This window comes from Mesorhizobium sp. P2_B11, assembly GCF_056404855.1.
In genome coordinates this window covers 1-104,897 of sequence record NZ_JBFUDF010000012.1, presented here as the reverse complement: position 1 = coordinate 104,897, position 104,897 = coordinate 1, and the positions used below count along the sequence as shown (strand labels likewise).

General features: G+C 63.9%; 92 protein-coding genes, 1 tRNA gene and 1 pseudogene. 54 read left to right on the top strand and 40 right to left on the bottom strand.

Features of this window, described 5'->3' with window-relative positions; all coding sequences use genetic code 11:
* Window positions 1–65 precede the first annotated feature (65 nt).
* The 6 genes from AC1DYJ_RS29735 to AC1DYJ_RS29710 all read left to right on the top strand — a co-directional run bounded on the left by AC1DYJ_RS29735 (window position 66) and on the right by AC1DYJ_RS29710 (window position 6,479).
* Complete coding sequence (locus AC1DYJ_RS29735) at window positions 66–1,511, top strand: hypothetical protein (protein ID WP_477282993.1); 1,446 nt, start codon at window positions 66–68, stop codon at window positions 1,509–1,511.
* A gap of 153 nt (window positions 1,512–1,664) precedes the next feature.
* Entirely contained in the window at window positions 1,665–2,969 is a 1,305-nt protein-coding gene (locus AC1DYJ_RS29730; protein ID WP_477282995.1) for an ABC transporter substrate-binding protein, read from the top strand.
* A 213-nt stretch (window positions 2,970–3,182) separates the two neighbouring features.
* Window positions 3,183–4,064: a branched-chain amino acid ABC transporter permease gene (locus AC1DYJ_RS29725; protein ID WP_477282997.1), complete on the top strand. Its 882-nt coding sequence runs from the start codon at window positions 3,183–3,185 to the stop codon at window positions 4,062–4,064.
* Window positions 4,061–5,023 carry a branched-chain amino acid ABC transporter permease gene (locus AC1DYJ_RS29720; RefSeq protein WP_477282999.1) on the top strand — a complete coding sequence of 321 codons (963 nt, stop codon included), beginning with the start codon at window positions 4,061–4,063 and terminating at the stop codon, window positions 5,021–5,023. Before AC1DYJ_RS29725 ends, AC1DYJ_RS29720 begins: the two co-directional genes overlap by 4 nt.
* Window positions 5,020–5,745, top strand: coding sequence for an ABC transporter ATP-binding protein (locus AC1DYJ_RS29715; protein ID WP_477283001.1), 726 nt, complete (start codon window positions 5,020–5,022; stop codon window positions 5,743–5,745). The genes AC1DYJ_RS29720 and AC1DYJ_RS29715 overlap by 4 nt, the downstream gene beginning before the upstream one ends.
* A gap of 26 nt (window positions 5,746–5,771) precedes the next feature.
* Window positions 5,772–6,479: an ABC transporter ATP-binding protein gene (locus tag AC1DYJ_RS29710; RefSeq protein WP_477283325.1), complete on the top strand. Its 708-nt coding sequence runs from the start codon at window positions 5,772–5,774 to the stop codon at window positions 6,477–6,479.
* 369 nt (window positions 6,480–6,848) lie between these two features.
* On the opposite strand, the gene AC1DYJ_RS29705 is transcribed toward AC1DYJ_RS29710, so the two are convergent.
* Window positions 6,849–8,240 carry a sodium:proton antiporter gene (locus AC1DYJ_RS29705; RefSeq protein ID WP_477283327.1) on the bottom strand — a complete coding sequence of 464 codons (1,392 nt, stop codon included), beginning with the start codon at window positions 8,238–8,240 and terminating at the stop codon, window positions 6,849–6,851.
* A gap of 292 nt (window positions 8,241–8,532) precedes the next feature.
* Between AC1DYJ_RS29705 and AC1DYJ_RS29700 the strand changes: the two genes are divergently transcribed.
* Entirely contained in the window at window positions 8,533–9,216 is a 684-nt protein-coding gene (locus tag AC1DYJ_RS29700) for a hypothetical protein (RefSeq protein ID WP_477283003.1), read from the top strand.
* 29 nt (window positions 9,217–9,245) lie between these two features.
* Here the strand turns inward: AC1DYJ_RS29700 and pncA are convergent, their stop codons facing one another.
* On the bottom strand, window positions 9,246–9,860 hold the full coding sequence (gene pncA, locus AC1DYJ_RS29695) for a bifunctional nicotinamidase/pyrazinamidase (RefSeq protein ID WP_477283005.1): 615 nt from the start codon (window positions 9,858–9,860) through the stop codon (window positions 9,246–9,248).
* 271 nt (window positions 9,861–10,131) lie between these two features.
* Here pncA and AC1DYJ_RS29690 point away from each other — a divergent pair, with 271 nt between their 5' ends.
* Genes AC1DYJ_RS29690 through AC1DYJ_RS29665 form a run of 6 tightly spaced genes read left to right on the top strand, consistent with a single transcriptional unit; the run spans window position 10,132 to window position 17,274 of the window.
* Window positions 10,132–10,995: an FAD binding domain-containing protein gene (locus AC1DYJ_RS29690; protein ID WP_477283007.1), complete on the top strand. Its 864-nt coding sequence runs from the start codon at window positions 10,132–10,134 to the stop codon at window positions 10,993–10,995.
* Window positions 10,992–13,817, top strand: coding sequence for a molybdopterin-dependent oxidoreductase (locus AC1DYJ_RS29685; RefSeq protein WP_477283009.1), 2,826 nt, complete (start codon window positions 10,992–10,994; stop codon window positions 13,815–13,817). The genes AC1DYJ_RS29690 and AC1DYJ_RS29685 overlap by 4 nt, the downstream gene beginning before the upstream one ends.
* Window positions 13,814–15,355, top strand: coding sequence for a 6-hydroxynicotinate reductase (locus tag AC1DYJ_RS29680; RefSeq protein ID WP_477283011.1), 1,542 nt, complete (start codon window positions 13,814–13,816; stop codon window positions 15,353–15,355). The genes AC1DYJ_RS29685 and AC1DYJ_RS29680 overlap by 4 nt, the downstream gene beginning before the upstream one ends.
* Window positions 15,355–16,239: a UPF0280 family protein gene (locus AC1DYJ_RS29675; RefSeq protein WP_477283013.1), complete on the top strand. Its 885-nt coding sequence runs from the start codon at window positions 15,355–15,357 to the stop codon at window positions 16,237–16,239. The genes AC1DYJ_RS29680 and AC1DYJ_RS29675 overlap by 1 nt, the downstream gene beginning before the upstream one ends.
* Entirely contained in the window at window positions 16,232–16,816 is a 585-nt protein-coding gene (locus AC1DYJ_RS29670; protein ID WP_477283015.1) for an amino acid synthesis family protein, read from the top strand. The genes AC1DYJ_RS29675 and AC1DYJ_RS29670 overlap by 8 nt, the downstream gene beginning before the upstream one ends.
* Window positions 16,813–17,274, top strand: coding sequence for a MarR family winged helix-turn-helix transcriptional regulator (locus tag AC1DYJ_RS29665; RefSeq protein ID WP_181056613.1), 462 nt, complete (start codon window positions 16,813–16,815; stop codon window positions 17,272–17,274). Before AC1DYJ_RS29670 ends, AC1DYJ_RS29665 begins: the two co-directional genes overlap by 4 nt.
* Here AC1DYJ_RS29665 and AC1DYJ_RS29660 read toward each other — a convergent pair.
* Both AC1DYJ_RS29660 and AC1DYJ_RS29655 read right to left on the bottom strand, forming a co-directional pair.
* Window positions 17,271–18,386 carry an aminomethyl transferase family protein gene (locus AC1DYJ_RS29660; RefSeq protein WP_477283017.1) on the bottom strand — a complete coding sequence of 372 codons (1,116 nt, stop codon included), beginning with the start codon at window positions 18,384–18,386 and terminating at the stop codon, window positions 17,271–17,273. The two genes, AC1DYJ_RS29665 and AC1DYJ_RS29660, sit on opposite strands and share 4 nt — an antisense overlap.
* A 71-nt stretch (window positions 18,387–18,457) precedes the next feature.
* On the bottom strand, window positions 18,458–19,228 hold the full coding sequence (locus tag AC1DYJ_RS29655; protein WP_477283019.1) for an ABC transporter substrate-binding protein: 771 nt from the start codon (window positions 19,226–19,228) through the stop codon (window positions 18,458–18,460).
* A 177-nt stretch (window positions 19,229–19,405) separates the two neighbouring features.
* Here AC1DYJ_RS29655 and AC1DYJ_RS29650 point away from each other — a divergent pair, with 177 nt between their 5' ends.
* Window positions 19,406–20,299 (top strand): SGNH/GDSL hydrolase family protein, encoded by an 894-nt coding sequence (locus AC1DYJ_RS29650; RefSeq protein WP_477283021.1) that lies wholly within the window; start codon window positions 19,406–19,408, stop codon window positions 20,297–20,299.
* Between the two features lie 39 nt (window positions 20,300–20,338).
* Here the strand turns inward: AC1DYJ_RS29650 and AC1DYJ_RS29645 are convergent, their stop codons facing one another.
* Window positions 20,339–22,024: a hydantoinase B/oxoprolinase family protein gene (locus AC1DYJ_RS29645; RefSeq protein ID WP_477283023.1), complete on the bottom strand. Its 1,686-nt coding sequence runs from the start codon at window positions 22,022–22,024 to the stop codon at window positions 20,339–20,341.
* 1 nt (window position 22,025) lies between these two features.
* On the bottom strand, window positions 22,026–24,110 hold the full coding sequence (locus tag AC1DYJ_RS29640; RefSeq protein ID WP_477283025.1) for a hydantoinase/oxoprolinase family protein: 2,085 nt from the start codon (window positions 24,108–24,110) through the stop codon (window positions 22,026–22,028).
* 222 nt (window positions 24,111–24,332) lie between these two features.
* Here AC1DYJ_RS29640 and AC1DYJ_RS29635 point away from each other — a divergent pair, with 222 nt between their 5' ends.
* The 5 genes from AC1DYJ_RS29635 (at window position 24,333) to AC1DYJ_RS29615 (ending at window position 30,998) form a co-directional block, all read left to right on the top strand.
* The gene (locus AC1DYJ_RS29635) at window positions 24,333–25,160 is read left to right on the top strand and encodes a ferredoxin--NADP reductase (protein ID WP_454587447.1); all 828 of its coding nucleotides are present in this window, start codon (window positions 24,333–24,335) and stop codon (window positions 25,158–25,160) included.
* 221 nt (window positions 25,161–25,381) lie between these two features.
* Window positions 25,382–26,431 (top strand): deoxyribose-phosphate aldolase, encoded by a 1,050-nt coding sequence (gene deoC / locus AC1DYJ_RS29630; protein WP_477283027.1) that lies wholly within the window; start codon window positions 25,382–25,384, stop codon window positions 26,429–26,431.
* A 167-nt stretch (window positions 26,432–26,598) separates the two neighbouring features.
* Window positions 26,599–28,971, top strand: a complete 2,373-nt coding sequence (locus AC1DYJ_RS29625) for an aldehyde dehydrogenase family protein (RefSeq protein ID WP_477283029.1) — start codon at window positions 26,599–26,601, stop codon at window positions 28,969–28,971.
* 300 nt (window positions 28,972–29,271) lie between these two features.
* The gene (locus tag AC1DYJ_RS29620; RefSeq protein ID WP_477283031.1) at window positions 29,272–30,003 is read left to right on the top strand and encodes an SDR family oxidoreductase; all 732 of its coding nucleotides are present in this window, start codon (window positions 29,272–29,274) and stop codon (window positions 30,001–30,003) included.
* A gap of 149 nt (window positions 30,004–30,152) precedes the next feature.
* On the top strand, window positions 30,153–30,998 hold the full coding sequence (locus tag AC1DYJ_RS29615; RefSeq protein ID WP_477283032.1) for a fumarylacetoacetate hydrolase family protein: 846 nt from the start codon (window positions 30,153–30,155) through the stop codon (window positions 30,996–30,998).
* A 32-nt stretch (window positions 30,999–31,030) separates the two neighbouring features.
* On the opposite strand, the gene AC1DYJ_RS29610 is transcribed toward AC1DYJ_RS29615, so the two are convergent.
* Both AC1DYJ_RS29610 and AC1DYJ_RS29605 read right to left on the bottom strand, forming a co-directional pair.
* The gene (locus AC1DYJ_RS29610; RefSeq protein ID WP_477283034.1) at window positions 31,031–32,191 is read right to left on the bottom strand and encodes a DUF5666 domain-containing protein; all 1,161 of its coding nucleotides are present in this window, start codon (window positions 32,189–32,191) and stop codon (window positions 31,031–31,033) included.
* Window positions 32,188–33,057, bottom strand: a complete 870-nt coding sequence (locus tag AC1DYJ_RS29605) for a DUF6502 family protein (RefSeq protein WP_477283036.1) — start codon at window positions 33,055–33,057, stop codon at window positions 32,188–32,190. The genes AC1DYJ_RS29610 and AC1DYJ_RS29605 overlap by 4 nt, the downstream gene beginning before the upstream one ends.
* A gap of 322 nt (window positions 33,058–33,379) precedes the next feature.
* Between AC1DYJ_RS29605 and AC1DYJ_RS29600 the strand changes: the two genes are divergently transcribed.
* A complete protein-coding gene (locus AC1DYJ_RS29600; protein ID WP_477283329.1) occupies window positions 33,380–33,787 on the top strand; it encodes a Ros/MucR family transcriptional regulator in 408 nt (135 codons plus the stop codon).
* Between the two features lie 30 nt (window positions 33,788–33,817).
* On the opposite strand, the gene AC1DYJ_RS29595 is transcribed toward AC1DYJ_RS29600, so the two are convergent.
* Window positions 33,818–34,837 (bottom strand): LLM class flavin-dependent oxidoreductase, encoded by a 1,020-nt coding sequence (locus tag AC1DYJ_RS29595; RefSeq protein ID WP_477283038.1) that lies wholly within the window; start codon window positions 34,835–34,837, stop codon window positions 33,818–33,820.
* Between the two features lie 329 nt (window positions 34,838–35,166).
* On the opposite strand from AC1DYJ_RS29595, the gene msuE reads away from it, so the two are divergent.
* From msuE to AC1DYJ_RS29570, 5 genes are read left to right on the top strand one after another with little or no spacing between them, the layout of a single operon-like run.
* Entirely contained in the window at window positions 35,167–35,724 is a 558-nt protein-coding gene (gene msuE / locus AC1DYJ_RS29590) for an FMN reductase (RefSeq protein WP_477283040.1), read from the top strand.
* A 59-nt stretch (window positions 35,725–35,783) separates the two neighbouring features.
* Window positions 35,784–37,160, top strand: a complete 1,377-nt coding sequence (locus tag AC1DYJ_RS29585) for an LLM class flavin-dependent oxidoreductase (protein ID WP_477283042.1) — start codon at window positions 35,784–35,786, stop codon at window positions 37,158–37,160.
* Between the two features lie 25 nt (window positions 37,161–37,185).
* Complete coding sequence (locus AC1DYJ_RS29580) at window positions 37,186–38,034, top strand: ABC transporter permease (RefSeq protein WP_477283044.1); 849 nt, start codon at window positions 37,186–37,188, stop codon at window positions 38,032–38,034.
* Between the two features lie 51 nt (window positions 38,035–38,085).
* Window positions 38,086–39,084 carry an ABC transporter substrate-binding protein gene (locus tag AC1DYJ_RS29575; protein ID WP_477283046.1) on the top strand — a complete coding sequence of 333 codons (999 nt, stop codon included), beginning with the start codon at window positions 38,086–38,088 and terminating at the stop codon, window positions 39,082–39,084.
* 24 nt (window positions 39,085–39,108) lie between these two features.
* Window positions 39,109–39,873, top strand: coding sequence for an ABC transporter ATP-binding protein (locus AC1DYJ_RS29570; protein ID WP_477283048.1), 765 nt, complete (start codon window positions 39,109–39,111; stop codon window positions 39,871–39,873).
* A gap of 44 nt (window positions 39,874–39,917) precedes the next feature.
* Here the strand turns inward: AC1DYJ_RS29570 and AC1DYJ_RS29565 are convergent, their stop codons facing one another.
* From AC1DYJ_RS29565 to AC1DYJ_RS29555, 3 genes are all read right to left on the bottom strand, one after another.
* Window positions 39,918–40,304, bottom strand: coding sequence for a hypothetical protein (locus AC1DYJ_RS29565; RefSeq protein WP_477283050.1), 387 nt, complete (start codon window positions 40,302–40,304; stop codon window positions 39,918–39,920).
* A 102-nt stretch (window positions 40,305–40,406) separates the two neighbouring features.
* Window positions 40,407–40,482 (bottom strand) — tRNA-Ala (locus AC1DYJ_RS29560).
* A 174-nt stretch (window positions 40,483–40,656) separates the two neighbouring features.
* Window positions 40,657–41,049 carry a TIGR02300 family protein gene (locus AC1DYJ_RS29555; protein WP_477283052.1) on the bottom strand — a complete coding sequence of 131 codons (393 nt, stop codon included), beginning with the start codon at window positions 41,047–41,049 and terminating at the stop codon, window positions 40,657–40,659.
* Window positions 41,050–41,256: 207 nt separating this feature from the next.
* Here AC1DYJ_RS29555 and aroA point away from each other — a divergent pair, with 207 nt between their 5' ends.
* The 6 genes and pseudogenes from aroA to AC1DYJ_RS29525 all read left to right on the top strand — a co-directional run bounded on the left by aroA (window position 41,257) and on the right by AC1DYJ_RS29525 (window position 46,835).
* Window positions 41,257–42,615, top strand: a complete 1,359-nt coding sequence (gene aroA / locus AC1DYJ_RS29550; RefSeq protein ID WP_477283054.1) for a 3-phosphoshikimate 1-carboxyvinyltransferase — start codon at window positions 41,257–41,259, stop codon at window positions 42,613–42,615.
* Window positions 42,612–42,890: pseudogene (locus AC1DYJ_RS29545) on the top strand (DUF6881 domain-containing protein); the annotation flags it as partial. The gene aroA and the pseudogene AC1DYJ_RS29545, both read left to right, overlap by 4 nt.
* Window positions 42,891–42,920: 30 nt before the next feature.
* Window positions 42,921–43,571 carry a (d)CMP kinase gene (gene cmk / locus AC1DYJ_RS29540; protein WP_477283331.1) on the top strand — a complete coding sequence of 217 codons (651 nt, stop codon included), beginning with the start codon at window positions 42,921–42,923 and terminating at the stop codon, window positions 43,569–43,571.
* A gap of 204 nt (window positions 43,572–43,775) precedes the next feature.
* Window positions 43,776–45,473: a 30S ribosomal protein S1 gene (gene rpsA, locus AC1DYJ_RS29535; RefSeq protein WP_015314259.1), complete on the top strand. Its 1,698-nt coding sequence runs from the start codon at window positions 43,776–43,778 to the stop codon at window positions 45,471–45,473.
* Window positions 45,474–45,631: 158 nt separating this feature from the next.
* Window positions 45,632–46,453, top strand: a complete 822-nt coding sequence (locus AC1DYJ_RS29530) for an MOSC domain-containing protein (protein ID WP_477283056.1) — start codon at window positions 45,632–45,634, stop codon at window positions 46,451–46,453.
* Between the two features lie 79 nt (window positions 46,454–46,532).
* Window positions 46,533–46,835: a hypothetical protein gene (locus AC1DYJ_RS29525; RefSeq protein WP_477283058.1), complete on the top strand. Its 303-nt coding sequence runs from the start codon at window positions 46,533–46,535 to the stop codon at window positions 46,833–46,835.
* A gap of 21 nt (window positions 46,836–46,856) precedes the next feature.
* On the opposite strand, the gene AC1DYJ_RS29520 is transcribed toward AC1DYJ_RS29525, so the two are convergent.
* From AC1DYJ_RS29520 to AC1DYJ_RS29505, 4 genes are all read right to left on the bottom strand, one after another.
* Entirely contained in the window at window positions 46,857–47,564 is a 708-nt protein-coding gene (locus AC1DYJ_RS29520) for an SDR family NAD(P)-dependent oxidoreductase (protein WP_477283060.1), read from the bottom strand.
* A 183-nt stretch (window positions 47,565–47,747) separates the two neighbouring features.
* A complete protein-coding gene (locus tag AC1DYJ_RS29515; RefSeq protein WP_477283062.1) occupies window positions 47,748–49,328 on the bottom strand; it encodes a 5-guanidino-2-oxopentanoate decarboxylase in 1,581 nt (526 codons plus the stop codon).
* Window positions 49,325–49,993, bottom strand: a complete 669-nt coding sequence (locus AC1DYJ_RS29510) for a TetR family transcriptional regulator C-terminal domain-containing protein (protein WP_477283064.1) — start codon at window positions 49,991–49,993, stop codon at window positions 49,325–49,327. The genes AC1DYJ_RS29515 and AC1DYJ_RS29510 overlap by 4 nt, the downstream gene beginning before the upstream one ends.
* Window positions 49,963–50,835: a dimethylarginine dimethylaminohydrolase family protein gene (locus AC1DYJ_RS29505; protein WP_477283066.1), complete on the bottom strand. Its 873-nt coding sequence runs from the start codon at window positions 50,833–50,835 to the stop codon at window positions 49,963–49,965. Before AC1DYJ_RS29505 ends, AC1DYJ_RS29510 begins: the two co-directional genes overlap by 31 nt.
* Window positions 50,836–51,061: 226 nt before the next feature.
* Between AC1DYJ_RS29505 and AC1DYJ_RS29500 the strand changes: the two genes are divergently transcribed.
* From AC1DYJ_RS29500 to AC1DYJ_RS29470, 7 genes are all read left to right on the top strand, one after another.
* Window positions 51,062–51,877 carry an ABC transporter ATP-binding protein gene (locus AC1DYJ_RS29500; RefSeq protein WP_477283068.1) on the top strand — a complete coding sequence of 272 codons (816 nt, stop codon included), beginning with the start codon at window positions 51,062–51,064 and terminating at the stop codon, window positions 51,875–51,877.
* Window positions 51,878–51,931: 54 nt separating this feature from the next.
* Complete coding sequence (locus AC1DYJ_RS29495) at window positions 51,932–52,726, top strand: transporter substrate-binding domain-containing protein (RefSeq protein ID WP_477283069.1); 795 nt, start codon at window positions 51,932–51,934, stop codon at window positions 52,724–52,726.
* A 142-nt stretch (window positions 52,727–52,868) separates the two neighbouring features.
* Window positions 52,869–53,582, top strand: coding sequence for an ABC transporter permease (locus AC1DYJ_RS29490; protein ID WP_477283333.1), 714 nt, complete (start codon window positions 52,869–52,871; stop codon window positions 53,580–53,582).
* Window positions 53,582–54,391, top strand: a complete 810-nt coding sequence (locus AC1DYJ_RS29485; protein WP_477283071.1) for an ABC transporter permease — start codon at window positions 53,582–53,584, stop codon at window positions 54,389–54,391. Before AC1DYJ_RS29490 ends, AC1DYJ_RS29485 begins: the two co-directional genes overlap by 1 nt.
* A gap of 148 nt (window positions 54,392–54,539) precedes the next feature.
* Window positions 54,540–55,541, top strand: a complete 1,002-nt coding sequence (locus AC1DYJ_RS29480; RefSeq protein ID WP_477283335.1) for an Ldh family oxidoreductase — start codon at window positions 54,540–54,542, stop codon at window positions 55,539–55,541.
* A 327-nt stretch (window positions 55,542–55,868) separates the two neighbouring features.
* Window positions 55,869–56,321 (top strand): DoxX family protein, encoded by a 453-nt coding sequence (locus AC1DYJ_RS29475; RefSeq protein ID WP_477283073.1) that lies wholly within the window; start codon window positions 55,869–55,871, stop codon window positions 56,319–56,321.
* 104 nt (window positions 56,322–56,425) lie between these two features.
* The gene (locus tag AC1DYJ_RS29470; protein WP_477283075.1) at window positions 56,426–57,406 is read left to right on the top strand and encodes a complex I NDUFA9 subunit family protein; all 981 of its coding nucleotides are present in this window, start codon (window positions 56,426–56,428) and stop codon (window positions 57,404–57,406) included.
* Window positions 57,407–57,415: 9 nt separating this feature from the next.
* Here the strand turns inward: AC1DYJ_RS29470 and AC1DYJ_RS29465 are convergent, their stop codons facing one another.
* Window positions 57,416–58,786 (bottom strand): cytochrome P450, encoded by a 1,371-nt coding sequence (locus AC1DYJ_RS29465; protein WP_477283077.1) that lies wholly within the window; start codon window positions 58,784–58,786, stop codon window positions 57,416–57,418.
* Between the two features lie 215 nt (window positions 58,787–59,001).
* Between AC1DYJ_RS29465 and AC1DYJ_RS29460 the strand changes: the two genes are divergently transcribed.
* The 3 genes from AC1DYJ_RS29460 to gyrB all read left to right on the top strand — a co-directional run bounded on the left by AC1DYJ_RS29460 (window position 59,002) and on the right by gyrB (window position 64,908).
* Window positions 59,002–59,571, top strand: coding sequence for an NADPH-dependent FMN reductase (locus AC1DYJ_RS29460; protein WP_477283079.1), 570 nt, complete (start codon window positions 59,002–59,004; stop codon window positions 59,569–59,571).
* An 89-nt stretch (window positions 59,572–59,660) separates the two neighbouring features.
* Complete coding sequence (locus AC1DYJ_RS29455) at window positions 59,661–62,291, top strand: caspase family protein (protein ID WP_477283081.1); 2,631 nt, start codon at window positions 59,661–59,663, stop codon at window positions 62,289–62,291.
* A 145-nt stretch (window positions 62,292–62,436) separates the two neighbouring features.
* Window positions 62,437–64,908 (top strand): DNA topoisomerase (ATP-hydrolyzing) subunit B, encoded by a 2,472-nt coding sequence (gene gyrB / locus AC1DYJ_RS29450; protein WP_477283083.1) that lies wholly within the window; start codon window positions 62,437–62,439, stop codon window positions 64,906–64,908.
* Window positions 64,909–64,936: 28 nt separating this feature from the next.
* Here gyrB and AC1DYJ_RS29445 read toward each other — a convergent pair whose 3' ends face one another.
* Window positions 64,937–66,367, bottom strand: coding sequence for a hypothetical protein (locus AC1DYJ_RS29445; protein WP_477283085.1), 1,431 nt, complete (start codon window positions 66,365–66,367; stop codon window positions 64,937–64,939).
* A gap of 347 nt (window positions 66,368–66,714) precedes the next feature.
* On the opposite strand from AC1DYJ_RS29445, the gene AC1DYJ_RS29440 reads away from it, so the two are divergent.
* Window positions 66,715–67,626 (top strand): hypothetical protein, encoded by a 912-nt coding sequence (locus AC1DYJ_RS29440; protein WP_477426335.1) that lies wholly within the window; start codon window positions 66,715–66,717, stop codon window positions 67,624–67,626.
* Window positions 67,627–67,727: 101 nt separating this feature from the next.
* Here AC1DYJ_RS29440 and AC1DYJ_RS29435 read toward each other — a convergent pair whose 3' ends face one another.
* The 11 genes from AC1DYJ_RS29435 to AC1DYJ_RS29385 all read right to left on the bottom strand — a co-directional run bounded on the left by AC1DYJ_RS29435 (window position 67,728) and on the right by AC1DYJ_RS29385 (window position 80,195).
* Window positions 67,728–69,125, bottom strand: coding sequence for an NAD(P)(+) transhydrogenase (Re/Si-specific) subunit beta (locus AC1DYJ_RS29435; RefSeq protein ID WP_477283089.1), 1,398 nt, complete (start codon window positions 69,123–69,125; stop codon window positions 67,728–67,730).
* 1 nt (window position 69,126) lies between these two features.
* On the bottom strand, window positions 69,127–69,672 hold the full coding sequence (locus AC1DYJ_RS29430; protein WP_477283091.1) for a hypothetical protein: 546 nt from the start codon (window positions 69,670–69,672) through the stop codon (window positions 69,127–69,129).
* Window positions 69,673–69,683: 11 nt separating this feature from the next.
* Window positions 69,684–70,115, bottom strand: coding sequence for a proton-translocating transhydrogenase family protein (locus AC1DYJ_RS29425; RefSeq protein WP_210284778.1), 432 nt, complete (start codon window positions 70,113–70,115; stop codon window positions 69,684–69,686).
* Window positions 70,115–71,380 (bottom strand): Re/Si-specific NAD(P)(+) transhydrogenase subunit alpha, encoded by a 1,266-nt coding sequence (locus AC1DYJ_RS29420; protein WP_477283093.1) that lies wholly within the window; start codon window positions 71,378–71,380, stop codon window positions 70,115–70,117. The genes AC1DYJ_RS29425 and AC1DYJ_RS29420 overlap by 1 nt, the downstream gene beginning before the upstream one ends.
* A gap of 82 nt (window positions 71,381–71,462) precedes the next feature.
* Window positions 71,463–71,687 (bottom strand): aa3-type cytochrome c oxidase subunit IV, encoded by a 225-nt coding sequence (locus tag AC1DYJ_RS29415; RefSeq protein ID WP_477283095.1) that lies wholly within the window; start codon window positions 71,685–71,687, stop codon window positions 71,463–71,465.
* Window positions 71,688–71,829: 142 nt separating this feature from the next.
* Window positions 71,830–71,979, bottom strand: coding sequence for a DUF3096 domain-containing protein (locus AC1DYJ_RS29410; RefSeq protein WP_080680904.1), 150 nt, complete (start codon window positions 71,977–71,979; stop codon window positions 71,830–71,832).
* Between the two features lie 102 nt (window positions 71,980–72,081).
* A complete protein-coding gene (locus tag AC1DYJ_RS29405) occupies window positions 72,082–72,849 on the bottom strand; it encodes an N-acyl amino acid synthase FeeM domain-containing protein (RefSeq protein ID WP_477283097.1) in 768 nt (255 codons plus the stop codon).
* 171 nt (window positions 72,850–73,020) lie between these two features.
* The gene (locus tag AC1DYJ_RS29400) at window positions 73,021–75,333 is read right to left on the bottom strand and encodes a putative bifunctional diguanylate cyclase/phosphodiesterase (protein ID WP_477283337.1); all 2,313 of its coding nucleotides are present in this window, start codon (window positions 75,331–75,333) and stop codon (window positions 73,021–73,023) included.
* A 136-nt stretch (window positions 75,334–75,469) separates the two neighbouring features.
* Window positions 75,470–78,940 (bottom strand): indolepyruvate ferredoxin oxidoreductase family protein, encoded by a 3,471-nt coding sequence (locus AC1DYJ_RS29395; RefSeq protein WP_477283099.1) that lies wholly within the window; start codon window positions 78,938–78,940, stop codon window positions 75,470–75,472.
* Window positions 78,941–79,063: 123 nt separating this feature from the next.
* The gene (locus tag AC1DYJ_RS29390; protein WP_477283101.1) at window positions 79,064–79,591 is read right to left on the bottom strand and encodes a hypothetical protein; all 528 of its coding nucleotides are present in this window, start codon (window positions 79,589–79,591) and stop codon (window positions 79,064–79,066) included.
* The gene (locus AC1DYJ_RS29385; protein WP_477283103.1) at window positions 79,584–80,195 is read right to left on the bottom strand and encodes a CGNR zinc finger domain-containing protein; all 612 of its coding nucleotides are present in this window, start codon (window positions 80,193–80,195) and stop codon (window positions 79,584–79,586) included. The genes AC1DYJ_RS29390 and AC1DYJ_RS29385 overlap by 8 nt, the downstream gene beginning before the upstream one ends.
* Window positions 80,196–80,346: 151 nt before the next feature.
* Here AC1DYJ_RS29385 and AC1DYJ_RS29380 point away from each other — a divergent pair, with 151 nt between their 5' ends.
* The 4 genes from AC1DYJ_RS29380 (at window position 80,347) to AC1DYJ_RS29365 (ending at window position 84,880) form a co-directional block, all read left to right on the top strand.
* Window positions 80,347–81,252, top strand: a complete 906-nt coding sequence (locus AC1DYJ_RS29380) for a branched-chain amino acid ABC transporter permease (protein ID WP_477283105.1) — start codon at window positions 80,347–80,349, stop codon at window positions 81,250–81,252.
* A gap of 198 nt (window positions 81,253–81,450) precedes the next feature.
* Entirely contained in the window at window positions 81,451–82,056 is a 606-nt protein-coding gene (locus AC1DYJ_RS29375) for a TRAP transporter small permease subunit (protein WP_477283107.1), read from the top strand.
* Window positions 82,053–83,831, top strand: coding sequence for a TRAP transporter large permease (locus AC1DYJ_RS29370; protein WP_477283109.1), 1,779 nt, complete (start codon window positions 82,053–82,055; stop codon window positions 83,829–83,831). The genes AC1DYJ_RS29375 and AC1DYJ_RS29370 overlap by 4 nt, the downstream gene beginning before the upstream one ends.
* Window positions 83,832–83,851: 20 nt before the next feature.
* Window positions 83,852–84,880 carry a zinc-dependent alcohol dehydrogenase family protein gene (locus AC1DYJ_RS29365; protein ID WP_477283111.1) on the top strand — a complete coding sequence of 343 codons (1,029 nt, stop codon included), beginning with the start codon at window positions 83,852–83,854 and terminating at the stop codon, window positions 84,878–84,880.
* An 80-nt stretch (window positions 84,881–84,960) separates the two neighbouring features.
* On the opposite strand, the gene AC1DYJ_RS29360 is transcribed toward AC1DYJ_RS29365, so the two are convergent.
* On the bottom strand, window positions 84,961–86,070 hold the full coding sequence (locus tag AC1DYJ_RS29360) for a TRAP transporter substrate-binding protein (protein WP_477283113.1): 1,110 nt from the start codon (window positions 86,068–86,070) through the stop codon (window positions 84,961–84,963).
* 295 nt (window positions 86,071–86,365) lie between these two features.
* Here AC1DYJ_RS29360 and AC1DYJ_RS29355 point away from each other — a divergent pair, with 295 nt between their 5' ends.
* On the top strand, window positions 86,366–87,139 hold the full coding sequence (locus AC1DYJ_RS29355; RefSeq protein ID WP_477283115.1) for a gamma-glutamyl-gamma-aminobutyrate hydrolase family protein: 774 nt from the start codon (window positions 86,366–86,368) through the stop codon (window positions 87,137–87,139).
* Window positions 87,140–87,148: 9 nt separating this feature from the next.
* On the opposite strand, the gene AC1DYJ_RS29350 is transcribed toward AC1DYJ_RS29355, so the two are convergent.
* From AC1DYJ_RS29350 to AC1DYJ_RS29330, 5 genes are all read right to left on the bottom strand, one after another.
* Window positions 87,149–87,556: a hypothetical protein gene (locus AC1DYJ_RS29350; protein ID WP_477283117.1), complete on the bottom strand. Its 408-nt coding sequence runs from the start codon at window positions 87,554–87,556 to the stop codon at window positions 87,149–87,151.
* A 91-nt stretch (window positions 87,557–87,647) separates the two neighbouring features.
* Window positions 87,648–88,631, bottom strand: a complete 984-nt coding sequence (locus tag AC1DYJ_RS29345) for a 2-hydroxyacid dehydrogenase (protein ID WP_477283119.1) — start codon at window positions 88,629–88,631, stop codon at window positions 87,648–87,650.
* Complete coding sequence (locus AC1DYJ_RS29340; protein ID WP_477283339.1) at window positions 88,628–89,650, bottom strand: LacI family DNA-binding transcriptional regulator; 1,023 nt, start codon at window positions 89,648–89,650, stop codon at window positions 88,628–88,630. Before AC1DYJ_RS29340 ends, AC1DYJ_RS29345 begins: the two co-directional genes overlap by 4 nt.
* 66 nt (window positions 89,651–89,716) lie before the next feature.
* The gene (locus AC1DYJ_RS29335; RefSeq protein WP_477283341.1) at window positions 89,717–90,601 is read right to left on the bottom strand and encodes a DMT family transporter; all 885 of its coding nucleotides are present in this window, start codon (window positions 90,599–90,601) and stop codon (window positions 89,717–89,719) included.
* Window positions 90,602–90,787: 186 nt separating this feature from the next.
* Window positions 90,788–91,195, bottom strand: a complete 408-nt coding sequence (locus tag AC1DYJ_RS29330) for a DUF2000 family protein (protein WP_477283121.1) — start codon at window positions 91,193–91,195, stop codon at window positions 90,788–90,790.
* 46 nt (window positions 91,196–91,241) lie between these two features.
* Here AC1DYJ_RS29330 and AC1DYJ_RS29325 point away from each other — a divergent pair, with 46 nt between their 5' ends.
* On the top strand, window positions 91,242–92,105 hold the full coding sequence (locus tag AC1DYJ_RS29325) for an AraC family transcriptional regulator (protein WP_477283123.1): 864 nt from the start codon (window positions 91,242–91,244) through the stop codon (window positions 92,103–92,105).
* Between the two features lie 15 nt (window positions 92,106–92,120).
* On the opposite strand, the gene AC1DYJ_RS29320 is transcribed toward AC1DYJ_RS29325, so the two are convergent.
* Entirely contained in the window at window positions 92,121–92,591 is a 471-nt protein-coding gene (locus tag AC1DYJ_RS29320; protein ID WP_023671361.1) for a MarR family winged helix-turn-helix transcriptional regulator, read from the bottom strand.
* A 434-nt stretch (window positions 92,592–93,025) separates the two neighbouring features.
* Between AC1DYJ_RS29320 and AC1DYJ_RS29315 the strand changes: the two genes are divergently transcribed.
* Both AC1DYJ_RS29315 and AC1DYJ_RS29310 read left to right on the top strand, forming a co-directional pair.
* Window positions 93,026–94,090: a CobW family GTP-binding protein gene (locus AC1DYJ_RS29315; protein ID WP_477283125.1), complete on the top strand. Its 1,065-nt coding sequence runs from the start codon at window positions 93,026–93,028 to the stop codon at window positions 94,088–94,090.
* 250 nt (window positions 94,091–94,340) lie between these two features.
* Window positions 94,341–95,315 (top strand): WD40 repeat domain-containing protein, encoded by a 975-nt coding sequence (locus AC1DYJ_RS29310; RefSeq protein ID WP_477283127.1) that lies wholly within the window; start codon window positions 94,341–94,343, stop codon window positions 95,313–95,315.
* 2 nt (window positions 95,316–95,317) lie between these two features.
* On the opposite strand, the gene AC1DYJ_RS29305 is transcribed toward AC1DYJ_RS29310, so the two are convergent.
* A complete protein-coding gene (locus tag AC1DYJ_RS29305) occupies window positions 95,318–95,770 on the bottom strand; it encodes a hypothetical protein (protein WP_477283129.1) in 453 nt (150 codons plus the stop codon).
* Between the two features lie 156 nt (window positions 95,771–95,926).
* On the opposite strand from AC1DYJ_RS29305, the gene AC1DYJ_RS29300 reads away from it, so the two are divergent.
* The 4 genes from AC1DYJ_RS29300 (at window position 95,927) to AC1DYJ_RS29285 (ending at window position 101,519) form a co-directional block, all read left to right on the top strand.
* Window positions 95,927–97,309 carry an aspartate aminotransferase family protein gene (locus tag AC1DYJ_RS29300; RefSeq protein WP_477283131.1) on the top strand — a complete coding sequence of 461 codons (1,383 nt, stop codon included), beginning with the start codon at window positions 95,927–95,929 and terminating at the stop codon, window positions 97,307–97,309.
* A gap of 35 nt (window positions 97,310–97,344) precedes the next feature.
* Window positions 97,345–98,730 carry a glutamine synthetase family protein gene (locus AC1DYJ_RS29295; protein ID WP_477283133.1) on the top strand — a complete coding sequence of 462 codons (1,386 nt, stop codon included), beginning with the start codon at window positions 97,345–97,347 and terminating at the stop codon, window positions 98,728–98,730.
* Window positions 98,731–98,817: 87 nt separating this feature from the next.
* Window positions 98,818–100,053 carry a putative DNA modification/repair radical SAM protein gene (locus tag AC1DYJ_RS29290; RefSeq protein ID WP_477283135.1) on the top strand — a complete coding sequence of 412 codons (1,236 nt, stop codon included), beginning with the start codon at window positions 98,818–98,820 and terminating at the stop codon, window positions 100,051–100,053.
* A 2-nt stretch (window positions 100,054–100,055) separates the two neighbouring features.
* Window positions 100,056–101,519, top strand: coding sequence for a UdgX family uracil-DNA binding protein (locus AC1DYJ_RS29285; protein ID WP_477283137.1), 1,464 nt, complete (start codon window positions 100,056–100,058; stop codon window positions 101,517–101,519).
* A 218-nt stretch (window positions 101,520–101,737) separates the two neighbouring features.
* Here AC1DYJ_RS29285 and AC1DYJ_RS29280 read toward each other — a convergent pair whose 3' ends face one another.
* The 3 genes from AC1DYJ_RS29280 to AC1DYJ_RS29270 all read right to left on the bottom strand — a co-directional run bounded on the left by AC1DYJ_RS29280 (window position 101,738) and on the right by AC1DYJ_RS29270 (window position 104,695).
* The gene (locus tag AC1DYJ_RS29280; RefSeq protein WP_477283139.1) at window positions 101,738–103,012 is read right to left on the bottom strand and encodes a glycerate kinase type-2 family protein; all 1,275 of its coding nucleotides are present in this window, start codon (window positions 103,010–103,012) and stop codon (window positions 101,738–101,740) included.
* Complete coding sequence (locus AC1DYJ_RS29275) at window positions 103,009–103,512, bottom strand: heme-degrading domain-containing protein (RefSeq protein ID WP_477283141.1); 504 nt, start codon at window positions 103,510–103,512, stop codon at window positions 103,009–103,011. Before AC1DYJ_RS29275 ends, AC1DYJ_RS29280 begins: the two co-directional genes overlap by 4 nt.
* Window positions 103,513–103,756: 244 nt before the next feature.
* Window positions 103,757–104,695 (bottom strand): IS110 family RNA-guided transposase, encoded by a 939-nt coding sequence (locus AC1DYJ_RS29270; protein WP_477283143.1) that lies wholly within the window; start codon window positions 104,693–104,695, stop codon window positions 103,757–103,759.
* Window positions 104,696–104,897: the final 202 nt, after the last annotated feature.

The window sequence follows — 104,897 nt, the reverse complement described above, 5'->3', positions numbered from 1 at the left end:
ACGGGGGAGAGGAAGGGTGCCAAGCTTCCGAGGACAACAGCGTGATCTCCCCCCAAGTGGGGGAGATGTCCGGCAGGACAGAGGGGGGCGCCGTAGAGCACTTTCGCCTTTCGCGGGCCCTTCTGCTCGCTATCCTATGCGTCGCGCCACCCACACCCGCCTTCGCCCACGCCTCCGACCGTGGCCACGTCCTCCTCCTGCCCACCGGCTACTATATCGCCGGCGGCGCACTCGCCGTCGCCGTCAGCTTCCTGGTCCTCGCCCTGCTGCCTCCTGCCGCCCTCGACCGTTTCTGGCGCCGCCGCCTCCCGCTTTTCACATTCGCCGACACCCCCCGCACAATCATCAGCCTGATCTCCTTTGCCGGCTTTGCACTTCTCGTCGCCGCCGGCCTGTTCGGCAGCCGCGACCCGCTCTCCAACCCGATGCCCCTGGTGATCTGGACGCTGCTCTGGGTTGGGTTGGCCCTGCTGCAGGGCCTGCTCGGCGACCTCTGGTCGTGGCTGAACCCGTGGTACGGGCCGTGGCGCATCGCCTCCCGCCTGATCGGCCGTTCCAACGTCGAAACGCCGGCATCGCGCCTTCCCGCCTGGCTCGGCTGCTGGCCGGCCGTCATCCTGTTCTTCGCCTTCGCCTGGTTCGAACTGATCGACCCGGCGCCCGACGACCCGGCCCGGCTGGCCTATGCCGCTGGCCTCTATTGGCTGTTCACCTTCATCGCCATGCTTGCCTTCGGCTATCCCAACTGGAGCCAACGCGGCGAATTCCTGACGATCTTTTTCGCCATGGTGGCGCGCTTCGCCCCGATCGAACGCGACGGCAACGGCCGGATCAATCTCTGCTGGCCCGGCGCAAAGCTGCTCGGCGCAACGCCCTTGCCGCCCAGCGGCATCGCTTTCCTGCTGCTCAGCCTCTCGTCTGTCTCTTTCGACGGCCTGTCGAAAACCTTCTTCTGGCTCGGCCTGTTCGGCATCAATCCGCTGGAACATCCCGGCCGCACCGCGCTGATCGGCATCGGCAGCTTCGGCCTGGTGCTGACCTTCGTGTTGCTGGCGGCGGCATTCATGCTGGCCGTCATCCTCGGTCAGCGTCTTGTCGGCAGTGGGCATGCGCTCAGCGAGGCGGCAGGCTTGCTGGTCTGGTCGATCGTGCCGATCGCGCTCGCCTATCATGTCGCGCATTATCTGACCGCGCTGCTGGTCGACGGCCAGTATGCGCTGGCCGCTCTGTCAGACCCGTTCTCGCTGGGCTGGAACCTGTTCGGCACCGCCGACATGCAGATCGAAGCCGGCATCGTCGCCGGCGCCGACTCGGCCTGGTGGCTGTGGAACTTGCAGGCCGGGGTGATCATCGCTGGCCACATGCTGGCCGTACTCGTCGCCCATGGTCTGGCTTGGCGATTGCACCCGGTCCCATCGCGCGCCGCGCTCAGCCAGCTGCCGCTCACCGTGCTGATGATCGCCTACACGATCTTCGGGCTTTGGCTACTGGCCACACCGACGGCGGGATGACAGAAGGCTGCGAGCATGCCTTCGGGGAAAGCCCGCTTGCCACGTCGAAGCTTTGGTGATTTAGTTTGTACACATGCGATTTTCCGCCTCTCCTGAGAAGGAGTGGCCTTGCCTCGTTACAGACAGTCAAAACTCAAAAACAGGGGAACTGCCGTGACTGACAAGAATGGGTTTTTCGACCTCTCCAAATCCACGCTCTCCCGCCGCACGGCGCTGAAAGGTCTTGCCGCCGGCGCCGGCCTGGCACTCGCGCCCGGCTTTGTCCGCTACAGCCAGGCGCAAAGCTCGGCGCCGATCAAAATCGGCTTCCAGTCGCACCGCACCGGCATCGGCGCCGCCTATGGCCGCTGGTACGAAAAGACCAGCGCTGCCGCGGTCAAGGCGATCAACGATGCCGGCGGCATCAATGGCCGCCCGGTCGAACTGGTCATTGAGGATGACGGCACCGACCCGGCCCGCGGCGCCGAAGTGGTCGCCAAGTTCGCCACCCAGCACAAGACCGACATCGTCTTCGGCACTTTGTTCTCGCATGTCGTGACCGGCTCGGCGCCCGCCGCCGGCGAAAACAAGATTCCCTATTTCGTCGTCAGCGAAGGCCACCATGTCGCGTCGACCAAGCTCAACCGCTACGTCTTCCAGCCCGGCATCACCGATGTGAAAAGCCAGATCCAGTCGATGGCACCGTGGATCGCCGCCAATGCCGGCAAGAAGGTGACGCAGATATTCCCCGATTTCGCCTTCGGCTACGACCATCGCGACTACCTGCCGCCGGCGCTGAAGGCGCAAGGCGCCGAGGTCATCGCCCAGATCGCCATTCCGCCGACGGAATCCTCCTTCACCAAGTATTTCCCGCAGATTCCGGCCGAAACCGAGGTCATCTACCACGTCATGGTCGGCCCGGCTGTGCTCACCTTCGTCAAGGAGCTCGGCGAGTTCTACGGCTCGAACCGGCCGCAGCTGTTCGGCTTCATGGATTCGCTCGAAGCCACCGACATCAACAGCCCCGGCCTCGAGTTCCTGGACGGCAGCCATTTCTGGGAAGGCTCGCCACGCTATGCCCAGGCCAATGACTCGGCCGCGCAAAAAGCCTACCGCGCCGCCGTCGGCATCGACGACAATGGCGCTGCCGTCGGCGACCCCAAGGACGTCTCCACGGCCTCGCACATGTTCGGTTGCTGGGAAACGCTCTATGTCGTCAAGAAGGCGATGGAAGACGCTGGCTACAAGGGCCCGGAAGACCGCGCCAAGCTGGTCGAGGCGACCGAAGCGCTGACCGAATTCGCCGAAGGGCCGGAGCATCCGCAGGGGCCAAAGACCTTCAACGGCAAGATCCACCAGTGTTTTGGTATCCAGAACATCTCCAAGGTTGAAGGCGGCAAGTTGAATGTCGTCCACAAGACCAAGATCGAGGACGGGCTCTACGAGGCCGAAGGGGATTACACGACGCAGGCGCTCTAAGCTGCTCCAGCGAGCGTGAGCGCCAAGCCACCCCCCTCTGTCCTGCCGGACATCTCCCCCTCAAGGGGGGAGATCAGCAGTTCGTGCGACGGCGACTTCCTATCGAAGTTTGCGATTGGCGAAAGCCGAAGTGACATCCAATCTCCCCCCTTGAGGGGGAGATGCCCGGCAGGGCAGAGGGGGGTGCACTTGGCGCCAGCGAGTGTCTAACCCATGCACTTCGGACCCCACCTTCTCCTCGCCGCCCTCGAAGGCCTCGTCACTTCAGCCGTGCTGGCGCTGACCGCGCTTGGGCTGTCGCTGGTGTTTGGCGTCATGCGTGTCGTCAATGTCGCGCATGGCGAGTTCTTCATGCTCGGCGCGGTGCTGGCCTGGGCTATCTCGACAGCCATCCCCGGCCATCCCACGCTCGGCTTTCTCGCGGCATTGGTGATTGCGCCGCTGATCGTCGGCGCCATTGCGCTCGTCGCCGAGCGGCTGGTGCTGCGCCGGCTCAATTACAATCCGGAAGCCACCATCGTCGCCACCATCGGCATGCTCTACATCATCCAGCAACTGGCGCTCTCCTTCTATGGTCCGGAAGCACGCCCGGTGGAGCCGCCCTTCAGCTACCGCATCCTTTTGCCCTGGTTCGGCTATTCCGGCTACAAGCTGTCGGTCGTCGCCGCCTCGGCCCTGCTGCTCGTCGCCACCTGGCTGGTGCTGACACGCACCAGGATCGGTCTCATCATGCGCGCCACCCAGTATGACAGCGAGACCGCGCAGGCTTTCGGCATTCCGGTCGACCGCGTCTATGCCGGCGTCTTCGCCCTCGGCGCCATGCTGGCGGCCATTGCGGCGGTGCTGATCGTGCCGATCAGTCAGGCGCACTATCTGATGGGACAGGACCCGCTGCTGCTCTCCTTCATCGTAGTCATCATCGGCGGTCTCGGCTCGCTGCGCGGCACCGTCGTCGCCGCTGTTCTGATCGGCCTCTCCGACGGCATCATCTCGGTGTTCTTCTCGCCGACGCTAGCCAAGATCATAGCCACACTGCTGGTGGCCATGGTGCTGGTGTTCCGGCCGCAGGGCCTGTTCGGGCAGGCGTCGCGATGAGCGAAGCTTCGCCGGCAAAGGCCTATGCACTGCATCTCGGCGTCATCGCGCTGCTGTTTGCGCTGAGCTTCGTCCTGCCCGACTATCATCACGGCCTGCTCGCCCGCATCATGGTGCTGGCGGTGTTCGCCATGGGTTACAACATGTTGTTCGGCTATGTCGGCCTGCTCAGCCTTGGCCATGCCATGTTCTTCGCCGCCGGCCTTTATGGCGCCGGCCTGTCGGTCATCCATCTCGGCTGGAATGTACCGCTGGCTTTCCTCGCCGGCATCGCCTGTGGCGCGCTGCTGGCGCTGGTGATCGGCCTGCTCGCACTGCGCACCACCGGCGTTGCTTTCATGATCGTCACCATGATGTTCGCGCAGGTGTTCTACCTCGTCATCCTCTATTTCGCCGCCTGGACCGGCGGCGACCAGGGCCTGGTCGTGCCGCAGCCGGCGCGCGTCCTGACCTTCGGCGCTGCTACACTCGACCTCACCAACCCGACCGTCCGCTACATGAGCGCGCTGGCGCTGTTTTCGGTCGTGCTGCTCATCACGCTTGCCATCGTCCGCTCCCGCTACGGCCGCGTGCTGGTTGCCGTGCGCGAGAACGAGGAGCGGACCAAAATGCTCGGCTACGACACCTTTTCCAACAAGCTCATCGCCGTCGTCGTCTCCGGCACCATCTGCGCGGCATCGGGCGCGGCCTATGCGCTGCTGTTCGGCTATGTCGGCTCGAGCTTTGCTTCGGTGCAGTATTCCATCCTGCCGCTGCTCTGGGTGCTGCTCGGCGGCGCCGCTACGACGCTCGGCGCGCTGATCGGCACGGTGTTCATGTACTATGTCATCGACGTCGCCAGCGGCTACACCTCCGCCTATCTGTTGATCGTCGGCATCGCGCTCATCCTCCTGGTGCTGTTTTTCCCCAAAGGCATTTTGGGCACCATCCGCCAGCGCTGGCTCGGGTGGCTGCCATGATGCCGCTGCTGACCACGAAAAGCCTGTCGCGCAATTTCGGCGGCCTGCGCGCCGTCGACGGTGTCGACTTCCAGCTGATGCCGGGCGAGATACGCGCCGTCATCGGCCCCAACGGCGCCGGCAAAACCACCTTCGTCAGCCTGATCAGCGGCCGCATCCAGCCATCCTCCGGCATGATCGTCTTCGACGGCGCCGACATCACCAGCCAGCCGGCCTATCTCAGGGTGCGCCGGGGCATCGCCTACACTTTTCAGATCACCAGCGTCTTCGCCAATCTCTCGGCTTACGACAATGTGGCGCTGCCGGTGCAGCGCACGCTGACCGACGGCCGCTCGAAGGGTGCGGTGCGCACCGGCGTCATGGCCGCACTCGAGCGCACCGGCCTTGCCGACCGCGCCCATATGCCGGCCGGACAGTTGTCCTATGGCCACCAGCGCTTGCTCGAAGTGGCGATGGGCCTGGCGCTGAAGCCGCGCCTCTTGATCCTCGACGAGCCGACGCAAGGGCTGGCCGACAGCGAGATCGACAATTTCATCGAGCTGGTGCGCGAGATCGCCAAAAGCGCCACGGTGCTTATCATCGAGCACAATATGCCCGTCGTCATGCAGCTGGCCGACCGCATCACCGTCTTCAACGCCGGCAAAATCCTCGCCGAAGGTACGCCCGAACAGGTCCGCGCCAACACCCAGGTGCAGGAAGCCTATTTGGGGACGGCGCCATGACCGAAGCCCCCAAGACCGAATCCCCAATGACCCAGGCGCTGACCATTTCCGGCCTCGACTGCCTTTATGGCGAGGTCCAGGTACTCTACGGGCTCGACCTTGTGCTCAACAGGGGCGAGGTGCTGTGCCTGTTTGGCCGCAACGGCGCCGGCAAGACGACGACGCTGAAGGCGATCATGGGGCTTGTTCCGGCCAGCGCCGGTTCGATCCGGCTCGCCGGCAAGGAACTCACCGGCCTGCCGGCGCATGAGGTGCCGAAGGCCGGCGTCGCCTATGTGCCGCAAGGCAGGCGGCTGTTCGCCGAGATGACGGTGGCGGAAAATATCGAGATCGGCCTGATGACGCGCGGCAAGGGCAAGGCCGTGCGGGAAAATGTCCTCGACCTCTTCCCTCTGCTGCGCCAACGGCTGCGGCAACGCTCCGGCACTTTGTCCGGCGGCGAGCAGCAGATGCTGGCCATGGCCCGTGCGCTCTGCCTGGAGCCGCAGGTGCTGCTGCTCGACGAACCGACCGAAGGCCTCATGCCGTCGATGATCGCCAAGATCCGCGAGACGGTGGTGAAGCTGCGCGAGCTTGGTGTCTCGACCATCCTGGTCGAGCAGCGCGTCGATGCCGTGCTCTCGGTCGCCGACCGCGTCTCATTCATCGAAAACGGCCGCAACCGAGAGACCGTCGATGTGGAAGCGCTACGTGCCGATCCGTCAGCTGTCAGGCGCTATGTGGGGGTGGGATAAGGATTACCCTCCCCCTTGTTTCTACGACATGCACACATATCCAAGTGGCTGATCTTTTGACCATAGCGTGCATGACTGCTTGGCAACGCATTACCTATGCTGCGCCGGTCGACCCCCACTCCGTCTCGGCTTCGCCGAGCCACCTCTCCCCCGATCGACGGGGTAGAGGAAAGGTGCCAAGTTTTTTGCCGTCGACGCTCGTCCAGTAACGCTCCCTTCCTTTCCCTCCGGAGGGGGGAAAGGTGGCGCTGCGAAGCAGCGACGGATTGGGGGAACCACGTGGCAATAAGGCCTCGGGCCGATCAGTCCCGCCAGTCACAGAAGATCTGTGCATAGCGTAGCTTGTGGGAGGTAAAGCTCCGCGCCGCCTCAGCCAAAGAACAAAAAGCCGGCAATCAAAAACGTCGGCACCAGCACCAGCCCTGACCACGCCATATAGCCGAAGAAGCCCGGCATCTTCACGCCGCGATGCCGGGCGATGGCGTAGACCATGAAGTTGGGCGCGTTGCCGATATAGGTGTTGGCGCCCATGAACACCGCGCCCGCCGAGATCGCCGCCAGCGTCGTGGCCGCCTCGGTCATCAGATGCTTTGCATCGCCACCGGCGAGTTCAAAGAAAACCAGATAGGTCGGCGCATTGTCGAGGAAGGACGACAGCGCGCCGGTCAGCCAGAAATAGGCGAGATCGTTGGGCTGGCCGGTGGGCGAGGTCACCAGCGCGACCAGCGGCGCCAGCGCGCCATCATGGCCGGCCCTCAATATGGCGATGACCGGCACGATGCAGACGAAGATGCCGGCAAACAGTTTTGCCACCTCCGCGATCGGCCCCCAGGTGAAGCCGTTGGCCTCGCGGTGGCTCTTGTGGGAGACGACAAGCGACAGAAAGGCCAGCCCCAGTATGATGGCGTCGCGCACCAGGTTCTGCAGCTCGAGGCTGACGCCGAGGATGGGGAAACTCACGCCCGGCTTCCACGCCGCCGACAGCAAGATAGCGCCGATGACGCCGGCCAGCAGCGGCAGATTGGCCAGGCCGCGAATCCGCACCTTCGTGTCCGGCGTCGGATCCTTGATCTTCGGTGCGCCGCCTTCACGGCGGTGGAGCATGATGTCGATGGCCAGGAAGACAAGCAGCACCATGCCGCCGGTGAACAGCGTCTCGCGCCAGAGATTTGCTGTCGTCCAGAAGAAGTCGACGCCGCGCAGGAAGCCGACGAACAATGGCGGGTCGCCGAGCGGCGTCAGCGAGCCGCCAATGTTGGAGACGAGAAAAATGAAAAAGATGACGACATGGGCGTTGAACGGCCGGTTGTCATTGGCGCGCAGCATCGGCCGTATCAGGATCATCGACGCGCCAGTGGTGCCGATGACCGAGGCCAGCATCGCGCCGACCAGCAGCAGCGCGGCATTGACCAGCGGCGTGCCGTGGATGTTGCCGGCAAGCAGAATGCCGCCCGAAATGGTGTAGAGCGCGAACAAAAGGATGATGAACGACATGTATTCGGTGAGCAGCGTGTGCAGCACCGCCTCGCTCGCCAAGGACATGCCGAAGGCGATCGCCAGGGGCACCACCACAAGTGCTGCCCAGGCGGCTGAGATCTTGCCGTAGTGATGTTCCCAGACATGGTGGAACAGCAGCGGCCCGGTGGCGATCGACAGCAGCAGCCCGGCAAACGGCAGCCCCCACCACAGCGACATTGTGGCACCCGGCAGGCCGTGCTCTTCGGCCGCCGAAGCGCCCACCGCTGTTGCCAGGACAAACATGCCGGCGAGGAGGGCGGTTGTGCCTGTCGGTGGTCGCATGGAACCTCTGCCGGTCTGATTGCGGTTTTGCAAGGATCAATGGCCGCTCCTGCCGCGCGGCGCAACCCCGGTTGCTCGGCCTGTGCGAGAAGCGGATCGGGGCCGAACAAAACTTCGTCGCGATACCAGCCCATGTAGCGGCAAAGACACGGCGAGCGACTTTGTTTCGGCGCGTCTTCTCCACTCAAGTAAATCGCATTGCATGATTTTGCCTGCCGTGCTTCATTACTTCAGGCAAGTCTGGGGGTGTCACATGATCAGGAGAGTTGCCGCTGTCCTTGCGACAGTAGTGTTGGCGGGCTGCGCCACGCCGGATCCGATAGCGCCGTCGCCATCCCCGACCGCGGCCGTACAAAAGCTCGGCTACGAAGCCGTAGCCTTGCCGTCCACGGCCTACGGCCCAGGCTCGCTGGTGACGTCGGTCAAGGGCTCCGGCTTTGCCTCACCCTTGAAGTTGAAATATCTCTGCCGGCCCGATTTCACCAATGCGCCGCCCCCGATCATCGACACGGCGGCCTCGTCCGACGCATCACGCGAGTTCAACGGCACCTTCAAGCTCGACGCCACGGCGCTGGCCGATCTCGGCATCAGTGCCGGTGTGAGCAATGTCGAGTCCGTGACCATGAAATTCAGCAATGTGAAGATCGAGCAGCTGGCCTTGGACGATCTCGCCAACATCCGGTCGCAGCTCGGACCTGTCTGCGCGGGCATTGTGGAGAGCTTCAAGGAGAAATCGATCGCCTATCAGACCCAGGCGGCGATCAGGGCCGACGTGGTCTATACCGCCAATTTCAAGCGAGGCGCTTCCGCGGACGTGAAGAGCCTGGTGATCGAATCGCTGAAGGCATCGTTCGGCGGCTCCGTGCAGAGCAACTCGAACTCATCCATTCAGGGCAACGGGCTGTATTACGGGCTGTTGCTGACCAAGATCGAATAGTCCGGCAAGCCCAAAGCCTATCTGTGCGATCAGTCCGCGGTCGGGTCTTCAAGCCTCACCCCGGCGTCGCGCATCCGCTTCAGCATCGCTTCGACCGAGCCGCTGAGATCGATGCCGCGGCAGGCGTCGAGGCGCACGGTCGTCTTGAAGCCTTGCTTGACCGCGTCAAGGGCGGAGAAGGCGACGCAGAAATCGGTCGCCAGGCCAACCAGGGTGATGGTGTCGATGCCACGTTGCTTTAGGTAGCCACCAAGGCCGGTCGGCGTCTTGTGGTCGTTCTCGAAGAAGGCGGAGTAGCTGTCGATATCCGGGCGAAATCCCTTGCGGATCACCAGTTCGGCCTTGGTCCAGGCGAGCCCTGAATGAAAGTCCGAGCCAAGGCTGCCCTGGATGCAATGGTCGGGCCACAGGGTCTGCGGCCCATAAGGCATCTCGATGGCGCTGAAAGGCTGCGCCCCCGGATGGCTCGAGGCAAAGCTCGAATGCCCGGCCGGGTGCCAGTCCTGCGTCAGCACGACATGCCCGGCGTGCCGGATCAGATCGTTGACCAGCGGCACGATCTCATCGCCGCCGGCAACCGCCAGCGCGCCGCCGGGGCAGAAGTCGTTTTGCAGGTCGATGACAACAAGCGCTTCGTCGGCCATGGCGCCTCTCCTCTTCTTCGTCTCGAGCGGGGATCGAGTGAAAAACGCCGCGGATGCGACCGGATGCAGAAACTTGACCAGATGGCGGCCTGCGTCAACCTCTTGAGGCGTAACAAATGCGTGGCAGCCGCGTTCTCGCAAACTCCGCCTTTGACAATTTCCACCAGCTTGATATCATTTGCATACGAATGAATTTGGCCAGATTGAACACTGGCGGGGGTTTCGGGAAGACCCCACTTTTTGGGAAGGCCCATCTCTTGGAAGGCAAAGCGTGATCCGTTACGCGAAACCCACCACGCTGGACGAGGCGCTCGCTTTGCTCGGCGAGGGCGCCTGGCGCGTGCTTGCCGGCGGCACCGATTTCTATCCGGCCCAAGGCGCCAAGCCGTTTCGCGACAATGTTCTCGACATCAATGGCCTGGCTAGCCTGCGCGGCATCGCCGAGACCGAAACCCATTGGGCGGTCGGCGCCCGCACCACCTGGACCGATCTGGTCCGCCATCCCTTGCCGGCGGCCTTCGACGCCTTGAAGCAGGCCGCGCGCGAGGTCGGCTCCCTGCAGATCCAGAATGTCGCCTCGATCGCCGGCAATCTCTGCAACGCCTCGCCGGCGGCCGACGGCGTGCCGGGCCTGCTGGTGCTGGACGCCGAGGTCGAGCTGCGCTCAGCGGTCGCGACGCGCTACCTGCCCTTGCAGGATTTCATTCTCGGCAACCGCCGCACCGCTTTGCTGCCCGGCGAAATGGTCACCGCCATCCGCATTCCGAAGCGCGCTTCTGCCGGCACCTCGGCTTTCGTCAAGCTCGGGGCGCGGCGTTATCTCGTCATTTCCATCGCCATGGTGGCGGCGCGCCTCGTTGTCGAGAACGGCACTGTCGCGGAAGCGGCCGTTTCCGTCGGCTCTTGTTCGGCTGTCGCCAGGCGGCTCGCCGCTGTGGAGGCCATGCTGCGCGGCAAGCCTGCCGGCCCCGCACTTGCCGACGCGGTCCTTTCCGCGCCGATGGCCGAGTTGTCGCCGATCGCCGATGTGCGCGGCAGTGCTGAATACCGGCTCGATGCGGCGCGCGAGCTTGTCGCCCGCGCCGTGCTGGGAGCTTGCGGACTGACGAACGACAACAGCATGGTGGCGGCATGAGCCAGGTTCGGTCTGAAGTGATTGAAGCTCTGCCTGACAGCGTCCCGGGCTTTGGTCTTGAGCGCGCTGATATCTCTTTCGCCGTCAATGGCGCGGCCGTCTCGGTCAACGTGCCGCCGCTGCGCCGGCTGTCGCAGGTTCTGCGCGACGAATTGCAGCTGACCGGCACCAAGGTCGGCTGCGATGCCGGCGATTGCGGCGCCTGCACGGTTCTGGTCGACGGCGACACCGTCTGCGCCTGCCTGATGCCGGCGGCCTCCGCAGCCGGGACGTCGGTAACGACCGTCGAGGGCCTCGCCAATGGCCGCCTGTCGGCGCTGCAGGCATCTTTCTTGGCGCATGGCGCGGCGCAATGCGGCATCTGCACACCGGCGCTGCTGGTCGCAGGCACGGCGCTGCTGGAGACAAAACCCAACCCGACCGAGGTCGAAGTGCAGGATGCGCTGGGCGGCATTCTTTGCCGCTGCACCGGCTACAGGAAGATCATCGCGGCGGTGATGGATGCCTCCTTGCAGGTGTCCAGCCTCGATCTCCGTTTGCCCCAGTCGGGCAATGCCGTAGGTGCCTCTCCAGTCCGGCTGGATGGTGTGCCAAAAGTCACCGGCGCTGAAAAATTCGGCGGCGATTCTTTCCCAGCCGATGCGCTGGCCGTGCTGGTGGTCCGTTCGCCGCACTATCACGCCGGCTTCGCCTTCGGTGATCTCGACAGCTGGGCAAAGACGCATCCCGGCATCGTCGGTGTCTTCACCGCCGCCGACATTCCGGGAAAGAACTGTTTCGGCGTCATCGGCCCGTTTGCCGACCAGCCGGCGCTGGCCGAGGGCTTTGCCCGTCTGCGCGGCGAGGCTGTGGCGCTGGTCGCCGGCGAGCGCGAGGCGATGCTCGATCTCGATTTGTCGGATTTTCCGGTCCGCTGGACCGAACTGCCGCATTTTCTGCAGCCCGGCGACGCGCAGGCCGAAGGTGCCGCGCTGATCCATCCGAACCGTCCGGCCAACCTTTTGACCAAGGGCTTTGTCGAGCGCGGCGACCCCGAGGCGGCTCTTGCCGGCGCTGCCGTCACCGCGACCGGAGCCATCGACACCTCCTATGTCGAGCACGCCTATATCGAGCCGGAAGCCGGCCACGCCTATATGGATGGCGATACGCTGGTCGTCGTCGCCTGCACGCAGGCGCCTTACATGGACCGCGACGATACGGCCAAAGTGCTTGGTTTGCCCGTCGACAAGGTGCGCATCGTGCCGACCGCGACCGGCGGCGGTTTCGGCTCGAAACTCGACGTTTCGCTGCAGCCCCTGATCGGCCTCGTGGCGTTGAAGACCGGCCGGCCGGCGGCGCTCGCCTACACGCGCAACGAATCCATGATGTCGACCACCAAGCGCCATCCCTCCGAGATGAAGGCGACCATCGGCACCGACGCCGAGGGCCACGTCACCGGCATGGTTTTCGAAGGCGATTTCAACACTGGTGCCTATGCCAGCTGGGGCCCGACCGTCGCCAACCGCGTGCCGGTGCACGCCTCCGGCCCCTATGCGACGCCGAACTACCGCGCCGAAGGCCGCGCCATCCACACGCATGGTCCGATCTCCGGCGCCTTCCGTGGCTTCGGCGTGCCGCAGGCGACGATCATGCAGGAGACGCTCTATGATGAGCTCGCCGGCAAGCTCGAGATGGATCGGCTCGATTTCCGGCTGAAGAACTGCCTTCGGAACGGATCCGAAACGGTTACCGGGCAGAGGCTGGAGTCGGGCGTCGGTATTTTCGAGTGCCTCGACTCCTTGCGGTCGCATTGGGAGCGCGCGACGGCCGACGCAGATACATTCAATTCCTCCAACACGAGCAAAAAGCGCGGCGTCGGTATCGGGTCCTGCTGGTATGGCTGCGGCAACACTTCGCTGCCCAACCCATCGACCATCAGGGTCGGTATCTCACCCCTGGGCGAGGTCATCCTGCATCAAGGCGCCGTCGATATCGGCCAGGGCTCCAACACCGTCATCACCCAGATCTGCGCCGACGCCCTCGGCCTGCCGCTGGAACGATTTCGGCTGAAGAGCGCCGATACGGCGATCAGCCCGGACGCCGGCAAAACATCGGCCTCACGCCAGACTTTTGTCACCGGCAAGGCGGCGGAAAAGTCCGGGCGCGCCCTGCGCGAAAAGATCCTGCGCTTTGCCAATGTCTCGGAGAACGCCGCCCTGCAGCTCGAAGGGTCAACGATCGTCATCCGCGAAGGCGAAGCAAAACGCCGCATTGATCTTGCCGCCCTCGATGTCGATGCCGACGGTTTCGTCTTCCGTGCTGAGGAAACCTACGATCCGCCGACGCTGCCGCTCGATGCCAAGGGCCAGGGCAAGCCTTACGCCCTCTATGGCTATGGCGCGCAGATCGCCGAGCTCGAAGTCGACCTCAAGCTCGGCACGGTGAAGCTGATAAAGATCACCGCAGCCCACGATGTCGGCAAGGCGATCAATCCGCTGCTGGTCGAAGGCCAGATCGAAGGCGGCATCGCGCAAGGCATCGGCATGGCGCTGATGGAGGAATACATCCCCGGCCGCACCGAGAATCTGCACGACTATCTCATCCCGACCATCGGCGATGTGCCGGAGATCGAGCACATATTGATCGAGGTTCCCGACCCGGAGGGACCGTTCGGCGCCAAGGGCCTCGGCGAGCACGTCCTGATCCCGACCGCTCCGGCGATCCTCAACGCCATCCGCCACGCCACCGGCGTTCTCATCACCAAGGTCCCGGCGACGCCGACGCGCATCCGCGCTGGTATTCGCGAAAAAGATGGGATCCGCGAAAAGGAGGCACGCGCATGAGCGAGCTTGCCGAACGCTTTGAAACCCATGATCCCGGCGAGAAGCTGGTGGCGGAGAAGATCCGCTGCGATGCCTGCCCGGTCATGTGCTACATCGCCGACGGGCGCACCGGCGCCTGCGACCGCTATGGCAATTCAGGCGGCCGCATCGTGCGCATGGACCCGCTGACCATTCTCGATCACGCGGCCGAAACCGGCGGCGCTGTCGTGCCGTTTACGGCCGAAGGCGAGCAATGGGACGGCGAACTGGTCAACACCGGCCGCCGCTTCGTCACGGCCATAGGTGCCGGCACCACCTATCCCGACTACAAGCCGGCGCCGTTCATCGTCAGCCAGGAGGTCGAAGGCGTCGATCTGGTGACGGTGGTCACCGAAGGCATCTTCTCCTACTGTGGCGTCAAGGTGAAGATCGACACCGACCGCCATCTCGGCCCCGAAACAGCCATCGTGCGCTCGCAAGGCGAGGCGATCGGCCATGTTACGACAGGCGAATATGGCTCGCAGATGCTGTCGCTGGGCGGCGTGCATCATCTGACCGGCGGCTCCAAGGCGGAGGGACGCGCCACCTGCGACGCGATGCTCAATCTTTGCAACCGCAAGCCCGTCGAACTAACCATCGACGGCGGCGCCACCATCATCGTCGAAGCCGGCAAACCACCTGTCATCGACGGCAAGCAGGAAAACCGTATGCGCGTCGGCTGCGGCTCGGCCACCATCGGCATGTTCGCCACGCAATGGCGCGGCCTGGTCGACGAGGTCGTCGTGGTCGACGATCACATCACCGGCGTCGTCTCCGAACATCAGGCCGGCAAGGTGCTGGACTGGCAGGAGACCGGCATCAAGATCATCGGCCGCCGTTCGACCCCGGGCCGCTATTTCAAGGTCTCCGAACCCGGCCTCGGCTGGGGCGGTACCTCGATCTCCGACCCGCTGTCGATCCTCGGCGAATGGAACGCCAAGAAAGGCGCGCGCCCCGGCCTGTCGCTGCTGATGGTGTCGACCACGGGCGAGCAGTTCGCCTATTACGAACTCGACGACGAATTGAAGCCTGTGGAAAAACCGTTCCCGGACCGGCTGCAGAAATCGGTCGGCCTGATCGAGGACAATTGCGAGCCGGCGCTTTGCACCGTGCTGTTCATCGGCGGCGCCGGCGGTTCGCTGCGCGCCGGCGTCACCGAAAATCCGGTCAACCTCACTCGCTCGGTGCAAGGCCTGAAGACCTATGTGACGGTCGGTGGTGCACCGGTCTATGTCTGGCCCGGCGGCGGCATCACCCTGATGGTCGATGTCACCCGCGTGCCGGAAGGCGCCTTCGGCTATGTGCCGACCCCGGCGCTGGTGGCGCCGATCGAATTCACCTTGCGCCGCGACGACTATGTCAGGCTGGGCGGCTACGAGGCCGAGATCCGCAGCGTCGAGGATATTGTCGCCAAGGGTGGCGAATACCTCAATCCACGCCGCGGAACCGGCGCGAAGGCCCAAAATCCCTGGCCGCCGCTGGCGCAGTTGCGGCGCGCCGGCTCGAACGGGGCCGGGTGATGCAAGGCCCGCAAGTCAACTGGCTGCAGGATGGCAAGCGCCTGCATCTCAACCATGGACCGATCGACCTGATCGTCGAGGCCTTTGGCGAGGCGGATGAGTGTCGCGCCGCCTACGACCAGGCCGTCGCGCGCTTCCAGACGATCCTGGTCGAACTGGTCGAGGAACTGCCCGAACTGCGGCTCCCGGCATTTTTCCTGGCGCCGCGCAGCTTCGCCGGTCCGACAGCGCGGCGCATGGAAGCCGCCGTCATGCCTTTGGCGGAATGTTTCATCACGCCGATGGCCGCCGTTGCCGGGTCGGTAGCCGACGAAATGCTCACCGCATTGCTGGCCGGCCGCAAGCTCGATCGCGCCTATGTCAACAATGGCGGCGACAGCGCGCTCCATATCGGCAACGGCCAGTCGATGAACCTGGCGATCGCCGGCACCGGCAACGGTATGGCCGACCGCATCACCATTCGCTCGGCAGACAATGTAGGCGGCGTCGCCACCAGTGGCTGGCGCGGCCGCTCGTTTTCGCTGGGCATTGCCGACGCCGTCACCGTGCTGGCGCGCACCGGCGCCGAGGCCGATGCGGCTGCGACGCTCATTGCCAACGCCGTCGACCTGCCCGGCAACCCTGCCATCAAGCGCGTTCCCGCACAGGATCTTGCACCCGACAGCGATCTCGGCGCGCGGCTGGTGACGCAAGCCGTCGGCACGCTTGCCCGTGGCGACGTGGAGCGGGCGCTGGACAATGGCCTTGCCGTCGCAGAAGATTTTCGCCGGCGCGGCCTGATCGCCGCATCGGCGCTGTTTCTTGGCGGCGAAGCCCGCATCAGTGGTTCCATGGCGCTTGCCGCGCCCAACAAAAGTCCTGGGAAGGAAGTTGCCCATGCCTGAGTTTCCGATCCGCAAGATCGCGGTCCTGACCGAAGAGATCTTTCACGATGGCGGGCCGGCCCCGGCCGCGCCGCGCCGCCGCGCCGCGGCTGTGGCGCTGGTGAAAAACCCGTTCGCCGGCCGCTATGTGGAGGACCTGCAGAGCGCCATGGACGATCTGAAGCCGCTCGGACTGCTGCTCACCGACAAGCTCATTGCCGCATTGGGCGGTGACATCAAGCAGATCGACGCCTACGGCAAGGGCACCATCGTCGGCTCGTCGGGTGAGCTTGAGCATGGCGCGCTGTGGCATGTGCCCGGCGGTTACGCCATGCGCGAGCGGCTCGGCGACGCCAAGGCGATCGTGCCGTCGGCCACCAAGGTCGGCGCTTTCGGCTCGCGGCTCGACGTGCCTCTCGGCCACACCAACGCTGCCTATGTGCGCAGCCATTTCGACGCCATGGAGGTCGGCCTCAGCGACGGGCCGCGTCCCGACGAGATTCTGTTCTGCCTCGCCATGAGCTGCGGTCCACGCGTGCACGATCGCATGGGCGGCCTCGCGGTTGGCGACATCAAGGCCTGGGACGGCTTGCGATGAGTGGCGGGGACAATCTTCTGAAACTGGTCGAGGCCGAAGAGCCTGACGACAATGACTACCGCCTGCAGGAGCAGGTCGGCTTCATCCTGCGCAAGGCGCATCAGCGCCATGTCTCGATCTTCGCCTCGCAGATAGGCGACCTGACGCCGCCGCAATTTGCGGCACTCGCCAAGCTGCACGATGTCGGCGAGACCTCGCAGAACCAGTTGGGCACGCTGATCGCCATGGATGCGGCGACGGTGAAGGGCGTCATCGACCGGCTGAAGGCACGCGGCCTGGTCGATCTCACCAAGCACGAGGTCGACAAAAGGCGGTTGCTGGTCAATCTGACACCGGAGGGACGCGAGGCGATCGAACGGCTGATCCCGTTGGCCCGCGCCATCACACAGGAAACGCTGGCGCCACTGACGGCCAAAGAGGCCGCCACGTTTATGCGATTGCTCGCGAAACTCGCCTAGGCGCGCAGTCGAGCGCCTTCGGGATCGAAGAACGGCATCGGCGCCACAACCGCGCGGGTCGGCTTGCCGTCGATGTCGATGCTGAGCTCCGTGCCGATAGCGGTGAACGGCAGCCGCAAATGCGCCGTCGCCAGCACCTTGTCCAGCGTGTAGCCGTGGTCGCTGTAGGTAACGACACCGGCGTCCTCGCCATCGGCCAAAACCCTGGCGTCTGTCGCGGCCGGTCTGTCGCCGTCGAGGATCAATCCGGTCCAGCGTTCGTCGAGCCCCTTGTCGCGGATCTTGAGCAGCGCGTCGCGGCCGATGAAATCGCCTTTGTCGAACTTGATCCAGCGATCGAGCCCGACATGGAACGGCGTGCGGCTCTCATCCATGTCGATGCCATGCGCCGGATAGGCTTTCTCCAGCCCGAGCGTGAACATCGCCAGCACGCCATAGGGTTTTAAGCCGAAATCGGGCCCGGTTCGCATCAGCGTGTCCCAGACAGAGGCCGCTTCGTCGGCCGGCACGAACAATTCGAATCCGAGCTCGCCGGTCACGCCCGTGCGTGAGATCAGCACCTTGGTCTCGCCGACCTGGCCCGCGGTGAACGCCCAGCGCTTCAGTCCGTCGAGATCGGCATCCGACACCAACGCCTTCAGCAACTCGCGCGAGCGCGGCCCCTGTATGGTCGGGAAGGCGACGGCCGCGGTGATGTCCGTGACATAGGCCTTACGACCCTGCGCATGCTGCTGCAGCCAGGGCAGCATCTTCAGCCGGTTGACCGAGCCGGTCACCAGCATGAAATGCTCCGGCCCCAGCCGGAACACGGTGAGATCGTCCATGATGCCGCCATCCTCGCGGCAGACGGTGGAATAGCGCACCTGGCCCGGCTTCATCGCGGCGGCATCGTTGACGATGACATGGTTGACCAGCGCCTCGGCTTCCGGCCCCTTGATGTCCATCTTGCCCATGGTGCTGAGGTCCTGCACGCCGACATTTTTGCGCGTGTTCAGGTGCTCGTCGGCGATGCCGGAATAATATTTGGCCGAGACGAAGTTGCCGCCGACCCGGCCCATCGTGGCGCCGAGCCCAACGATGCTGTTGTAGAAGGGGGAGCGCCGCTCAACCAAGAAAGTTCTCCATCATCAAAGAAAAACGGCAGCGCCGGATGGCGCTGCCGAGGGTCAGGCCTGGGAGGCGATTAGCTGCCGTAGACGTCGAAGGAAAAATACTTGTCGTTGATTTCCTTGTACTTGCCGTTGGCGCGCAGTGCGTCGATCGCCGCATTGAACTTGTCGGCCAGCTCCTTGTTGCCCTTCTGCAGCGCAATGCCGACGCCGGGGCCGTGAATGGCTGGATCGGCGGTCAGCGTGCCGAGCAGTTTGCAGCAGGCGCCGTCGGGCTTCTTCAGCCACTCGGTCAGGATGATCGAGCCGTCCATCATCGCATCGAGGCGGCCATTGGCCATGTCGGTGCGGGCGTCGTCGCCGGTCGGATAGGCCTTCACGGTCGAGCCCGAATATTTCTTCTCGGCGAAGTTCTGGTGGATGGTGGCGCTCTGCACGCCCAGCACCTTGCCCTTCAGATCGTCGGGCGACGTTCCGGCGATGGTCGAATCCTTCGGCACCGCGATTGCCGGCGGCGTCTGGTAATATTTGTGGGTGAACTCGACCTTCTCGGCCCGTTCCGGCGTGATGGTGATGTTGATGATGGCGTCGAACTTGCCAGCCTGCAGCGCCGGTATCGACCCATCGAAATCCTGCACGGAGAATTCACACTCGGCCTTCATCTCGGCGCACAGCGCCTTGCCGAGGTCGATGTCGAAACCGCCCAGCGTGCCGTCCGAATTGGCATAGTTGAAGGGCGGATAGGCGCCCTCGGTGCCGATCCTGAGTTTCTCGGCAGAGGCAGCACCTGTGGCAAGCAGCAGAGCGGTCGAAGCGGCAAGCACGAAATGGCTGAAAAGACGCATGTTCTGGTTCCCCGTTGACTAGAGAAGTCTACGGTCTTTGGGGTTCATGGCGGAGACGGAAACGACATGCTCTGCGGCGATCACGGCGCGGCAAATCTCAACGTGAGCTAAATTACAGATCGATCAGATGCATTGGCGGATGTTAAGCTCGTCGCAGACGGTTTCGGGAGGACCTCGATGGACGGCCAGCAGGAATTCGTGCAGGAAGCCGCGCAACGGCGCATCGACGAAGACATCGCCAAGCGCATCAAGGTCCACCAGGCCAACATCGAGCGGCTCGAAACCGCAATAGAAAGCGCCGGCAATCTCGAGGCGGCCGTCGCCAACCGTCCGCTGGTGATGCTGGCGCAGGGCGATTCCTGGTTCGACTATCCGCTGACCGGCAACGGATTTCCCTTCGTCGACACCGACGTGATCGCGCAGCTGCGCCGCATCGGCTCGATGCCACCGACCATTCTCAACCTCGCCCACCACGGCGATGCGGCGACCGACGAGATGTCGCTGCCCAAGCAGCAACGGATGATTTCAGCCTTGCGCAACAAGGCGAACTGGCTGAACGGCAAGCCCGACGCCATCCTGTTCTCGGCCGGCGGCAATGACATTGCCGGCGACCAGTTCTGCATCTTTCTCGACTTCAACGACGGCCACGCCGCCGGGCTGAACAAGGACCGCTTCACCAAGGCGCTCGGCATGGTCGAGGCCTGCTATCTCGATCTGTTCGCGCTGCGCAACCGCGTCGCACCCGGCGTGCCGATCTTCGGCCATTGCTATGACTTTCCGATCCCGAACGGGGCGCATCCGTCCTGCGTCGGTCCATGGCTGAAGCCGTCACTCGATTTCTGCAACTGGTCGGTGGCCAAAGGCACGGTCATCGTTCATGACGCGCTGGCGGCGTTCCGCGATACCGTCAAACGTCTCGCCGACGATCCCAACAACAATTTCCATCTGGTCGACACGCAAGGCACGCTGAAGCCGGCGGACTGGGCCAACGAGTTGCATCCCGATCCCGCAGGCTTCAAGAAGATCGCGCAGAAATTCGCCGACGCGCTGAAGGCGAAGCTGCAGACTTGATGATTGGATGGGTTCTCGACGACGCCACCGCCGTCGAGCTCATTTGGCCCCGAACAGGTCCTTGGCTTGCTCTGCCGTATAATAGCCAAGCCGGACATCCTCGGCGACCAGTTTTGGATCGCGCTCTCCCGGATCGCCATAGCCACCGCCGCCCGGCGTGCCGACGCGCACGCGGTCACCGGCCTTGAGCGCGATGTCCTGTTCCTTGGACAAATGCGGCGGCACATGTTCTTCGCCGCCGCGGAACACCGTCACCGTGTTGGGGGCGCCGTCCTTGCCGCCGAGCGCGCCTTGCGGGCCGAAGCGGCCGTGATCCATGACGAAGGACGCGCGCGCCTCGCCGCGCAGGATCTCGACCTCATAGGCCAGGCCAAAACCGCCGCGCTGCTTGCCGGCGCCGCCCGAGCCTTCGCGCAAGGCATAGTGGCGGTAGAGCACGGGAAACGCCTGCTCCATGATCTCGACCGGCGGCGATTTCGATATGCCGATGGTCGAGCAGCCATTGGTCAGCCCGTCATGGCCGGAATTGCCGCCATAGCCGCCGCCGGATATCTGGTACATCACGTAGTCGCGGCCGCGTGCCGGGTCGTTGCCGCCAAGCGCGAAATTGCCGCTGGAGCCGGCCGGCGCCGCGGTCACCTTCTCCGGCAATGCCTGCACCATTGCGGCGAACACCGCTTCGGCGATGCGCTGCGACACTTCGGCCGCACAGCCTGAAACCGGACGCGGATACTTTGCGTCGAGGAAGGTGCCTTCCGGCCGCTTGACGATCAATGGCTCGAAAGCCCCGGCGCTGATCGGCACGTCGGGGAAAATATGGCGCATGGCGAGGTAGACCGAGGACAGTGTCGTCGCCAGCACGCTGTTCATCGGCCCGGCGCAGGGCTTTGATGAGCCGGCGAAATCGAAGGTCAGCGTGTCGCCCTTTTTCTCCACGGCAAGCGCGATGGTCAGCGGCTCGTTGACCACCCCGTCGGAATCGACAAAGGCGGTGGAGCTGTAGGTGCCGTCGGGAATGGCGGAGATGTTGGCGCGCATCTGCTCGGCAGCGCGGCGGCGCAGTTCGGCGATCGCCTCGACAACGGTTTCGTCGCCGTAACGATCCAGGATTCCATTGAGCCGGTCCTGGCCGATCAACAGTGCGGCGGCCTGCGCTCGGATATCGCCGATACGTTGGTCGGCGACACGGATGTTGGAGCAGATGATGGCGTAGATTTCAGTATCGAGCACACCCTTCTTGAACAGCTTGACCGGCGGCAGCCTGAGCCCTTCCTGTTCGACGGCGGTGGCGGACGCGGAGAAACCACCTGGCACCGAGCCGCCAATATCGGGCCAGTGCCCGGTATTCGATAGCCAGCAAAATATCTTGCCGTTGCGATAGACCGGCATGGCGAAGCGCACATCCATCAGATGCGTGCCGCCGAGATAGGGATCGTTGACGATGTAGATGTCGCCCGGTTCCGGCGCCAGGCAGCGGCCGTCGGCGATCATCTCGATCACCGTCTTGGTCGAATATTGCATGACGCCGACGAACACCGGCAGGCCTTGTGATCCTTGCGCGATCAGCGAGCCATCGACCGCCGAATAGATGCCGTCGGAGCGGTCATTGGCCTCGGCAATGACAGGCGAAAACGCAGCGCGCGAAAAAGTCAGGTCCATCTCGTCGCAAACCTGCTGCAGAGCCGCCTGCAGCACCGAAAGCGTGATGGCGTCGAGCTTTTGCATCTCAGGCCTCGTCGATGTCGATGATGATGTTGCCGTCGGCGTCCGACCTTGCGCGGTCGCCGGGTTCAAGCACGGTTGTCGCGTCCATCTGTTCGAGGATCGCCGGCCCTTCGATGACGGCATCGAGTGGCAGTTTTTCACGTGCATAGACGGGCGTGTCGTGCCACTTTCCGGCATACCAGACCGGCCTGATCTCACGCAGCGCCTCGTCAAGCGTCTTGGCGCGTCCAGCCGGGTCAATCAGCCGCGACAGGTCGATCGCCGGCCGCACGCCGGTGACCGAGGTGTTGAGATTGACGAGGTTGGCGCGGATCTCCGGCAGTTCGACCTTGAAGCGGGCGAAATAGGCCTTTTCGAACAGTGCCTGCAACTCTTGCCGTGTCACCGATGACGACGGCAGCGCCACGTTGATGATGTGGGTCTGGCCGACGAACTGCATGTCGGCGGAATGGGTGACGCGGATCGTCTCCGGCTTCACGGCTTCCTTGCCGATCAGCTCTTCACCTTCGTTTCGGTGCCGTTCCAATACCGCATGGAGCTGGGATTCATCGAGCACAGCCACCGGCTGGTTGATGGTGTTGACGAAGTCGTGGCGCAGATCGGCGACGACGCAGCCGAGCGCGTTGGTGATGCCGGGCCGCGCCGGCACCAGCACGCGGGGCAGGCCGAGTTCGCGCGCCAGAGCGGATGCGTGCAGCGGTCCGGCGCCGCCAAAGGCAAACAGCGCAAAATCGCGCGGATCATGGCCACGCGACACCGAAACCATGCGGATGGCGCCGGCCATTTTCATGTTGCCGAGCCGCAGGATTGCGCCCGCCGCCTCGACACCGGAGAGCCCGGTGACCTTGCCGATTTTTTCTTCGAAGATGCCGGTGACGCGCTCGACGGTAACCGGATTTTCGACCGCCAGCAGTTTCTTCGGCGCCAGCCGTCCAAGCACCAGATTGGCGTCGGTGATGGTCGGCTCCAGCCCGCCGCGGCCATAGCAGATCGGGCCGGGATTGGCGCCGGCACTTTCCGGGCCGATCTGGATCAGCCCGGCCGCATCGACGCGGGCGATCGAGCCGCCGCCGGCGCCGACGGTGTGCACCGCCACCATCGGCACATGGATCGGCATGGCATATTCGATCTCGATCTCGTTGGAGACAGCGGGCTCGGCGTTGCGGATCAGCGCCACGTCGGTCGAGGTGCCGCCCATGTCGTAGGTGACGAGGTTTTCGAAGCCGGCGCGTTTCCCGGTATAGGCGGCCGCGATGACGCCTGAGGCCGGGCCCGACATGACGGTCTTGGCCGATTCGCGGGTGACGAAGCGGGCCGAGATCATGCCGCCATTGCCGTTCATGATCAGGAAGTCGCGGGCATAGCCTTTGGCCGCCAATTCTTTGCGCAGCCGCTCGACATAGCGCTCGAGGATCGGCTGCACCGAAGCGTTGACTGCGGCGGTCACGCCGCGCTCGAATTCGCGCGCTTCCGACAGCAGCGCATGGCCCGTGGTGATGTAGCCGTTCGGCCAGATCTCGGCGGCGATTTCGGCCGCGCGCCGCTCATGCGCAGGGTTGGCATAGGAATGCAGAAAATGGATGACCAGGGATTCGCAGCCGAGGTCGACCAACGCCTTCACCGCCGCGCGCATCTCTTCCTCGTCCAGCGGCGTGCGCACCGCTCCCGACGCCTCGACGCGTTCCGACACTTCGAGCCTGAGATCGCGCGGGATGATCGGCACGAAGCTGCCGGTCATGCCGTAGGGCTGAGGCCGGGTGCGGCGGCCAAGCTCGATCACATCGCGAAATCCGCGTGTGGTGATCATGCCGGTTTTCGCCAGCCGGCGCTCCAGCACCGCATTGGTGGTGGTGGTCGTGCCGTGCACGATCAGGTCGATGCCGTCTATGGCAAAGCCGGTGGCGCCGAGCGCTGAAACCACACCGAAAGCCTGGTTGTCGACCGTGGTCGGCGTCTTGGCGATATGCACCTTTCCGCCATCTTTTCCGTCGATCAAAATGAGGTCGGTAAACGTTCCGCCAACATCGATGCCGGCAACGACGTTACCCCCGGAATCCGGCTGTTGCACCGAAAAATTCTCTTTCATTGTCGAAACCCGAAATGGCAGGACTACGAATGCGCCGCAGTTTGGAAAGCTGTTTTAGCGTGGTATCTTGACACAAATATCGTTTGTATACTAATAAATTTGGGACACAAGAGCTTACCGCTTTCGAGTGTGTGAACAGCACGCCGGGACCTGAATGGTCCGGGCGCGCAGGAAATGGTTTGGCGCCCGCATATGTGAGTGGGCAAGACTGAGTTGGATTTGATGAACACCACATCCGCATTCAACACCGCCGGCGCCCGTCCGCTGCAGTTCCCTATACCGGCCAATGTCTATGCCGAAACCGTCGTATCGGTGAAGCACTACACCGACCGCCTGTTCTCGTTCCGCATCACCCGTCCGCAGTCGCTGCGCTTCCGCTCCGGCGAGTTCGTCATGATCGGTCTGCCCAATGCCGAAAAGCCGGTCTACCGCGCCTATTCGGTGGCGAGCCCGGCCTGGGACGAAGAGCTGGAATTCTTCTCGATCAAGGTGCCGGATGGCCCGTTGACCTCGGAACTGCAGAAGATCCAGGTCGGCGACACCGTCATCATGCGCCAGAAGTCGACCGGCACGCTGGTCGTCGACGCGCTGACGCCCGCAAAACGCCTGTTCATGATCTCGACCGGCACCGGCATTGCGCCCTTCGCCAGCCTGCTGCGCGACCCCGACACCTATGAGAAGTTCGACCAGCTCATCCTCACCCACACCTGCCGCGACAATGCCGAACTGGTCTACGGCCAGGAGCTGGTGTCGGCGCTTGAAAGCGATCCGCTGATCGGCGAACTGACCACCGGCCGCGTCACCCTCTACAATTCGACGACCCGCGAAGAATCCGGCCGCATGGGCCGCATCACCGCGCTGATCGGCTCCGGCAAGTTCTACAGCGATCTCGGCATCGAGAAGCTCAATCCGGAAACCGACCGCATCATGATCTGCGGCTCGATGCACATGCTGAAGGACGTCAAGGAGCTGGCCGAAAGCCTCGGCTTCCACGAGGGCTCGCTCAGCCATCCCTCGACTTTCGTCGTCGAGCGCGCTTTCGTCGGCTGAGAACGGCCGGCGCTTCGGCGCCGCCCTCTCTCGTATCGGCGTTTTGACCATACGGTCAAAATTCAGCTGCTTTCGCCGCCTTTTTCCGCTATGACGGTTTGAAGGACTCGTGAAGCGATGCTTCACGGGCTATCTTCGGTGCGTGTTGCCCCAAACCACAATTGGGTTCGGAGGAACGACACGCATCACGACGCAAAAATCGTCGAGCGAAAGGGCAGGAGATGAGCAGCACAATCCGCGAAGCCGATCTCGGCGCGTCCAAGGTTACGCCACTGCCGGCGCGCGCGGCCGCCAACACGCCCGTGCCGCAAAGCCACAGCATTGCCCGCAACACCGGCATGCGGCTCGACCTCGGCTTTATGGAATCGGTGCGTTCCGTCAACCGCTCGGCGCTGGAGCGCCGCGTCGCCAGCCTGACCAAAAGGCGCTCGATCAAGGCCGACAACCAGGCCGCCTGGCTGCTGCGCGCCGTGGCCTGCATGGACCTGACGACGCTGAATTCCAACGACACCGAAGAGCGCGTGCGCCGGCTCTGCGCCAAGGCGATCAACCCGTTCCGCCGCGACATCGTCGAAGGCCTCGGCATTGAAGGCGAAAAAATCCGCCCGGCCGCGGTCTGCGTCTATCATCCTTTCGTCGCCACCGCCGTGGACGCCGTGCGCGGCACCGGCATCCATGTTGCCGCCGTCTCCACCGCCTTCCCGCACGGCCTCGCACCGCTGTCGACGCGCCTGCAGGAGATCGAGGCTTCGGTGCGCGACGGCGCCGACGAGATCGACGTCGTCATCCCGCGCGGCCTGGTCTTCGGCGCCAAATGGCAGGAGCTTTACAACGAGATCGTCTCGATGCGCGAAGCCTGTGGCGATGCGCATTTGAAGGTCATTCTGGGCACCGGCGACCTCGCCACGCTGCGCAATGTCATGCTGGCCTCGATGGTGGCGATGATGGCGGGCGCCGATTTCATCAAGACTTCGACCGGCAAGGAAAGCGTCAACGCAACGCTGCCCGTTGGCCTCGCCATGGTCCGCGCCATCAGGGCCTATTTCGAGGAGACCGGCTTTCTCATCGGCTTCAAGCCGGCCGGCGGCATTTCCACCGCCAAGGCTTCGCTCGACTGGCTGGTGCTGATGAAGGAAGAGCTCGGACGGCCATGGCTGGAACCGGATCTGTTCCGCTTCGGCGCCTCGAGCCTCTTGACCGACATAGAGCGTCAGCTCGAGCATCACCTGACCGGGCATTATTCGGCCAATTATCGCCACGCGATGGCGTGAGCTCCCACCCTCCCCCTTGTGGGGAGGGTCGCCGCTTTAGCGGCGGGGTGGGGGTCAAACAACAAATCAGCCTGTGCAATGAACCAAGCTTTTCGCCAATTACCCCCACCCCGATCGGCTTTGCCGATCGACCCTCCCCACAAGGGGGAGGGTAAAGGAGGCACCACATGAACATCCTCGAACGCTATCAGGCCATGGAATACGGCCCGGCGCCGGAAGCCCGCACCGAGGCCGATGCCTGGCTCGCGGCGCGCGATTTCGGCAAGGCGCTGTTCATCGACGGTGCCTGGAAGGCCGCGGCCAGCGGCAAGACTTTTGACACAAGCGAGCCGTCCTCCGCCAAGCTGCTGGCCAAGATCTCGGATGCCGGCGCCGCCGATATTGACGCTGCGGTCGCGGCAGCCACCAAGGCGCTGCCGAAATGGTCGGCGTCCTCAGGCTACCACCGCGCAAAAGTGCTCTACGCCATCGGCCGGGCCATGCAGCGTCATCAGCGCCTGTTTGCGGTGCTGGAATCGATCGACAACGGCAAGCCGATCCGCGAAAGCCGCGACATCGATGTGCCGCTGGCCATCCGCCATTTCATCCACCACGCCGGCTGGGCGCAGGCGCTGGACAAGGATTTCCCCGGCCACAAGGGCGTCGGCGTCGTCGGCCAGATCATCCCGTGGAATTTTCCGCTCTTGATGCTGGCCTGGAAGATCGCGCCGGCCCTTGCCGCCGGCTGCACCGTAGTGCTGAAGCCGGCCGAGTTCACGCCGCTCACCGCCATTCTGTTCGCCGAGATCTGCGAACGCGCCGGCGTTCCCAAGGGCGTCGTCAACATCGTCCAGGGCGGACCGGAAGCGGGCGTCGCCATCGTCAACCATCCCGGCATCCAGAAGATCGCCTTCACCGGCTCTTCGGAAGTCGGCAAGATCATCAGGAAAGCCACGGCGGGATCAGGCAAGAAGCTGTCGTTGGAGCTTGGCGGCAAGTCGGCCTTCATCGTCTTCGAGGACGCCGATCTCGACAGCGCCGTCGAAGGGCTAGTCGACGGCATCTGGTTCAACCAGGGCCAGGTCTGCTGCGCCGGGTCGCGGCTTCTGGTGCAGGAAGGCATTGCCGAGGCCCTGATCGCCAAGGTCAAGGTCCGGATGAGCCGGCTGCGCGTCGGCAGCCCGCTCGACAAGAACACCGATATCGGCCCGTTGGTCGACGCCACTCAACTCGACCGCGTCAAAGGCCTGGTCGCCGAGGGCGCCAAACAAGGCGCCGTTTGCTGGCAGCCCGATGCAGCGCTGCCGTCTTCCGGCTACTACCACCTGCCGACGCTCGCCACGGGTGTTTCGCCGGCTAACATATTGGCGCAGGAAGAGGTGTTCGGTCCGGTGCTCGCCACCATGACCTTCCGCAACACCGAGGAAGCGATCGAACTGGCCAACAATACCCGCTATGGGCTCGCCGCCTCGGTGTGGAGCGAAAACATCAACCTCGCGCTGCATGTGGCACCGCAGCTGAAGGCCGGCGTCGTCTGGGTCAACGGCACCAACATGTTCGACGCCGCTTGCGGCTTCGGCGGCTACCGCGAAAGCGGTTTTGGCCGCGAAGGCGGCCGCGAAGGCATGTTCGAATATCTCACAGCAAAACTGCCGCTTGGTCCGGTGATCAAGCCGGCGACGTCTTCGGCACAGCCGGTCGAGCAGGCGGATGGCGGCGCCATAGACCGTACGGCAAAGCTGTTCATCGGCGGCAAGCAGGTCCGGCCCGATGGCAATTACTCACTGGCCGTCGCCACTGCCAAGGGCAAGCTCGCCGGTGAAGTCGGCCTCGGCAGCCGCAAGGATATCCGTGACGCCGTCGCGGCCGCCCGCGCCTGCAAGGCCTGGCCGGAGGCGACCGCCTACAACCGTTCCCAGGTGCTCTACTACCTGGCCGAAAATCTGTCCGGTCGCACCAGTGAGTTCGCCGCCCGTCTCACCGAACTCACCGGTGCCAACGCCAAGGCCGCCCGGGAAGAGGTGGAACAGTCGATCGAGCGGCTGTTCCTCTATGCCGGCCTCGCCGACAAGTTCGAGGGCAGGGTGCATCAGCCGCCGGCGCGCGCTGTTACGCTGGCGCTGCACGAGCCCGTCGGCGTCGTCGGCATCGTCGCACCGGATAGCGCGCCGCTGCTCGGGTTTATCTCGCTGGTGGCGCCGGCGCTCGCCATGGGCAACACCGTGGTCGCCGTGCCGTCGGAAAAATACCCGCTGCTCGCCACCGATCTCTACCAGGTGATCGAATATTCCGACATTCCCCCAGGCGCCATCAACATCGTCACCGGCCGCGCGGCCGAACTTGCCGGCGTGCTGGCCAAGCATGACGATGTCGACGGGCTCTGGCTGTTTGCCGATGCCGAGACCTGCGCCAAGGCGGAGGCCGATTCGATCGGCAACCTCAAGCGCGTCTGGACCGGCAATGGCCGCAGCCTCGACTGGACGTCCGACGAAACCGCCGGCGACGCCTTGCTGCGTCGTGCCGTCGAGGTCAAGAACGTCTGGGTGCCTTACGGCGACTGAACGTCGCTAAGGCGCGTTGCGTTTGGATGAACTAACGCAGCGCGACCAGTTGCCCGGTTGTCATACAAGCTGTTGCATCGGAACTCGCGATGTGTATTACATCTGACGTCGCGAAGGTGATCGCGTTCGGGCTTGACGCCCGGGCGCATGTTCTTTAACCAGAAAAAACATATATTATTCGTGAACTGATGGATCGCGCAGGCCGCATAGTCGCGCCTGTCTGGCACAGGACGCCTTGGTCGGCTGTCAGTAAATCGGGCTGAACCCTGGGAAAGCGGCACGAGGGCCGAGGAGAAAAGCATGGCGGATCTGGCAGGCAAGGTCGTTGTCGTCACGGCGGCGGCGCAAGGCATCGGCAAGGCGAGCGCGCTGGCCTTCGCCAAGGCAGGCGCCGTCGTCCATGCCACCGACATCAACGAGGCGCTGCTGGTCGAACTTGCAAAGTCATCCGGCATCAAGACCCGCAAGCTCGATGTGCTCAATGATGATGCCGTGGCATCGGGCTTTGCCGAAATCGGCCGTGTCGACGTGCTGTTCAACTGCGCCGGCTTCGTCCATTCCGGCTCGATCCTCGAGATGAAGGATGCCGACCTCGATTTCGCCTTCAACCTCAACGTCCGCGCCATGATCCGCACCATCCGGGCTGTGCTGCCCGGCATGCTGGAGCGCGGCGACGGCTCGATCATCAACATGTCTTCGGTCGCCGGCGCCGGCAAGGGCGTGCCCAACCGCTTCGCCTATGGCGTCACCAAGGCGGCCGTGATCGGTCTCACCAAGGCGATCGCCGCCGACTATGTCGCCAAGGGCATTCGCTGCAACGCCATCTGCCCCGGCACCGTCGAAAGCCCATCGTTGCAGGACCGCATGCACGCGCAGGGCGATTACGAAGCCGCCCGCGCCGCCTTCATTGCCCGCCAGCCAATGGGCCGTCTCGGCACTCCTGAGGAAATCGGCGACCTGGCCGTCTATCTCGCCGGCGCCACCTACACGTCGGGGCAGGCCTACAATATCGACGGTGGCTGGTCGATCTGAGCAATTCTCGATCCGAAGGTACGGGATAGAGCAGTCCTAAAGTCCGGCTTGCCCTGGGTCGGATCCGATAGCCAGAGTCCGCCCCGATCCCTCGTCGCTCTGGCTGAGTGAGTTTGAAAACGGCCTTGGGCCGCAATTTGGAGAGCAAGATGAAACTGCTGCGCTATGGCGAGGTTGGGAGCGAGCGCCCCGGCCTGCTCGATGCGGATGGAACGATCCGCGATCTTTCAGGTCATGTCTCCGACATTGCCGGCAAGGCGCTCGATCCGGCGTCGCTCCAGGCATTGTCGAAGCTCGATCCGAAGTCGCTGCCGGCGGTGTCCGGCAGCCCGCGTCTCGGCGCCTGCGTTGCCGGCACCGGCAAATTCATCTGCATCGGCCTCAACTATTCCGACCATGCCGCCGAAACCGGCGCCACCGTGCCGCCTGAGCCGATCATCTTCATGAAGGCGAGCTCCGCCATTGTCGGTCCCGACGACGACGTGCTGATCCCGCGCGGCTCGGAAAAGACCGACTGGGAGGTCGAACTCGCCGTGGTCATCGGCAAGACGGCGAAATACGTTAGCGAGGCCGACGCGCTGAACTATGTCGCCGGCTATGCCGTCGCCCATGACGTGTCCGAGCGCGCCTTCCAGGCCGAGCGCCAGGGTCAGTGGACCAAGGGCAAGAGCTGCGACACGTTCGGCCCGACCGGCCCGTGGCTGGTCACCAAGGACGAGGTGCCGGACCCGCAGAACCTGAAGATGTGGCTGACCGTCAACGGCAAGACCATGCAGAACGGCTCGACCAAGACCATGGTCTACGGCGTCGCCTACCTCGTCTCCTACCTCAGCCAGTTCATGTCGCTGCATCCCGGCGACATCATCTCCACCGGCACGCCCCCGGGCGTTGGCCTCGGCATGAAGCCGCCGGTGTTCCTGAAGGCCGGCGATGTGGTGGAGCTCGGCATCGAAGGGCTCGGCCAGCAGAAGCAGACCTTCAAGGCGGATATCTAGCCGCCTTTTTCCTCGACTTGCTTGCCCGACGGCTACGGCTTGACCGAGCCGGCGGGCGAGGAGTGGAGGCCACCCATTCCACCGGGCGCTCCAGGGCCACCTGGCGACCCGGCGGGTGTGCCGACATCACCCATTCCGCCTGGCGCGCCAATGCCGTTCGGAGATCCGGCGGGTGTACCAAGACCACCCGTTTGGTTGGGCGCACCGACGCCATCCTGTGGCCCGGTGGGGATATCGCCGCTGGCGCGTTGAGCGGGTACGCCGGGTTGGTCCGGCGACTGGCTGCTTCCGGCCTGCGGAGACGCCGAGACAACATGCCCCTCGCGATCGAAGCGGACGTCGAGGAACGCCCGGACAATGCCTGCCGGTTTGGGTCCGTCAGTCCGGTCGTCCAGAGCAACGCCCAGGCCCGATTTGAGCCGTCGCCCCTGACGCTGCAGGAAGGTCTCGTAAAGGACGCCGCCGACGCGGCTATCGGGGATCGGCGTTTCCGCCGCCAGATGCAGCACCTTGTATCCGTCCGGTGCCTTGGCCAGGGCCACTTCGACGCGCCGGTTTGCAAATTTCGACGACTGCGGTCCGATCTTGAGCCGTCCGACCAGCAGCGCGCCTGACTTTGCGATCGCCAGCCCGCGCACCAGATACTGCGTTTCATCAGGCCTGGCCTCTATCAGGCTGGCGACGATCTTCCCGTCGGGCCGGCGGATGCCGAAGACGGCGACGACATCGCCGGGCCTGATCCTGGACCGCCTGGGGAGGTGAGCAATGTCGACCTGTTGTCCCAGGATCGACAAGGAGCCGGCAGTCACGCGGTCAACAGGCCCGACCACCTCGCTGGTGACGTGGATCGCGCCGGTGACCGTGCGACCGCCCACCACCATCACCGCGACCCGCACGACATGCCCTATCTTCAGGCTGCTTGCGGTGAAGCGGGTGCCGTCGATCCATACCGGCACGTCAGGGGAATAGCCGACGCGCACGCCGTTGACGAAAATACTGCCGAAACGCTGGATGGTGCCAACGATGCCGGTGCCGCCAATACCCTGATCGCTATCGGTCCCCGCCGTCCAGCCGGTGCCGCCGATGCCCTGGTCCTTCGAAGCTTCCCCCGCGCCGGCAGCCATGCCGCGCAACAGCGCCGGCAAGGCGGCTCCGAGCATCAGGAGGCCGCGCCTTGTCAGGCTCCGGCTCATGCGGCGTCTCCGTCGTCATCCTTGCGCTGCGGCGCGTCTTCGGCAACCAGCGATGTCCCATCCGCGGTGAGGATATAGACGCCGCAATTCCACCGGCTGTTGCCGCCGGCATCGGTCTGGACAGCCTGGTTCGCGTGCTTGTTCAGGTGCAGCAGCATGTCGATCGCGAGTTTGCGGCTGTAGGCCTCCAGCGATCTGGCCAGGTCTTCGGACAACCCGTCATAGTGGACGGCTCGCTCGAGGAACGGCGGATTGTCGGCCAGCACGTTTTCGACAGAAGCAGTGGCGTGGTCGCCGAGATTGCGGGCAAAGTAATAGAGCCGGACCTCGCCGTCCTCGCGCGGCACCATTGCCCTTTCCAGCAGCACGATACGGTCCTTCCCGTCGATCTCGACGAGCTTGCGGTCGAGCCAGTCGTCGAGGACGGCCCTTGGCCGCAAATCGCGCGTCACCGACTCCACCAGGCTGGTAAAGGAAGCCTCCCCGGCCTCGCTCGCTCGCGGCAAAGGCAACGGCACGCCTTTGGCATCGACAAAGGACGGATCGGCAAGCCAGCGCGCGACGATGGCGCTGGTCCTCGATACGGACTCGGGCACCACTCGAACCGGCGCGCCCGCTCCTCTTAGCCGGCTGACTTCTTTTCTGTGAACGCCTGTCAGCAGACTGACCCTGCTGTCCGTCTGCTGCTTGTCGGGCAGTTCGAATTCATGCTCGGCGACATTGACGTAGAGCTGGCGCAGCAGATCGACGAAGGTCGGAAACGTCACCCCGCACCGGATCGCCAGCCGCACCAAGGGGCGAAGCAGCCGGTTCAACGCACCTTGGACCCCGGCGCCATCCAGATTTTGCCCCCCTGATCTGTCCATCGCCCACGTCCTTCACTAGCTGATCACGAAATTGACCGTCCCTCCCTCAAAAGACGCTCGCTGAACCTATCGTGTGGGAAATCTCTCCACAAGGGCACCCAAGTCGAGTTGACACGTGTGAATTTTTCCCACATGCTCGATTTCATCGTGGAATCATGGCTAGGGGCGCTCTGCAACCACGGCACAGGAGAGGTTTTTGAAGAAGACTTATGTAAAGCCTGTTCTAGGCAGGCTTGGCGGCAAACCACAAAGAACCTCGGCCGATTCCACTCCTGAAAAAATCCCCCATACCAACCTTGCTGTTGCCGGAGAGACTGTTGCCATGGTGCAAACGAATGAACTCGACCCGATTGTGTCCGTTACCGCCGGCGTTGTGTCGGCCTATATTGCCAACAACTCTCTCCCCGCAGCCGACCTGCCTGGTTTCATTGGCCAGGTTTTCAGCTCGCTCAAGCATCTCGCGGATGGATCGCCCGCCCCCCGGGCCAGCGAACTCAAGGCCGCTGTTCCGGTCAAGAAATCTATCACGCCCGATTTCATCTTCTGCCTCGAGGACGGCAAGCCGTTCAAATCGTTGAAGCGACATCTCAGCGTGCACTATGGCCTGACGCCGGATCAATATCGAACGAAGTGGAGCCTGCCTCCCGAGTACCCGATGACCGCGCCGAACTATTCCTCAAAGCGCTCGACGCTGGCCAAGTCCATGGGTCTCGGCCAGAAGCCGAGATAGATCGCGGGGTGGCCGGATGGCGCCTGCTCGTCAGCGCCAGCCGAGAGCTGGCGCGACGTGCTTCAGGATCGCCTCGATGACGTGGGCATTATACTCCACGCCGAGCTGGTTGGGGACGGTCAGAAGCAGCGTGTCGGCCTCGGCGATCGCTTCGTCCTCTTTCAGCTGCTTGACCAGCACATCCGGCTCGGCCGCGTAGGTGCGACCGAAAACGGCGCGCTTCTCCGGTTCGATGTATCCAAAGTGGTCCTCGCTGTCGTTGCCGCCGAAATAGGCGCGGTCGCGGTCATCGACCAGCGCGAAGATGGAGCGGCTGACCGACACGCGCGGCTCGCGCGCATGCCCGGCTTCCTTCCACGCCGCGCGGAAGGCGCGGATCTGTTCGGCCTGCTGGATGTGGAGCGGCTGGCCGCTCTCGTCGAACTTCAGCGTCGAGCTTTGCAAATTCATGCCGAGCTTGGCCGCCCATACGGCAGTGGCGTTGGTGGCGGCGCCCCACCAGATCCGATCGCGCAGGCCGGCCGAGAACGGTTCGAGGCGCAGCATTCCGGGCGGATTGGGAAACATCGGCCGCGGATTGGGCTGCGCAAAGCCTTCGCCGCGCAGTACGTTCAGGAAAACCTCGGCATGGTTGCGCGCCATGTCGGCGTCGCTCTGGCCTTCCTGCGGCACGTAGCCGAAGTAGCGCCAGCCGTCGATCACCTGCTCCGGCGAGCCGCGGCTGATGCCGAGCTGCAGCCGGCCGCCGGCGATCAGGTCGGCAGCACCGGCATCCTCGGCCATATAAAGCGGATTCTCATAGCGCATGTCGATGACGGCGGTGCCGATCTCGATGCGGCTGGTGCGGGCGCCGACCGCGGCCAGAAGCGGATAGGGCGAAGCAAGCTGGCGGGCAAAATGATGCACGCGGAAATAGGCGCCGTCAGCACCAAGCTCCTCGGCCGCCGCCGCCAGGTCGATCGACTGCAAAAGCGCATCGGCAGCCGAGCGCGTCTGCGATTGCGACGAGGGCGACCAATGGCCGAAGGAAAGAAAGCCGATCTTTTTCATGCGTGCGTCCTGTTCATTGCAAGCCCGTACTTCGTCGCCCGTGCGATTGGGTTCAATCGAATCTGACGCAACGCAGTGTCAATGGCGCCGACCCTTGACGGTTTCGCGACGATACCCATCAGCATGCAAGGCACCAGGATTGTCTATTTGTCGGAGCCAGCGGAGATCAACCGGCATCTGTCGCGTCGCTTTGGGCCAAATGAACCAAGGAAAGGCGATGTGCCGCAAACTCCATTCGCTTCGCGGGCTGGTTTTGAAATCTTCTCGCTCATTTAATTCTACAAAATCGGTAGCCTTAATGCACATACCACGTGCAAGGAGCCGTAAAAATGTCGAGAAAGCTGGTGGTGGGGTTGTCTGGCAACCTGACCCGTCCGTCCAAGACCAAGGCTTTCGTAAGCCACATCGCCGGTGAAGTGGCGAGCCGTGCCGGTGCCGCCTTGAGTGTTTTCGACATCGAGGATCTCGGCCCGTCCTTTCCGCTCGCAAAGAGACTTGACGACCTCGATGCGGCGGCCCGCAGCATCGTCGAGCAGCTGCTGGGCGCCGATGTGCTGGTGGTCGGCTCGCCGACCTTCAAGGGCAGCTATACCGGGCTGTTCAAGCATTTCTTCGACCTGCTCGACCCGTCGTCGCTGCGCGGCAAGCCGGTCATCCTTGCGGCGACCGGCGGCGGCGAGCGCCATTCGCTTGTTGTTGAACACCAGTTGCGGCCGCTGTTCGGCTTCTTCGAAGCGCAGACCTTGCCGACCGCGATCTACGCCTCGGACAAGGATTTCGCCAATGGCGTGCTGGTGTCCGAAGCCGTCCAGGCGCGGGCGAGGCAGGCGGTGGCCGAGGCATGCCGCGTGGCCGGCGTGCCCTACAGCGTCGTCCGTGCCGCCTGACACCCACCGATCAGGGACGCACAACATTCCTTCCCGCATCGACCAGAAGGACGCCTGCAATGACCCGAGCCAGCAAATCCCAGAGCAAGCCGCGGCAGATCAAGCTGGGCGCCTTCCTGCCCGGCGGCGGGCAGCATATTGCCGCCTGGCGCCATCCCGATGCGCCGGCCGACGGCGCCACCAACTTCGAGTTCCACAAGCAGCTGGCGCTGACCGCCGAGCGCGGCCTGTTCGACGCCTATTTCCTGGCTGACAATCTGACCGTCGGCCTCGGCGCCCGCGAAGGCGGCAATGCCAAGATCGCCGGCTTCGAGCCGGTGACGCTGTTTGCGGCGCTGGCGCCATTGACCACGCATCTCGGCTTCATCGCCACGGCCTCCACCACCTATGAGGAGCCCTATACGCTGGCGCGCAAATTCGCGTCGCTCGACCTGTTGTCGAACGGCCGCGCCGGCTGGAACGTGGTGACTTCGGCCGGCGACGAGACAGCGCGCAATTTCAACCGCGACGTCCAGCCCAACCATGCCGAGCGCCATGCCAGGGCGCATGAGCATGTCGAGACGGTCAAGGCGCTGTGGGACAGCTGGGAGGATGACGCCTTCATCCGCGACAAGCAGTCGGGCCGCTTCTACGACAAGGACAAGCTGCACGACATCGACCACAGGGGCGAGCATTTCAGCGTCAAGGGTCCGCTCAACGTGCCGCGTCCGGTGCAGGGACATCCGGTTGTCGTACAAGCCGGCCAATCCGAAGACGGGCGCGGACTTGCCGCGCACTCGGCCGAAGTCATTTTCACCGCCCATCAGAAGCTCGAGACAGCGCAAGAATTCTACCGCGACATCAAGGCGCGCGTGGCGGAAGTAGGCCGCGATCCCGACCAGGTGCTGATCATGCCGGGCGTCGCGCCCTTCGTCGGTCGCACCGAGGACGAAGCTCGCGCCAAATATCAGCAGCTCAACGACCTGATCCTGCCCGAGGACGGTGTCGCGCTGCTCAACAGCCTTGCCGGACAGACCCTCGACATCCGTGGCTATCCGCTCGACGGCCCGCTGCCGCCGAGCAAGGAAACCGAAGGCATGAAGAGCCGTCAGGCGCTGATCCGGCAGATCGCCGACGAGCACAACTTCACCATCCGCCAGCTCTATCAATGGGTGGCAACGGCGCGCGGCCACTACACCATCGTCGGCAGCGTCACGCAGGTCGCCGACCAGCTGGAGGAATGGTTCACCAGCGAAGCGGCGGACGGCTTCAACATCCTGCCGCCCTGGCTGCCCGGCGCGCTCGACGATTTCGTCGACCTAGTCATTCCCGAACTGCAACGGCGCGGCCTGTTCCGCACCGCCTATGAAGGCCGCACACTGCGCGAGAATCTCGGTCTCAGACGCCCGGAAAATCCATGGACCGCCGCCCGCTCGACCGTGCTTGCCGCCGAATGATCCTCGAAGCTGAAGGGATGACGCGATGACATTGCAGCACATCGATCGGCCGATCACGATCCGCGCCAGTCGCAGCGAAAGCGGGCTCGGCGACGACTTTCTGCGCCTCGGCGGCAGGGCGACCGTCCGCTTCCTGAAGCGCTACGGTGTGCTTGTCGCTTTCCTGGCGCTCTGGCAGGTGGCGAGCAGCGTCGGATGGGTCAACGCGGCAGTGCTGCCGCCGATCGACATGATCATCGCCGCGCTCTGGAAAGGGCTTGCCGGCGGCAGCCTGCTCGGCGACATCGCCATCAGCCTGCAGCGCGCCGGCATTGCCTTTGCGGCCGCCGTTGCAGTCGCCATCCCGCTCGGCCTGTTCATGGGCCAGGTGCGCCCGGTCGAAACCGCGCTCGATCCGATCCTGCAGGTGTTCCGGCAGACCTCGGCGCTGGCGCTCTACCCGGTGTTCATCCTGCTGCTCGGGCTTGGCGAAACCTCGAAGATCTTCGTCATCTTCTGGGCGACGCTGTTTCCGCTGCTGCTCAACACCACCAGCGGCGTCAAGGAAGTCGATCCCAAACTGCTTGAAATGGCGCGCGTCTACGGCGCGAGCCGGCTTACCGTGTTTCGCCGGGTCGTGCTGCCGGGCGCCGTGCCGTCGATCTTTGTCGGCCTGCGGCTGAGCGCCACCACCGCGCTGCTGCTGCTGATCGCCTCGGAGATGATCGGCGCCAACAAGGGCATCGGCTTCCAGGTGATGAACGCGCAGTACAATTTCCAGATCCCGCTGATGTTTGCGGCAATCGTCATCCTCGCCGGGCTCGGCCTGATCGCCAACCAGGCGCTGGTTACGCTGCAGCGGCGGCTCTGCCGCTGGAGCAATCCTGTCAACTGAGCAGCCCCCACCTCAACCCCGGCCTCCTTCAAAATCAGGAAAGATCTGATCATGAAAATCACCCGCCGTTCCCTGCTTGCCGGCGCACCGCTTGCCGCCGGCCTCATCGCCGCCGGCCTGCCACGCTTGGCCTTTGCTGAAACCGCACCGGTGAAATTCCGCTATCTCGCCAGCCGTGGCAGCATCTCGCCACATGAGCTCGCCGCCGAGCTCGGCTACTACAAGGGGCTCGGTGTAGAGCTGGAGAATGTCGGCTATGCCTCGGGTGGACCGGAATCGCTGTTTGCGCTGTCCTCCGGCAGCGTCGACCTCGGCTCGGCCGCCACCGCGGCGGTGATCAACTCGATCTCGGGCGGCAACGACTTCGTCGCGGCGTATCCGAGCAACGGCATCAACAAGGACGTCAAAAGCGTCTTCTATGTGCTGGAAGACAGCCCGATCAAATCGATCGCCGACATCGCCGGCAAGACCATCTCGGTCAACACGCTCGGCGCCCATCTCGACTATACAGTGCGCGAAGCCCTGCACAGCGTCGGCCTGCCGCCGACTGCCGCCAACCTCATTGTCGTGCCCGGGCCGCAGCTTGAGCAGACCTTGCGTTCGCGCCAGGTCGACATAGCCGGGCTCGGCTACTGGCAGGCAACGTTTGCCGGCGCGCTGGTCGCCAATGGCGGCGTGCGCGGCGTGTTCGACGATACCCAGGTGCTCGGCGAACTCGCCGGCGGTTTCGTCGTGCTCAGGCGCGACTTCATTGCCGCCAATCCGGATGCAGCGCGCAACTTCGTCGAACAGTCGGCGCGCGCTTCGGACTGGTCGCGCCAGAACCCGGACGAAGCCCGCAAGGTGCTGGCCAATCTCCTCAACAAGCGCGGCGAAAACGGCGATCTCGCCAAATACTGGACCGGCTTCGGACTTCGCGAAGGTGCGCAGGCGACCGACCGCGACATCGATTTCTGGGTCGCCGTGCTGGAGCGCGACGGCCGTCTGGCCAAGGGCAAGCTGAAGGCCGCCGACATTCTGTACCGGCCCGGCGAAACCAAGACGAACTGAGCTCCAAAATAGCTGAGAGATGAGATGACCGGTTCCAACCGTGGCGGAGAGGTCTCGATCCGCGACCTCTCCAAATCCTTCAGCCTCGGCGGGCGCAGGCTTGCCGTGCTGCGGACGCTCAACCTCGACATCCGTTCGGGGGAATGCCTGGTCATCGTCGGCGCCAGCGGCTCCGGCAAGACCACGTTGCTGCGTATTCTTGCCGGACTGGAGGCCGCCGACAGCGGCGGCGTCGCGATCGACGGCCAGCCGGTCCACGGCGTCGGCGCCGAGCGCGCCGTGATTTTCCAGGAACCGCGCCTGCTGCCTTGGCTAAGCGTGCTCGGCAATGTCGCCTTCGGCCCCGAAGTCCGCGGCGTGCCCAAGAAGCAAGCCGAGGAACGCGCCCGCTTCTACGTTGCGCTGGTCGGCCTTGCCGAATTCGCCGATGCCTTTCCGAACCAGCTTTCCGGCGGTATGGCGCAGCGCGTCGGCATCGCCCGGGCGCTGACCGTCCAGCCCGAGATTCTTCTGCTCGACGAGCCGCTGGGGGCGCTGGACGCCATGACCAAGATCGGCATGCAGGAGGAACTGGCGCGCATCTGGAGCGAGGAGAACGTCACCATGGTGATGGTTACCCACGATCTGGAAGAGGCGATCTATCTGGCCGACCGCGTGCTGATCCTGCCCAAGGAGAAAGGCGGCGCGGCGCGATTGATCGACATCGACCTGCCACGCCCGCGCGAGCGCAGCGAAACCCGCTTCGTGCGCTATCGCGAAGAATTGCTGCGCGAATTCGGCCTGCACTGATCGGGGCGGGCGCCAGCCGCGGCTGACCGCCAGAGCCCTCTCGGCTATTGCTTGGTGAACGTGCCCGTATAGGTGCGGTCGGCAAGCCCATAGGTGACGGCCAGCGTTCCGTCCGCCTGCATGACCGCGCTGACGTCCCCGCCATTGGGTAGGCGCCGCAGTTTCAACGTGTTGCCGAAAATCTTGCCTTCGCCGTCGGCCACGCCCGGTTTGTTGTCGGCGACATCGCCCCAGGCGTAGGTGGCGGTGACATTGCCGCCGCGCGAAATCGTCAGCACGGCGAGCTTGCCGTCATACATCCCGTCCAACTGTCCGCCCCATATGCCGGAAAATGCGACATATTTGGCCGGGATGCCCTCGCCGGGGGGCATGACCCTGACAGACGGATCGAGGACCGCCGCACCGTCCGCAGAGATCGCGGCAGGCGCCATGGGCTGAGGTGCGGGCGCTGGCGGCGGGGATGATGGTTCAGGCGCCGACTGGCAGGCGACAAGCATGAAGGCCGCGAAACCGAGCGTCGGAAAGAGACTGTTTGGTGGAGCCAATCGGAATCGAACCGACGACCTCTTGAATGCCATTCAAGCGCTCTCCCAACTGAGCTATGGCCCCACTCCGGCAGTCAGCCGGCGCCGTTGCCGGCGTAGAGGTCCGGCGCGGTTTTCAACACCGCGCCGTTTAGTGCAGGCGGCTTCTAACCCCGCCTTCCCTGAAGATCAAGCCTACCAGGGCCGCTTTTTCGTCACAGCCCGCGAAGGCTGCTAAATGCATGCGTCCGAAGCGTTCTTAGACCTCGTCGTCGTCGTCGCCGACGCCGATCATGTCAGCGACATCGTCATCTTCTTCTTCTTCGTCGGCAAGGAACGTATCGTCCTCGTCGTCGCCGAGGTCGACATCGTCCTCGTCGTCGCCCAGATCGGGAAGGTCGTCGCCGGCCTTGACGTCTTCGTCGGCCTCTTCAAGCGAGACGACTTCAACGCCTTCTTCTTCCTCGGCGTCTACTTCCTTCTCGGCCACTTCCTCTTCCTCTTCGATGGCGGCAACCTTGCCTTCCTCGAAGTAGGAACGCGGATATGTCTTGCCCGTATAGGGCGAGACGATCGGGTCCTTGTTCAGGTCGTAGAATTTTCGACCCGTCTCAGGGTCGACACGCTTTGTGCCAAGTTCATTTTTTGCCACGGCAAGCCTCGTCAATAAAAGAGTGGTCCCCATAACCACAGTTTACCGCGCTGTCAAAGCGAAAAGCCGGCGTCACAAAACCAAGGACTTAAAGGCCTCGCGCCAAGTGACGGCCATGGGGATGACCATTTCCCCCCGCCGTGATACGAGACCGCCGCAACAAATGAAAAGCGCCGGTGCGCCGGCATTCTGCCCCAAGGAAATTCCATGTCTCACGCCGCCGCTGCCAGGCCGGCCACCGCCCGCAAATCCTCCGCCCTTTCCGGCACCGCCCGCGTGCCGGGAGACAAGTCGATCTCGCACCGTTCCATGATGTTCGGCGGCCTCGCCTCCGGCGAAACCCGCGTCACCGGCCTGCTCGAAGGCGAGGACGTGATGCGCACGGCTGCGGCCATGAAGGCGATGGGCGCGCATATCGAAAAGCGCGGCGCCGAATGGGTGATCCGCGGCACCGGCAATGGCGCGCTGCTGCAGCCGCAAGGCCCGCTCGACTTCGGCAATGCCGGCACCGGTTCGCGCCTCACCATGGGTCTTGTCGGCACCTACGACATGGAAACGACCTTCATCGGCGACGCCTCGCTGTCGGGACGGCCGATGGGCCGCGTGCTCGAACCCTTGCGCCAGATGGGCGTGCAGGTGCTGAAGGCAACGCCCGGCGACCGCATGCCGATCACGCTGCATGGACCGAAGCACGCAGCCCCGATCACCTACCGCGTGCCGATGGCCTCGGCGCAGGTGAAGTCGGCCGTGCTGCTGGCTGGCTTGAACACACCGGGCATCACCACCGTGATCGAACCGGTGATGACGCGCGACCATACCGAAAAGATGCTCAAAGGCTTCGGCGCCAATCTGTCGGTCGAAACCGACGAGCGCGGCGTGCGCCACATCTTCATCGAAGGCCAGGGCAAGTTGACCGGACAGATCATCGCCGTGCCCGGCGACCCATCTTCGGCCGGCTTCCCACTGGTGGCGGCACTGATCGTGCCGGGTTCGGACATTGTCATCGAGAACGTGCTGATGAACCCGACCCGCACCGGTCTGCTTCTGACGCTGCAGGAAATGGGCGGCAAGATCGACATCCTGAACCCGCGCAATGCCGGCGGCGAAGATGTCGCCGATCTGCGCGTGCGCTACTCCGAACTCAAAGGCGTCACCGTGCCGCCCGAGCGGGCGCCGTCGATGATCGACGAATATCCGGTTCTGGCCGTTGCCGCGAGCTTCGCTGAAGGCGAGACGCTGATGCAGGGGCTGGAGGAGCTGCGGGTGAAGGAATCCGACCGGCTGGCGGCGGTCGCCACCGGCCTGAAGATCAACGGCGTCGACTGCACCGAGGGTGAAGCTTCGCTCGCGGTGCGCGGCAAGCCCGGCGGCAAGGGCCTGGGTGGCCATCCCAACGGCCAGGATACGACGGTGCAGACTCATCTCGACCACCGCATCGCCATGAGCTTTCTCGTCATGGGGCTGGCGACGGAAAAGCCGGTGACCATCGATGATGCCGCGATGATCGCGACCAGCTTTCCGGAGTTCATGGATTTGATGACGGGGCTTGGCGCGGAGATCGGGTGAGATACGTTTACGTCCACTGGAAACATGACATAACAGAGGAGCCGTCCCACCTCTGGTATGAAGTCGCCGACGACAATTTTCAGAACCGAACAATAGAATTCTATGCCGATGGCTCCGTGGGCTTCGCCATTCGCGGCCCTGCCCTTGACGGGTCGGAGGATATAGAAGTCGGAGGGACCGAAAATTCAACGGAAGGCTTTCCTGACCTCGCAGAGATCAATTCGGACAGCCAGTTCGAAGCCTCGGAAGTCACGGCGGTTGACTTCGAGCGCCAATGGCGTGAGGCACTTGCATCGAGGTTTCGAATGACACACGTCTTCACCATCGCCATCGACGGACCAGCCGGCGCCGGTAAAGGCACGCTCGCCCGCCGGCTCGCCGACCACTACCGCCTCAACCTGCTCGACACCGGCCTCACCTATCGCGCCGTTGCCCATGCGCTGATCCGGCACGCGCTGCCGCTCGACAATGTGTCTGCGGCCGAAACCGCCGCCCGTCAGGTCGATCTGGCAAAACTCGACCGCGCGGTGCTGTCGGCGCATGCGGTCGGCGAGGCGGCCTCGAAGGTAGCGGTTTACCCGACCGTGCGGCGCATCCTGGTGGAAAAGCAGCGTGACTTCGCCAAGACGCCGCCGGGCGCGGTGCTCGACGGGCGCGACATCGGCACCGTCGTGTGCCCGGACGCCGACATAAAACTCTATGTGACGGCGAGTGCGCAGGTGCGCGCGCAGCGCCGGCTGGCGGAGATCGAAAGCATTGGCGGCTCCGCCAATTTCACCGAAATCCTCGCCGATATCGTGCGCCGCGACGAGCGCGACATGGGCCGCGCCGACTCGCCGTTGAAGCCGGCCGCCGACGCGCACTTGCTTGATACCTCCGAAATGGCTATAGAGGCCGCGTTTCTGGCGGCCAAAGCGATCATCGACGACGCCCTGGCCAAGAGAGATAAAGCCTGATTGAAGGTTTTCCTCGAGTTTCCGTTGCCGGAAGCGAAGAAAATACCCATATCGGGCACGAACCAGCCTGCCAGCATTCTTCATGCGCCGGAATTGCCGCTTAGGCGGCCCAGGGCTTTTGTAGCCCGGAACGCCGGCAGGCCAACGCAACGCTAACCCACGGCGCCCGTCCCGCTTCAGATGCGGGGCACTCCAGGAGAAAATATGTCAGCTGCAAATCCCACTCGCGACGATTTCGCGAGCCTGCTCGAAGAATCATTTACCACCGGTCACTCCGGCGAAGGTCAGGTCGTCAAGGGCACGATCCTGGCGATCGAAAAAGACATGGCCATCATCGATGTCGGCCTCAAGGTCGAAGGCCGCGTGCCGCTGAAGGAATTCGGCGTCAAGGGCAAGGACTCGACGCTCAAGGTCGGCGATACGGTCGAGGTCATGGTCGAGCGCATCGAGAACGCGTTGGGCGAAGCCGTCCTGTCGCGCGACAAGGCCCGCCGCGAAGAGAGCTGGGTCAAGCTCGAAGAGAAGTTCACCAAGGGTGAGCGCGTCGAAGGCGTTATCTTCAACCAGGTCAAGGGCGGCTTCACTGTCGACCTCGACGGCGCCGTGGCCTTCCTGCCGCGCAGCCAGGTCGATATCCGCCCGATCCGCGACGTCTCCCCGCTGATGCACAACCCGCAGCCCTTCGAGATACTCAAGATGGATCGCCGCCGCGGCAACATCGTTGTGTCGCGCCGCACCGTGCTCGAGGAAAGCCGTGCCGAACAGCGTTCGGAAATCGTGCAGAACCTCGAAGAAGGCCAGGTTGTCGAAGGCGTCGTCAAGAACATCACCGATTACGGTGCGTTCGTCGACCTCGGCGGCATCGATGGCCTGCTGCATGTCACCGACATGGCCTGGCGCCGCGTCAACCATCCGACCGAAATCCTCAACATCGGTCAGACGGTCAAGGTGCAGATCATCCGCATCAATCAGGAAACCCACCGTATCTCGCTCGGCATGAAGCAGCTCGAGTCGGATCCGTGGTCGGAGATCGGCACCAAGTTCCCGATCGGCAAGAAGATCAAGGGTACCGTCACCAACATCACCGACTACGGCGCGTTCGTCGAGCTGGAGCCGGGCATCGAAGGCCTCATCCACGTTTCGGAAATGTCGTGGACCAAGAAGAACGTGCACCCCGGCAAGATCCTGTCGACGACGCAGGAAGTCGACGTTGTGGTGCTCGAGGTCGATCCGGCCAAGCGCCGCATCTCGCTCGGCCTCAAGCAGACGCTTGAGAATCCGTGGCAGGCTTTTGCCTCGAGCCATCCGGTCGGCAGCCAGGTCGAGGGCGAGGTCAAGAACAAGACCGAGTTCGGCCTGTTCATCGGCCTCGAAGGCGACGTGGACGGCATGGTCCACCTGTCCGATCTCGACTGGACCCGTCCGGGCGAGCAGGTCATCGAAGAGTACAATCGCGGCGACATGGTCAAGGCGCAGGTGCTCGACGTCGACATCGACAAGGAGCGCATCTCGCTCGGCATCAAGCAACTGGCCAAGGATACGGTCGGCGAAGCCGCGACTTCCGGCGAACTGCGCAAGAACGCGGTCGTCACCTGCGAAGTCATCGGCGTCAAGGATGGCGGTCTGGAAGTGCGGCTGGTCGACAGCGGCATCGAGACCTTCATCAAGCGCTCCGACCTCAGCCGTGACCGCGACGAGCAGCGCCCCGAGCGCTTCACCGTCGGCCAGAAGGTTGACGCTCGCGTCATCGCCTTCGACAAGAAGACCCGCAAGCTGCAGGTCTCGATCAAGGCGCTGGAAATTGCCGAAGAGAAGGAAGCAGTCGCACAGTACGGCTCGACCGACTCCGGCGCTTCGCTGGGCGACATCCTGGGTGCCGCGCTGAAGAAGCAGGGCAACTAAGCCGCTTCGCGCACCGCGCGGACTGAACTATAGAACCCGCGGGCCGCAAGGTTCGCGGGTTTTTTCATGCCCGGGTGGCACAAGACAAAGACTGTGTGCCCTCTTCAATTCCATATTTGCGCCTGTAGGCTCCGGCGCATGTCAGAGAAGCAATTCGCATGAAGGTCGTCGAACTAAATCGCTATCCGGTCAAGAGCTTGCGCGGCCATGCCGTGCCGAGCGCCGACATCGAGACCATGGGCATGGAAGGCGACCGTCGCTGGATGGTCGTCGACGAGGACGGACAGTTCCTCACCATTCGCCAGATACCGGCCATGACGACGATCGACGTCGAGCATCGCGGCACCGGCATCCTGCTGAAACATGACAGGCACGGTTCGCACGCCGTCGAGGTTCCGGGCCCGGATGCCGCGCTGCGTCAGGTCAAGATTTGGAAGGATGTGGTTGCAGCAAGATCGGGCGATCCGGCCGCTGGCGCTTATCTCTCGGCTATTCTTGGCAGGCCCGTCGATCTCGTCTATTTCGACGATCCGCAAAACCGGCCGGTCGACCCTGAATTCGGCCAGCTCGGCGACTATGTCAGCTTCGCCGACGGTTTTCCGCTGCTGATCGCCACGACGGGCTCGCTGGCGCATCTGAACAACCATCTAGGTAGACCCATCGAGATGGCGCGGTTTCGCCCGAACATCGTCCTCGACGCTGAAGGCGCATGGCCCGAAGACAGCTGGAAGACGATCCGCATCGGCGCTGTCGAATTGCGCATCGCAAAACCCTGCTCGCGCTGTGTCATCACCACCCGCGATCCCTTGAGCGGCGAGCAGCCGGATCCGCGCGAACCGCTGCAGACGCTTGGTAAACTCCATCGCTCGGCCAAGGGTGGCATCATCTTCGGCCAGAACGCGATTCCGAACAACGCCGGCACAATCGCCATCGGCGACGCGGTCGAGGTCATCGAGGCGGGCGTCTCGAACCTGACATAGTCGCGGGTTCTTCTAACGCTGTAGAAGCTTTCGCGGCCGCCATGCTTGAACGGCCGGAAGCCAAACGATCGGAGGCCTTATGACCCGCATCGGTTTTGTCGCAGCATTCCTGCTGGCCTGCACAGTGGCGGCGTCGGCGGCGTTGCCGCCCTACTGGCAGCGCAAGGCCGAGATCGACGCCATCACCGACAGCAGCGATGTCGCGCGCAGGCTGGAAAACCATGGCCCCATCGACACAATCGCGCATGTCGGAGACGACCACTACCAGGTTGGCGCCGGCGGCTGCACGCTCGAAGTGTTTGTCGTCGACGACACCAGCGGCGAACAGATGCCGGGACCGCGCAAGTTCAAGCTGCAAATGGGCAAGCTCGTCTGCAAATGAGCCGCCCGCGGCGGCGCCTCCTCAGGCGCGGCCGTAAAGCGGCACCAGCGTTCCGCTCATTGCCAGATTGGCCGGCGATGCCAGATAGGCGATTGCCTCGGCGGCGGCTTCGAGGCTGACCCATTTGCTGGCATCGGCATCCGGCATGTCGGCGCGGTTGGCCGGCGTATCGAGCGTCGAGGGCGCGACCGCGTTGACCAGAATGCCCTTGTGCTTCAGCTCTTCTGCCATTGCCACCGTCATCGCCGCGACAGCGGCTTTGCTGGCGGTATAGGCGACCATGCCGGCGCCGCGGCGCGGGTCGAGCCCGGCGCGTGCCGTGACGTTGACGATGCGACCCGCCGTTGTTGAGGCGAGCATCGAGCGCACGGCGGCGCGGCAGCACAGGAAGGCAGTGCGGGCATTGGTGTCCATCATTTCGGCAAAGGATGCCGATTCGATCTTCTCCACCGGCGCCATGGCAAAGCCGCCGGCCAGATGGATGGAGGCCCACAATTCGGGGACGCCGGCATAGAAGGCATCGACCTTGGCCGGATCGGCGAGATCGACATTATGCGCCAGCTTGACGCGCTCATGCGCCGAAAAGGGAAAATGCGAAGGGGCCGAGGCGTGCGCATTGGGCACATGGCACACGGCGCCGTCGGCCAGCAATTTGCCGACAACCGCCGCCCCCAGCGCGCCAGTGCCGCCGGTGACCACGATATGCCTGCCCTGAAGTGTTTCCGTCATCCTGGACCGCTCCTGTAATTTTTTATGATTATGTTGTTCTTTCGCCGCGCCCGACGCAGAGCGTCGCGCCTTTTTAGCGATCACTCAACCGCCATCTCGACATGGCAGTGTTGCGTCTTTGCATCGCTCGAAGCCGCCGGCCCCGCTTTGCCGGCGCATGGATGTACGGCGGATGGCAACGCGTCAGTCGATGGTGATTTCGATGACATGGGGCAGGCCGGTTGCGCGTGCGCGTTTGAGCGCATCGGCAAGGCCCGCGGTCCCGGCAAGCCGTTCGGCGGCAATGCCGTAAGCTTCGGCCAGCTTGCAGAAATCCGGCGGCGCCGGCGACACGCCGACCGGCTCGACGCCGACATCGAGCATCGAGGTCTCGATCTCGCGATAGCCCCGGTTGTTCCAGACGACGAAGATCACCGGCGCCGGCGCATCGAGTGCTGCACCCAGTTCCGGCAAGGTGAACTGGAAGCCGCCATCGCCGGTGAGACAGACCACCGGCACGCCGGGCATGGCGAGGGCTGCGCCGATCGCCGCCGGCGGCCCGTAGCCGAGCGCGCCGAAGCCGGTGGCGGCGTTGAACCAGCCGCCAGGCCGGTCATGGTCGTAGTAGAGATTGGCGGCGTAGATCGGCTGTGTGGAATCGCCGACGATGATGGCGCCCGGCAAGGCGTCGCGAATGGTTTCCACCGCATGCACCTGCGCGGCATAGGCCGGGCTCAACTCGGCAAAAGCCGTCTGTCGCGCAGCGGCGGCGCGGCTCTCGCCATCCTTCGCAGCGACATGTTCTGGGCCTATCGCGGGAAGCAAGGCTTCGATCGCCTCCGCGCAATCGGCCTGGATGCCGACGCTCACCGGGCGGCGGGCAAGCTGGTCGGCGCCGATGTCGATACGGATCAGATTGGTGGGCAGCACGAAGCCGCCATCGCTGTAGCCATCATAGTCGGTAGGCCCGAATTCGGTGCCGGCGGCAATGACCAGATCGGCCTCGGCCATCAGCGCACGCACCGCTTTCAGGCTGGGGCTGGCGGGTACGCAAAGTGGATGCGCATGCAGCAGGCCGCGCGCATTGGCGGTCTGGACGACTGGCGCGCCGAGCCGTTCGGCCAGAAGCCGCAATGGCTCACCGGCGCGCTTGGCGCCGCCGCCGGCCAGGATCAGCGGCCGGCGCGCGGCTGCGATCAATTTGGCGGCTTCGGCAATGGCCGCGCCATCGGGTGCCGGTGGCGCCGCATTGGTGAGCAAAGCAGCGATGCCGTCGGCCGGTTTGACCATGACATCGGTCGGGATTTCGATATGCACCGGGCCTGGCCGCGAGGACGAGAACAGCGCAAAGGCTTGCGCCAAAGCGCCGGGCAATTCGCTGGCCTCGGTGACGCGCTGCGAAAACAGCGCCACCTTTTCCATCATGCCGCGCTGGTCCGGCAGTTCATGCAGGAAGCCCAGCCCCTTGCCCAGCGTCGGCATCGCGTTGACGCCGGAAATCACCAGCATCGGCACGGAATCGGCGCGCGCCTGACCCATGGCGGTGATGGTGTTGGTCAGCCCCGGCCCGGTGATGACGAAGGCGACGCCCGGCCTGCCGCTGGCGCGCGCATAGCCGTCGGCCATGAAGCCGGCGCCCTGTTCGTGGCGAGGCGTGACATGGCGGATCTTCGAGCGCGCCAGCCCGCGGTAAAGCTCGACCGTGTGCACGCCGGGAATGCCGAAGACGGTGTCGACACCGTGTGCCTCGAGCAGGGTGATCAGGGCTTCGCCGATCGTTGTCATTTGTCTTCTCCCCTTTCCGGCGCGAGGCCGAGTTCGGCTTCTATGGTCTTGACGCCGATCGCCGCCAATTCGCCAGGCGAGAACATCTCTGCGGCCAGACACCCTTCGATCCAGAGCCCGTCGAGGATCGCGTTGATGGCGATGGCGTGGCGGCGCAGCTCGCTTGCGTCCGGCCTGCGCTGTTCGGCGCCGAGCACCTCGCCCACGACCGCTTCCACCTCGTTGCGGAAGCCGAGGTAGCCTTCGCGGTGCGCCCGGGCGAGCGCCGGATCAGCGCCTGCGCGACCGATGAAGGTTGCCCAGAGCGAAAACACCCGCGCATCGATGATCGGCGCGTTGAGGTTGGCGGTGACGAAGGCCGCAAGGCGTTGGCGCGGCGAGGCGTTTTCCATGAGCAGTGCCGCCTTCGCCTGCTCGGTCATACGGCCCATCAGCGTTGCATAGGCTTCCTGCAGCAATTCCTCCTTGCCGGGGAAATAGTGCCGGATCAGCCCGGCGGTGACGCCGGCGCGCAAGGCGATGGTGCGCAGGCTGGCGCCCTCCAGGCCATGTTCGGCCACGCTGGCAAGCGTCGCGTCGATCAGGTCCAGCCGCCGCCGTTCCTCGCCCTCGCGGCGGAACTTGCGGCGCTCATTCATTGCCGCAGGATCGGCCGCGTCAGACATGTCGGGCCACCTTCGCAGGCGATGCAGAGCGCATCCGCCTCGAAGATTTCAACTGTGCAGCCGGCTGCTTCCATCGCGGCCCTGGTCTTGGGAAAGCCTGCGACGGCAATGACCTTGTGCGGGCTGGTCGGCAGCACGTTCAGGCTGAGGCCGTTGGACGCGGCGAACTCTTCGGCGTCGCCCTCCACCAGCCGGATGCCGCGCGCCTTCAGCAACTGATAGAACGGAGCCGGCAGAAGCGGCGAATAGACCAGAGCGAGGTCGTCGGCCAGCGGACTGATCACCGACATCAGATGCAGGCACGCCTCTTCGCCCTGCCACAGCGGCAGATCGAAGCCGTAGACCGAAATGCCATGCGGCGTCAGCAGGTTGGAAACCTGCTGGATGCCGTCCTGGTTGGAGCGCACACCGCGCCCGATAATCAGCGTGCGGGCATCCAGCCAGACGCAATCACCGCCTTCGACCTGGCCGGGAGCCTCGACGCGGCCGAGGATCGGAATACCCAGGCGTCGATAGGTTTCCTCATGCAGCGATGGCTCGCTCTCGCGCAATGGCTTGCCCATGGACAGGATCAGCGCACCGTGGTCGGTCATCAGCGATGGGTCGTGCGTGAAAACCGAATCCGACAGTCCGTCGGCCTTGTCATCGATCCATTCGATTTCCGCGCCGGAAGCCGCCACCAGCTCAGCGAGGGCTGCGTGCTGCGACGCTGCTTTCGCCGGGTCGAAGCCCGGCCCATAGTGCCAGGTAGCCCTGTCGGCGCCGCGCATGGCATTGGCCGCCGACCGCATCAGCACACGCCGCAACGGCGCCGCCATGGACTGTGATCCGAAAGCGCTCATCGATACCCTTTTCAATGCCATGTTCTGGGTGAAAAAAATGGAGAAAATTTCATCGAGGGCTATTTATACACTTGCACAATAAGGCCGCAAGTGCCGTAATGAGCGGGATTGACGGGCTCGCGCTGTTGGGTCCATGCTGAAGTCTGGAGTGGGCAATACAGCGTATGTTGATTAGCCGGATAGACGTTCGACGATCTGCCGTCGACCCTGTGGTAGAGGTCACCCGGTGAGCGCGGTGGGCGTCGCCACAGTCCCATCCGGCGAGGCGCAGAATAGCGCGGCCGAAGCCATCCATGTCGAGAACCTGCACAAGAAATTCGGCCAGCTGCATGTGCTGAAGGGCGTTTCGCTGTCGGCGCGCGACGGCGAGGTGATCGCCATCATCGGCGGCTCCGGCTCCGGCAAATCGACGCTTTTGCGCTGCATCAACTGCCTGGAAAATCCGACCAGCGGCATCATTCGCGTCAATGGCGAGGAGATCAAACTCAAGGCCGACAGCCACGGCCACACCATTCCCGCCGACCGCCGGCAGATCGAGCGCATCCGCTCAAAGCTCGGCATGGTGTTCCAGAACTTCAATCTGTGGAGCCACATGACGCTGATCGAGAACGTCATCGAGGTTCCCGTGCATGTGCTCGGCGTCAGGCGCGACGTGGCGATCATGGAAGCCGAGAAGCTTCTGGCCCGCGTTGGGCTGGCCGAAAAGCGCGACGTCTATCCGGCCTATCTCTCCGGTGGCCAGCAGCAGCGCGCGGCGATCGCCCGCGCCTTGGCCATCAATCCGCGCGTCATGCTGTTCGACGAGCCGACGTCGGCGCTCGACCCGGAGTTGGTCGGCGAGGTGCTGAAGGTGATCGGCGACCTGGCACGCGAGGGCCGCACCATGGTGCTGGTCACGCATGAAATGAAATTCGCCCGCGAGGTCGCGACGCATGTCGTCTACCTCTACAACGGGCTGGTCGAGGAAGAGGGGCCGCCGGAGCAGATCTTCGGCGCACCGAAATCCGAAAGGCTGAAGCAGTTCATCCGCAACATCGGCTAGGAAGGCCGGGACGGAAGAAAACCGGGAACCAACAACAAACTGGGAGTCGTGACTATGAAGACTGTTCTGAAAACCTTCGCTGCAGCGCTGCTGCTCGGCGTGGCCGCCATGGGCGTGGCCAAGGCCGATCCGATCAAGATCGGCGTCGCCGCCGAGCCTTATCCGCCCTTCACCTCGCCGGATGCCTCCGGCAAATGGGTCGGCTGGGAAATCGACTTCATCGACGCCGTCTGCGCCGAAGAGAAGCTCGACTGCGTCATCACCCCTGTCGCCTGGGACGGCATCATCCCGGCGCTGACGACCAAGAAAATCGATGTCATCGCCAGCTCGATGTCGATCACCGACGAGCGCAAGAAGACCATCGACTTCTCCGACAAGTACTACAACACGCCGACCGCCATCATCGGCCCGAAGGATCAGAAGTTCGGCGCTGAGCCGGCCGACCTCAAGGGCAAGATCATCGGCGTGCAGGTTTCGACCATCCACGCCGTCTACGCCAAGAAGCACTTCACCGAGGCGGCCGAGATCAAGGAATACCAGACCCAGGACGAAGCCGACCAAGATCTGGCAGCCGGCCGCGTCGATGCGGTGCAGGCCGATTCCATCGCGCTCGACGCTTTCCTGAAATCCGACCAGGGCAAGGCATGCTGCGACCTGAAGGGCATGGTTGCTCCGGACCTCGAAGTCCTCGGGCCAGGCGTCGGTGCCGGTGTGCGCAAGGAAGACACCGAGCTGAAGGACAAGATCAACGCCGGCATCAAGGCCATCCGCGCCAACGGCAAATATGCCGAGATCACCAAGAAGTACTTCGATTTCGACGTCTACGGTGACGACCCGCAGTCGAACTGACATCGTCCACGCATGAACAGAAGCCGCACGGCATGCCGCCGTGCGGTTTCGCCGAAACCGCTGGCGACAATGGGCAGCGGCTGACGCCAGCAATTAGGGGGCGACGCTGATCGACGCACTTCTTTCGGCCTCGGCGGCCGGCATCATCGAGCTTCTTTCGCCCTATCCGCCGGGCTGGGGCGGCACGCTGTTGGTTGGACTGCTCCATTCGATCGAGATCGCGGTGGGCGCCACGGTCCTCGGCCTCCTGATCGGCACCGGCGGCGCCTTCGGCAAGCTTTATGGCGGCCCGGTCGTGCGCGACCTGCTCGCCGTCTACACCACAGTGGTGCGCGCCGTCCCCGAACTGGTGCTGATCCTGCTGCTCTATTATGCCGGGACGGACCTGATCAATCAGGCGCTGACCGCAATGGGCTACCAGCGCGTCGACATCAGCGGCCTTGCCGCGGGCATCGCCGTGCTCGGCTTTGTCCAGGGCGCCTATTCCACCGAAGTGATCCGCGGCGCGATCCTGGCCATTCCGCAAGGCCAGATCGAAGCTGCCCGCGCCTATGGCATGTCGCCCGGCCTGATGCTGCGGCGCATAACCCTGCCGGCGATGCTGCCCTTCGCCATACCGGGCCTCGCCAATCTCTGGCTGATCGCCACCAAGGACACAGCCCTTCTGGCGGTGGTCGGCTTCTACGAACTGGCGCTGGCGACACGGCAGGCTGCGGGCGTCACCAAGGCCTACTTCACCTTCTTTTTTGCCGCAGGCGTGCTCTATCTCATCTTGTCGCTGGTCTCCAACCTGCTCATCGGCCGCGTCGAGGCATGGTCGCGGCGCGGTATGCCATCGCTCAAGGAATCGCGCTGATGGCCGGAGAAGCGACCATCATCAATGTTGCGGCGCGGACGTCGCTGTGGCTGCAGCCGCATCGCATCGTGCTGATCCTGATCGCGATTGGCCTGGTGCTGAGCGCCGCCTTCTTCATGCGCTGGGACTGGCTGCCGCAATATTACGAAATGGGACTTCTCGGCATCTGGCGTTCGCTGTGGATCCTGGCCGTCACCTGCTTTCTCGGCTTCCTGCTCGCCGTGCCGCTCGGGCTGGCGCAGGCCACCGGCTCGTTTTGGTTCGCCGCGCCCGCCAAGACATTCTGCACCGTCATCCGCGGCACGCCGCTGCTGATCCAGCTGTGGCTGCTCTATTACGGGCTGGGCTCGCTGTTTCCGCAATATCCGTGGGTCCGCGACTCCTGGATGTGGCCGTACCTGAGGCAAGCCTGGCCTTATGGCGTGCTGGCGCTGACCTTGTCCTTCGCCGGCTACGAGGGCGAGGTAATGCGCGGCGCCTTTGCCGGCGTGCCCAAAGGGCAGCTCGAGGCCGCCCGCGCTTTCGGCATGAGCCGCTGGAAGATTTTCCGCCGCATCTGGCTGCCGCAAGCCATCTACCGGGCCTTGCCGACGCTGACCGGCGAAACCGTGCTGCAGCTGAAGTCGACGCCGCTGGTGGCGACGATCAGCGTCATCGACATCTTCGCCGTCTCGTCCAAGGTGCGGCAGGACACCTACCTCACCTATGAGCCGCTTCTGCTGCTGGCGCTGATCTACATGACCATCACCGGCATATTGGTGTTTGCCTTCAGCAAGATCGAGGCGCGGATTCCAAACAAGGTCGGTTAGAGCCGCCAGCCCTGGAATGGCAACGGCAGGCGCGGAGATATCAGCCGCTTTTCTTGCAGTCGCGGCCGATTTTCAACACCAACGCCGCTGCATGTCCTGCTAGACCAGCTGACGCAAATTCAGACACCGCAAGCGCAGGACCACCATGATGCAACTCTCTCTCGACCAGGCAACAGGGCTGTGCCGGATGGCAGCACTCGGCGCCGGCGCCAATGAAGAGGCGGCGCAGTCGCTCACCGCCTCGATCATCGCCGCCGAGGCGGAAGGGCTTTCGACCGTCGGGCTGAGCCACTTCATCGATTACCTCGAAGCCCTGGAAGCCGGCCGCATCGACGGCAATGCCGACCCGGTGATCACCCGGCCGGCGCTCGCCGTCTATCTCTCCGATGCGCGCGGCGGGCTGGCGCATACCGGCTTCGACCGCACCATCGACGACCTCGCCAAGGCGGCAAAGCTGTTCGGCGTCGCCATATTCTCGCAGAAGAACGCCTATACGTGCGGCGCGCTCGGCTATTTTACCGGACGTCTCGCGCAACTGGGACTGGTCTCCTTCGCCGCCACCAACGGGCCGGCGGTGCTGGCCGGCTCGGGCTCGGTCAAGCCGGTCTACTGCACCAATCCGATGTCGTTTGCCGCACCCGCCGCTGACGGCGCGCCGCTGGTCATCGATCAGTCGTCGAGCGCCACCGCCTTCGTCAACATCCGCAAGGCGGCCGAGGACGGCAAGAAGATTCCCGAAGGCTGGGCGCTGGACGCCAGCGGCAATCCAACCACCGATCCGGCCGCGGCCATGAAAGGCGCCATGCTCGCCTTTGGCGGCCAGCGCGGCGCCAACATCGCGCTGATGGTCGAAGTGCTGGCGGCCGGCCTGTCGGGCGCCAACTGGTCGCTCGACGCGCCCTGGTTCAGCGGCGGACCGGACAGCCCGGGAACCGGCCTGTTCGTGCTCGCCGTCGAGCCAAAACTGCTCGATCCGGATTTCGAGCAGCGCATGAAGGACCAGCTCGACCGGCTGCGGCGGCGCTTCGGCGTGCACGTACCCGGACGGGCGCGGGCCGAAGCGGCGGAAAAGGCGCAGGCGCGCGGCATCAATGCGCCCAAGGCGGTGGTGCAGCGCATTTCCGAATTCGCCGAGCGCTATTCGGGCTGAGCCAGTCATGAGGCAGCGGAATTTTTCCGCGCCCTGCTGAACCTTTCGGCCTGTGGCAGCGACCAATGGCTGCCGGGTTGGGTTTGCCCGGTCGGTGTCTTCTGTCGGATGCGTTTAGGGCCGGGCGGGCGTATGCCGTCTCAGGTCAGCCGCCTTTCGAGCCCTGTCTCGACCGTTGCGTCACCCGGAAAACCCCGCTTCGGCGGGGTTTTCTGCGTTGCGTCCTCCGTGCGCTGAAACATGATAGTGAAAGTTAACTTTTGTTAACTTGACTTACCGGGAGCCATCGGGCGTTTGCGAAGGGTCATCACAACAACAGGAGCTACGATGTCCGCAACCACCGACGCTTCCCGCGGCAGACTGATCATCCCGGCGTTTGGCCGCCTGTATTCGTCGCTGCATGATGGGGTCGAAACCCTTTTGCGCGTCATCGCCGGCGGGTTTCTCACCATCCATGGCTCGCAAAAGATCACCAACCCGTTCGGCGCCGCCGAAATGGTGGAAGGCCTCGGCTTCTATCCCGGCGCGTTCTGGTCGCTGCTTTTGTCCTGCACCGAATTCTTCGGCGGCATTTTGATCGCCATCGGCCTGTTGACCCGCCCGGCCGCCTTCGCCGGCACGTTCGTGCTGCTGGTCACCGTCTGGTTCCACTGGATCACCGTTGGCCAAGGGTTTGCCGGCGCTGAAAAGTCGCTGCTGTGGGCGGCAATCCTGCTGTTCTTCGTCGTCCGTGGCGGCAATCGCCAGTCGGTCGACGCACGCATCGGCAAGGCGTTCTGACAGGTCGAAACAAGGGTGGCAGCGACGACGCGTCACCCTTTGCCTTTAGCCCAAAACGGACTATGAAACGGCTTCAGCCAAGCTTTCGAGCGCCGGAGCCAGCCATGACCGAAATCCTGCAAATCCCCAAGCTCGTGGTCGTCTTCGGCGGCTCCGGTTTTGTCGGCCGCCACATCGTGCGGGCGCTGGCCAAGCGCGGCTACCGCATCCGGGTGCCGGTGCGCCGGCCCGATCTCGCGGGCCATCTGCAGCCGCTCGGCAATGTCGGCCAGATCCAGCCGGTTCAGGCCAATGTGCGCGTGCGCTGGTCGATCGACCGCGCCGTGCAGGGCGCCGACCATGTCATCAACCTGGTCGCCATCCTGCATGAGACCGGCCGGCAGAAATTCAACACCGTGCATGAATTCGGCGCCCGCGCCGTGGCTGAAGCCGCGCGCTCGGTCGGCGCCGGCCTCACCCACATTTCGGCGCTGGGCGCCGACCTCAACGCCGAGTCCGACTATGCCCGCACCAAGGCGCTTGGCGAAAAGGCCGTGCTGGAGACCATCCCGGACGCCGTGATCTTCCGTCCCTCGATCAATTTCGGACCCGAGGACAGCTTCTTCAACCGCTTCGCCGACATGGCGCGCTATTCACCGGTGCTGCCGCTGATCGGCGGCGGCCAGACCAAGTTCCAGCCGGTCTATGTCGGCGATGTCGCCGAGGCGGTGGCGCGCTCGGTCGAAGGCAAGATCAAGGGTGGTCAGATCTACGAGCTCGGCGGGCCGCAGGTGCTGACCTTCAAGCAATGCATGGAAGAGCTGCTGACTGTGGTCGAGCGCAAGCGCCTGCTGGTGCCGGTGCCGTGGTGGGTGGCCAATCTGCAGGCCTCGATCCTTGGCCTGCTGCCCAATCCGCTGCTGACCAAGGACCAGGTGCTGCAGCTGCGCGAGCACAACATCGTCTCGGAGACGGCGACCAAGGAGAACAGGACGCTTGCCGGCCTCGACATCCAGCCGCAGTCGATCGGCACCATCCTGCCCAGCTACCTCTGGCGCTTCCGCGCTGCCGGCCAGTTCCAGCGCAAGCCCGCCAGTATCGCGTAGCTAAGCTAGTTAAACGCGCCGCGTCACCTGCATCGGCAGGCCGCCCTGCGGCTGCGTCGTCAGTTTCTGCACCGGCCACGGCTTGGTGTCGGCCGTCACATCGAAGCGGAAGCGCGACAGCATGATGGCGAGCGCAATGATCGCTTCCTGCATGGCGAAGCTGGCGCCGATGCAGATGCGCGGGCCGGCGCCGAATGGCAGATACTGGAAGCGGTCGATCTTCTCGCGGTTTCCCGGATGGAAGCGCTCGGGCATGAAGGCGTCAGGCCTGTCCCACAATTTTCTGTGGCGGTGCACGACCCAGGGCATCACCAGCACGGCGGCGCGCTTGGGCAGCACCAGATCGTTCCAGGTCTCGGTCTCGATCGGCTCGCGGTTGATCGACGGCGCTGGCGGATAGAGCCGCAGCGCCTCCTCGAAGGCGGCGCGGGTGAACGGCATGGCGTCCAGCCACTTCGTCGGGTCGGGTTCGCGCGCCAGCACGGCATCGATCTCGCGCTCGATCCTTTCGCGTTCCCACGGCGCTTCGGCCAGGCAGTAAAGCGTCCAGCCCAAGGCCCGCGCGGTCGTCTCGTGGCCGGCCCCGATGAAGGTGATGATGTTGTCTTCGACCTCGGCCCGCGTCAGTCCGTCCGGGCCCTCGGCGCGCAGCAAAAGCGTCAGGAAATCCTGCGGCGCGGTGTCGGGGTCGCGCTTCAACCGCTCCTCGCGCATCTTGACCGTATCGGTGACGATCTTGCGGAAATAGGCCATGGTCTTGCGGCCGCGGATGCGGGTCAGCCGCGGCAGCCATTCGGGCGCGCGCAACAGGTCGAGCGGATCGACCCGGCCCATGGTCTCGAACAGGCGGTCGATCTCCTGCGCGAAACTGCCGGGCTCGCCCGAAATCTCGCCAGAAAACAGCGTTTCGGCGAGGATGTCGTAGGTGAGCAGCGTCATGTCATGGGCGATATCGGACATGGCGCCCCCTTCGTAGCGGGTGACGAACTGCATCGTGCGGCGCAGCATCGGCTCGGCGAAGCCGAAGATATGGCGCGGCGTGAACACCGGCGCCATCGCCTTGCGCGAGCGCTTCCACACTTCGCCTTCGGCGGTCAGCAGGCCGTCGCGCAGGATCGGGCGCAGGATCATCTGGCGCACCGTCGCCATCTTGTAGTTTTTCGCGTTGTCGATCAGCACGTGGCGGATGAGGCCGGGATCGTTGGCCACGATCAGATGCCCGCCGACGCCATTCGCCGATATCCAGGGTTCGTTGTAAGTGTGCTCGCCCCACAGTTCGAGCGGATTGCGGTAAACGATCCGCATCATCTCCAGCGTCGAAGGCGGCGTCGTGCGCGGCTTGGGCGCCGGCGGCACGAAGGGGACGGGCTGCGTGTCCATGAGGTACTCCGCTGATGCCTCAATGTAGTGGCTGGCAATCGGGGCGTCCATGTGACCGAAGGGCAAGCCGGAACGTGGCATCGTGGGCATGCTTGGACAGACAGTGTTCATCGGATCGTGACCGCCCGTGAAACGGCTGCGCCTTGTCCGACAGGACACTCTGCAGTAGGGGACAGTCACCAACAGATACTGCCAACCGCCCAGGAGAGCCCGCCTTGAAGCATCAGCTGAACATCATCATCGGCAGCACGCGGCCCGGCCGTGCCGGCCCGGTCTTCGCCCACTGGCTGGAGGGTTTTGTGCGCGAACACGGCAAATTCGAACCGGTTCTGACCGACATTGCCGCATTCCAGCTGCCGGTCCTGGACGAACCGCACCACCCCAGGCTCGGCAACTATCAGAACGACCACACCAAAGCCTGGTCGAAGGCCATCGATGCCGCCGACGCCTTTGTGTTCGTGGCGCCGGAGTACAATTATTTCGCCGCGCCGGCGATCGTAAACGCGATCGACTACCTCCTGCGCGAGTGGAAATACAAACCATCAGCGATCTTCAGCTATGGCGGCGTCTCCGGCGGCCTGCGCGCCGCGCAGGCGCTCAAGCCGCTGCTGACCTCGGTCGGCATCATGCCGATCCCCGAAGGCGTCGCGTTGCCGCTGTATCAAAAGCTGTTGGAGGCAGATGGCTCCTTCAAGGCCAGCGAGCAGGTGCAGGGCGGAACCAAAGCCATGCTGGACGAGCTGTCGCGCTGGAGCGAGGCGCTGAAGCCGATGCGGGTGGCGTAAAGCAGCCGGCTTTCGGTCAAAAGCCCGGCTTGCTCATGCCATAAAGAGGTGGAATGGTTCGCAGGTGACTGAGCCGGGGGCGGTTCGACTTGCGGTATTTGTTTGCCTTGCTGCTGATGCTTGCGACCACCGCGACAGCGGTGGCGGAGCGGCGCGTGGCGTTGGTCATTGCCGATGACGACTACCGGCTGGTGCGCAAGCTCTCCAATCCGGTCAATGACGGCGAGGCGATGGAAGCGGCGCTGAAGAAGCTAGGCTTCGAGGTCGTTCTCGAAACCAACCGCGATCTCAGGCGGACGCGGCGCGCGCTCGACGATTTTCGCGAGGATGCCAAGGGCGCCGACGTGGCGCTGGTGTATTTCTCCGGCCATGGCGTCGAAATCTCCGGCGACAACCGGCTGTTGCCGGTCGACGCCGACGCCTCCTCGCTCGACCAGCTGGAAAAGACCAGCCTGCCGCTGGAAGAGGTGCGCGATGCGGTTGCGGCCACCGCCAAGGTCGGGCTGATCGTGCTCGATGCCTGCCGCAGCGATCCATTCACGGGTGGTGGTGGCGAAGGACGCGGCGCGACATCGCTGGTCAAGGATCTGGTCGACAAGATCAAGCCGGGCCTCGGACGCGTCGGCAAGGCGGAAAACATCCTGTTTGCCTTTTCAGCGGCACCTGGCGAGACGGCTGCTGACGGAACCGGCGCGAACTCCCCCTTCACGGCGGCGCTGGCCAAATATCTCGGCACCGAAGGGCTCGAGATACGCTCCGTGCTGACGCTGGTGCAGCAGGAGGTCTATGACCTTTCGCGAGGCAAGCAATTGCCCTATGTCGAGAACGGACTGCCGCAACTGTTCTTCGCCTCGACCACCAAGGAGCAGTTGCCCGAGCGCGAGCGGCTGCTGCTCGCTATGGCCGACGTAACACCGGAGATGCGCGGCGAGGTCGAGCGGATCGCCAGCGATGCCGACATGCCGCTGGCGCCGCTCTATGGCGCGCTGATCAGCGCTGATACCAGCCACCTCTCGGGCGAGAGCCTTGATGCCAAGCTGCGCGAGGCGGCCGATGCCTTCGTCAAGGTGCGCGGCGAGATGAGGACGCTGGCCGCCGACGACCCCCAAGTGGCCGAACTGCGCAGTCAGGCCGAAACTCAACTGTCGCTTGGCGCTTTCGACGGGGCTCGCGCGATCCTCGCCAAGGCCGCCGACATCGATAACGCCTCACGCAACACATTGAAGGAGAAATTCGTCAGCCGCACCTTGTCCGAGGCCGCCACGCGGTTTCTGTCAGGCGGGGCGGCGCGCGCCAATCTCGACTACGCGACTGCGATCAGGGACTATGAAACGGTGCTGTCGCTTTATGGCGAAGCCGGACAGACCTCCCTCACGCTGGAGCAGGCCGACCGCCAGAGCCGGACGTTGGAGGAATTGGGCATCCTCTACACGACTGTCGGCAATGTCGATGCGGCAGGCCGCGCCTTCAGCGTGTTGCTGGCCAATCTCGAGCAGCGGTCGCGCCAGGAGAGCGATCCCAGCATCAAGCGCGATCTCGCCATCGGCCATATCAAGCTTGCCAACATAAGGATGGCGCAAGGCGACCTGCCCGTTTCGCTGGAAAACTACGAAGCAGCGAGGGCCATGCTGCAAGGCCTGACCCAGCAGGCACCGGACAAGAAGGATTGGCTCGGAGATCTCGCCATGGCCAATGACAAGATCGGCAATGTGCTGGCCACGCAAGGCGATCTGGGCGCTGCAGCTCGCGCCTATCAGGCAAGCCTGGCCATCAAGCAGGAACTGTCTGCAGCAGAACCTGACAGCGCCCCTCTGCTGCGCGAGTTGACCATAACGTATGACGAGATCGGCGATCTCGCCCACACCGCGGGCCAGTTGGACGATGCCCAGACGGCCTTCGAGGAGAGCCTGAGAATTCGCCTGGCCCTTGCCGCAGACAAGCCCGATGATCCGCAGCGCCAGCGCGCCATTTCGATCAGCTATGAGAGGATAGGCGACCTCAAGCGTGAGCGCGGCGACAGTGACGGCGCACTAGACGATTACAAACAGAGCCTGGCAATTGCCGAAGATCTGGCGGGGCGTGACCCAAACGACACCGATTTGAAGCGCGAGCTGTCGATCAGCTATGCCAAGATCGGCAATGCGCTCAGCGATGAAAAAGACTGGTCGCCGGCGCTTCAATCCTACCAGCAGGCGCTCGCCATAACGCGCAATCTTGCCGAGAGCGATCTGGGCAATACCGATTGGCAGCGCGACCTCTCGGTCTCGCTGGAAAAGGTCGCTATTGTCCTGGATGCACAAGGCGACGTCGGCGGAGCGCTGAAGAACTATCAGGACAGCCTCGCCATTGCCGACCGACTCGCCAAGCTCGACCCAGGAAATTCCAACTGGCAGCGTGACCTGTCGATCACGCTCGCGGAAATCGGCATGCTGGAGACCAAACAGCGCCACTTTGAGGGTTCCAAGGAAGCCTTCGAAGCCAGCCTTGCGATCCGCCAGAAACTCGCCAAGTCCGATCCGAACAATGCGCTCTGGCAATTCGACCTGGTGCAGGCCTATATCAACTATGCCTATGTGGCGAAGGATCCGAAGGCGGCGTTGACCAAGGCGTTGAACATCACATTGGAGCTCGATCGCACCGGGCGGTTGGCGCCGAGGGACAAACCCACGATCAAATATCTGCGTGGCCTTTTGGCCAAACTCGGCGCCCGCAAAAAATAGCCGGCTGCCGGCTCGGGATTCGGCCCGAAAATGCCCGCAAACCTTGGAAAAACCGCCTTTTGCGCCTATATCTAGGACATCAAAGCGGCGTGATTCGAAGCCATTATTTCGCGCTGAGCATGCGGCATCAATCAGACAGGTTTTCATGAGCGATCAAAGCGACAACGCCAACGGCGCTGAGGCCGAATACGGCGCCGATTCCATCAAGGTTTTGAAGGGGTTGGACGCTGTCCGCAAACGGCCCGGCATGTATATCGGCGACACCGATGACGGCTCGGGCCTGCATCACATGGTCTATGAAGTGGTCGACAACGCCATCGACGAGGCGCTGGCCGGCCATGCCGACCTCGTCACGGTGACGCTTAATCCCGACGGTTCGGTCACCGTTATCGACAATGGCCGCGGCATTCCGACCGATATCCACACCGGCGAAGGCATTTCGGCGGCCGAAGTGATCATGACGCAGCTGCATGCCGGCGGCAAATTCGACCAGAACTCCTACAAGGTGTCGGGCGGCCTGCATGGCGTCGGCGTCTCGGTGGTCAATGCGCTGTCGGCCTGGCTTAAACTGAAAATCCGCCGCAACGGCCAGATTTTCGAGATGAGCTTCACGCATGGCAATTCCGACGCACCGCTCAAGGCCACCGGCAGCTATGAACAGGACAAGCAGCCCGGCACCTATGAAGGCCGCAGCGGCTCCGAAATCACCTTCTTTCCCTCGTCCGAAACCTTCACCATGGTCGAGTTCGATTTTGGCACGCTGGAACACCGGCTGCGCGAACTCGCTTTCCTGAATTCGGGCGTGCGCATCATTTTGACCGATGCCCGCCATGCCGACCTCGTGCGCCATGAGCTGCACTATGATGGCGGCCTGGAAGAGTTCGTCAAATATCTCGACCGGGTCAAGAAGCCGCTGATCGACAAGCCGATCGCCATCAAGGCCGAGCGCGACGGCATCACCGTCGAGGTGGCGATGTGGTGGAACGACAGCTACCACGAGAACGTGCTGGCCTTCACCAACAACATCCCGCAGCGCGATGGCGGCACCCATCTGGCCGGCTTCCGTGGCGCGCTGACGCGCCAGATCACCGGCTATGGCGAGTCGTCGGGCCTGACCAAGAAGGAAAAGGTGGCGCTGATCGGCGACGATTGCCGCGAAGGCCTGACGGCGGTGCTGTCGGTCAAGGTTCCCGATCCGAAATTCTCCTCGCAGACCAAGGACAAGCTGGTCTCGTCCGAGGTGCGTCCGGTCGTCGAAGGCCTGGTCAACGAGGCGCTCGGCACCTGGCTCGAAGAACACCCGACCGAAGGCAAGGTGGTCATCGACAAGGTGATCCAGGCGGCCGCGGCGCGCGAAGCCGCGCGCAAGGCGCGCGACATCACCCGCAAGAGCTCGCTCGGCGTCACCTCGCTGCCCGGCAAGCTGGCCGACTGCCAGGAACGCGATCCGGCGAAATCTGAAATCTTCATCGTCGAGGGTGATTCCGCCGGCGGCTCGGCCAAGGGCGGCCGTTCGCGCCAGAACCAGGCGATCCTGCCGCTGCGCGGCAAGATCCTCAATGTCGAGCGCGCCCGCTTCGACCGCATGCTCGGCTCCGAGATGATCGGCACGCTGATCACCGCGCTCGGCACCTCGATCGGCAAGGACGAGTTCAACGCCGACAAGCTGCGCTACCACAAGATCATCCTGATGACCGACGCCGACGTCGACGGCGCCCATATCAGGACCTTGCTGCTCACCTTCTTCTTCCGGCAGATGCCGGAGCTGATCGAGCGCGGCCACCTCTACATCGCCCAGCCGCCTCTCTACAAAGTGACGCGCGGCAAGAGCTCGCAATACATCAAGGACGAGAGCGCCTTCGAAGAATTCCTGATCGGCTCGGGGCTGGAAGAGGCCTCGCTGACGCTTGCCTCCGGCGAAGCGCGGGCCGGACAGGATCTGCGTGGCTCCATCGACGATGCCCTTGCGGTGCGCCAGCTGATCAACGGGCTGCACACGCGTTACAACAGGGGCGTGGTCGAGCAGGCGGCGATTGCCGGCGCGCTCAATGCCGACGTGCTGAACGACCTCGGCCGCGCCAATGCCATGGCCGAACGCGTCGCCCGGCGCCTCGACATCATCGCCGAGGATACCGAGCGCGGCTGGACCGGCCGGCTGTCGACCTCCAATGAAGGCGTCGGCGGCTATGTGTTCGAGCGCACGGTGCGCAGCGTCAAGGAATTCGCCCAGATCGACGCCGGGCTGATCAATTCGGCCGACGCGCGCCAGCTCGATCGCTATGCACCGCGCCTCACCGAGGTCTATGGCGAGCCGCCGGTGCTGCGCCGCAAGGATGTCTCCGAAACCATTTCGGGGCCGCTGGCGCTGCTCAACGCGGTGTTTGCGACCGGCCGCAAGGGCCTGACCATGCAGCGCTACAAGGGCCTTGGCGAGATGAACGCCGAGCAGCTGTGGGAAACCACGCTGGACCCGAATGTGCGCTCGCTGCTGCAGGTCAAGGTCAACGATGCGACCGATGCGGACTCGCTGTTCTCGCGGCTGATGGGCGACGAGGTCGAACCGCGGCGCGAATTCATCCAGGACAACGCGCTGTCGGTGGCCAATCTGGACATTTGAGGCCTAGGCGCCCGTCGAACGTCGCCGCTCAGCTCGGCTCCAGCTTGCGGCCGAGATCAACAGCGTCGCGCAGCACTTTCAGATGCGAGCGCGGCGCTGTGCCTGTGGCGACCTCTTTGCCGGTCGCCGTCAATGACCAATAAAGCGTGTGGGTGAAGATACGGCCGAGCGCGCTGCGCAGCTCGACCTGGATGTTCTCGACGCCAGGGCCGAAATTTTCCGTCATCGGTCCCGAAATGGGGTCGCCTGTCGCCCAGCCATTGCCGCGATCGAAGACGTTGGTCCAGCGCGTTGCCGCAAACACCGCGCCATGATGCACCGCCTGCTGGTTGTTCCCAGCCTCATAGAGAACGGTATGGCCGGCTTGGCCCTTATCGGCAATTGGCGGGCAAGCCGAGAAAAGGCGCTCGGCGAGGCGGCGCCTGAATTCGGCGAGATTGTAGGTGACGAGGAACTCGCTGTGGGTGAGCGGGCTGCCAAGGGTGACGAAATCACTGATCTTCCATGGCAAGGGATGGCCCGGACTCTCGGCCCGCAGTTGTTGGTAGAGGTGCCATTGGCTGTGCCGAAAGCCGGCAAAGTCAGCCATGTGGCCTGGCCACGCCGACCCGTCGGAGCCGAGCGTCAACTTGTCGATGGCCTCGACCGCCTCCAGTTTCGCCTTGTCGCGGACCGTCTCCAGCTTTTGCGGCCGGAATTGGGCCCACAATATCTGCAGCAAATCATAGGCGATGATCGATCCCAGGCTATGCGAGACCAACACGATGCGGTCATAGCGCTTGTCCTCCATAAGCGTCTTGAGCAGTGTCAGCCCTCGATCGCGGATCAATGCGCGTTTTTCGACGGTTGCGGCCTCGGCCCGTACATAAGCCGCGACGTCGCCGAAATAGGGAAGAGCGAACTGGTCCACCGCCCAGATGACAAGAGAGGCTAGGGCGGTAATCGCGAGGCCGGTGGTCAAGCCGACGGCCTTCTGCCAGACGGATGTCGCCAGCACCAGTGCCGCAACGAGAATGACGATGACGATCAAAAGCGTGGCGATGTAAAGCTTGCGGGCATCTTGCGGGATATCGGACGGCTTGCGCCACAACAGGTTGGTCACCCAGGCGGTGAGCCGGCCGCGCGTCGTGCCTTGCGTGATGTCGGCCCAATAGAGTTCGTAGAAATCGGTGCGGCGCCCCTTCACATCGTAGGGCGTGGTGATGCGGCGCAGTTCGTGCGATTTGGTCCGGCTATCGGGGGTAATCCAGCTTTTGTTGATCTTGGCGCCGCTGGGATCATCCGGATCGGCAATGTGGGCACGGGACGGCGCGAGGCCGGGATCATGGCTCCAGACAGCCTGCGCAAATCCCCGCAGCGTATCCATGGGCCGCTGTTCGCCCATGCCGTGCACAAGCACTACCGCTTGGCTGAGCTTGGGCGCGTTGCTGGAAACCGGCGATGCGACAGTTCTGGGCACCAACGTCTCCGTTGACGACAATCCCGCCGGCTGGACGGGATTGTCTCCATGCTACCCCCGGATGCCTCCGCGAGCCAACAATACACGACAGCTGGTGTGGAACTCCGTGAACCAGTCCACAGTTTTGGCACGTTGGCGCGCATCGAAGCGCCAAATAGTTCCATTCCCGGCCAACAAAATCATTTTCATTGCCCGCCGGAACGGAAGTCACCGCCACACATTGTGAAATCATCGATTACAATTTCTCACAGGAGGCCCTCATGGGACGCGGTATTTTGCTCTGGTTGCTCGGTATTCCGATCCCGATCATCATTCTCATCATGCTGTTCGTACGGTAGGGGGCGTCGATGCAGCCCACCGTGTCGGCTATCGACCTGTCCGCTTCAGAAGAATCCTCCGCCACGGCCGTCAGCTGGGGACCGATCATCGCCGGCGCCTTCGCGGCGTCGACGCTGACCTTCATCCTCATGCTGCTCGGTTCGGGGCTGGGGCTCACCATGGTGTCGCCATGGTCCGGCTCCGGCGCCTCGCTCGCCACCTTCGCGGTGTCCGGCGCCATCTGGCTGGTCATCGTGCAATGGCTGTCCTCCGGTGTCGGCGGCTACCTCGCCGGACGACTGCGCACCAAATGGGTCGGCATCCACACCGATGAGGTGTATTTCCGCGACACCGCGCACGGCTTCCTTGCCTGGGCGCTGGCGACATTGCTGGTCGTCGGCGTGCTCGGTTCGGCCCTGTCAGCAGTGYTCGGCTCGGGCGTACAGGCAGCCTCTGCCGTAGCATCAGGCGCTGCCATGGGCGCATCGGCCGGCGCGTCCGCCAATGCCGGCAGCGCCGACAATGCGACGTCCTATCTCGTGGATTCGCTGTTCCGTCCTGCCGATCCCACCAAACTGGCGGCGGCCAATCCGGATAGCGACACTGCGGCGGTTGGACAGGCTTCACGCATCTTGATTGCCAGTGCGGCAGCCGGCGAGATCTCGGCTGACGACAAGACCTATCTGTCGCAACTGGTCGCCGCCCGCACCGGTCTCGCCGAGGCCGATGCCAAGGCGCGTGTCGATGCGCTGGTGGCCAAGGTCGAGGACGCCAAGGTCAAGGCAAAGCAGGCCGCCGACACCGCCAGGAAAGGCAGCGCCACCTTCGCTCTGCTCGGCGCCCTGTCGCTGGTCATCGGCGCTTTCGTCGCCAGTGCGGCCGCGGCGCTCGGCGGCAGGCAGCGCGATGACGAGGAAGCGGTTTTTCTGACCAACCGCTGAGCTGGCTATGTCACTGAAAAGCAAAAGCCCGGCCGCAAGGCCGGGCTTTTTCCATTCCGATGCATGGACCGACAACCTTCCCGTGGAAGGTTGCGGCGGGATCAGTGATCCATCGCCTTGACGATTTCCTCGGTCATCTTCTTGGCGTCGCCGAGCAGCATCATGGTGCCGTCCTTGTAGAACAGCGTGTTGTCGATGCCGGCATAGCCCGAGCCGAGCGAGCGCTTGACGAACAGGCAGGTGCGGGCCTTGTCGACGTCGAGGATCGGCATTCCGTAGATGGGTGACGACTTGTCATCCCGCGCGGACGGGTTGGTCACATCGTTGGCGCCGATGACATAGGCAACATCGGCCTGTGCGAACTCGGAATTGATGTCTTCCAGCTCGAACACCTCGTCATAAGGCACGTTGGCCTCGGCGAGCAGCACGTTCATGTGGCCGGGCATGCGGCCGGCGACCGGATGGATGGCGTATTTCACATCGACGCCATTGGCCTTCAGCTTGTCGGCCATTTCGCGCAAAGCGTGCTGGGCCTGGGCGACCGCCATGCCGTAGCCCGGCACGATGATGACCTTCTGCGCGTTCATCATCAGGTAGGCGGCGTCGTCGGCCGAGCCCTGCTTGACCGTGCGCTCGACGCCGTCATCGGCGGCTGCCGCCGTCTCGCCGCCGAAGCCGCCGAGGATGACCGAGATGAACGACCGGTTCATGCCCTTGCACATGATGTAGGAAAGGATGGCGCCGGACGAGCCGACCAGCGCGCCGGTGATGATCAGCGCCAGATTGCCGAGCGTGAAGCCGAGCGCGGCAGCGGCCCAGCCCGAGTAAGAATTCAGCATCGACACGACGACCGGCATGTCGGCGCCGCCGATCGGGATGATCAGCAGCACGCCGAGCAGCAGCGACGCGGCGACGATCAGCCAGAACACCAGCTTCGCCTCGGTGGTGACCAGAAGCACGATCAGCACGATCAGCGCGATGCCGAGGGCGGCGTTGATGATGTGGCGGCCGCCGATCATGATCGGCTTGCCCGACATGCGGCCGTCGAGCTTCAGGAAGGCGATGACCGAGCCGGTGAAGGTGATGGCGCCGATGGCGACGCCAAGGCTCATCTCGATCAGCGCCTGGGCGTGGATGTCGCCATTGGTGCCGATGCCAAAGCTTTCCGGCGCATAGATGGCGGCTGCCGCCACCATGACGGCGGCAAGGCCGACCAGCGAGTGGAAGGCGGCGACCAGCTGCGGCATCGAGGTCATGGCGATGCGGCGCGCGGTGACCGCGCCAACGCCGCCGCCGATGGCCAGACCAAGCACGATCAGCCCGAAGCGCCCGGCAGACGGAGTTGCCAGCGCCAGCGTGGTGGCAATGGCGATACCCATGCCGATCATGCCGTATAGATTGCCCTGGCGGCTGGTGGTCGGATGCGACAGGCCGCGCAGCGCCATGATGAACAGGACGCCGGAGACCAGATAAAGGAAGGACGCAAAGTTGGCGTTCATGTTACTTCAAAGCCTCCACCGAACCGCTGTCGAACTCGACGCCAACAAATTGCGGATAAACCTCACGCATGATCTCGACCTGCTGCTGTTCATTGACCCGCAAGAGGTACCATTCGCCCTCATCCATGAATGCAAGCGTCTGCGACGTCGCCTTGAACTTGCCCTTGTCGCCTGCGTCCATGATTGTCTCGGTCGGGATCAGCACATAGGGTTCGCCGGTTTCCAGCTCGCGATACTCGGCCTTCGCCAGATCCATGCTGAAGTCCTCGATCTTGACCTCGGCCAACGCCTTCGCCATCTGCTCGATGACCACTTCGCGCAGCTTGGCGACATCTATGCCGCCCTTGTTCGCGATAAAGCCGAGGACCTTCGGCGGAATGGTCTTGGTCACGGCCGCATAGTCAGCGCCGTGCATCGCGGCATCGAATGTGGCTACCGTGTCGGCAAGGCCCGAGCGTTCGCTGTCCGTCAGCGGACGCGCGGCAACGATGCCGCTCGCAAAAGCGAGCGCCAGTGCCACCACGATGAGCCGTGCGATCCCTCTCATGTCAGGGCCGCCTACTTGGCGCTTTCTTTCTTCTTGTACATGGCCAGCATGCGCTGGGTGACTAGGAAGCCGCCGAAGATGTTGACCGAGACCAGCATCAGCGCGACGAAGCCGAAGCCCGTGGCAATGCCGGAGGCCGAGATGCCGACAGCCAAAAGCGCGCCGACGACGATGACCGAGGAGATGGCGTTGGTGACGGCCATCAGCGGCGTGTGCAGCGCGGGCGTCACCGACCAGACGACATAATAGCCGACGAAGATCGCCAGAATGAAGATGGCGAAGCGGAAGACGAAGGGATCGATAGCGCCGCCGGACAGCGCGTGCGCGGCATCACCCGCCGCATCGGCGCCACCGGGCGCATTGGCGAGGTTCTGCACTGCCAGGCGAACGGCGGCACTGGCCTGGTCGAGCTGGTCGAGGGCCTTCTGCAAGGTCTGATCCATCACGCGATTCCCTTCGGCTTGGCGGCGGACTTGCTGGCTGCGGCTTTCTTCGGCGCCACCTTCTTGGGTGCTGCGTCGGCGACCATGGTCTTGGCCGGGATCGCCGCCGGTTCGACATGCGGCTCAACCGCCGTCTTGGCGAAGGCCGGATGCACGACTTTACCGCCATCGGTCAGCATCGTTGCCTTGACCAGGTCATCGTCGCGGTTGATGGCGAGCGTCTTCGTTGTCTTGTCGACCAGTGTTTCGAGGAAAGCGAACAGGTTCCTGGCGTAGAGCAGCGAGGCCGATGCGGCGACGCGGCCAGGCACATTGAGGTGTCCGACGATCTTCACATTATTGGCCGTGGTCACCACCTGGCCTGGAACCGCGCCTTCGACATTGCCGCCGCGCTCGACGGCAAGGTCGACGAGCACCGAGCCCGGCTTCATCGAGGCGACCATCGCTGCCGACACCAGCTTCGGCGCGGGACGGCCGGGGATCAGCGCGGTGGTGATGACGATATCCTGCTTGGCGATGTGTTCTGCGGTCAGGGCAGCCTGCTTGGCCTGATATTCCTTGGACATTTCCTTGGCGTAGCCGCCGGCGGTCTCAGCCGCCTTGAACTCCTCGTCCTCGACGGCGAGGAACTTTGCGCCGAGCGACGCGACCTGTTCCTTGGCGGCGGGGCGCACGTCGGTGGCGGTGACGACCGCACCCAGCCGGCGCGCGGTGGCGATCGCCTGCAGGCCGGCGACGCCGACGCCCATGATGAAGATCTTCGCCGCCGGCACCGTGCCTGCCGCCGTCATCATCATCGGCAGCGCGCGGTCATATTCCGATGCGCCGTCGATCACCGCCTGGTAGCCGGCAAGGTTCGCCTGGCTGGACAGGACGTCCATCGATTGGGCGCGGGTGATGCGCGGCATGAATTCCATCGAGAAGGCGGTGACGCCGGCCTTGGCCAGGGCAGCGACCGCGGCGTCGTTGCCATAAGGGTCCATGATGGCTATGACCGCCGCGCCGGATTTGTAGCCCTTCAGCTCGGCATCGGTGGGACGGCGCACCTTCAGCACCACATCCGCCCGGCCCGCATCCGCAGCCTTGCCGATCACAGCACCGGTCTTGGCAAATTCCTCGTCGGGAATGCGCGACCGGGTGCCGGCGCCGGTCTCGACGATCACGTCGAACCCCAACGCCGCAAGCCGCTTCACCGTATCGGGCGAAGCGGCAACGCGCGGCTCGTTGGCGTCGAGCTCACGAGGGATGAAAACCGTCTGTCCCACCGCATGATCCTTTCGGCTGGAACCTGTTTGCGCAACATGGCGGCCGGAACACCGGCGGCCTTCGGGCAAAGGGTCTGAAAGTCTATCGCAGAATGAAGGCGCCGACGGCCAGGATCAGCAGGAAAAGGATGGTCGCCGAGAAGAAGCCGCCTGCAAAGAAGCCGAAAGCCATGGCCAAGAGCAGGGCGCCGCAAAACAGCGAGCCATATTTGGCCAGCGCCAGAAAGCCATTATAGGTGCGGTCGTGCTCGGCATAGTCCATCTTCGCGCCCAGTTCGACAGGACCGGTCGGCGTGTGCTCAGCCATAGGAATACCCCTTCGAAGACATCTTTGAGGCACATAGCGAAAAGCCGGGCCAAGAGCAATGGCAGGATTGCCGCACGGCCGGCGACAACAGCCTCAAAGGAATGTTGAAAGCCGGCGATCCGGGCTTGAGGATTTCGCGGGGTCAGCCGGCGAGATGGGGGAACAGGCCGAGCAGTCCGACAACGATCAGATAGAGCGCGACGATATAGTTGAGGAGCCGCGGCATCACCAGGATCAGCACGCCGGCAATCAGTGAGATCAGCGGGGTGAGTGCGAGCTGGGAGATGTGCATGTCGGTTTCCTTTCGATGGGCGCGTCGGAGTCGCGTCATCCAGAACGCCGAAGCGGCCGGAAAGCTCCTCACGCCGCGCTAAATTGCGCAGGCTTGGCTGAATTACGCTGCTTCGCGGAAATATTTGGCGGTGGGCAGGATGGTCAGCGGCGCCAGCTCGCCTGCCGGCGCCTTGGCAAACAGCATACGCCGCTCCAGCGCCGTCGACTGGAAGAAGGGGAAGCGGTGCAGCGTCGGCGCCATGTTCTGCTCGCAGATCGATTCATAGAAGAAGATCGGCATGGTGAAAGGCGGATAGAGGCGCGGTTCGCCGACCTGCACCGAACCGAAGATGCGATGGTAGAACGCCGTGTGCTCTTCGCGGATCATCGAAATGCAGCTGGTGGCGTTGAAGAAGGTGTTGGCGATGACCGCCAGACGCAGCGTGACATAGGGCAGGGCCCGGTGGGCCGACGACATTTGCGGATCGATCGCCAGCCGGCTCGGGTCGATGAAGGTTTCGCCGCGCGCCAGCCGCAACAGCAGCCGGTCGCCGAAAACCGTCATGATCGGCGCTTCGGGGCTCTCGCGGGTCAGGTGGTGGAGCCTGACGGTGCTGACCAGCTCGCCGTCCATGAAGACGCCGAAGCAGTAGCAATTGCGCGCCTCGTCAAGATGATCGGCGAGCTTCTGTTCGACGATGGTGTCAAGCAGGCCATGCGAGTGAAAAGCCTTGTAGCGCAGCCGGTAGACGGCTTCGAGATCCTCGCCGCTTTCGCAGCGCCGGTATTCGATGCGCTCCAGAACGTCGAGCACATTGCGGGCAAACAGTGAAATCGGCTCGGATTTGACTGCCGCACCCGAAGGCAGGCCTGACTGATGCGTGTCCATTACTTCCCCTCGTACCGCCGCAGGAGAACAATACCGGACGACCGCAGGAACAAGAAGATGAAACTTAAATCGTCTGCGTTTACTGAACGTTAACCTTAACAATCGGTTAACGCCTAAACAATACAACGCCTTTTAAACGGGCTTTTCAAGCGCGAATTAATCACGGAAAAGTCAGGGCGTGGCGAGTTTTGCCACCGGTCGCAGCTCCGCGGCGAAAGGCCAGGTCACATTAGACATGGTCTCGATGCCCGAGGCGCTGAGTGCTGCGCCAAACAGGAAGCCCTGGACAAGATCCGGCTTCACCGAATGCACCAGGATCTTCAGCTGTTCGAAGGTTTCCACCCCTTCGATGGTGACGGTCAACCCGAGCACCCGGGTCAGGTCGACAATGCCTTTCAAAAGGTCGAGCGAGCGCTTGTTCTGGGTCACGTCCATCAGGAACGAACGGTCGATCTTGATCTTGTCGAGCGGCAGCTTGTGCAGATAGCTCAGGCTGGAATAGCCGGTGCCGAAATCGTCGAGCGCGATGCGCACGCCAAGCTGCTTCAGCTCTTCGATATACTGGCGTGTCAGCGACTTGTCGTCGAGCAGGGCGGTTTCGGTGACTTCGATCTCGAGGCGGCCGGCGGCGAGCCCCGAACTGGCGAGCGCATCGCGAACCTTCTGGACGACGTCGCGGTTGCGGAAATCCTTGGCCGACAGGTTGACCGAGACGCTGGTATGGCTTGGCCATTTGGCGCATTCGACGCAAGCGGCCTCGAGCACGAACGTGCTGATCTCGGAAATGATGCCCATCTCCTCGGCCAGCGGAATGAAGACGCTGGGCGAAACCGGCCCGAGATCGGGATGATCCCAGCGGCACAGCGCCTCGCAGCTGGCGATGCGCATGGTGCTCATCGCCACGATCGGCTGATAGACCACCCGCAGCGCCTTGCCCTCAACGGCGGTGCGCAGGTCCGCCTTCATCAGCTGGCGGTTGCGGAACGCCGCATCCATCGCGGCCTCGAACAGCCGCCAGTTGTTCTTGCCGAGTTCCTTGGCCTTGTAGAGCGCGAGATCGGCCTTGACGATCATGGCGTCGACATCGGTGTCCTCGACCCTCGACAGCACGGCGCCGGCGCTGGCTTGGATGCGCAGGCCGTGGCCGGCGACATCGACCTCGCCCTGCAGATCGGCAAAGACCTGGTCGAGCAGGCCGGTCAGATGGCTCTCGTCCTCGACGCGGTCGAAGAAGATCATGAACTCGTCGCCGCCGAAGCGGCTGACATTGACACCTTGCCCGGCGACGGCCGCCAGGCGTTCGGCAACGGCATAGATCAGTCCATCGCCAACCGGATGGCCGAGCGTGTCGTTAACGCTCTTGAAATCGTCGAGATCGAGCACGGCCAGCGCGCACAGGCGGTCGCGGCTGCCCGACGCCATGGCTTCGCCGACCAGCTCATGGAAATAGGCGCGGTTCGGCAGGCCGGTGAGGCTGTCAAAGCGCGCCATGAAGCGGATCTTTTCTTCCGCCTCGACGCGGGCGGTGACGTCTTCAAAGGTGATGACGCCGAGGTCCTGACTGCCTTCGCGCGCCGAGAACTCGAAGTACTGGCCATTCGAGAAGGAGACCAGCACCTTGCGGTCGCGGCCCTCGCGCAGTGCGCGCGTCAGCTGCGCCTCGACATAGCGGCAATCCTTGGGCGCCAGCATGCCGCCGGCAACGCCGCGCATCAGCAGGGAATGGATCGATCGGCCGAGCAGCTGGTCGGGCGAGCGCAGCGACATCAGAAGCGCGGCTTCGGCATTGCCGACGACGACCTTGCCGTCGGGGCCGAGCATGACCAGGCCATGCGACATGGTGTTGAGCGCGCGGTTGAAGCGCTCGGCGAGCCGCGCCGCCGTCTTGCGCTCCGAAATGGCGTTGAACAGCACGGTGCGGACGTGGCTGGCCATGCGGGTGATGATGAAGATGAACGGTACGATGTAGAGGCCGAGGATGAAATCGCCGACATGGCCCTTGAGCATCAGCCCGACCGCGATCGGCATCACGACCGTGAAGGCCTGCACCGCGACCATGGTCTTGGAACCGTAATTGCGGCCGACGATGGTCACCGTCGAGCCCATTATGACGGCAATGGCAGCGCTTTCGCCGAAGACATCGGGAATGAGATAGATCGAGGTAAAGCAGAAAAGCCCCATGAAGAAGGCCTGGATGGTGCCGCCAACCAGGTAGTAGCGCTCCCACTTCTTGGCCTGCTCATAGGTCTCGAAACTGCCTATCCGCAGTCCTTTGCGGATGCCGTAATAACGGTAAAGGCCGGCCGCAAGCATAAGCGCGGCCAGTGCAAGATAGGCCGGGTGCCCTGAGGTAAAAAAGACGAGAATACCGATAAGGCCGTGGCAAAACGCGCCAATCAGCAGGATCCCGGGATCGTTGAACAACGATCGCACGAACCCAGCATAGACGTCCTCACCTATCTCTGCGGCTTTGTTTTCTTGCATGGCCTGCGGTGTCGCACGAACCGCAGTCATGGCACATTCGCCTTAAGAAAGGTTTAGAGATGCCGTTTCGGCGTCTGCCGTCAAGTCGGCTACCCCGGCGTAAGCCGGGGAAATTCTTGTTCAGGTAAACAAGGCGTCACTCCGCGGCCTGAAGTTCAGGCCGCGCCGGCGTGTTGGCCAGCCGCTCGACAAGCCTTTTGCGCTCGCCATCGGCCTTTTCGGCGCTGGACTGCCGGACATGGCCATAGCCGCGAATGAGCGCCGGCACCGAGGCCAACGCCACGGCGGCCTCGATCCTGCCTGGCGCAAGTGCGGCAGCGATAAGCTCCAGATCGGCCTCGTAGCGGGCCAGAAGCTGGCGCTCCATGCGCCGCTCGGCGCTGTAGCCGAACACGTCGAAAGCCGTGCCGCGCAAGCCTTTCAGCGCCGCCAGAAGGCGAAAACCCTTCATCATCCACGGGCCGAAGCTCGATTTCTTCGGCTTGCCGTCATTGCCGCGCTTGCCCATGATGGGGGGCGCCAGATGAAACTCGAGCTTTTCGTAGCTCTGGAACTGCTTTGACAGTTCGGTGGCGAAGGAGCCGTCGGTGTAGAGCCGTGCCACCTCATATTCGTCCTTGATCGCCATCAGCTTGAACAGGTTTTTGGCCGCCGCCTCGGTCACCGCGGTCGAGCCGGGCACGGCCTTTGCCTCGGCGGCACGCAAAACGGCCAGTTTTTGGGCGTAGCGACGGCCATAGGCGGCGTTCTGATAGGCGGTGAGGAACGCAACGCGGCGGGCGATCACGTCGTCCAGCGTCTCGGCGACATCGGCGGCCTTGCCCGGCTGGGCGATGAGGCTGCGCACGAAATCCGGCTGGTGCGCGGCGCGACGGCCCCAGCGGAATGCGGCGATGTTCATTGCCACTGCTTCGCCGTTCAATTCGATAGCCTTTTCAACAGCCTGCGCCGACAGCGGCAGCCCGCCATGCTGGAAGGCGAAGCCGAGCATGAACATGTTGGCGCCGAGCGAATTGCCGAACAATTGCGTGGCGGTGCGCGTGGCATCGAAGAAATGCGCCTTGTCGTCGCCGGCAGCAGTGCGGATCGCCTTCTTCAGCCGCTCGATCGGCAGCGAGAAATCGGCCGAGCGGGCGAATTCGCCGGGCATGATCTCGGCGGTGTTGGCAAGGAAGATGGTATGGCCTTCGCGCACCGCGCCAAGCACCTTCTTGGCGCCGGATACGACGAGATCGCAACCCAGCACCAGGTCGGCTTTGCCTGCCGAAACGCGGATGGCATGGATGTCGTCCGGGGTGCGGGCGATGCGGACATGGGTGAACACCGAACCGCCCTTCTGGGCGAGGCCGGCCATGTCGATCATGCCGCAGCCCTTGTCCTCGAGATGGGCTGCCATGCCGAGCACCGCGCCGATGGTGACGACGCCGGTGCCGCCGACGCCGTCGATGATCGCCGCCCAACCCTCGCTGCCAAGCGGGAATTCGGTCGGGACCGGCACGCCGTCGAGCGGATCGGTCCGCCCGGCAATGCCTTCGGCCTTGCGGACCTTGGCGCCGTGCACGGTGACGAAGGACGGGCAGAAGCCGTTGACGCAGGAGAAATCCTTGTTGCAGCTCGACTGGTCTATTCTGCGCTTGCGGCCGAACTCGGTCTCGACCGGCTGGATCGAGACGCAGTTCGACTGCACGCCGCAATCGCCGCAGCCCTCGCAGACCAGCTCGTTGATGAACACCCGCTTGTCCGGATCCGGAAAGGTGCCGCGCTTGCGGCGGCGGCGTTTTTCGGCCGCACAGGTCTGGTCGTAGAGCAGCACCGAGACGCCTTTGACGTCGCGCAGCTGGCGCTGGACGAGATCGAGGTCGTCGCGGTGATGGATGGTGGCGCCGTATGGAAACTCGGCCTTGCCGGCATATTTGTCCGGTTCGTCGGTGACGATGGCGATGCGCTCGACGCCTTCGGCGCGCACTTGCCTGGCGATCATGTCCACCGTCAGGCCGCCCTCATGCGGCTGGCCGCCGGTCATGGCGACGGCGTCGTTGTAGAGGATCTTGTAGGTGATGTTGGCATCGGTCGACAGCGCGAAGCGGATCGCCAGCGCTCCGGAGTGATTGTAGGTGCCGTCGCCGAGATTCTGGAAAATGTGGTCGCGCTTGGAGAAAGGCGCCTGGCCCACCCATTGCGCGCCCTCGCCGCCCATGGCGGTGAAGCCGACCGTGTTGCGGTCCATCCACAGCGCCATGAAATGGCAGCCGATGCCGGCGGCGGCGATCGAGCCGTCAGGCACCTTGGTCGAGGAATTGTGCGGGCAGCCGGAGCAGAAGAACGGCGTGCGCGAACCGATATCGCTGGTGTCGGCAAGCATCGCCTGGAACTGGCGCAGCTTGCCCACCTTCGCGGCGATCTCTTCCGAGGGACCGATGGTGCGCAGGATCCGTTCGCCCAGCGCAATGGCGATCTCGTTGGGGTCGAGCGCGCCCTTGGCCGGGAACAACCAGTCGCCGCGCTCGTCCTTCTTGCCGACGATGACCGGCTGGGTGGCGGTGCCATAGAGGTTTTCGCGCAGCTGCACCTCGATCAGCGAGCGCTTCTCCTCGACGACGACGATAGTGTCGAGGCCGCGGGCGAATTCGGAGATATGCTGCAGGTCGAGCGGCCACGGGCAGCCGACCTTGAACAGGCGGATGCCGATGCGGTTGGCGGCGGCCTCGTCGACGCCGATGTCTTCCAGCGCCTGGCGGACATCGAGATAGCTCTTGCCCAGCGTGATGATGCCGAGCTTCGGGTTACGGCCGCCCGAATAGACGATGCGGTTCAGGCCATTGGCATGGATGAAGGCCGAAGCGGCGGCGCGCTTGTGTTCATGCAGGCGCTCCTCCTGGCCGAGCATGTCGATCTCATGGCGGATGTTGAGGCCGCCGGGCGGCAGGTCGAACTCCGGCACCACGATGTTCAGCCGCTCGAGCGCGGCGTCGACGGAAGCGGTCGATTCGATGTTGTCCTTGACGCATTTGATCGCCGCCCAGGTGCCGGCAAAACGCGACATGGCAAAGCCGTAAAGCCCGTAGTCGATGATCTCCTGGACGCCGGCCGGGTTGAGAATCGGCACCATGGTGTCGACGAACAGGAATTCGGTGGCGTGCGCATTGGTCGAGGATTCGGCCATGTGGTCGTCGCCCATCAAAGCGAGCACACCGCCATGCTTCGACGATCCGGCGAGGTTGGCGTGCCGGAAGACATCGCCCGAACGGTCGACGCCCGGCCCCTTGCCGTACCAGACCGAAAACACCCCGTCATGCGTGCCTTCGCCCAGCAATTCCGTCTGCTGCGAGCCCCAGCAGGCGGTGGCGGCAAGCTCCTCGTTGAGGCCGGGCTGGAAGACGATATCGGCCTGCGCCAGCTGCTTTTTCGCCCGCCACAGCTGCATGTCGAGACCGCCGAGCGGCGAGCCGCGATAGCCGGAGACGAAGCCTGCCGTGTTGAGACCGGCGCGGCGGTCGCGCTCGCGCTGCATCAACAGCATGCGGATGACCGCCTGCGCGCCGGACAGGAAAATGCGCTCCTTGCCAAGATCGAACTTGTCGTCGAGCGCGACGTCATGCAGCGTCATCAGGCATTTCCTCTGCGGAGGCGGCGGCGGGGGGCGCAGCCAACGTAGGAGTGAGATGGCGCAGTCTTTCTCTGCTTGCAAGGCAGGTCAAACGAAATCGAAAGTACCAGGCAGAGCGGCGCGTCAGGCTTTCGGGCAATCCGGCTTCGGCTCGTTCGGCAGCTTGCCGTCGGGATGGCCGGCGAGATCCGGGTTGGCGGTGTAGAGCTGGTCGACGACCAAGGGACGGTCGGGCAAGATCGACTGGTCCTCGCTCGAGATCAGTGTGGTGTCGATCTTCTGCAGCTCCGTGCCGTCGGAACCCTTGATGCTGATCGAAATCGCGTAAGGCTTGTCCTTGACGATGCAGGTCAGCGCCGGGCTCTCCAGGCTCACCTTGTCGAGCTTCGGCCAGACCTTCTGCTCGACCACCAAAGGCGCGCCACCGGCCGGATTCTGGAAGCTGGCAACGGCAACCTGGCCTTCGCCCATCGGCTGCAAGGGGCGCAGCGTCACGACATAGGTGGCCCGGGCAAGACGGTAGTTGAAGACGACGACCTTGCCGGAAACCTCGAACAGTTTGCCATCGCCGCCGCTGTCGCGGCAGGCGCCGAGCGCAACGGCGGCGGTGAGTGCCGCGCCGACAAGGATCGAACGGAAAACTCTAGGCATTCTTGACCTCATGAGCCGCCGTGCGGCGGCGGCGATAGTGACGGCTTGCTTTCTGGCGGTTGCCGCACACAGCCATGTCGCACCAGAGGCGGCTGGAATTGCGGCTTCTGTCGACGAACAGCCAGCTGCAGTTGGGACAGATCCTGAGCCTGGCGACCGTGTCGTCGCGCAGCAGCGACAAGGCCGAAACCGCCAGCGCCGCCTCGAAGGCGATCGGCGTCGCCGGATCGCCGAACGGCCTTCCCGGCGCGCCGATTTCAGCCGGGCTGCGCTCCAGCCCGCCGGCGCAAGCCTTGAGAAAGGTGGCGAGATCGCCAGCGGCAAGCGCGCCTTTCGACACCGCGCCGCGAAACAGGCGGTCGGTCGTCTCGCGGATCGACAGCACCAAAGGTGCGATCCTGTCCGGCGCGCCCGCCTCCAGCCGCCTGCCGCCAAGCTCGGCGTCGCGAAAGCCGCTTGCGGCATCGGCAAAGCGCGCGATCTCGGCCGGATCGGCAAAACGGTCGAAGGTCTTTTCGGGATCGTTGCGCAACACCACGGTGTTGGCCGTGTCGAGCGCAAGCATGCCGCCGGTGAAGCGATGCGGAGTCCAGGATACCGTCATAGCAGAAATCTAACCGATAAATCGCGTTTGACAAGTTAGATTCTACGATGCAAACCTTGACCTGGGCGCGGCCTCCGCAGAGCTTTGTTGAGGCATGTCGTTGCCCCAAGACCGCTTTGCACTTTTGGGCGACATGCCCGGAAGGTCACCCATGCTCTATTTCTTCCAGCAGGTGTTGAACGGGCTGCATTCGGGCGCGCTCTACGCGCTGCTTGCCTTCGGCTACGTGCTGACCAACGGCATCCTGCACCGCACCAACCTCGCCTATGGCGCGCTGTTCGCCTTTTGCGGCCAGACGATGATCCTCACCGTGGCCTTCGGCTATCAGGTGCTGTGGCTGACCTTGCTGGCGGCAGTGGTGCTCGGCGTCGTCACGGCTTTCCTCTATGCCGCGCTGATCGGCCACGTGCTGTCGCGCAGCGTCTTCGAACCGCTGGCCGACCGTACGCCCAACGCGATCGTGGTCACGACGCTCGGCATCCTGCTGGTGCTGTCGGAATCAAGCCGCATTGCCGCCGACACGCATGATTGGTGGTTGCCGCCGATGCTGGCGCAGCCCATCGTTTTCGCGCAAGGCGCCGGCTTCCAGGCGACGCTGACGCTCATCCAGCTCATCGACTGCGCGATTGTTCTGGCGGCAATCATGCTCGCCGCATGGGCGTTCGCCCGCTCAGGTTTCGGTCGCCGCTGGCGCGCCGTCTCCGACGATCCCCACGCCGCCGCCCTGTGCGGCGTCGATGTGCGCAAGGTGTTCCGGCACGCGGTGCTGTTCGGCGGTTTCTGCGCCGCACTGGCCGGCGTCATGGCCGCCCTCTACTACGGCAATGTCAGCTTCGGCTCCGGCCTCGTCTACGGTCTGAAAATCCTCTTCGTCACCGCAGTGGGCGGCTATCTCTCGCCGCCGCGCGCCGCGCTCGGTGCGGCCGCCTTCGGCATGGCGGAGTCGCTATGGGCCGGCTATTTCCCGATCGAATGGCGCGATGGCTGGATGTATCTGTTCCTGGTCGCGGCACTCGTGCTGATCGGTCCCGGCCGCGACCAGCAGAAGATCGCCTGATCGCCGCATCCGGCATCAGACTTTGGTTGCATGACGCAGCCGCCGGGCGGCGCTTTTGTCCCCGCCTCTCGTCACAACGGCGTTGATCGCGCCTATGCCATGTTGACCCGCCGAACCACGCGCGGCATACCGTTGGGCCACAGCGGCGCGACGGAAAATAAGGGGAGCCGGCGCGCCTTCGACACCAGGGAGGAATGCATGGCAGGGCTGCTCGCTCTATCCAGGACGATTGACCGTATGAACGAGTTCATCGGCAGATGGATATCGTGGCTGATCCTGGTGGCAATCCTGGTCAGCGCCGGCAATGCCATCATCCGCAAAATCTTCGACATCTCGTCGAACGCCTGGCTGGAACTGCAGTGGTACCTGTTCGGCGCCGCCTTCATGCTGGCCGCCGCCTACACGCTGAAGCAGAACGACCACATCCGCATCGATATCGTCTACGGCATGTTCTCGCGCCGCGTGCAGCACTGGATCGACCTGCTCGGCCACCTGTTCTTCCTGATGCCGTTCGTGACGCTGATGGTGATCTATTTCGTACCCTACGTGTCGCTGTCGTACCGTAGCGGCGAAATGTCGAACAATTCCGGTGGCCTGATCATCTGGCCGGCCAAGGCGATCCTGCTCGTCGGCTTCTTCCTGCTGGCGCTGCAAGGCGTCTCCGAGATCATCAAGAAGATCGCCATCATGCGCGGCGACATGGATGATCCAAATCCCTTCATATCGGCGCATGAGCAGGCCGAGCTCGATGCGAAAAACCTCGCCGAAGAAGCCAAGGCGCTCGCCCAGGAGACGCGCCCATGATCGAGTTCATCGCCCAGAACATGGCGCCGATCATGTTCGCCTCGTTGATCATCTTCCTGCTGATCGGCTATCCCGTCGCTTTCTCGCTTGCCGCGAACGGCCTGATGTTCTTCTTCATCGGCGTCGTTTTGTCGCCCTATTCGGGCGGCTCGATCAACCTGGCCTGGCCGCTGCTGCACGCTTTGCCCGACAATTTCTACGGCAGCCGGGTGATGTCGAACGACACGCTCCTGGCGATCCCGTTCTTCACCTTCATGGGCATCGTGCTTGAGCGATCAGGCATGGCCGAGGACCTGCTCGACACGATCGGCCAGCTGTTCGGGCCGATCCGGGGCGGTCTCGCCTATGCCGTGATCTTCGTCGGCGCGCTGCTGGCTGCCACCACCGGCGTGGTGGCAGCGTCGGTCATCGCCATGGGGCTGATCTCGCTGCCGATCATGCTGCGCTATGGCTATGACCGCCGGCTGGCGGCCGGTGTCATCGCCGCCTCGGGCACGCTGGCGCAGATCATCCCGCCTTCGCTGGTGCTGATCGTGCTGGCCGATCAGCTCGGCCGCTCGGTCGGTGACATGTATGCCGGCGCGCTGATCCCTGGCCTGGTCCTGACCGGCCTCTATGCGCTCTATATCCTGATTACGTCGATCGTCCGGCCGAAATGGGTGCCGGCGCTGCCGCTGGAGGCGCGCACGCTGGGCCACGGCGTCCTGTCGCTTGTGGCGGCGCTGCTGGTGACAGTCGCGGTTTCCTATGCGGCCTATCGCTATCTCGCACCGGCGCATGGCGACAATGCCGACATTCTCGGCGCCACTGTCGGCGTACTGTTCATCTACATCGTGGCGATTGCCGACAAGCGCCTGAACATCAACATGATGTCCAGGCTGGCGCAGCAGGTGATCATCGTTTTGATCCCGCCGCTGGCGCTGATCTTCCTGGTGCTGGGCACCATCTTCCTCGGCATCGCCACGCCGACCGAAGGCGGCGCCATGGGTTCCGTCGGCGCCTTGATCATGGCGGCGGCCAAGGGACGGCTGTCGCTCGACGTGATCAAGCAGGCGCTGACCTCGACGACGCGGCTGTCGTCTTTCGTGCTGTTCATCCTGATCGGCGCGCGGGTGTTCTCGCTCACCTTCTACGGCGTTAACGGCCACATCTGGGTCGAGCATCTGCTGACGTCGCTGCCGGGCGGCGAGGTCGGCTTCCTGATCGGCGTCAACATCCTGGTCTTCGTGCTCGCCTTCTTCCTCGATTTCTTCGAGCTCGCCTTCATCATCGTGCCGCTGCTGGCGCCGGCCGCCGACAAGCTCGGCATCGACCTGATCTGGTTCGGCGTGCTGCTTGGCGTCAACATGCAGACCTCCTTCATGCATCCGCCCTTCGGCTTTGCGCTGTTCTACCTGCGTTCGGTTGCCGCCCGCGTGCCCTATCTCGACCGCCTCACCGGCAAGCAGATCGCGCCGGTCACCACCGGCCAGATCTATTGGGGCGCGGTGCCCTTCGTCTGCATCCAGGTGATCATGATCGGGCTGACCATCGCCTTCCCGCAGATGGTGATGCACTACAAGGGCGCGGCCGTCGATCCGGGTACGATCGAGATCAAACTGCCGGACATGCCAGGCCTTGCGCCACTCGGCACGCCACCGCCTGCCGATGGCGGCGCATCTCCCGCGGCGCCACCCTCGAACGATCTGTCGCAGCCGCCGAACTTCGGCGAGACGCCGCCGGCCAGTCCAGCACCGCCGGCGACGGATCTGTCCAAGCCGCCGAGCTTCAACTGATGCCGCATGGGGATAAAGCGATGAGAGCCGTGCGGCTGGAAGCGGTGGGCAGCATCGCGCTGCGGGAAGTCGACAAGCCCGTCGCGGGACCGCAGGACGTTCTGGTGCGCGTCGAAGCCTGCGGCGTTTGCGGCACCGACCGTCACCTCCTCCACGGCGAATTCCCTTCGAGCCCGCCGGTGACGCTTGGTCACGAATTCTGCGGCATCGTCGAGGCCGTCGGAGAAGCGGTTTCCGGCATAGCCGTCGGTAACCGCGTCACCGGCGATCCCAACATCTCATGCGGGCGCTGCAGCCATTGCCGGGCCGGCCGCGTCAATTTGTGCAGCAATCTCAGGGCCATTGGCATCCATCGTGACGGCGGCTTCGCCGACTATGTCGTGATGCCGCAGAGCCAGGCCTTCCTTCTGCCTGCGAACCTCAAACCCACGCATGGCGCCTTCTGCGAGCCGCTGGCGTGCTGCCTGCATGCTGTCGATCTCGCCGGCATCAGGCCCGGCGCTTCGGTGGTGGTGCTCGGCGGCGGCGTCATCGGTCTGCTCACCGTGCAATTGGCCAGGCTCGCGGGAGCCGCGACAATCATCCTGTCGACGCGGCAAGCCTCCCGCCGGGCGCTCGCCGAAGAGCTCGGCGCAACGGCGACGATCGACCCGAGTACCGTTGACCCGATCGAGGCGATCGCCGGACCAGCCGGGCTTGTGCCCGGCGGGGTCGATGTGGTGCTCGAATGCGCCGGCGTCCCCGATACCGTCGAACAGTCGATGCGACTGGCGAAGGCGGGCGGCACGGTGGTGATTGTCGGCGTGATGCCGCAAGGCGTAAAGGTGCCCTTCGAACCGTTCGACCTCTTGTTTCGCGAACTGAAGCTTCTCGGCTCGTTCATCAACCCCTTCACCCACAGGCGGGCCGCGGACCTTGTTGCGTCCGGCGCTATCGAGATCGACAAGCTCATCTCAAGACAGGTCGGCCTGGAGGAAGCCCCCTCGGTGATCGCCAATCCGGCTGCCCCCGGCGAGGTCAAGGTGCTGGTGGTGCCGGGCAGGGGTTGAGCCGCGCGGCCTGACACAAGCCGGGCGAAGAAAAACCCCGGGCGAGCCGCCCGGGGTTTCTTTGAACGCGGCCAGTGCGCCTACAGCTTGCCGTTGCGCTGCTGGACCATCATGAAGGTGTCGTAATTATACTCGGCCACCTGCGCCCAGAGATAGTGCTCCTTGCGGAAGCCCTTGATCGAGTCCCAGATCTTCTTGAACTGGGCGTTGCTGGCTTCCATTTCGGCGTAGACTTCGTTGGCCTTCTCGAAACAGGCGGCCATGATGTCCTGGCTGAACGGGCGCAATTTCGCGCCGCCGGCCACCAGCCGCTTCACTGCCGCAGGATTGAGATAGTCGTATTTCTGCAGCATGTTGGCGTCCGCCGCCTGCGCGGCGGTGTGCACCAGCGATTTGTAGGCCGGCGAAAGCTCTTCATATTTCGCCTTGTTGAACATCAGATGGACGGTCGGGCCGCCTTCCCACCAGCCGGGATAGTAGTAGTAGGGCGCGACCTTGTAGAAGCCGAGCTTCTCGTCGTCATAGGGGCCGACCCATTCGGCGGCGTCGATGGTGCCTTTTTCCAGCGCCGGATAGATGTCGCCACCGGCGATCTGCTGCGGCACGACGCCGAGCTTCGAGACAACTTTGCCGGCAAAGCCGCCAATGCGCATCTTGAGGCCGGACAGGTCGGCGACGGTGTTGATCTCCTTGCGGAACCAGCCGCCCATCTGCACGCCGGTGTTGCCGCCGGGCAGGCCGAAAAGACCTTGCGTGGCGAGAAACTCGTTGAACAGGTCGATGCCGCCGCCATGGTAATGCCAGGCGTTCATGCCGCGTGCATTGAGCGAGAACGGCACCGCCGCACCCAGCGCCCATGTCGGGTCCTTGCCCCAGTAATAGTATGACACCGTGTGGCAGGCCTCGACGGTACCGGCAGTGGTGGCGTCGGCGGCCTGCAGGCCTGGCACCAGTTCGCCGGAGGCAAAGACCTGGACCTGGAAATTGCCGTCGGTCGCCTCCGACAGCATCTTGGAGAAGACCTCCGCGCCGCCATAGATCGTATCGAGCGATTTCGGGAAGGACGATGCCAGCCGCCACGTCACTTTCGGATTGGATTGGGCGATTGCCGGTGCGGCAAGCGTGGCGGCCGCCGCCGCGGCGCCCACGCCGGTGACCCCGGCCTTGCGGATGAATGAACGACGATCCATGCAGTTCCTCCCTATTGGACCAACAAACCGATATCAGGGACATCTCCTCACGCCCGGTATCGGTTTGCCCGAAACAATACACGGGCAAGGGGTCGAGTCCAGCATGGCAGCGGATTTGACGGCGGCGCGGGCGACAAATCCGCAGGCTTGGCGCCCGGTCTGCAACTATAGTCTAACGTTTATCGCGTGGCCCATGCGAGGCGGTGAAACTTGCCATGGAAAAGCGCCTTCGGATCGCCTATTTTGCAGGCACAATAGCTTATTCGCTTCGCGTCAAAGGGAATCCGGACCCAAAATGCACCAACCGCTCGTCGCCATATCGACCGACGTCCGTCAGTTCGACAACTACACCTGGCATGCCGCCCCGCAGCAATATATCGAGGCGGCGCTTTCGGGCGCGGGCGTGTTTCCGCTGCTGGTGCCGTCCTTCGGCGACCGGCTCGATTTCGACGAATTGCTGTCGTCGGTCGACGGCGTCATGGTCACCGGCTCGAAGTCCAATGTGCATCCCTCGCTCTATGGCGGCGATGCCAGCGAGGCCAACGGCCCCTACGATCCGGCGCGCGATTCCACCACGCTGCCGCTGATCCGCAAGGCGATCGAGCGCGGCGTGCCGCTGCTTGCCATCTGCCGCGGCATCCAGGAGCTGAACGTGGCGCTGGGCGGTACGCTGGGCACCGAGATCCAGGAGCGCGAAGGCACGCTCGACCACCGCGCCCCGGTGAGCGACAACCAGGATGAACGTTTCGCCATTCACCAGACCATTTCGATCAAGCCCGGCAGCTGCCTGGCCGGCGTGTTCGGCGCCGGCGACATCAAGGTCAATTCGCTGCATCGCCAGGCCATCGACCGGCTCGGCTCGAAATTGCAGGTCGAGGCGGTTGCCGGCGACGGCACGGTCGAAGCGGTGTCGGTGAAGGACGCCCGCGCCTTTGCGGTGGGCGTGCAGTGGCACCCCGAATACTGGGTCAAGTCGGACAGCAACTCGGCCAAGATTTTCCGCGCTTTTGGCGATGCGGTGCGCCTGCATGCGGCGGCGAAAGCCGGCGCGCGGGCAGCAGCCGAGTAGTCGCGCGGTTCAGTTGCTGGATTGATCTGGACTGGCGGTCGTCGCCAGCGACAGCAATGGCGTGGCCGGCGCGTAGGATTCGTAACCGTCGCCATCGGCAACCGAGAAGGTGACGATCGGGTCGATGCCGTCGGCGCTGAAAGCCACCGTGCCGTCCTGCTCCTCGCGCCAGAACTTCGCCCGCTCGATGCCGGGCAGCAACCGGCGGCAATTCGGCGCCACCGTCAACAGCGACAGGCCATCGTTAATCGCGGCGCCGCGGGTAACCGCACAGTCGCCTTCGTCGCCATTGGCGACCAGCCTGAAGCTGGTGGACGGCGTGACCTCATCGGCAGCGCTTTGGCCAGCGCCACCGTGAAACAGCTGAACGCCGACGAACAGCGCTGCGGCGGCGATCAATACGGAAAGTGTCTTCATTCTGGTACTCATCCACGCATACGCCCCGGATGAATAATCATTTCAAAGGGTTAAGCTGACGTTAATAAATGTGGCGGTCGCCCCCCCGGCGTTAACCGGTCGCCTTCACATTGACAGTCTCCGGCACCGGCGTCAGCGGCCGGCGCTCGCTGAACCAGGACACCAGATTGTCGACGCACAGATCCGCCATGGCGCGGCGCGTGTGGTGCGAGGCCGACCCGACATGCGGCAACAACGAGGTGTTGGGCGCTTCGAGCAAGGCCTTGGGCACATTCGGTTCGTCGGCAAAGACATCGAGCCCGGCAGCCGCGATGGTGCCGTTGGCAAGCGCTGCCGCGAGCGCCGGCTCATCGACCGTACTGCCGCGGCCGATGTTGACGAACACGCCATTGGCGCCAAGCGCAGCCAGGACTTCGGCATTGACCGCCTTTTCGGTGGAAGCGCCGCCAGGCACCACGGAAATCAGCGTATCGACCGCTTCGGCAAGGCCCTTCAGCGTCGGGTGGTACTGGTAGGCGAGGCCTTCGACCTTGCGCCGGTTGTGGTAGGCGACCGGCAGCCCGAACGCCTCCAGCCGGCGTGCAATGGCCAGGCCGATGCGGCCCATGCCGAAAATGCCGACATGGCGGCCACGCAAGGTCAGCCGGCTCAGCGGATAGTTGCCCTTCTTCACCCAACTGCCGTCGCGMAGCCATTTCTCGGCCGTGTACAATTCGCGCACGGTGTTGAGCAACAGGCCGATCGTTGTGTCGGCAACCTCTTCGGTCAGCACATCGGGGGTGTTGGTGACCATGATGTTTTTCTTGGCCGCATGGACGGCATCGACGGAATCATAGCCGACGCCGAAAGACGCGATCAATTCGAGATTGGGCAAGGCATCCATCAATGCCGCGTTAACGCCGGCGAAGGACGCAATTGCGCGCACGTCACGGCGCATTTCGTCGGTGACCAGCGCTGGGTCTGCGCGTTCGATCTTGACCCTTCTAAAGGTGCGGTCGATGCGTTCGACCGCATGGTCGTTGAAATGCCCCGGCACCAGAACGGCGACGGAGTGCAACTGGTCAGGCTTGGTCATGCACGCTCCACCGGCTTGCCGGTCGACTGGCGCACATGCAGTTCCGGCTTGATCAGTTCTTGTGACGGCCGTACCGCCTGTCCATTCAACTTGTCGAGAAGCGCGCTGGCGGCACGCCGGCCGACCTCGCGCTGGCCATTCCAGACCGTGGTGAGCGCCGGTGTTGCGATGGCCGCCTCCTCGAGATCGTCATAGCCGGTGACCGAGATGTCGGCGCCCGGCACCAGGCCGGCGCGGGCAATGCCGTTCATCAGCCCTATGGCGACGAGATCATTCCAGCAGCAGGCGGCGGTTGGCTTGTCTTTCAGCGCCAAAAACTGTCCAGCCGCCTCGAACCCGCCCTGCTTGGTACGCGGCCCGGCAATGCGCCAGGACGGCCTGACCTCAAGCCCGGCGGCCTCCATGGCGTTGAGATAGCCCTGGTAGCGGTCGCGCCCGGTCGAGGTCTGGTCGGTGCCGCCGATCATGGCGATGCGCTTGTGGCCGAGGGAGATCAGATGATTGGTGGCAAGTGCGGTGCCATAGGCATCGTCGCCGCGAAACACCGGCACGTCGGCGCCCTCGACGGTGCGCGCGATCAGCACCGCCGGCAGGCCGTTTTCCTCGGCCATGACGATATCGGAAGCCGGCGTGCCGATGGCCGGCGACATGATGACGCCGTCGGCGCCGAGCTGCAGCAGCGTGTCGATGAAGGTGCGCTGCTTTTCCAGCTGGTCGTAATGGTTGGAGAGGATGAAGGTCTGCCGGCTGCGGTCGAGCTCGCTCTCGATCGAGCGCAGGATCTCGGCGAAGAACGGGTTCATGATGTCGTGGACGACGACGCCGACAATGCCCGAGCGCGAGGTGCGCAGCGAGGCGGCGCGGCGGTTGTAGATATAGCCGATGGCGCGGGCGTGTTCCTTGATGCGGTCGCGCGTGGAGCCGGCGACCAGCGGGCTGTCGCGCAGCGCCAGCGAGACCGTGGCCGTGGACACGCCGAGCGCATCCGCGATCGTCGAAAGCTTGATCTTCTGTGCCAGCCCTTCGCCCCCCCCGAGTTTTTAAATTTTTTAAATGCGGCGTTATGCCATCGGATTCGGAGCAAATCAAAGTTTTTTCGCCAGCGCCTCCGCCTCGACGTCGACAGTGGTGCGATTGCGCAGGCGCAGACGGTGCTCGCGATGGATGATGTAGAGGCCGCTGGCGACGATGATGGCAGCACCGACCAGCGTCCAGCGATCGGGGAACTGGTGGAAGATGATCCAGCCGGACAGGATCATCCAGACCATCTGCGAATAGGGGTACGGCGCCAGCGCCGTGGTGGTCGCCAGCCGGTAGGCCTGCACCAGCAGCCAGTGGCCGCCGGCGCCGAACACGCCGAGCATCACCAGGATCAACCAGTGCCAGCCATCCTGCGGCAGCCCATGCGAGAACGGCAGCATGGGCAACAGCAGTACGGCCGGCGCCAACGCCGAAAACAGGATCAGGCTTTCCGAGCTTTCGCTGGCCGACATGCGTCGCGTCATGATGACGTAAAAGGAGTTCGACAGCATCGAGCCGAGCGCGAAGAGATGGCCGACGCCGAACACGCCGACGCCCGGCCTTGTGATGACCAGCACGCCGACAAAACCCGTCAGGATCGCCAGCCAGCGCCGCCAGCCCGCCCATTCGCCAAGCAGCGGGCCGGCAAGCGCGGTGATCACCATCGGGCCGAAGAAGTAGATCGACGTGGTCTCGGCCAGCTGCAGGGTCTTGAGCGCCATGACGTTGCACATGGTCGAGCCGAACAGCAGCCCGCCGCGCAGGATGTGGGCGGGCAGATTGTTGGCGCGGAAGCGCGACGGCTCCCGCCAGCCACGCAGAAAGACGCCGACAAGCAGGACATGGACGGTGAAGCGGGCCCAGGCGACGATCAGCGCCGAGACGCCGGCCAGCACCAGATACTTGCTCGACGTGTCGAGGAAGGTGAAAAACACATAGGTGGACAGCATGAACAGCATCGCCGCCGGCGGCGTTGCGCTTTCGTCTGATTTTGCGGGAACGTTCACTGTCAGGCCGGGCAGGGAGGATAGAAGCCTACCTTTGCGGCAATCGCCTGCGCCCGGCAAGCCAAAAGCGACTGGCACAACAGGCGCGGGGGCACAGGCTCAGCGCAGTGCACCGCAACTGCCTGCGAATTAGGCATGCATACGGGCACCCTTGGTGATCTTGTCGACCAACTTCTTGTCGGCGCGCAGCGCGATGCCCACCACCTTGGCGTCCTCCGGCGCGAACTCGGCAAAGACAGCGCGGTTGGCCGTATCGAAGCCGGTGGCAAACATCTCCTCGACATAGGCTGACGTCATCACACCGCGCTTCAGTGCCCGGCGATGGATCGCATTGAGCGTCGGCCCATCCGCCGACAGCACGATGACCGGCTGGATCGACAGCGGATTGAAGACATTGCCGGCGCGGTCGCGATAGGGTTCGCCGATGATGTCGGGGAATTGCGCGACGATGCCGCTGGTCAGGAACGCGGTGACGTTGAGGTTCTGCCAGACGGCGAGATCGTCCCTCAGCACGATTGCAAATTTTGTATCGAACACCAAAATGAGGACTCCGGGAGTTGGCCCGCAAGGGGCAGGATAGACGATGGTGCAGGATCTAAACGGTGAGGCGGCACAAGGTCTTGAACGTTCGTGCGCGGATGAGGACCGGATCGTCTCGGCGCCCGGCAGCACCGGCATCGAGCGCATCGAGGCGCATTTCCATGGCAACGCCTTCGACCTGCACCGCCACGATACGCTAGCCGTCGGCGTGACGCTTTCCGGCGTCCAGCGCTTCCACTATCGCGGCACTGTCAACCGCAGCCTGCCCGGCCAGGTGATCGTGCTGCATCCCGACGAAGTGCACGATGGCGGCGCCGGCACCGAGGACGGCTTGCGCTACCGGATCCTCTATCTGGAGCCGTCGCTGCTGCTTGATTGCCTCGACGGCGCGCCGCTGCCTTTCGTCAGAGATGCGGTGGTGAGCGATGCTGCCTTGCGCGGCACGTTGCTGTCGGCCCTGGCGCCGCTCGACGAAGGACTGGACGAGCTGTTCGTCGCGGATTTCGTGGCCGAGCTGGCGCAGCATCTCAGGCGTCATGCCGGACAGTCGGCAAAGCCGATGGGAAAGACGGCCTGGCGCGCGGCGGCGCTGGCGCGAGACTATCTCGAGGAGAATGCCGAGCGGGCCGTCCGTTCCGATGAACTGGAGGCGATCACCGGGCTCGACCGCTATGCGCTGTCACGGCATTTCCGCGCGACCTATGCCACCAGCCCGCATCGTTTCCTGCTGATGCGCCGGCTGCAAAAGGCAAGGCGATTGATCGAGGCTGGGGAGCCGCTGGCCGAAATCGCTGTTGGCGCCGGCTTCAGCGACCAGAGCCATTTCAACAGACATTTCAAGAAAGCATTCGGGCTGACGCCCGGCCGCTGGTCGGCGCTGGTGCGCGGGCCTTCGGTGGCGGCCTAGCTCAAAACGTGCCGATCAGTCGTCGATGTCGCCATCGTCGTCGACGAGCACCAGCTCCTCGTTCGACAGATTGGCTTCGATGCGGGCGAGCAGCTTGAACAGCGTCTTCTGTTCTTTCTTGTCGAGGCCCTTCAACGCCTGCTTCTCGGTCTTCTTCACCGATTTCTCGATGGCGTGGATGATTTCGCGGCCGGTGTCGGTGAGGAAGATATGCGCCTGGCGGGCATCCGCCGAAGAGGCGCGCTTTTCCAGAAAACCCTGCGCCTGCAGCCGGTTGATGGTCTTGGTGATGGTCGGCGGGCGCACGCCGAGGCGGCCGGCGAGGTTGCCCGGCGTCTGGCCGTCCTCGCGGTCGAGCGTCAGCATGATCTGGTCCTGGCCGGCATAGAAGCCATGCGCCAGAAGCCGCGCCGCCAGCGCGGTCCTTGCCAGCCTTGCCGCCGAATGCAGCCGGCTCATCGTTGCAGTCTTGTCCGCCTTGGCCATGGTGATCCCTCTTCGGCCGTACCGGTGCGTGCAGCATAGACGCAGCCGGCCGGTTGGCAATCGACGATCAAAAAGATTCCGGCTTTCGAAACAGCTTTGCCGGCAAGCATTTGTGGTGCCCACCGTGGTGATGCCAGATGTTTATTTCAGTTAGATGACAAACGAGTTTCCGCCAAGGCGATTGCAGTGGGTTTGAGACGGCACGGCCTTGCAGAGGTCAACGAAGAGGCGTTTCAGGCGACGCGCTGGACGGACGGCATCCCTCGCACACGGCCTGTTGGGGGATGCTTCGGTCCACCCTCCCGCACCCTCACCCCCTGGGTCAAACGCCCAGGCGGTTTGCCCCGTGCAAAAACCCGGAACACATCCTATATCAGGCCAACAATCCCTTTTTGCGGCCCGGAATTTAGCGGCCCAGCCATTCGAGGCAAGACATGAGCGATGCACAGACCACGCAGATCCCCGTGACCGTTCTCACCGGCTATCTCGGTGCCGGCAAGACGACGCTGCTCAACCGCATCCTGTCGGAAAACCACGGCAAGCGTTATGCCGTCATCGTCAATGAATTCGGCGAGATCGGCATCGACAACGAGCTGATCGTGGAATCCGACGAGGAAATCTACGAAATGAACAATGGCTGCGTCTGCTGCACGGTGCGCGGCGACCTGATCCGCGTCGTCGAAGGCCTGATGCGCCGCCCAGGCCGCTTCGATGCCATCGTCGTCGAAACCACGGGTCTGGCCGACCCGGTTCCGGTGGCGCAGACCTTCTTCATGGACGATGACGTGCGCTCCAAGACCAAGCTCGACGCTGTCGTGGCGCTCGTCGACGCCAAGCATCTGCCGCTCAGGCTCAAGGATTCAAGGGAAGCCGAGGACCAGATCGCCTTCGCCGACGTTGTGGTGCTGAACAAGACCGATCTGGTGACACCTGAAGAACTGGCCAAGGTCGAAGCGACTATCCGCGCCATCAACCCGGCGGCCAGGATCCACCGCACCACGCGCGCCGGTGTGGCGCTGTCCGAAGTGCTCGACCGCGGCGCCTTCGACCTGTCGCGTGCGCTGGAGAACGATCCGCATTTCCTCGAAGCGCACGACCATGACCACGATCACGACCACCATGATCATGATCACCAACATCACGATCATGACGGGCACGACCATCATCACCACGATCATGCGCACCCTTCCGACATTCATGACGTGACGGTGCAGTCGGTGTCGCTGCGCGGCGGCGAGATGGACCCGAAGAAATTCTTCCCCTGGATCGAGAAGATCACCCAGATGGAAGGGCCCAACATCCTGCGGCTGAAAGGCATCATCGCGCTCAAGGGCGACGACGAGCGCTATGTTATCCAGGGCGTGCACATGATCATCGAAGGCGACCACCAGCGCCCCTGGAAAGACGGCGAGAAACATGAGAGCCGGCTGGTGTTCATCGGCCGCGAATTGGACGCCGAGCGACTGAAGAAGAGCTTTGACGCCTGCCAGGCGGCTTGATTTCCGAGCCCTACAACGCTAGCGCTGCCGCTTCTGTCCTTCTCCCCTTGTGGGAGAAGGTGGCCGAGCGAAGCTCGGTCGGATGAGGGGTGTTCCAGCTTGGCATCGACGGCGATCCGTCCAACACCCCTCATCCGTCTCGGCGCTGCGCGCCGATCCACCTTCTCCCACAAGGGGAGAAGGTTGGCGCCACACCTAGCCGCGCTGGCGACTTCCCGGGATGGCAACAAACTTCACTGGAACGGTTCTGATGCCCACAGTTGCCCCCCTTGACCTCGATGGCCATTGCGTCGCCGCCGTCTTCCTCGACAACGTGCCGCATTTTGCGCTGGCTGACGGCGCCGTCCATCGGCTCGACAATGGCCACAAGACAATTCAGGCTAATGACGGGCTGCTCTCCACCTTTCACGATGCGGCCAATGACCGGCTGATCACCGGCGGCGAGGACGGCAAGGTGTTTGCCGTTACCGCCGGCGGCACTGTCGGGGAACTGGCGAGCGCCGGCAAAAAGTGGATCACCGGCGTCGCCGCCGGGCCGCAGGGCGCCATCGCCTATGCCACGGGCAAGGCCGCCTTCGTGCGCTTTGCCGACGGCAAGACCAAAGAATTCACCCATCCGCGTTCGGTCGAGGGGCTGGCCTTCTCGCCCAAGGGCATGCGCTTCGGCGTCGCCCGCTACAATGGCGCGACGCTGCATTTCCCGGCCGCCGAGGGTAAGCCGGTGGAGCTGGAGTGGGCCGGCGCCCACACCGGCATTACCTTTTCGCCCGATGGCGCCTTTCTGGTCACCACCATGCAGGAAAACGCGCTGCACGGCTGGAAGCTCGCCGACGGCAAACACATGCGCATGACCGGCTATCCCGGCAAGGTCAAAAGCCTGTCATGGAGCGTGAAGGGCAAGTGGCTGGCGAGTTCCGGCGCGCCGGCGGCGATCGTCTGGCCGTTTTCTGGTAAGGACGGCCCGATGGGCAAGGCTCCGCTGGAGCTCGGCACGCGCGGCAACGCCATGGTGACAACAGTCGCCTGCCACCCGAGCCAGGACGTGGCGGCGATCGGCTATGATGACGGCATGGTCATGGCTGTGCGTTTTGCCGATGCCAGGGAAGTGCTGCTGCGCCGGCAAGGCAAGGGCGCCATCACCGCGATGATGTGGGACAAGGAAGAACGCCGCATCGCCTTCGGCAGCGCGGCCGGCGATTGCGGCGTCATCGACATCTCAGCCTAAGCTTATTCGGCTCCGCAGGACACTTTGCCGGTGACTTCAACCGGCTTGCCGTCCTGTTCCTTGTCCGCCGCGGCATCATAGATGGAGAGCGTATAGTTCCCGTCATAGACGCCTTCGTCCGTGGTCTTGGTCATGATCGTCAGTTCTACCGTGTTGAATTTTTGCGCGACCTCGTGCTCGCCATAGATGTTCAGCCGCAATTCCTTGCCGTCGAGCCAGTACTGGGTCAGGGCGGAATCCTCGAAGACGGTCTTGCGCAGGCTGTCGCCTTCCGGCCGGCTGAGAATTTCGAGATCTCCACGAAAGTTGAAGGTCGGCCCGCCCATGCCCCGGGTGACACCGGCTTCGACCTCGAATTTTACCGCCTTGTCCTCGGCGGAACACCAGATGCCACCCGACGCGAAGGCCGCGCCGGCCGACAATAGCAACATCGCCGTACAGATGATCGCTCGCATTATCTCCCCCCAAACGACAAGCCAGTCGCATTGGCGCTGGCCTTTGCCGCCAGGTCAAGCGCCAAGCTGGCATCGCTGAACCAATGCAGGGCAGCCTGGCGGCCAATTGCGGTTTGAGATGGCGATTGGCTAGAGTGCCGGCCGAGAGGGATTTTCATGCATTCAACCGACCATTCAGGCCTGTCGATCGGCGGCATCAGCCGTGACCGCGTCGCTGCATTGCGGACAAGCGAGGCAGAAATCTTCCGCAAGGCGCGGCCGAAATCGGCGGCCAAGGTGGGCAACGGTCTGCCCGGCTTCTTCGGCGGCGTGCCGATGCACTGGATGAACGACTGGCCGACGCCGTTTCCGATCCTGGTCGACAGCGCCAGGGGCGCCACCATAACTGACATAGACGGCAACAAGCTCGACGATTTCTGCCTCGGCGACACCGGCTCGATGTTCGGCCATTCGCCGCCGCCGGTGGCGCGCGCCATCCGCCGCCAGGCCGGGCGCGGTCTGACCTACATGCTGCCTTCGGAGGATGCGCTGGCCATCGGGCCGCTGCTGCAGAACCGTTTCGGACTGCCGTTCTGGCAGATCGCCATCACCGCCACCGACGCCAACCGCTTCGCGCTGCGCATTGCCCGTGCCGTCACGGGGCGCGAAAAGATCCTGGTGTTCAACGGCTGCTATCACGGCTCGGTCGACGAAACGATGGTGCGGCTGGTCGACGGCAAGGCCGTCAACCGGCCGGGGCTGGCGGGCGAATTCCGCGACCTGACCAGGACGGCTAAGATCATCGAATTCAATGATATTCCGGCGCTGGAGGCGGCGTTGAAAGACAAAGACGTCGCCTGTGTCATCACCGAGCCGGTGCTGACCAACTCCTGCATGGTACTGCCCGATCGCGGTTTTCACGATGCGCTGCGCAGGCTGACGCGTGCAGCCGGCACGCTGCTTCTGATCGACGAGACCCACACCATCTCGACCGGGCCCGGCGGTTACACCAAAAAGTTCGGTCTGCAGCCCGACCTGTTCGTGCTCGGCAAGCCGATTGCCGGCGGGGTGCCGGCGAGCGTGTGGGGGATGAGCGACGAGGTCGCCAGCCGCTACGCCGACTACAAAAGAAGCAAGCAACCGGGCTATTCCGGCATGGGCACGACGCTGTCGGCCAATCCGCTGCAGTTCGCGGCCATGCGCGCGACGCTGGAAGAAGTGATGACCAGTGAGAATTATGACCGGATGGACCGCCTGGCCTTGCGACTCGACGCCGGCCTCACCGGGGTCATCGATCGCTACAATCTGCCTTGGCATGTCGCCCGCGTCGGCGCCCGTGTCGAGTTCATCTGCGCGCCCGACCCGCTCAAAAACGGCGCCGAGGCGGAAGCAGCGCATGCGCCGGAGCTTGAAGCGGCGGTCCACGTCGCACTGGTCAACCAGGGCGTGCTGATCGCGCCCTTCCACAACATGATGCTGATCTCGCCCGCCACCACCGGCGCCCAGGTCAACCGGCTGATCACCGCCTTCGCCACGGTTGCGGCAAGGCTGACGGCATGAGACAAGCGGCTAAGCAAACCTTGAGTACGGCAATCATGACTTCACCTTCGGGCTCGACGCCCGCCGAGGCGCAAGCCTTTCTCGACGCCCATCCCGAAATCGAAGCCTTCGATATCGTGCTGACCGACGCCAATGGCGTCGGCCGCGGCAAGATCGTGCGCCGGCATGAGCTGAAAAGCATCTATGAGGGCGGCCGCCACATGCCGATCTCGATCCTCGGCCTCGACATCACCGGCGAGGATGTGCACGAGACCGGGCTGATCTGGACGACCGGCGACGGCGACCTCAGGGCCTGGCCGATCCCCGGCACACTGGTGCCGCTCTACGGCACCAGCCCGCCGCGCGGCCAGCTGCTGATGACGATGTACCATCTGGACGGACAGCCAATGTCGTCGGACCCGCGGCTGGCGCTTGCCCGGCAGGTCGACATATTGGCCGCCAAGGGCCTCTATCCCGCGGGCGCCTTCGAACTCGAATTCTTCCTGCTCGCCAATGAGCGCGACGCCGACGGCAAGGTGAAGCCGGCGGACGCCGTTCTCGACGGTCGCCGCTCGGCCAAGACCGAGGTCTATTCGGTCGACCACCTGCACGGCATGGAGCCGCTGTTTTCCGACATCTATGCCGCGGCCAAGGCGCAAGGCATACCGGCCGAGACGGTCATATCCGAATATGCGCCCGGCCAGTACGAGCTGACTTTGAACTACCGCAAGGACGTGATGCGGGCGGCCGACGACCTCGTCATGCTGAAGCGGCTGGTGCGTGCGCAGGCGCGCCGTCATGGCGTCACCGCCTGCTTCATGGCCAAGCCGATCGAGAAATATGCCGGCTCGGGCATGCATTTCCACGTGTCGCTCCAGGACAAGGCCGGCCGCAACGTCTTTGCCGAAGCCGGCGGCGAGAGCTGGTCGCTGCCGCTGCTGCAAGGACTTGGCGGGCTGATCCAGACCATGGCCGAATCGATGCTGGTGTTTGCGCCGCACGCCAATTCCTGGCGGCGCTTCGTCTCGCAATCCTATGCGCCGGTAGCGCCGACCTGGGGCGTCAACAACCGTTCGGTGGCGCTGCGGGTGCCGGCGGGCGACGCCAAGAACCGGCGCATCGAGCACCGTCCCTCGGGCGTCGATGCCAATCCCTATCTGATCGCGGCAACGGTGCTGGCCGGCATCGTCAAAGGTCTGGACGAAGGCCTCGACCCCGGTCCGGAGACGACCGGCAATGGCTATGAAGCAGCCGTGACGCGCACGACCATGCCGGTCGACTGGCGCGCCGCCATCGAGGCGGCGCGGGCGTCGAGCTTCCTGAAAGAGGCGCTGGGCGAGGATCTGCACCGCACCTTCGTGGCGATCAAGCAGTCGGAGTATCTGCGCGTCGCCCGCACGGTGAGCGAGCTGGATTACCACCTCTATCTGCACGAGGTCTGACGGCCTGGCGATCAGGCGGCGATCACTTTTTCGCCGCCTGCATCAAATGAGGTAGCGTCCGAGCCACGTAGAACATATCATGAACGGATGAGCGCACTCACCGTCCGCGAAAAGCTGGCCATCCTGTCCGACGCCGCAAAATACGATGCCTCCTGCGCTTCGTCCGGCTCGGCAAAGAAGGATTCGCTGAAATCCGGCGGCATCGGCTCCACCGAAGGCATGGGCATCTGCCATTCCTACGCGCCGGACGGCCGCTGCATCTCGCTGCTGAAAATCCTGCTCACCAATTTCTGCATCTATGATTGCAGCTATTGCATCAACCGCTCGTCGTCCAACGTGCGGCGCGCCCGCTTCAGCATCGACGAGGTGGTGAAGCTGACCATGGATTTCTACCGGCGCAACTACATCGAGGGCCTGTTCCTGTCCTCCGGCGTCATCCGCTCGCCCGACGAGACCATGGCCGAGATGGTGGAAGTGGCGCGGCGGCTGCGGCTGGAGGAGAAGTTTTCCGGCTATATCCATCTGAAGACCATTCCGGAGAGCTCGGCCGAACTGGTCGAGCAGGCCGGGCTCTATGCCGACCGTCTGTCGATCAATGTCGAGCTTCCCACAGATGAGGGCGTCAAAAAACTGGCGCCGGAGAAGAAGCCGGAGACGATCCGCCTGTCCATGGCCAGGCTGCGCAGCAAGATGGAGGAAAAGGCCGAGCCGACGCTGCGGACCAAGAAGCGCGAACGTTTTGCGCCGGGCGGGCAATCGACGCAGATGATCGTCGGCGCCGACAAGACATCCGACGACGGCATACTGCACACCAGCGCCCGGCTCTACGGCAGCTATCATCTGCGGCGGGTCTACTATTCGGCGTTTAGCCCAATCCCGGATTCATCGTCATCGCTCCCCTCGCAGAAGCCGCCGCTGATGCGCGAACACCGGCTGTACCAGGCCGACTGGCTGATGCGCTTCTATGGCTTTTCGCAGCCGGAAATCCTCGCCGGCAGCGGTGACGGCATGCTCGATCTCGCCATCGACCCGAAGCTTGCCTGGGCTTTGCGCAACCGGGGGCGGTTTCCGGTCGACATCAACCGCGCCGACCGCGAGGCGCTGCTGCGTGTGCCCGGCCTCGGCACCAAGGTGATAGCAAAAATCCTGGAGACGCGCCGCCACCGGCGGCTGCGGCTCGAAGATCTCGGACGCATCTGCCAGTCGATCGCCAAGCTGCGGCCGTTCATCATAGCCGAAGGCTGGTCACCGGGCAGGCTCACCGACAAGACCGGCCTGCGCGACACGATCGTGCGCTCCTGCGAACAACTGTCGCTGTTTTGATCATGCAGTCGGTTCAGTTCAACCTTGCCAGATACAGCGTGCGGCTAGCCAGCCAGACCGATTTCGCCGGTTGGCGCGACGCGGCACGGCGATTGGCGCTGAACGAGGTGCGGCCCGACGATATCGCTTGGGGCGTGGAAGCGGGTGCCGAACAAGTCGATTTGCCTTCCGTGCCAGATGGCGCGCAACTCGTCGTGCCGCGCGAGTTTATTGCGCATGCCGAAACCGCCTTTTGCCACTCCGATCCCGGCCGGTTCGGCTTTCTCTACCGGATGCTGTGGCGCCTGCGCACCGAGCCGAAGCTGCTGGCGATCGCAACGGATCCCGACACCAGACGGCTCGAAGCCATGGAAAAGGCGGTGCGGCGCGACAGCCACAAGATGCATGCCTTCGTCCGCTTCCGGAAAATCGGCGAGGGCAGTGACGAGCGCTATGTCGCCTGGTTCGAGCCGGAGCATTTCATTGTCGAGCGCAATGCGGATTTCTTCGTCCGGCGTTTTACGGGCATGCGCTGGACGATCCTGACGCCCTACGCCTTGGCCGACTGGGATGGTGAAAGGCTGGCGATCGGCCCAGGTGCGGCAAAAGGCGATGCGCCCACTGAAGACGATACCGAGGCGCTGTGGCTCACCTATTTCGAAAACATCTTCAACCCGGCGCGGCTGAAGGTGAAGGCGATGCAAAAGGAGATGCCGAAGAAATATTGGCGGAACCTTCCCGAGGCCTCGCTCATTCCAGATCTGATCGCAGGCGCGGACGAGGCCGCCAGGGACATGATTGCCAGAATGCCGACGACACCGGCGCCGCACCACGCCAAGGTGCAGGCGCGGCATTGGCCGAAGGTTGAGCCGGCCGACGCGCCAGAGGATGGCGACGCCAGCACGATTTCCGAACTACGCGACGCCGCGAAAGGCTGCCGCCGCTGCCCGCTCTGGCGCGATGCGACGCAGACCGTGTTTGGTGAAGGACCCGATACTGCCAGGGTGGTCTTCGTCGGCGAACAGCCTGGCGATCAGGAGGATCTTGCCGGCAAACCTTTTGTCGGCCCGGCGGGAAAGGTGTTCGACGCGATCCTCGACGACGCGGGCGTTGATCGCCAGAAAGTCTACGTCACCAATGCGGTCAAACACTTCAAGTTCGAACCGCGCGGCAAGCGCCGCATCCATTCCAAGCCGAATGCCGGGGAGGTTCAGGCCTGCCGCTGGTGGATCGGCCGGGAACTGGAGCTGATCAAGCCGGACTTAGCCGTGGCGCTTGGTGCAACGGCGGCCTTGTCTTTGCTGGGCAAGGCGATCCCCGTGACAAAGATGCGCGGCCAGGTGATCGAGCGCGAGGATGGGCTGCGCGTGTTCATCACCATCCACCCGTCCTTCATCCTGCGCATTCAGGAGCCTGCGCAGAAGGAAGCGGAGCGCGAGCGGTTCCTGAGGGATATGCGAGAGGTGAAGCGGTTGATGGTGGCGTGATCAGGCCATCGGTCAGCGCCGCCCCTCATTGTCCTGCCGGACATTTCTCCCCGTATAGTGACGGGGAGAAAAAGGCTGTCGCTGATGGTTTCGCAAACCGCCAGCGTTGCAGGATAGGCGCCGGCGTGCGGCCAGCCTTCTTCTCCCCGTCACTATACGGGGAGAAGGTGCCGGCAGGCGGATGAGGGGCAGCGCAAACCTCAGCAGCAAGAGCGCGCCTAGCGAATCAATATCGCCCTCAGATCATTCACATTCGTGCCGGTCGGCCCCGGTACAAACAGCTCGCCCACTGCATTGAACGCCGTCCAGGCATTGTTGCCGGCCAGCATCGCCTTGGCGTCGACGCCGGCGGCGCGCAGGCGCGAGACGGTCGAGCCGTCGGCGAAGGCGCCGGCATTGTCTTCCGAACCGTCAATGCCGTCTGTGTCGGCAGCCAGCGCATGGATGTTGTCCGCGCCGCTGATGCCGATGGCGAAGGCGAGCAGGAATTCGGAGTTGCGGCCGCCCTTGCCCCTTCTTCCATCAATAGGGGCCCGCAAGGTGACCGTGGTTTCACCGCCCGACAGGATCAGCACCGGCTTCGAAAATGGCCGGTTGCGCGTCGCCACTTCGCGCGCGATCGCAGCATGCACGCCGCCGACTTCACGCGCCTCGCCTTCGATGGAATCGGAGAGGATGACGGCTTCGATCCCTTGGCGTTTTGCCTCCGCGGCGGCGGCTTCCAGCGATACGCCGGCCGACGCGATCAGATGCACTTCATTGCCGGCAAAGCGCGCATCGTCGGGACTAGGCGCATCGGCGGCCGGCGAATTGATGTGCGCCATGACGGCGTCCGGCAATTTCATGCCATAGGCCGCAATCGAGGCCAGCGCATCGGCACGGCTGCCGGTGTCGGGCACGGTCGGGCCGGAAGCGACCAGCGCCGGGTTGTCGCCGGGAATGTCCGACACGACCAGCGACACGACCTTGGCCGGATACGCAGCCGCCGCCAGCCTGCCGCCCTTGATGGTCGAGACATGCTTGCGGATGGTGTTCATGGCGGCGATCGGCGCGCCTGAGGCAAGCAGCGCTTCGTTGACGGCGATCTCGTCGGCCAGCGTCAGGCCGGCGGCGGGAGATGGCAGCAGCGCCGAGCCGCCACCCGATATCAGCGCCACGACCAGATCGTCAGCCGTCAGCCCCTGCACCTTCCCCAGCAGGCGTCGCGAGGCTTCGAGGCCGGCGGCATCCGGCACCGGATGTGCCGCCTCGATGATCTCGATGCGCTCGCATTTGGCGCCATAGCCGTAGCGGGTGACGACCAGCCCTTCGATCGGCCGGTCCCAGACCTTCTCGAAGGCGGCGGCCATCTGCGCCGAGCCTTTACCGGCGCCGATGACAATGGTGCGGCCTTTCGGCTTGGCCGGCAGATGATCCCGGATCGTCCGCTCCGGATCGGCGGCGGCAACGGCGGCATTGAAGATCGAAATGAGGAAAGCCTTGGGGTCGGTCATTTTGTTTCCGGCGGCAGAGCCAGTTTACGTGCGTCGAGGCCCAGATGTGCGCAGATCGCCTCGACGACGACGCCGTGGTCTTCGCGCTCCGGCAGGCCGGAGACCGTGATCGCGCCGATGACGCCGGCGCCCTTGACGTTTATCGGAAAGCCACCGCCGGCCAGCACATAGTCGACAATGTCCAGCCCTTCGCCGATCTTGAAAGTGCGGTCCGGGCGCTGCTGCTCCAGCACCAGGCGATAGGTGCTTTTGAGATAACGCTTCACCACATTGATCTTGCGCCGCGCCCAGTCGGGGTTGGAGGCGTTGGAGCCCGGCATTGCGGCATAGAACAGCGGCCGATCCCACAGCCTGATGTCGACGATGATGGGCAGCTTTTCCGCCAGCGCCCGCTCACGGATCGCCGCGCCGACCTTGAAGGCGACAGCCTCGTCGAAGGCCGGGAAGACCAGCGTCTCTTCCTGTTTCTGGATCAGAGCGATGTCGTCCGCAGCGGCCATTTTCTTTCTCCGAAATCGTCAGAAGTCGTGTGTACGACAAGGGCTGCCGGGTCAAGACACTGTCTTGCAGCGCCAGGGTCGACCCCCACTCCGTCGAGCTTCGCTCGACACCTTGCCGGGGCGAGCCACGGGTCTCGCCCGTCCTTCGGACCCCCCGATCGACGGGGGAGAGGAAGGGCGCGAGGTCGCCAACCTTGGCTCCCTTCCTCTCCCTCCGGAGGGGGGAGAGCGACTATCTGGGGTGTCAAGTTGCATTTGCGAACTGGCTTCTCGCGTCGCGTGCTTTTGCATTGAGAATGACGAGAAGTTTTCGGGCGAGTGCGATGCGGATGAGCATTTTGGGCTTTCCCGCCTGTTGCAACCGTTGAGCGAAAGCTTTGAGATGGGGATCGAATTTGGCCACGATGGCAGCGACGATGAAGAGGATGCCACGCGGCCCGGCGCGTCCGCCGCGCACATGCCTGTTGCCGGCGCGCCTGCCGCTGTCATTGGCGATGGGAGCAAGGCCAGCCAGCTTGGCGATGGCCTTGTTGGAGATGAGGCCTATCTCGGGCAGTTCGGCCATCAAGCGTGCGACGGTGCGGCCGGCCACGCCCTTGAGCGAGCGAAAGGCTTGCTCCAGCCTGGCCCACAGCGGATCATCGTCGATCATGGAGGCAATCTCACCTTCCAGGCGCCGCTGCTCGCGCTTGAGGAAGGCCAGCATGGCCTCGATGCTGGCGCATGCCTCGGCATCGCGTGCGGCACTTCTGCGCTGCTTGTTGATGGTGGCATCGCCGACAACCTGGCAAAGCCGTCCAACCAGCGCAGCCAGGCGCAGCTGGGTAGTGCTGGGCGGTGGCGTCGGGACCGTCTTCTTGACTGCGCTGTAGTGGGCGATGACAGCAGCGTCGATCTGGTCGGTCTTCTCCAGATAGCCCATCGCCTCGGCGAAGCGGCGCACGCTTCTGGCATTGACCACGCCGCACGGCATGCCGTGCGACCACAAAAGCATGAAGCCCAGCCGTTCATAGCCGCCCGACGCCTCCATCACCGCAAGAGCTGCGCCATGACTGCGGCAGAACAGCCAAAGAGCTGCGATCCCCGTCGCATCGTTGGCGAAGCGCTCTGCTGCCCCGCCCGGCCAGACATGTGCGTCCAGCCAATCCTTGGAAACATCAACTCCACAAATGATCCTGTTCACGGTAACCTGCCTTGTGCGTACGGTTGGAACCAAGCGACTGTTCGGTCGTGCGTGACGACGGCGAAGATCCCAAGCTCTCCCGCGGCTGTAACCTCAGGTGGTACGGGCGACTTCGCCAAGCCAAGGTCCGGGCGGCCGCCCGGACCTTGGCTCAATCGCTTCAATCCCACGAAATCTCTCTCGTGTAGATACAAGGTGGCGC

Bases quoted from the DNA above. Each gene is read 5' to 3' on its own strand.
- AC1DYJ_RS29735 (WP_477282993.1), top strand. From the start codon at position 66: ATGTCCGGCAGGACAGAGGGGGGCGCCGTAGAGCACTTTCGCCTTTCG.
- AC1DYJ_RS29725 (WP_477282997.1), top strand. From the start codon at position 3,183: ATGCACTTCGGACCCCACCTTCTCCTCGCCGCCCTCGAAGGCCTCGTC.
- AC1DYJ_RS29720 (WP_477282999.1), top strand. From the start codon at position 4,061: ATGAGCGAAGCTTCGCCGGCAAAGGCCTATGCACTGCATCTCGGCGTC.
- AC1DYJ_RS29715 (WP_477283001.1), top strand. From the start codon at position 5,020: ATGATGCCGCTGCTGACCACGAAAAGCCTGTCGCGCAATTTCGGCGGC.
- AC1DYJ_RS29710 (WP_477283325.1), top strand. From the start codon at position 5,772: ATGACCCAGGCGCTGACCATTTCCGGCCTCGACTGCCTTTATGGCGAG.
- AC1DYJ_RS29705 (WP_477283327.1), bottom strand. From the start codon at position 8,240: ATGTTTGTCCTGGCAACAGCGGTGGGCGCTTCGGCGGCCGAAGAGCAC.
- AC1DYJ_RS29700 (WP_477283003.1), top strand. From the start codon at position 8,533: ATGATCAGGAGAGTTGCCGCTGTCCTTGCGACAGTAGTGTTGGCGGGC.
- pncA (WP_477283005.1), bottom strand. From the start codon at position 9,860: ATGGCCGACGAAGCGCTTGTTGTCATCGACCTGCAAAACGACTTCTGC.
- AC1DYJ_RS29685 (WP_477283009.1), top strand. From the start codon at position 10,992: ATGAGCCAGGTTCGGTCTGAAGTGATTGAAGCTCTGCCTGACAGCGTC.
- AC1DYJ_RS29680 (WP_477283011.1), top strand. From the start codon at position 13,814: ATGAGCGAGCTTGCCGAACGCTTTGAAACCCATGATCCCGGCGAGAAG.
- AC1DYJ_RS29675 (WP_477283013.1), top strand. From the start codon at position 15,355: ATGCAAGGCCCGCAAGTCAACTGGCTGCAGGATGGCAAGCGCCTGCAT.
- AC1DYJ_RS29670 (WP_477283015.1), top strand. From the start codon at position 16,232: ATGCCTGAGTTTCCGATCCGCAAGATCGCGGTCCTGACCGAAGAGATC.
- AC1DYJ_RS29665 (WP_181056613.1), top strand. From the start codon at position 16,813: ATGAGTGGCGGGGACAATCTTCTGAAACTGGTCGAGGCCGAAGAGCCT.
- AC1DYJ_RS29655 (WP_477283019.1), bottom strand. From the start codon at position 19,228: ATGCGTCTTTTCAGCCATTTCGTGCTTGCCGCTTCGACCGCTCTGCTG.
- AC1DYJ_RS29650 (WP_477283021.1), top strand. From the start codon at position 19,406: ATGGACGGCCAGCAGGAATTCGTGCAGGAAGCCGCGCAACGGCGCATC.
- AC1DYJ_RS29645 (WP_477283023.1), bottom strand. From the start codon at position 22,024: ATGCAAAAGCTCGACGCCATCACGCTTTCGGTGCTGCAGGCGGCTCTG.
- AC1DYJ_RS29640 (WP_477283025.1), bottom strand. From the start codon at position 24,110: ATGAAAGAGAATTTTTCGGTGCAACAGCCGGATTCCGGGGGTAACGTC.
- AC1DYJ_RS29635 (WP_454587447.1), top strand. From the start codon at position 24,333: ATGAACACCACATCCGCATTCAACACCGCCGGCGCCCGTCCGCTGCAG.
- deoC (WP_477283027.1), top strand. From the start codon at position 25,382: ATGAGCAGCACAATCCGCGAAGCCGATCTCGGCGCGTCCAAGGTTACG.
- AC1DYJ_RS29625 (WP_477283029.1), top strand. From the start codon at position 26,599: ATGAACATCCTCGAACGCTATCAGGCCATGGAATACGGCCCGGCGCCG.
- AC1DYJ_RS29620 (WP_477283031.1), top strand. From the start codon at position 29,272: ATGGCGGATCTGGCAGGCAAGGTCGTTGTCGTCACGGCGGCGGCGCAA.
- AC1DYJ_RS29615 (WP_477283032.1), top strand. From the start codon at position 30,153: ATGAAACTGCTGCGCTATGGCGAGGTTGGGAGCGAGCGCCCCGGCCTG.
- AC1DYJ_RS29610 (WP_477283034.1), bottom strand. From the start codon at position 32,191: ATGAGCCGGAGCCTGACAAGGCGCGGCCTCCTGATGCTCGGAGCCGCC.
- AC1DYJ_RS29605 (WP_477283036.1), bottom strand. From the start codon at position 33,057: ATGGACAGATCAGGGGGGCAAAATCTGGATGGCGCCGGGGTCCAAGGT.
- AC1DYJ_RS29600 (WP_477283329.1), top strand. From the start codon at position 33,380: ATGGTGCAAACGAATGAACTCGACCCGATTGTGTCCGTTACCGCCGGC.
- AC1DYJ_RS29595 (WP_477283038.1), bottom strand. From the start codon at position 34,837: ATGAAAAAGATCGGCTTTCTTTCCTTCGGCCATTGGTCGCCCTCGTCG.
- msuE (WP_477283040.1), top strand. From the start codon at position 35,167: ATGTCGAGAAAGCTGGTGGTGGGGTTGTCTGGCAACCTGACCCGTCCG.
- AC1DYJ_RS29585 (WP_477283042.1), top strand. From the start codon at position 35,784: ATGACCCGAGCCAGCAAATCCCAGAGCAAGCCGCGGCAGATCAAGCTG.
- AC1DYJ_RS29580 (WP_477283044.1), top strand. From the start codon at position 37,186: ATGACATTGCAGCACATCGATCGGCCGATCACGATCCGCGCCAGTCGC.
- AC1DYJ_RS29575 (WP_477283046.1), top strand. From the start codon at position 38,086: ATGAAAATCACCCGCCGTTCCCTGCTTGCCGGCGCACCGCTTGCCGCC.
- AC1DYJ_RS29570 (WP_477283048.1), top strand. From the start codon at position 39,109: ATGACCGGTTCCAACCGTGGCGGAGAGGTCTCGATCCGCGACCTCTCC.
- AC1DYJ_RS29565 (WP_477283050.1), bottom strand. From the start codon at position 40,304: ATGGCGCCTGCCGCGATCTCTGCGGACGGTGCGGCGGTCCTCGATCCG.
- aroA (WP_477283054.1), top strand. From the start codon at position 41,257: ATGTCTCACGCCGCCGCTGCCAGGCCGGCCACCGCCCGCAAATCCTCC.
- cmk (WP_477283331.1), top strand. From the start codon at position 42,921: ATGACACACGTCTTCACCATCGCCATCGACGGACCAGCCGGCGCCGGT.
- rpsA (WP_015314259.1), top strand. From the start codon at position 43,776: ATGTCAGCTGCAAATCCCACTCGCGACGATTTCGCGAGCCTGCTCGAA.
- AC1DYJ_RS29530 (WP_477283056.1), top strand. From the start codon at position 45,632: ATGAAGGTCGTCGAACTAAATCGCTATCCGGTCAAGAGCTTGCGCGGC.
- AC1DYJ_RS29525 (WP_477283058.1), top strand. From the start codon at position 46,533: ATGACCCGCATCGGTTTTGTCGCAGCATTCCTGCTGGCCTGCACAGTG.
- AC1DYJ_RS29520 (WP_477283060.1), bottom strand. From the start codon at position 47,564: ATGACGGAAACACTTCAGGGCAGGCATATCGTGGTCACCGGCGGCACT.
- AC1DYJ_RS29515 (WP_477283062.1), bottom strand. From the start codon at position 49,328: ATGACAACGATCGGCGAAGCCCTGATCACCCTGCTCGAGGCACACGGT.
- AC1DYJ_RS29510 (WP_477283064.1), bottom strand. From the start codon at position 49,993: ATGTCTGACGCGGCCGATCCTGCGGCAATGAATGAGCGCCGCAAGTTC.
- AC1DYJ_RS29505 (WP_477283066.1), bottom strand. From the start codon at position 50,835: ATGAGCGCTTTCGGATCACAGTCCATGGCGGCGCCGTTGCGGCGTGTG.
- AC1DYJ_RS29495 (WP_477283069.1), top strand. From the start codon at position 51,932: ATGAAGACTGTTCTGAAAACCTTCGCTGCAGCGCTGCTGCTCGGCGTG.
- AC1DYJ_RS29485 (WP_477283071.1), top strand. From the start codon at position 53,582: ATGGCCGGAGAAGCGACCATCATCAATGTTGCGGCGCGGACGTCGCTG.
- AC1DYJ_RS29480 (WP_477283335.1), top strand. From the start codon at position 54,540: ATGCAACTCTCTCTCGACCAGGCAACAGGGCTGTGCCGGATGGCAGCA.
- AC1DYJ_RS29475 (WP_477283073.1), top strand. From the start codon at position 55,869: ATGTCCGCAACCACCGACGCTTCCCGCGGCAGACTGATCATCCCGGCG.
- AC1DYJ_RS29470 (WP_477283075.1), top strand. From the start codon at position 56,426: ATGACCGAAATCCTGCAAATCCCCAAGCTCGTGGTCGTCTTCGGCGGC.
- AC1DYJ_RS29465 (WP_477283077.1), bottom strand. From the start codon at position 58,786: ATGGACACGCAGCCCGTCCCCTTCGTGCCGCCGGCGCCCAAGCCGCGC.
- gyrB (WP_477283083.1), top strand. From the start codon at position 62,437: ATGAGCGATCAAAGCGACAACGCCAACGGCGCTGAGGCCGAATACGGC.
- AC1DYJ_RS29435 (WP_477283089.1), bottom strand. From the start codon at position 69,125: ATGAACGCCAACTTTGCGTCCTTCCTTTATCTGGTCTCCGGCGTCCTG.
- AC1DYJ_RS29430 (WP_477283091.1), bottom strand. From the start codon at position 69,672: ATGAGAGGGATCGCACGGCTCATCGTGGTGGCACTGGCGCTCGCTTTT.
- AC1DYJ_RS29425 (WP_210284778.1), bottom strand. From the start codon at position 70,115: ATGGATCAGACCTTGCAGAAGGCCCTCGACCAGCTCGACCAGGCCAGT.
- AC1DYJ_RS29415 (WP_477283095.1), bottom strand. From the start codon at position 71,687: ATGGCTGAGCACACGCCGACCGGTCCTGTCGAACTGGGCGCGAAGATG.
- AC1DYJ_RS29410 (WP_080680904.1), bottom strand. From the start codon at position 71,979: ATGCACATCTCCCAGCTCGCACTCACCCCGCTGATCTCACTGATTGCC.
- AC1DYJ_RS29405 (WP_477283097.1), bottom strand. From the start codon at position 72,849: ATGGACACGCATCAGTCAGGCCTGCCTTCGGGTGCGGCAGTCAAATCC.
- AC1DYJ_RS29400 (WP_477283337.1), bottom strand. From the start codon at position 75,333: ATGCAAGAAAACAAAGCCGCAGAGATAGGTGAGGACGTCTATGCTGGG.
- AC1DYJ_RS29395 (WP_477283099.1), bottom strand. From the start codon at position 78,940: ATGACGCTGCATGACGTCGCGCTCGACGACAAGTTCGATCTTGGCAAG.
- AC1DYJ_RS29390 (WP_477283101.1), bottom strand. From the start codon at position 79,591: ATGCCTAGAGTTTTCCGTTCGATCCTTGTCGGCGCGGCACTCACCGCC.
- AC1DYJ_RS29385 (WP_477283103.1), bottom strand. From the start codon at position 80,195: ATGACGGTATCCTGGACTCCGCATCGCTTCACCGGCGGCATGCTTGCG.
- AC1DYJ_RS29380 (WP_477283105.1), top strand. From the start codon at position 80,347: ATGCTCTATTTCTTCCAGCAGGTGTTGAACGGGCTGCATTCGGGCGCG.
- AC1DYJ_RS29375 (WP_477283107.1), top strand. From the start codon at position 81,451: ATGGCAGGGCTGCTCGCTCTATCCAGGACGATTGACCGTATGAACGAG.
- AC1DYJ_RS29370 (WP_477283109.1), top strand. From the start codon at position 82,053: ATGATCGAGTTCATCGCCCAGAACATGGCGCCGATCATGTTCGCCTCG.
- AC1DYJ_RS29365 (WP_477283111.1), top strand. From the start codon at position 83,852: ATGAGAGCCGTGCGGCTGGAAGCGGTGGGCAGCATCGCGCTGCGGGAA.
- AC1DYJ_RS29360 (WP_477283113.1), bottom strand. From the start codon at position 86,070: ATGGATCGTCGTTCATTCATCCGCAAGGCCGGGGTCACCGGCGTGGGC.
- AC1DYJ_RS29355 (WP_477283115.1), top strand. From the start codon at position 86,366: ATGCACCAACCGCTCGTCGCCATATCGACCGACGTCCGTCAGTTCGAC.
- AC1DYJ_RS29350 (WP_477283117.1), bottom strand. From the start codon at position 87,556: ATGAAGACACTTTCCGTATTGATCGCCGCCGCAGCGCTGTTCGTCGGC.
- AC1DYJ_RS29335 (WP_477283341.1), bottom strand. From the start codon at position 90,601: ATGCTGTCCACCTATGTGTTTTTCACCTTCCTCGACACGTCGAGCAAG.
- AC1DYJ_RS29325 (WP_477283123.1), top strand. From the start codon at position 91,242: ATGGTGCAGGATCTAAACGGTGAGGCGGCACAAGGTCTTGAACGTTCG.
- AC1DYJ_RS29320 (WP_023671361.1), bottom strand. From the start codon at position 92,591: ATGGCCAAGGCGGACAAGACTGCAACGATGAGCCGGCTGCATTCGGCG.
- AC1DYJ_RS29315 (WP_477283125.1), top strand. From the start codon at position 93,026: ATGAGCGATGCACAGACCACGCAGATCCCCGTGACCGTTCTCACCGGC.
- AC1DYJ_RS29310 (WP_477283127.1), top strand. From the start codon at position 94,341: ATGCCCACAGTTGCCCCCCTTGACCTCGATGGCCATTGCGTCGCCGCC.
- AC1DYJ_RS29305 (WP_477283129.1), bottom strand. From the start codon at position 95,770: ATGCGAGCGATCATCTGTACGGCGATGTTGCTATTGTCGGCCGGCGCG.
- AC1DYJ_RS29300 (WP_477283131.1), top strand. From the start codon at position 95,927: ATGCATTCAACCGACCATTCAGGCCTGTCGATCGGCGGCATCAGCCGT.
- AC1DYJ_RS29295 (WP_477283133.1), top strand. From the start codon at position 97,345: ATGACTTCACCTTCGGGCTCGACGCCCGCCGAGGCGCAAGCCTTTCTC.
- AC1DYJ_RS29290 (WP_477283135.1), top strand. From the start codon at position 98,818: ATGAGCGCACTCACCGTCCGCGAAAAGCTGGCCATCCTGTCCGACGCC.
- AC1DYJ_RS29285 (WP_477283137.1), top strand. From the start codon at position 100,056: ATGCAGTCGGTTCAGTTCAACCTTGCCAGATACAGCGTGCGGCTAGCC.
- AC1DYJ_RS29280 (WP_477283139.1), bottom strand. From the start codon at position 103,012: ATGACCGACCCCAAGGCTTTCCTCATTTCGATCTTCAATGCCGCCGTT.
- AC1DYJ_RS29275 (WP_477283141.1), bottom strand. From the start codon at position 103,512: ATGGCCGCTGCGGACGACATCGCTCTGATCCAGAAACAGGAAGAGACG.